Origin of the sequence: Methylobacterium sp. E-005 (assembly GCF_022829725.1) — a bacterium.
Taxonomy (GTDB): Bacteria; Pseudomonadota; Alphaproteobacteria; order Rhizobiales; family Beijerinckiaceae; genus Methylobacterium.
The window spans coordinates 57,139-152,393 of record NZ_JAKSYG010000226.1; the positions used below are offsets into that span (position 1 = coordinate 57,139).

At 69.7% G+C, this 95,255-nt stretch carries 88 protein-coding genes and 1 pseudogene (1 of these 89 running past the window's edge); 48 read left to right on the forward strand and 41 right to left on the reverse strand.

Features of this window, described 5'->3' with window-relative positions; translation table 11 throughout:
• Positions 1–275 carry the start of a metallophosphoesterase family protein gene (locus MKK88_RS27205; protein ID WP_244005392.1) on the reverse strand. Its footprint begins 541 nt before the window's first position, so only the first 275 of its 816 coding nucleotides appear in the window; the start codon lies at positions 273–275; its stop codon lies off the left edge, out of view.
• The gene (locus MKK88_RS27210) at positions 272–1,198 is read right to left on the reverse strand and encodes a diacylglycerol/lipid kinase family protein (protein WP_244005394.1); all 927 of its coding nucleotides are present in this window, start codon (positions 1,196–1,198) and stop codon (positions 272–274) included. The genes MKK88_RS27205 and MKK88_RS27210 overlap by 4 nt, the downstream gene beginning before the upstream one ends.
• Before the next feature lie 177 nt (positions 1,199–1,375).
• On the opposite strand from MKK88_RS27210, the gene pyrH reads away from it, so the two are divergent.
• The 4 genes from pyrH to dxr all read left to right on the forward strand — a co-directional run bounded on the left by pyrH (position 1,376) and on the right by dxr (position 4,865).
• On the forward strand, positions 1,376–2,098 hold the full coding sequence (pyrH, locus tag MKK88_RS27215; protein ID WP_244005396.1) for a UMP kinase: 723 nt from the start codon (positions 1,376–1,378) through the stop codon (positions 2,096–2,098).
• A 116-nt stretch (positions 2,099–2,214) separates the two neighbouring features.
• Positions 2,215–2,778, forward strand: coding sequence for a ribosome recycling factor (gene frr, locus MKK88_RS27220; protein ID WP_091712647.1), 564 nt, complete (start codon positions 2,215–2,217; stop codon positions 2,776–2,778).
• Positions 2,779–2,797: 19 nt separating this feature from the next.
• Complete coding sequence (locus MKK88_RS27225) at positions 2,798–3,667, forward strand: phosphatidate cytidylyltransferase (protein ID WP_244005398.1); 870 nt, start codon at positions 2,798–2,800, stop codon at positions 3,665–3,667.
• A gap of 19 nt (positions 3,668–3,686) precedes the next feature.
• Positions 3,687–4,865 carry a 1-deoxy-D-xylulose-5-phosphate reductoisomerase gene (gene dxr / locus MKK88_RS27230; protein WP_244005400.1) on the forward strand — a complete coding sequence of 393 codons (1,179 nt, stop codon included), beginning with the start codon at positions 3,687–3,689 and terminating at the stop codon, positions 4,863–4,865.
• A gap of 21 nt (positions 4,866–4,886) precedes the next feature.
• Here the strand turns inward: dxr and MKK88_RS27235 are convergent, their stop codons facing one another.
• The gene (locus MKK88_RS27235) at positions 4,887–5,525 is read right to left on the reverse strand and encodes a TetR/AcrR family transcriptional regulator (protein WP_244005402.1); all 639 of its coding nucleotides are present in this window, start codon (positions 5,523–5,525) and stop codon (positions 4,887–4,889) included.
• 150 nt (positions 5,526–5,675) lie between these two features.
• Here MKK88_RS27235 and MKK88_RS27240 point away from each other — a divergent pair, with 150 nt between their 5' ends.
• From MKK88_RS27240 to lpxB, 9 genes are all read left to right on the forward strand, one after another.
• Entirely contained in the window at positions 5,676–6,920 is a 1,245-nt protein-coding gene (locus MKK88_RS27240) for an HlyD family secretion protein (protein ID WP_244005404.1), read from the forward strand.
• Positions 6,921–6,928: 8 nt separating this feature from the next.
• A complete protein-coding gene (locus MKK88_RS27245; protein WP_244005406.1) occupies positions 6,929–8,515 on the forward strand; it encodes a DHA2 family efflux MFS transporter permease subunit in 1,587 nt (528 codons plus the stop codon).
• Between the two features lie 136 nt (positions 8,516–8,651).
• The gene (gene rseP / locus MKK88_RS27250) at positions 8,652–9,806 is read left to right on the forward strand and encodes an RIP metalloprotease RseP (RefSeq protein WP_244005408.1); all 1,155 of its coding nucleotides are present in this window, start codon (positions 8,652–8,654) and stop codon (positions 9,804–9,806) included.
• Between the two features lie 435 nt (positions 9,807–10,241).
• Complete coding sequence (bamA, locus tag MKK88_RS27255; protein WP_244005410.1) at positions 10,242–12,812, forward strand: outer membrane protein assembly factor BamA; 2,571 nt, start codon at positions 10,242–10,244, stop codon at positions 12,810–12,812.
• Positions 12,813–12,864: 52 nt separating this feature from the next.
• A complete protein-coding gene (lpxD, locus tag MKK88_RS27260) occupies positions 12,865–13,923 on the forward strand; it encodes a UDP-3-O-(3-hydroxymyristoyl)glucosamine N-acyltransferase (protein WP_244005411.1) in 1,059 nt (352 codons plus the stop codon).
• Positions 13,924–14,083: 160 nt separating this feature from the next.
• Positions 14,084–14,560 carry a 3-hydroxyacyl-ACP dehydratase FabZ gene (gene fabZ / locus MKK88_RS27265; protein WP_244005413.1) on the forward strand — a complete coding sequence of 159 codons (477 nt, stop codon included), beginning with the start codon at positions 14,084–14,086 and terminating at the stop codon, positions 14,558–14,560.
• Positions 14,557–15,375, forward strand: a complete 819-nt coding sequence (gene lpxA / locus MKK88_RS27270; protein WP_244005415.1) for an acyl-ACP--UDP-N-acetylglucosamine O-acyltransferase — start codon at positions 14,557–14,559, stop codon at positions 15,373–15,375. The genes fabZ and lpxA overlap by 4 nt, the downstream gene beginning before the upstream one ends.
• A gap of 11 nt (positions 15,376–15,386) precedes the next feature.
• Complete coding sequence (locus MKK88_RS27275) at positions 15,387–16,253, forward strand: LpxI family protein (protein WP_244005417.1); 867 nt, start codon at positions 15,387–15,389, stop codon at positions 16,251–16,253.
• Positions 16,250–17,407, forward strand: coding sequence for a lipid-A-disaccharide synthase (gene lpxB / locus MKK88_RS27280; RefSeq protein WP_244005419.1), 1,158 nt, complete (start codon positions 16,250–16,252; stop codon positions 17,405–17,407). Before MKK88_RS27275 ends, lpxB begins: the two co-directional genes overlap by 4 nt.
• 18 nt (positions 17,408–17,425) lie before the next feature.
• Here the strand turns inward: lpxB and MKK88_RS27285 are convergent, their stop codons facing one another.
• Complete coding sequence (locus MKK88_RS27285) at positions 17,426–18,037, reverse strand: peptidase inhibitor family I36 protein (RefSeq protein ID WP_244005421.1); 612 nt, start codon at positions 18,035–18,037, stop codon at positions 17,426–17,428.
• 19 nt (positions 18,038–18,056) lie between these two features.
• Positions 18,057–18,689, reverse strand: coding sequence for a 2OG-Fe(II) oxygenase (locus MKK88_RS27290; RefSeq protein ID WP_244005422.1), 633 nt, complete (start codon positions 18,687–18,689; stop codon positions 18,057–18,059).
• A 287-nt stretch (positions 18,690–18,976) separates the two neighbouring features.
• Here MKK88_RS27290 and MKK88_RS27295 point away from each other — a divergent pair, with 287 nt between their 5' ends.
• Both MKK88_RS27295 and MKK88_RS27300 read left to right on the forward strand, forming a co-directional pair.
• A complete protein-coding gene (locus MKK88_RS27295; RefSeq protein WP_244005425.1) occupies positions 18,977–19,294 on the forward strand; it encodes a hypothetical protein in 318 nt (105 codons plus the stop codon).
• Between the two features lie 148 nt (positions 19,295–19,442).
• Positions 19,443–21,557 (forward strand): ABC transporter ATP-binding protein/permease, encoded by a 2,115-nt coding sequence (locus MKK88_RS27300; RefSeq protein WP_244005427.1) that lies wholly within the window; start codon positions 19,443–19,445, stop codon positions 21,555–21,557.
• Positions 21,558–21,767: 210 nt separating this feature from the next.
• Here the strand turns inward: MKK88_RS27300 and eda are convergent, their stop codons facing one another.
• From eda to MKK88_RS27315, 3 genes are all read right to left on the reverse strand, one after another.
• Positions 21,768–22,397, reverse strand: a complete 630-nt coding sequence (gene eda / locus MKK88_RS27305) for a bifunctional 4-hydroxy-2-oxoglutarate aldolase/2-dehydro-3-deoxy-phosphogluconate aldolase (RefSeq protein WP_244005429.1) — start codon at positions 22,395–22,397, stop codon at positions 21,768–21,770.
• A 22-nt stretch (positions 22,398–22,419) separates the two neighbouring features.
• Positions 22,420–24,246, reverse strand: a complete 1,827-nt coding sequence (gene edd / locus MKK88_RS27310) for a phosphogluconate dehydratase (RefSeq protein ID WP_244005431.1) — start codon at positions 24,244–24,246, stop codon at positions 22,420–22,422.
• A 167-nt stretch (positions 24,247–24,413) separates the two neighbouring features.
• Complete coding sequence (locus tag MKK88_RS27315) at positions 24,414–25,535, reverse strand: asparaginase (protein ID WP_244005433.1); 1,122 nt, start codon at positions 25,533–25,535, stop codon at positions 24,414–24,416.
• A 170-nt stretch (positions 25,536–25,705) separates the two neighbouring features.
• On the opposite strand from MKK88_RS27315, the gene MKK88_RS27320 reads away from it, so the two are divergent.
• Positions 25,706–25,912 (forward strand): hypothetical protein, encoded by a 207-nt coding sequence (locus MKK88_RS27320; RefSeq protein ID WP_244005435.1) that lies wholly within the window; start codon positions 25,706–25,708, stop codon positions 25,910–25,912.
• Positions 25,913–26,199: 287 nt separating this feature from the next.
• On the opposite strand, the gene MKK88_RS27325 is transcribed toward MKK88_RS27320, so the two are convergent.
• The 3 genes from MKK88_RS27325 to MKK88_RS27335 form a co-directional block, all read right to left on the reverse strand.
• The gene (locus tag MKK88_RS27325) at positions 26,200–27,525 is read right to left on the reverse strand and encodes an MFS transporter (protein ID WP_244005436.1); all 1,326 of its coding nucleotides are present in this window, start codon (positions 27,523–27,525) and stop codon (positions 26,200–26,202) included.
• 144 nt (positions 27,526–27,669) lie between these two features.
• Positions 27,670–29,085 (reverse strand): sigma-54-dependent transcriptional regulator, encoded by a 1,416-nt coding sequence (locus tag MKK88_RS27330; RefSeq protein WP_244005438.1) that lies wholly within the window; start codon positions 29,083–29,085, stop codon positions 27,670–27,672.
• Complete coding sequence (locus MKK88_RS27335; RefSeq protein WP_244005552.1) at positions 29,070–30,530, reverse strand: sensor histidine kinase; 1,461 nt, start codon at positions 30,528–30,530, stop codon at positions 29,070–29,072. Before MKK88_RS27335 ends, MKK88_RS27330 begins: the two co-directional genes overlap by 16 nt.
• A 667-nt stretch (positions 30,531–31,197) precedes the next feature.
• Between MKK88_RS27335 and MKK88_RS27340 the strand changes: the two genes are divergently transcribed.
• The gene (locus MKK88_RS27340) at positions 31,198–31,599 is read left to right on the forward strand and encodes an Hpt domain-containing protein (protein ID WP_244005440.1); all 402 of its coding nucleotides are present in this window, start codon (positions 31,198–31,200) and stop codon (positions 31,597–31,599) included.
• On the opposite strand, the gene MKK88_RS27345 is transcribed toward MKK88_RS27340, so the two are convergent.
• The 8 genes from MKK88_RS27345 to MKK88_RS27380 form a co-directional block, all read right to left on the reverse strand.
• Positions 31,536–32,741: a sensor histidine kinase gene (locus tag MKK88_RS27345; protein WP_244005441.1), complete on the reverse strand. Its 1,206-nt coding sequence runs from the start codon at positions 32,739–32,741 to the stop codon at positions 31,536–31,538. The genes MKK88_RS27340 and MKK88_RS27345 overlap by 64 nt on opposite strands.
• A 256-nt stretch (positions 32,742–32,997) precedes the next feature.
• Positions 32,998–34,629 carry an ABC1 kinase family protein gene (locus MKK88_RS27350; protein ID WP_244005442.1) on the reverse strand — a complete coding sequence of 544 codons (1,632 nt, stop codon included), beginning with the start codon at positions 34,627–34,629 and terminating at the stop codon, positions 32,998–33,000.
• Between the two features lie 144 nt (positions 34,630–34,773).
• Positions 34,774–36,099 (reverse strand): MFS transporter, encoded by a 1,326-nt coding sequence (locus MKK88_RS27355; protein ID WP_244005443.1) that lies wholly within the window; start codon positions 36,097–36,099, stop codon positions 34,774–34,776.
• Positions 36,100–36,157: 58 nt separating this feature from the next.
• Positions 36,158–36,859, reverse strand: a complete 702-nt coding sequence (locus tag MKK88_RS27360) for a molybdate ABC transporter substrate-binding protein (protein ID WP_244005444.1) — start codon at positions 36,857–36,859, stop codon at positions 36,158–36,160.
• Between the two features lie 125 nt (positions 36,860–36,984).
• Positions 36,985–37,818 (reverse strand): NAD-dependent epimerase/dehydratase family protein, encoded by an 834-nt coding sequence (locus MKK88_RS27365; RefSeq protein ID WP_244005445.1) that lies wholly within the window; start codon positions 37,816–37,818, stop codon positions 36,985–36,987.
• Positions 37,819–37,831: 13 nt separating this feature from the next.
• Complete coding sequence (locus MKK88_RS27370) at positions 37,832–39,127, reverse strand: MFS transporter (RefSeq protein ID WP_244005446.1); 1,296 nt, start codon at positions 39,125–39,127, stop codon at positions 37,832–37,834.
• 166 nt (positions 39,128–39,293) lie between these two features.
• A complete protein-coding gene (locus MKK88_RS27375) occupies positions 39,294–40,352 on the reverse strand; it encodes a lactonase family protein (protein WP_244005447.1) in 1,059 nt (352 codons plus the stop codon).
• 13 nt (positions 40,353–40,365) lie between these two features.
• Positions 40,366–41,673, reverse strand: coding sequence for an alpha-hydroxy acid oxidase (locus tag MKK88_RS27380; protein WP_244005448.1), 1,308 nt, complete (start codon positions 41,671–41,673; stop codon positions 40,366–40,368).
• Between the two features lie 119 nt (positions 41,674–41,792).
• Between MKK88_RS27380 and MKK88_RS27385 the strand changes: the two genes are divergently transcribed.
• The 3 genes from MKK88_RS27385 (at position 41,793) to MKK88_RS27395 (ending at position 44,386) form a co-directional block, all read left to right on the forward strand.
• Positions 41,793–42,842, forward strand: a complete 1,050-nt coding sequence (locus MKK88_RS27385) for a LacI family DNA-binding transcriptional regulator (RefSeq protein WP_244005449.1) — start codon at positions 41,793–41,795, stop codon at positions 42,840–42,842.
• 75 nt (positions 42,843–42,917) lie between these two features.
• A complete protein-coding gene (locus tag MKK88_RS27390) occupies positions 42,918–43,589 on the forward strand; it encodes an aspartate/glutamate racemase family protein (RefSeq protein ID WP_244005450.1) in 672 nt (223 codons plus the stop codon).
• Between the two features lie 2 nt (positions 43,590–43,591).
• Positions 43,592–44,386, forward strand: a complete 795-nt coding sequence (locus MKK88_RS27395; RefSeq protein ID WP_244005451.1) for a hydroxypyruvate isomerase family protein — start codon at positions 43,592–43,594, stop codon at positions 44,384–44,386.
• Between the two features lie 135 nt (positions 44,387–44,521).
• Here MKK88_RS27395 and MKK88_RS27400 read toward each other — a convergent pair whose 3' ends face one another.
• From MKK88_RS27400 to MKK88_RS27410, 3 genes are read right to left on the reverse strand one after another with little or no spacing between them, the layout of a single operon-like run.
• Positions 44,522–45,553, reverse strand: coding sequence for a hydroxyacid dehydrogenase (locus MKK88_RS27400; RefSeq protein ID WP_244005452.1), 1,032 nt, complete (start codon positions 45,551–45,553; stop codon positions 44,522–44,524).
• Between the two features lie 5 nt (positions 45,554–45,558).
• Entirely contained in the window at positions 45,559–46,764 is a 1,206-nt protein-coding gene (locus tag MKK88_RS27405; RefSeq protein WP_244005453.1) for an amino acid aminotransferase, read from the reverse strand.
• A gap of 5 nt (positions 46,765–46,769) precedes the next feature.
• Positions 46,770–47,000 carry a hypothetical protein gene (locus tag MKK88_RS27410; RefSeq protein WP_244005454.1) on the reverse strand — a complete coding sequence of 77 codons (231 nt, stop codon included), beginning with the start codon at positions 46,998–47,000 and terminating at the stop codon, positions 46,770–46,772.
• Between MKK88_RS27410 and MKK88_RS27415 the strand changes: the two genes are divergently transcribed.
• The 3 genes from MKK88_RS27415 (at position 46,999) to MKK88_RS27425 (ending at position 49,584) form a co-directional block, all read left to right on the forward strand.
• Entirely contained in the window at positions 46,999–48,159 is a 1,161-nt protein-coding gene (locus MKK88_RS27415; protein WP_244005455.1) for a branched-chain amino acid ABC transporter substrate-binding protein, read from the forward strand. The genes MKK88_RS27410 and MKK88_RS27415 overlap by 2 nt on opposite strands.
• 211 nt (positions 48,160–48,370) lie before the next feature.
• On the forward strand, positions 48,371–48,646 hold the full coding sequence (gene infA, locus MKK88_RS27420; protein ID WP_012320343.1) for a translation initiation factor IF-1: 276 nt from the start codon (positions 48,371–48,373) through the stop codon (positions 48,644–48,646).
• A complete protein-coding gene (locus tag MKK88_RS27425) occupies positions 48,643–49,584 on the forward strand; it encodes a DMT family transporter (protein ID WP_244005456.1) in 942 nt (313 codons plus the stop codon). The genes infA and MKK88_RS27425 overlap by 4 nt, the downstream gene beginning before the upstream one ends.
• Before the next feature lie 78 nt (positions 49,585–49,662).
• Here MKK88_RS27425 and MKK88_RS27430 read toward each other — a convergent pair whose 3' ends face one another.
• Positions 49,663–49,965, reverse strand: coding sequence for a hypothetical protein (locus MKK88_RS27430; protein WP_091781038.1), 303 nt, complete (start codon positions 49,963–49,965; stop codon positions 49,663–49,665).
• A gap of 167 nt (positions 49,966–50,132) precedes the next feature.
• Between MKK88_RS27430 and MKK88_RS27435 the strand changes: the two genes are divergently transcribed.
• On the forward strand, positions 50,133–50,738 hold the full coding sequence (locus tag MKK88_RS27435; protein WP_244005457.1) for a sulfite oxidase-like oxidoreductase: 606 nt from the start codon (positions 50,133–50,135) through the stop codon (positions 50,736–50,738).
• The gene (locus MKK88_RS27440) at positions 50,713–51,450 is read left to right on the forward strand and encodes an FAD-binding oxidoreductase (protein WP_244005458.1); all 738 of its coding nucleotides are present in this window, start codon (positions 50,713–50,715) and stop codon (positions 51,448–51,450) included. Before MKK88_RS27435 ends, MKK88_RS27440 begins: the two co-directional genes overlap by 26 nt.
• A 152-nt stretch (positions 51,451–51,602) precedes the next feature.
• Here the strand turns inward: MKK88_RS27440 and MKK88_RS27445 are convergent, their stop codons facing one another.
• The gene (locus MKK88_RS27445; RefSeq protein WP_244005459.1) at positions 51,603–52,697 is read right to left on the reverse strand and encodes a calcium:proton antiporter; all 1,095 of its coding nucleotides are present in this window, start codon (positions 52,695–52,697) and stop codon (positions 51,603–51,605) included.
• A 259-nt stretch (positions 52,698–52,956) separates the two neighbouring features.
• On the opposite strand from MKK88_RS27445, the gene MKK88_RS27450 reads away from it, so the two are divergent.
• On the forward strand, positions 52,957–54,708 hold the full coding sequence (locus MKK88_RS27450; RefSeq protein ID WP_244005461.1) for a DEAD/DEAH box helicase: 1,752 nt from the start codon (positions 52,957–52,959) through the stop codon (positions 54,706–54,708).
• Positions 54,709–54,940: 232 nt separating this feature from the next.
• Here the strand turns inward: MKK88_RS27450 and MKK88_RS27455 are convergent, their stop codons facing one another.
• A complete protein-coding gene (locus tag MKK88_RS27455; RefSeq protein ID WP_244005463.1) occupies positions 54,941–55,777 on the reverse strand; it encodes a hypothetical protein in 837 nt (278 codons plus the stop codon).
• A 247-nt stretch (positions 55,778–56,024) separates the two neighbouring features.
• On the opposite strand from MKK88_RS27455, the gene MKK88_RS27460 reads away from it, so the two are divergent.
• The 8 genes from MKK88_RS27460 (at position 56,025) to MKK88_RS27495 (ending at position 62,219) form a co-directional block, all read left to right on the forward strand.
• Positions 56,025–57,506: an ATP-binding protein gene (locus tag MKK88_RS27460; protein ID WP_409566717.1), complete on the forward strand. Its 1,482-nt coding sequence runs from the start codon at positions 56,025–56,027 to the stop codon at positions 57,504–57,506.
• Positions 57,503–58,177, forward strand: a complete 675-nt coding sequence (locus MKK88_RS27465; protein WP_244005467.1) for a response regulator — start codon at positions 57,503–57,505, stop codon at positions 58,175–58,177. Before MKK88_RS27460 ends, MKK88_RS27465 begins: the two co-directional genes overlap by 4 nt.
• 1 nt (position 58,178) lies before the next feature.
• The gene (locus MKK88_RS27470; protein ID WP_244005469.1) at positions 58,179–58,862 is read left to right on the forward strand and encodes a TenA family protein; all 684 of its coding nucleotides are present in this window, start codon (positions 58,179–58,181) and stop codon (positions 58,860–58,862) included.
• A gap of 46 nt (positions 58,863–58,908) precedes the next feature.
• The gene (locus MKK88_RS27475; RefSeq protein ID WP_244005471.1) at positions 58,909–59,655 is read left to right on the forward strand and encodes a DJ-1/PfpI family protein; all 747 of its coding nucleotides are present in this window, start codon (positions 58,909–58,911) and stop codon (positions 59,653–59,655) included.
• Positions 59,656–59,775: 120 nt separating this feature from the next.
• Complete coding sequence (locus tag MKK88_RS27480; protein WP_244005473.1) at positions 59,776–60,237, forward strand: TerB family tellurite resistance protein; 462 nt, start codon at positions 59,776–59,778, stop codon at positions 60,235–60,237.
• A gap of 15 nt (positions 60,238–60,252) precedes the next feature.
• Positions 60,253–60,657 carry a CidA/LrgA family protein gene (locus MKK88_RS27485; RefSeq protein WP_244005475.1) on the forward strand — a complete coding sequence of 135 codons (405 nt, stop codon included), beginning with the start codon at positions 60,253–60,255 and terminating at the stop codon, positions 60,655–60,657.
• A 3-nt stretch (positions 60,658–60,660) separates the two neighbouring features.
• Positions 60,661–61,380: an LrgB family protein gene (locus MKK88_RS27490; RefSeq protein ID WP_244005477.1), complete on the forward strand. Its 720-nt coding sequence runs from the start codon at positions 60,661–60,663 to the stop codon at positions 61,378–61,380.
• 431 nt (positions 61,381–61,811) lie between these two features.
• Positions 61,812–62,219, forward strand: a complete 408-nt coding sequence (locus MKK88_RS27495) for a MucR family transcriptional regulator (RefSeq protein ID WP_244005479.1) — start codon at positions 61,812–61,814, stop codon at positions 62,217–62,219.
• On the opposite strand, the gene MKK88_RS27500 is transcribed toward MKK88_RS27495, so the two are convergent.
• On the reverse strand, positions 62,182–64,866 hold the full coding sequence (locus tag MKK88_RS27500) for an MGH1-like glycoside hydrolase domain-containing protein (protein WP_244005481.1): 2,685 nt from the start codon (positions 64,864–64,866) through the stop codon (positions 62,182–62,184). The two genes, MKK88_RS27495 and MKK88_RS27500, sit on opposite strands and share 38 nt — an antisense overlap.
• An 86-nt stretch (positions 64,867–64,952) precedes the next feature.
• Positions 64,953–65,615, reverse strand: coding sequence for an HAD-IA family hydrolase (locus MKK88_RS27505; RefSeq protein ID WP_244005483.1), 663 nt, complete (start codon positions 65,613–65,615; stop codon positions 64,953–64,955).
• A gap of 150 nt (positions 65,616–65,765) precedes the next feature.
• Between MKK88_RS27505 and trpA the strand changes: the two genes are divergently transcribed.
• The 4 genes from trpA (at position 65,766) to MKK88_RS27525 (ending at position 70,084) form a co-directional block, all read left to right on the forward strand.
• Entirely contained in the window at positions 65,766–66,605 is an 840-nt protein-coding gene (gene trpA / locus MKK88_RS27510) for a tryptophan synthase subunit alpha (RefSeq protein WP_244005485.1), read from the forward strand.
• A gap of 81 nt (positions 66,606–66,686) precedes the next feature.
• Positions 66,687–67,583: an acetyl-CoA carboxylase, carboxyltransferase subunit beta gene (accD, locus tag MKK88_RS27515; RefSeq protein ID WP_244005486.1), complete on the forward strand. Its 897-nt coding sequence runs from the start codon at positions 66,687–66,689 to the stop codon at positions 67,581–67,583.
• Between the two features lie 8 nt (positions 67,584–67,591).
• A complete protein-coding gene (locus MKK88_RS27520) occupies positions 67,592–68,917 on the forward strand; it encodes a bifunctional folylpolyglutamate synthase/dihydrofolate synthase (protein ID WP_244005487.1) in 1,326 nt (441 codons plus the stop codon).
• A 267-nt stretch (positions 68,918–69,184) separates the two neighbouring features.
• Positions 69,185–70,084 carry an outer membrane protein gene (locus MKK88_RS27525; RefSeq protein WP_244005489.1) on the forward strand — a complete coding sequence of 300 codons (900 nt, stop codon included), beginning with the start codon at positions 69,185–69,187 and terminating at the stop codon, positions 70,082–70,084.
• 111 nt (positions 70,085–70,195) lie between these two features.
• Here MKK88_RS27525 and trxA read toward each other — a convergent pair whose 3' ends face one another.
• Both trxA and addA read right to left on the reverse strand, forming a co-directional pair.
• Positions 70,196–70,519, reverse strand: a complete 324-nt coding sequence (gene trxA / locus MKK88_RS27530) for a thioredoxin (RefSeq protein ID WP_091714914.1) — start codon at positions 70,517–70,519, stop codon at positions 70,196–70,198.
• Positions 70,520–70,706: 187 nt separating this feature from the next.
• A complete protein-coding gene (gene addA, locus MKK88_RS27535) occupies positions 70,707–74,192 on the reverse strand; it encodes a double-strand break repair helicase AddA (RefSeq protein WP_244005510.1) in 3,486 nt (1,161 codons plus the stop codon).
• Positions 74,193–74,307: 115 nt separating this feature from the next.
• Here addA and minC (MKK88_RS27540) point away from each other — a divergent pair, with 115 nt between their 5' ends.
• From minC (MKK88_RS27540) to MKK88_RS27560, 5 genes are all read left to right on the forward strand, one after another.
• On the forward strand, positions 74,308–75,054 hold the full coding sequence (gene minC, locus MKK88_RS27540; RefSeq protein ID WP_244005513.1) for a septum site-determining protein MinC: 747 nt from the start codon (positions 74,308–74,310) through the stop codon (positions 75,052–75,054).
• 203 nt (positions 75,055–75,257) lie between these two features.
• Positions 75,258–75,986: a septum site-determining protein MinC gene (gene minC / locus MKK88_RS27545; protein WP_244005515.1), complete on the forward strand. Its 729-nt coding sequence runs from the start codon at positions 75,258–75,260 to the stop codon at positions 75,984–75,986.
• Between the two features lie 28 nt (positions 75,987–76,014).
• Positions 76,015–76,830: a septum site-determining protein MinD gene (minD, locus tag MKK88_RS27550; RefSeq protein ID WP_244005517.1), complete on the forward strand. Its 816-nt coding sequence runs from the start codon at positions 76,015–76,017 to the stop codon at positions 76,828–76,830.
• Entirely contained in the window at positions 76,827–77,165 is a 339-nt protein-coding gene (minE, locus tag MKK88_RS27555) for a cell division topological specificity factor MinE (protein ID WP_244005519.1), read from the forward strand. Before minD ends, minE begins: the two co-directional genes overlap by 4 nt.
• A 155-nt stretch (positions 77,166–77,320) precedes the next feature.
• Complete coding sequence (locus tag MKK88_RS27560; RefSeq protein ID WP_244005521.1) at positions 77,321–78,205, forward strand: alpha/beta fold hydrolase; 885 nt, start codon at positions 77,321–77,323, stop codon at positions 78,203–78,205.
• Here the strand turns inward: MKK88_RS27560 and MKK88_RS27565 are convergent.
• Both MKK88_RS27565 and MKK88_RS27570 read right to left on the reverse strand, forming a co-directional pair.
• Complete coding sequence (locus tag MKK88_RS27565) at positions 78,186–79,631, reverse strand: cytochrome P450 (RefSeq protein ID WP_244005522.1); 1,446 nt, start codon at positions 79,629–79,631, stop codon at positions 78,186–78,188. The genes MKK88_RS27560 and MKK88_RS27565 overlap by 20 nt on opposite strands.
• A gap of 68 nt (positions 79,632–79,699) precedes the next feature.
• Positions 79,700–82,345: an ABC transporter ATP-binding protein/permease gene (locus MKK88_RS27570; protein ID WP_244005524.1), complete on the reverse strand. Its 2,646-nt coding sequence runs from the start codon at positions 82,343–82,345 to the stop codon at positions 79,700–79,702.
• Between the two features lie 422 nt (positions 82,346–82,767).
• Here MKK88_RS27570 and typA point away from each other — a divergent pair, with 422 nt between their 5' ends.
• Together typA and MKK88_RS27580 are read left to right on the forward strand one after the other, a co-directional pair.
• Complete coding sequence (typA, locus tag MKK88_RS27575; protein ID WP_244005527.1) at positions 82,768–84,591, forward strand: translational GTPase TypA; 1,824 nt, start codon at positions 82,768–82,770, stop codon at positions 84,589–84,591.
• A gap of 129 nt (positions 84,592–84,720) precedes the next feature.
• On the forward strand, positions 84,721–84,972 hold the full coding sequence (locus MKK88_RS27580; protein WP_409566718.1) for an RAG2 PHD domain containing protein: 252 nt from the start codon (positions 84,721–84,723) through the stop codon (positions 84,970–84,972).
• A 12-nt stretch (positions 84,973–84,984) separates the two neighbouring features.
• Here the strand turns inward: MKK88_RS27580 and MKK88_RS27585 are convergent, their stop codons facing one another.
• From MKK88_RS27585 to cysK, 5 genes are all read right to left on the reverse strand, one after another.
• Positions 84,985–85,143, reverse strand: coding sequence for a hypothetical protein (locus MKK88_RS27585; RefSeq protein ID WP_244005529.1), 159 nt, complete (start codon positions 85,141–85,143; stop codon positions 84,985–84,987).
• Positions 85,140–85,454, reverse strand: a complete 315-nt coding sequence (locus MKK88_RS27590; RefSeq protein ID WP_244005532.1) for a hypothetical protein — start codon at positions 85,452–85,454, stop codon at positions 85,140–85,142. The genes MKK88_RS27585 and MKK88_RS27590 overlap by 4 nt, the downstream gene beginning before the upstream one ends.
• Positions 85,454–85,780 (reverse strand): hypothetical protein, encoded by a 327-nt coding sequence (locus MKK88_RS27595; protein WP_244005533.1) that lies wholly within the window; start codon positions 85,778–85,780, stop codon positions 85,454–85,456. Before MKK88_RS27595 ends, MKK88_RS27590 begins: the two co-directional genes overlap by 1 nt.
• A gap of 93 nt (positions 85,781–85,873) precedes the next feature.
• Positions 85,874–86,371: a hypothetical protein gene (locus MKK88_RS27600; RefSeq protein WP_244005535.1), complete on the reverse strand. Its 498-nt coding sequence runs from the start codon at positions 86,369–86,371 to the stop codon at positions 85,874–85,876.
• Between the two features lie 346 nt (positions 86,372–86,717).
• Complete coding sequence (cysK, locus tag MKK88_RS27605) at positions 86,718–87,692, reverse strand: cysteine synthase A (RefSeq protein ID WP_244005537.1); 975 nt, start codon at positions 87,690–87,692, stop codon at positions 86,718–86,720.
• Positions 87,693–88,030: 338 nt separating this feature from the next.
• Here cysK and MKK88_RS27610 point away from each other — a divergent pair, with 338 nt between their 5' ends.
• Complete coding sequence (locus MKK88_RS27610; RefSeq protein ID WP_244005539.1) at positions 88,031–88,936, forward strand: TAXI family TRAP transporter solute-binding subunit; 906 nt, start codon at positions 88,031–88,033, stop codon at positions 88,934–88,936.
• Positions 88,937–88,948: 12 nt separating this feature from the next.
• On the opposite strand, the gene MKK88_RS27615 is transcribed toward MKK88_RS27610, so the two are convergent.
• Positions 88,949–89,479, reverse strand: a complete 531-nt coding sequence (locus tag MKK88_RS27615; protein ID WP_244005541.1) for a GcrA family cell cycle regulator — start codon at positions 89,477–89,479, stop codon at positions 88,949–88,951.
• 500 nt (positions 89,480–89,979) lie between these two features.
• On the opposite strand from MKK88_RS27615, the gene MKK88_RS27620 reads away from it, so the two are divergent.
• A complete protein-coding gene (locus MKK88_RS27620) occupies positions 89,980–91,167 on the forward strand; it encodes a patatin-like phospholipase family protein (protein ID WP_244005543.1) in 1,188 nt (395 codons plus the stop codon).
• A gap of 49 nt (positions 91,168–91,216) precedes the next feature.
• Here the strand turns inward: MKK88_RS27620 and MKK88_RS27625 are convergent, their stop codons facing one another.
• The 3 genes from MKK88_RS27625 to MKK88_RS27635 all read right to left on the reverse strand — a co-directional run bounded on the left by MKK88_RS27625 (position 91,217) and on the right by MKK88_RS27635 (position 93,495).
• Positions 91,217–91,345, reverse strand: a complete 129-nt coding sequence (locus MKK88_RS27625) for a TFIIS helical bundle-like domain containing protein (protein WP_192706684.1) — start codon at positions 91,343–91,345, stop codon at positions 91,217–91,219.
• 89 nt (positions 91,346–91,434) lie between these two features.
• Positions 91,435–92,847: a pyruvate kinase gene (gene pyk / locus MKK88_RS27630; protein ID WP_244005545.1), complete on the reverse strand. Its 1,413-nt coding sequence runs from the start codon at positions 92,845–92,847 to the stop codon at positions 91,435–91,437.
• A 153-nt stretch (positions 92,848–93,000) separates the two neighbouring features.
• Positions 93,001–93,495, reverse strand: a complete 495-nt coding sequence (locus MKK88_RS27635) for an SRPBCC family protein (RefSeq protein ID WP_244005548.1) — start codon at positions 93,493–93,495, stop codon at positions 93,001–93,003.
• Between the two features lie 119 nt (positions 93,496–93,614).
• On the opposite strand from MKK88_RS27635, the gene MKK88_RS27640 reads away from it, so the two are divergent.
• On the forward strand, positions 93,615–94,871 hold the full coding sequence (locus MKK88_RS27640) for a lytic murein transglycosylase (RefSeq protein WP_409566719.1): 1,257 nt from the start codon (positions 93,615–93,617) through the stop codon (positions 94,869–94,871).
• Between the two features lie 137 nt (positions 94,872–95,008).
• Here the strand turns inward: MKK88_RS27640 and MKK88_RS27645 are convergent.
• Positions 95,009–95,255, reverse strand: a pseudogene (locus MKK88_RS27645) (hypothetical protein); the annotation flags it as partial.

Here is a 95,255-nt window from a genome sequence, read left to right on the forward strand (position 1 = left end):
GCGTGCCGGTAGCGTGCGAAGGGCCGTGCGAACCGCTGCACCAAATCATAAGGCGAAATGTCGTGGTTGCCCGGCACGCCGATCCAGGGCGGCAAGAGGCGGCTCAGGAACGCGCGGGCCTGCGCGAATTCGGACGGGCGCGCCGCCATGGTGAAGTCGCCCGAGGCGACGATCAGGTCCGGGGCGTCCCCGTTCAACTCGTCGACCAGGGCCTCGACGACCGCCGGATCGGTGCGGCCGAAATGGAGGTCGGAAATGTGGCTGATCCGCCTCATGCCGTGGGCGTCCCTTCAGCAAAGCGCTGGCCTGCCTCGGAGCATGGCACGATCACGGTCAGCGCCTGACGCCGGATCCGGTAGTGCAGGGGCGTGGGGATCAGGAGAACCTCGCCGTCATTCATCACGAGGAGGGCCCGTCGGCGCGACGCGATGCTGAGGTCGCCGACCGGCAGCCGCTCGATGTCCGGGAGCCGGCGCCAATCGCCGAGGGCGAATCCGACGGCGAGGCGCAGGCTGCGCCAGACCAAGAGGTTGGCGAGGACGTAGAGCGTGAGCTGCCCGGCATCGACCGGCGCCCGCAGCAGCATATGCCCCGGCTGCTCGACGTAATCGCCCACGACCACAGCCATCAGCCGCCCCCGCAGGCGCCGCGCTGTCCCGTCGATCAGGCCGGTCACCGTGAGCCGCGGATAGCGGCCGAGATGACGCAGCATCCCGAGCGCCCAGCGCATCAGGGTGCGCACGGCCCGGCGGGCGCGATGCGCCTCCCGGTGGCGGGCCACCCGCGCCGCCATGCCGAGCACGGAATTGATCACGAAGATCCGGCCGTTCACGTCGCCGACATCGATTCGGCGCGGTACGCCCCGCGTGAGGTTCGCGATGGCGCCGTCGAGATCGAGGGGCAGGCCGAGATCCTTCGCCAGCAAATTCATGGTGCCGAGTGGCAGGATGCCGAGGGGCGTCCCGGTTCCGACCAGGGCGGCGGCCGCGCAGGCGACCGTGCCGTCGCCGCCTGCGACCACCACCGCGTTGATCCCCGGCTCCTCCACCGCTGCGGCGATGCGCGCCGGGAGGGAGGCCCCGCGGTCGGCCTCACCCAGGGCCTCGATCCCGGCCGCGACGATCCGCTGGCGGATCGCCTCGGGCGTCGCACCGTCGACGCTGCCGGATTCGGTATTGATCACCAGGGCAATGCGCATGGAGGTCCGGGCCGGGGGCGGTTTCCGATCCGCTTTGCCAGGGCTGCACGTCGGTCGCGTGTCGGTGGTGTTTCGACCGACGATCCCCGCCCGAACGCGGCACGCCCCTCGACGGCGCTCACACGGTTGACGTAGAAGCCTCCCGGCTCGCACGAGGCGGGTCGGATGGGGACCGAAATGCCGCAGACGACGCCGTTTCGCCGTATCCTCGTGAAGCTGTCGGGGGAGGCGCTCGCCGCACCGGACGGCTACTGGCTGCATCCGCCAACGCTGGCGGCGCTCGCCGAGGATATCGCGCGCACCATCGAGGCCGGGGCAGAGGTCGCGATCGTGGTCGGCGGCGGCAACATGATCCGCGGGGCGCGCATCTCCGCGGCCGGCTGGATCGACCGGGCGACCGGGGATTCGCTCGGCATGATGGCGACCGTGATGAATTCGCTCGCCATCGAGACGGCGCTGAACGCGGCGGGCGTCCAGGCACGGACCATGTCGGCGGTCTCCATGCCGACGATCTGCGAGACCTATGCCCGCCAGCCGGCTTTGCACCACCTGGACAAGGGGCAAGTGGTCGTCCTCGCCGGGGGCACCGGCAACCCGTTCTTCACCACCGACACCGCCGCGGTTCTGCGCGCCGCCGAGCTGCGCTGCGACGCCGTGCTCAAGGCGACCCAGGTCGACGGCGTCTACTCGGCCGACCCCAAGAAGGATCCGAGCGCGACCCGCTACGACCGCATCACCCATGACGAGGCGATCGCCCGCGACCTGAAGGTCATGGACACCGCAGCCTTCGCCCTGGCCCGGGAGAGCCGCCTCTCGATCATCGTCGGTTCGCTGCATGCGCCGAGCTCGATCGCCGGGATCCTGTCGGGCGAGGCCCCCTCGACGCTCGTCGCGCCCTGACGCAGCCGCGGATAGGCCGCCACAACCGTTTGCGGCCCTGAAAAAATTCGTCCATTGAGGCCGCGACTGCCCGCGCCGGGCGAGAAGACCACGTCAGACGTCTCGGGACGATTCTCATGGCCACACCGGAATTCGACCTCAACGACATCAAGCGCCGGATGCAGGGCGCCGTCGCCTCGCTCTCCAAGGACCTCGGGTCCCTGCGCACGGGGCGCGCCACGCCCTCGCTCCTCGACCCGATCCAGGTGGATGCCTACGGCTCGGCGATGCCGATGGCCCAGGTCGCCACCGTGAGCGTGCCGGAGCCGCGGCTCCTGTCGATCTCGGTCTGGGACCGCAGCATGGTGACCGCCGTCGAGAAGGCGATCCGCGAATCCGACCTCGGCCTCAATCCGCAGACGGAAGGCCAGACCATCCGCCTCCGCATCCCCGAGATGAACGAGCAGCGGCGCAAGGAGATGGTCAAGGTCGCCCACAAGTACACCGAGGAGGCGCGCGTCGCCGTGCGCCACGTCCGCCGGGACGGCCTCGATCACCTCAAGAAGCTCCTGAAGGACAGCGCTATCTCGGAGGACGACGAGAAGCGCCAGGCCGCCGATGTGCAGAAGGCGACCGACCAGTACATCGCCGAGATCGACGGCGTGCTGGCCTCCAAGGAGAAGGAGATCATGCAGGTTTGAGGCAGGGCACGGTCCGCGCGTGACCGCCGCCGCCGCACCGGCTGCACCGTCCAAGGCTCCGTCCAAGGGGCGGCGCGAGCTGTGGCTGCGCGTCGCCTCGGGGCTCGTGCTCGGGGCCGGCGTTCTGGCCGCCCTGGTCTATGGCGGCTGGCCGTTTGCCGGCGTCTGGCTCGCAGCTGGGATCATCGGCTTTGCCGAGTGGATGGTGATGAGCCGCACCGAGCCGCGCGAGGTGCTGATCGCGCTCGGCGCCGCGACGCTCGGCGCCCTTCTGCTCTGTCAGCGCGGCGGCGCCCCGGCGCCCGCCTGCCTCGCCGTCCTGATCCTCGGCGCCGCCGCCTGCGCCACGGTGGCGCGGACCGGCTGGGGCCGGTGGCGTGCCTTCATCGGCGTGCTCGGCGCGGGGGCGATCGCGGCGGTGCCCGTGGCCCTGCGCGATGATCCGGCCATCGGCCTCGTCGGGCCGGCCTGGATGTTCGCGGTGGTCTGGTCCACCGACATCGCCGCCTATTTTGCCGGCCGGAAGATCGGCGGCCCGAAGCTGATGCCGCGGGTCTCGCCCAACAAGACGTGGTCGGGTGCGATCGGCGGCCTGATCGGCGCGGTCGCGGCCGGGACGCTGGTGCCGGTGGTGGCGGATCTCGCCGGGAGGACCCTGCCGAGCGCCGCCTCCCTGCCGGTGGTGGCGGGCGTGAGCGCGCTCGCTTCCGTGCTCAGCCAGGCGGGCGACCTGATCGAATCCGGCCTCAAGCGCCGCTACGGCGTAAAGGATTCGGGAAAGATCATCCCGGGCCATGGCGGCGTCATGGACCGGCTTGACGGATTCTTTGCGGTCGCCGTGCTGGCGGCGGTCTATCTCGCCCTGCGCGGGGCTGGCCTGATCACGTGACGATGAGGGAGTTGAACCCGTGACCCAGATCGTCACCGTCTTCGGCGCCACCGGCTCCATCGGTAAGTCCACGGCCGACCTGCTCGCCCAGCATGCCGACCGCTTCAGCGTCGGCGCCCTCGTGGGCGGCAAGGATCCCGTCGCGCTGGCCCGGATGGCGCGGGAGCTGAACGCGTCCTTCGCGGCGCTTGCGGACGAATCCGCCGGCCCGGCGCTCGCCGAGGCCCTGTCGGGCTCCGGCATCCCCAGCGGGGCCGGGGAGGGGGCCGTCATGGAGGCGGTCGCCCGGGACGCCGACATCGTCGTGGCGGCGGTGAGCGGAGCGGCGGGCCTCAAATCCACCCATGCGGCTTTGCGCCTGGGCCGGACGGTGGCGCTCGCCAACAAGGAGAGCCTCGTCTGCGCCGGCGATGCCTTCATGCGCGACGCAGCGCGCTACGGCGCCACGATCCTGCCGATGGATTCCGAGCACGACGCCCTGAGCCAGGCGCTGGCCGGTCGGCCGCTCGCCGACGTGCGCACCATGATGATCACGGCCTCCGGTGGCCCGTTCCGCACCTGGACCCGCGAGCGGATCGCCGCGGCGTCCGCCACGGAGGCCGCCGCCCATCCGACGTGGTCGATGGGCATGAAGATCAACATCGATTCGGCGAGCCTGATGAACAAAGGCCTCGAACTGATCGAGGCCCACCACCTGTTCGGCATCGAGCCCGAGCGCCTGGACGTCGTGGTGCATCCGCAATCGGTGATCCACGGGATGGTCTACTGGCTCGACGGCGCCGTGACCGCCGAGCTGGCGCTGCCCGACATGCGGGTCCCGATTTCCCACTGCCTGGGCCTCGGCGACCGGCTGACCATCGCGCGCGGGCGGCCGCTCGACCTCGTGAAGCTCGGTGCGCTCACCTTCGAGGCCGCGGACGAGGAGCGCTTCCCGTGCCTGCGGATCGCCCGGGCGGCCCTCGCCGCGGGTGGCGCCGCGCCGACCGTGATGAACGCCGCCAACGAGATCGCGGTGGCAGCGTTCATCGCGGGCCGGATCGGCTTCTATGGGATCAGCGATCTCGTGGAGCGGGCCTGCACCCACTTCGCCGGCCAGTACCGGACTGCGCCGACCGATGTCGACGAGGCGCTGGCCATCGACGCCCATGTCCGGGTCTGGAGCGCCGAGGCGCTGCCGGAGCTGCGCGCCGTCGGGTAGCGGCCGAGCGCGGGCGACGCGTCAGCTTTCCGGCCCGTATCCGGCCAGGAAGACACGCACCGCCTCGACCGTCTGGAACCGCATCCGGGCCTCGTCCGCCTCGCCACCCGCAGCGAACAGCATCCGCATCATGAGGCCGGCGAGGCAGAGATGCAGAAAGTGCTGCGCCGCCAGGGTGGTGTTGGCGATCCGTAGCCGGTCGGCCTTCACCTGCACGTCGAGATAGGCTGCGAGCCGTGCCACGCCGCGGGCCGGACCGGCGTCGTAATAGACCTGCCCGAATTGCGGGAACTTTTCGCAGACGCCGATCACCATGCGGTGCATCGAGATGTGCCGCGGCTGGGACATTTCGGCGAGAAAACTCATCCCCAGGCGCGTCAGGACGGCCGGGATATCCGGATCGTTCGGATCGAAGGTGAAGAGCGTCTCGGCGAGGCTGGCCTTCTCCTCCAGGATCAAGGCCTCGAACAGCGCCTCCTTGCTGTCGAAATACACGTACAGCGTGCCCTTCGAGACGCCGGCCGCCCGGGCGATCTCACCCATGCTCGCGCCGTCGTAGCCCGCCGAAAGGAAGACCGTTCGGGCACCGTCCAGGATCTGACGGCGCTTGTCGCCCTCGTGCGCGGATACGCCCCGATCCAGCGCTGCACCCTGTGCCATCGTTCCGTCCGACGCCCGTGGCGCCGCTCCGCTTGACCGAACCGTTCGGTCAACATAACCTGCGACCAAATCGGAGACGCGTCAAGGCGCGCCGATGTTTTGACCGAACGGTTCGGTCAATGCGGTTGTCGTTGGATGTGAGGCTCTGCAATGTCCCTGCGCGAGGACGCTGATCGCCCCGATCCGGTCGTCGAACGCGGCGACGAGGAGCGGGCCGAGGGCCCAGCCCGACCCGTCCCGACCCCGGCACCGGCCGCACCGACCAATCACGCCGCGACACCCGAGGGTGGGGCGCCGGCGCGCAAGCGTCCGCTCCGCCGGGCCATCCTGCTTATCGTCCTGGCCGTCGCGCTCGGCGGCAGCGCCTATGCCGGGTGGCAATGGTGGACGGTCGGACGGTTCTTCGTCTCGACGGACGACGCCTATGTCCAGGCCGACATCTCGGTGCTCGCCGCCAAGGTCTCCGGCTATCTCGAGGCGGTTCCGGTGGTGAACGGCCTCTCGGTGAAGAAGGGCGACGTGATCGCCAAGCTCGACGACGGCGACTATCGCCTCGCTCTTCAGGCCGCGCAGGACAAGCTCGCCACGCAGGAGAGCACCATCGCGCGGATCGCCCGGCAGGCCGAGGCGGCGCAGGCGCAGGTCGCCCAGGCCGCCGCGCAGCTCGACGCCACCCGCGCCGATGCGGTCCGCGCCCAGGCCGATTTCACCCGGTCGACGCAGATGCAGGCCGATTACGTCGCCAAGTCGCGCATCGACCAGACCCGCGCCGATCGCGACCGGACCGAGGCCTCGGTCAAGGCCATGGAGGCCGGCCTCTTGGCCGCCCGCGCCAATGTCGACGTGCTTCAGGCGCAGAAGCGCGAGGCGGAGAGCGTCGCGGCCGAACTGCGCACCGCCGTCGATCGCGCCCGCCGGGATCTCGACTTCGCGGTGATCCGTGCCCCCTTCGACGGTGTGGTCGGCAACAAGGCCGTTGAAGCCGGCGCCTACGTCGCGCCGGGCACCCGGATCGCCGCCCTGGTGCCGCTCCAGAGCGTGCGGATCGACGCGAACTTCAAGGAGACCCAGGTCCAGCGCATGCGCCCGGGCCAGCGGGTGATCGTCACGGTGGATGCCTACCCGGATCGCGAGATCCAGGGCGTGGTGGAATCCTTCTCGCCGGCCTCCGGCTCGGTGTTCAGCCTGCTGCCCCCCGACAATGCGACCGGCAACTTCACCAAGATCGTCCAGCGCCTGCCGGTGCGGGTGCGGGTGCCGGAGGATGTCGCCCGTGAGGGCCTGCTGCGGCCGGGCCTGTCGGCGGTGGTGCGGGTCGATACCCGCGTTGGCGCGGACCGCTCGGTGCTCGACCGGGCCGCGCGCGAGCGGCCAGTCAGCACCGCGAGCCGGTAGGATCCGACATGGCCGCCACCGCCGCCCTCGCGCCGGGCGCGCCGGCCCGCGCCGCCGAGCCGCCCCTCGACCGCCGCCGCATGGTGGCGTTCGTCTGCATGGTATTCGGGATGTTCATGGCGATCCTGGACATCCAGATCGTCTCGGCCTCCCTGAACGAGATCCAGGCCGGCCTCTCGGCCTCCGGCGACGAGATCCCCTGGGTCCAGACCAGCTACCTCATCGCCGAGGTGATCTCGATCCCGCTCTCCGGCACCCTGTCGCGGGTACTCTCGACCCGCTGGATGTTCGCGATCTCGGCGGGCGGCTTCACCCTGATGAGCCTGATGTGCGCGACCTCCTCGTCGATCGGCGAGATGATCGTCTGGCGGGCCGCGCAGGGCTTCATCGGCGGCGGTATGATCCCGACCGTGTTCGCCGCGGCCTTCACGATCTTCCCGCCCTCGAAGCGGACTATCGTGTCGCCGATGATCGGCCTCGTGGCCACGCTCGCGCCGACCATCGGCCCCACGGTCGGCGGCTATCTCACCGACCTGATGTCCTGGCACTGGCTGTTCCTGATCAACGTCGTGCCGGGTATTTTCGTGACGGTCTCGACCTGGATCCTGGTCGATTTCGACAAGCCCAATTACAGCCTGCTGGAGGCTTTCGACTGGGCGGGACTCGCCTTCATGGCGGGCTTCCTCGGCTGCCTCGAATACGTGCTGGAGGAGGGTCCGTACCACGACTGGCTGCAGGACGAGACGGTGTTCGCCGCCGCTGTGATCTGCGGGGTCTCGGCGCTGCTGTTCTTCTGGCGGGTCTTGACCGCCCGGCAGCCGATCGTCGATCTGCGCGCCTTCTCGGACCGCAACTTCGCCAGCGGTTGCGTGGCGAGCTTCGTGCTCGGCATCGGCCTCTACGGGCTGACCTACATCTACCCGGTCTACCTCGCGCGGGTGCGCGGCTACTCGGCGCTGATGATCGGCGAGACGATGTTCGTCTCCGGCCTGTTCATGTTCATCACCGCGCCGATCGCCGGCCGCCTGTCCGGCAAGGTCGATCCGCGGATCATGATGGGGATCGGCTTCGCGGGCTTCGCCTCCGGCACTTGGATCGTCACCGGGCTTACCAAGGACTGGGACTTCTACGAGTTGCTGCTGCCGCAGATTCTGCGCGGCTGCTCGCTGATGCTGTGCATGATCCCGATCAACAACATCGCGCTGGGCACCCTGCCACCGGCCCGGATGAAGAATGCCTCGGGCCTGTTCAACCTGACCCGCAACCTCGGCGGTGCGGTCGGTCTCGCGCTGATCAACACGGTGCTGAACGATCGCTGGGACCTGCACCTCGCCCGGCTCCACGAGCGGTTCAGCTGGACGAACACCGCCGCCCTCGAGCGCCTGGATACGCTCCAGCGCGGCTTCGATTCGTTCGGCAGCGCGGCACCCGGGATGGCGCTCAAGGCCATGTCCAACACCGTTCGGATCCAGGGCCTCGTCATGGCCTTCGAGGACCTGTTCCTCGCGTTGACGGTGTTGTTCCTAGCGATGGCCTGCGCGGTGCCGCTGATCCGGCGGCCACGCGCGGTGGCCGGGGGTGGAGGCGGTCACTGACGGGCCAACGCCGGATCGGCTGCGACGATGCACGATCCCGCATAGGATTGCGTTGGCGGTACGCCCCACCGATCTGCTAGGATGTCGGGATGCGCTGGTCCGGGGGGCCGGTGCGGCGACGGCCAGGGATCGGCTTATGGACTTCCTCAACGCGATGGGCGGCACCGCCGGTGGTTTCTTCGGTGCCCTGATCCCGTTCCTGTTCGTGCTCACCGTCGTGGTGTTCGTGCACGAGATGGGCCATTTCCTGGTCGGGCGCTGGTGCGGCGTCGGCGTGCATGCCTTCTCGCTCGGCTTCGGACCGGAACTGGTGGGCTTCAACGACCGCCGCGGCACCCGCTGGAAGCTCTGCGCCATTCCGCTCGGCGGCTACGTGAAGTTCCACGGCGATGTGAACGGGGCGAGCATGCCCGACCCGGAGGCCGTCGCCCGCATGACCCCGCAGGAGCGGGCGATCAGCTTCCCGACCCAGCCCGTGGCCAAGCGCGCCGCCATCGTCGCCGCTGGCCCGGTGGCGAACTTCATCCTGGCGATCGTGCTGTTCGCCGGGGCGATCTGGCTCGGCGGACGCTACGAGCTGCCCGCCCGCGTCTCCTCGGTGGAGCCGAACAGCGTCGCGGCCGAGGCGGGCTTCCAGCCGGGCGACGTCATCACCGCCATCGACGGCGAGAAGATCGGCGACTTCAACGCCATGTACCGCACGGTGACGGGCAGCGCCGGCACGCCTCTGACCTTCACGGTGGAGCGCGACGACAAGCCGATCACCATCCAGGCGACGCCCGCTACCTTCGAGGAGAAGACCCCGTTCGGCCGCCACCGGATCGGTCGGCTGGGGATCCGCTCCCCCGCAGGCTCCGAGGCGCGCCTCGTCCGCTACGATGCGCTGGACTCCCTGAATCTCGGCGTGAAGGAGACCTACTTCGTCGTCGAGCGTACCTTCTCCTATCTCGGCAAGCTGGTGACCGGTCGTGAGTCGGCCGACCAGCTTTCGGGTCCGATCGGTATCGCCCGCGTGTCCGGCGAGGTCGCCAAGACGGGCGGCGTGGGCGGCCTGGTCGGGCTGATCGCGCTCCTCTCGGTCTCGATCGGCCTGCTGAACCTGTTCCCGGTGCCGCTGCTCGATGGCGGCCATCTGCTGTTCTACGCCTTCGAGGTCGTCCGCGGCCGCCCGCTCAGCGAGCGCGCCCAGGAGATCGGCTTCCGGATCGGCCTGGCCCTGGTCCTGATGCTGATGCTGTTCGCCGCCTGGAACGACATCCTCAACCTCGGCGCGTCCTGGCGGAACACCTGATCCGGAGGAGTTGCCGGCCGTTCCCACGCCGCTCGGCCATCCTGTCCGATCTCCACCGGAAAGGATGCCCGAATCCCGCCGCGATCCGGCCCCGAAGCCGCCCGATCGGCGCCCCGCCCAGGGGTCAAAATCCGGTTAATGCGGCGTGAAATCTCCCGACTTCGGGTCGAAAAACGCGCGCCGTTGCAGGCGTTTACGCGTTATTCACGACGTTTGGCGGTTTGCGCGCGCGGTGGCCGGATCGTTAAGTGGCGCGAAGGCCACGACCCCCCAAAATCCCCTGACGATGGCCGCCCGCGCGTTTGCTTGGCAGGGGAATCCCGCTAAGAGCTACGCTTGGACCGAAGCCACGCTTGGACCAGGTGACGGGACGACCGGTCAACGGTCGCCTGCGACGGGCTAACCCCCGCGACCAGAACAGAAACGGGCGATTGCATGATGTCGTTGACGGGGAAGCCCCGACGTAAGTCGGTGCGGAGAACCATCGTCCTAGTCACTGCGGGTCTGAGCGTCGTCCTGAGCGGGGCCGCTCAGGCGCAGCAGATTGTCGTCCAGGGCAACCAGCGCGTCGATGCCGACACGATCCGGTCCTACGTGACCGGGACGGCGTCCGGCTCCGCGGAGGAGGCGCGGCGCAACCTGCTCGCCAGCGGCATGTTCTCGGACGTGAAGGTCGCCCAGTCGAGCGGGCGCACGGTGGTCACGGTCCGTGAGAACAACCTGATCAACCGGGTGGTGTTCGAGGGCAACAAGAAGATCGAGAAGGCGACCCTGGAAGGGGTGGTCGAAGCGAAGGCCCGCGGCCCCTACAGCGAGGCGATCGTCAACGCCGACCTCGCCCGCATCCGCGACGTCTACAAGCGGTTCGGCCGCGGCACCGCCAAGGTGACCTACCGCACCGTCGATCTGCCGAACGGCCGCGTCGACGTGATCTACCAGATCGATGAGGGTGATAAGACCGGCATCATCTCGATCAATTTCGTCGGCAACAACGCTTATTCGGAGCGGACCCTGAAGGGGCTGATGAGCTCCTCGGAGATGAACTTCCTGTCGTTCATCAAGACCTCCGACGTTTACGATCCCGACCGCATCACCAACGACCTCGATCAGGTCCGCCGCTACTACCTGAAGAACGGCTACGCCGACTTCCAGGTGGTGAGCGCCGACGCCCGCTACGTCGAGGGCGAGAAGTCCGGCTACGTCATCACCGTCACGGTGAACGAGGGCGAGCAGTACAAGGTCGGCGCGGTGCAGGTGGATTCCCGCCTGCCGGGCCTGAATACCGCCGAACTGACCGACGGTGTCGCAACGACCGTGGGTGACGTCTACAACGCCGACGATGTCGAGAAGACGCTGAACAACGTCACCCGCGAGGTGAACCGCGCCGGCTATCCGTTCGCCCAGGTGCGCCCGACCGGCCAGCGCGATCCGGGCAGCCATCAGGTCTCCCTGGGCTTCGTGGTCGAGGACGGCCCGCACGTCTACGTCGAGCGCATCAACATCCGCGGCAACACCCGCACCCGCGACTACGTCATCCGTCGCGAGCTCGATATCGCCGAGGGCGACGCCTACAACCGCGTGCTCACCGACCGCGCCGAGCGGCGCCTGAACGGCCTGGGCTTCTTCAAGAAGGTCCGCTTCTCCAACGAGCCGGGTTCGGCGCCCGATCGCGTGGTGATCAACATCGACGTTGAGGATCAGCCCACGGGTTCGTTCTCGGTGGCGGGCGGCTACTCCACCCAGGACGGCATCATCGGCGAGGTCTCGGTCTCCGAGTCGAACTTCCTCGGCCGCGGCCAGTATGTCCGCCTCGCCGGCACGGGCGGCCAGTACTCGCGCGGCGTCGACTTCTCGTTCACCGAGCCGTACTTCCTCGGCTACCGCCTCGCCGCCGGCTTCGACGCCTTCTACAAATATTCTGACCTGACCCGGTACTCCCGCTACGAGACCACGGTCTATGGCGGCCAGCTCCGCCTCGGCCTGCCGATCACCGAGGAGTTCGGCGTCACCCTGCGCTACTCGCTGTACAACACCGAGCTGAAGGTGCCGAACACCCTGAAGCGGCCGTACAACGACTGCTCGATCCCGATCCCGGGCTACACCGCGACCTATGCCCCCGGAACGATCGATCCGAATACCGGCCGCAATATCGGCGGTCAGGCGATCTACCCGAACTGCGCCTATGACGGCGAGGCCTCCATCGCCATCAAGGGCTCGCAGGGCAACACGCTGACCTCGCTGGCCGGCCTGACGCTCGCCTACTCGACCCTGGACGTGGTCGGCGCTCCCCATAACGGCCTCTACGCGGAGCTGAAGCCCGACGTGGCGGGCCTGGGCGGCGACTCGCGGTTCTTCCGTGTCACCGCCGATGCGCGCTACTACAAGGAGCTGTTCGAGGACGTGATCGGCTTCGTCCGGTTCCAGGGCGGTCACATTCAGTCCATCGACGGCAAGCCGCTTCGCGTGACCGACGAGTTCTTCCTCGGTCCGTCGCTGGTCCGCGGCTTCGCGCCGAACGGCATCGGCCCGCGCGACGTCGGCATCGCCGACGCCCGCTCGAACGCGATCGGCGGCTCGACCTATATCGGCGGCACGCTCGAGGTGCAGTTCCCGCTGCCCCTCGTTCCGCGGGATCTCGGCCTGAAGGGCGCGCTCTTCGCCGATGCCGGTACGCTGTTCGGCTATAACAGCCGCCGCTCCTTCGACGTGAACGGCGACAGCTTCATCAACGGCACGGATCCGGCCACCGGGCGCTGCAACTTCAACGCCTACAAGATCGGCGTCGAGCCGGAATGCGTGAACGTCCGCGACAGCGCCACGATCCGCTCCTCGATCGGTGCCTCCATCCTGTGGAACTCGCCGCTCGGCCCGATCCGGTTCGACTACGCCTACGCCCTGACGAAGGACGAGGGTGTCGCGGTCTACGTGCCGATCCTCGGCAAGTACGGCCATATCGGCAAGGATCAGACCCAGGCGTTCCGCTTCTCCGGCGGCTCGCGGTTCTGATCAAAATACCCGGCGCGCCGGTCGGTTTCTTCCGGCCGGCGCGTTGTCGAGCATGTCAGATCCTATCTTCTTCGCCCCCGCGGCCAGCCTGACCCTCGGGGAGATCGCCGCCGCTGCCGGGGCCAGCCTGCCCGACGGCGCCGATCCGGCCGCCAAGCTCGTGGGTGCGGCGCCCCTGGAGGGGGCCGGGCCCGAGCACCTGGCCTATATGGACAACGCGCGCTACGGCGATGCCTTCGCGGCGACGCGGGCTGGGGCATGCCTGGTCTCGCCCCGCTTCGCGGCCCGCTGCCCACCCGGTACGGTCGCCCTGGTCACCCGGGATCCCTATCGCGCCTACGCAGCCCTGCTCGGACGCCTCCATCCGGAGGCCCTGCGTCCCGGATCACAGTTCGGCGCCCGCGGTATCGCCCCTGGCGCCCATGTCCATCCGGACGCGCGGCTCGAAGAGGGCGTGACGATCGATCCGGGTGCGGTTGTCGGCCCCGGCGCGGAGATCGGGAGCGGGACGGTGATCGGCCCCAACGCGGTTATCGGCCCCGGTGTTCGCATCGGGCGCGACTGCGCGATCGGGGCCGGCACCACGCTGAGCCACGCGCTCCTGGGAAACCGCGTGATCCTGCACCCCGGTGCGCAACTCGGCCAGGACGGTTTCGGCTTCGCCATGGGGGCCACCCACCTCAAGGTTCCGCAGATCGGCCGCGTCATCGTCCAGGACGACGTGGAGATCGGCGCCAACACCACGATCGACCGGGGCGCCTCGCGCGACACGGTGATCGGGGAGGGGACCAAGATCGACAACCTGGTGCAGATCGCCCACAACGTCGTGATCGGGCGCCACTGCGTGATCGTGTCGGGCGTCGGCATCTCGGGCTCGACCACGCTGGAGGATTACGTCGTTCTCGGCGGGCAGGTCGGCGTGGTCGGGCACCTGCGGATCGGCCGCGGCGCGCAGATCGCCGGCTCCTCCAATGTCAACCGCGACGTGCCGCCGGGCAGCCGATGGGGTGGCACGCCCGCCAAGCCGGTGCGGGCCTGGTTCCGTGAGCTCACGACCCTGGCGCGCCTCGCGGAACGCTCGGGCAAGGGCCCGGCGGAGGACGAAGCCTGAGGCGAGCGGATTCGCGCGTCCGGCTTGCCGGCATCCGGATTGATCCGCTCCTCCGGAAGGTCTTGCGCTTCCGGCGATTTCTGCCGAAGAGGGCGCTCCCTTCGCCACGCGCGGCGGGATGTCAGGCCGCCGCGAGCGGCAAGTCGAGGTGCGGGATCCGATGAGTGAGGCGGCGCGCGAGACCAGCGGCGAGCTGGGCACAGCCGATATCCAGACTCTTCTGGAGCTGCTGCCACATCGCTATCCGTTCCTCATGGTGGACCGGATCGTCGAGATCGACCGCGACGAATCCTGCATCGGCATCAAGAACGTCACCGCCAATGAGCCGCAATTCATGGGGCACTTCCCGGGACTGCCGGTCTTCCCGGGTGTGCTCCTGATCGAGGGCATGGCGCAGACCGCCGGCGCGATCTGCTGCCGCCATATCCGGACGGACGAGCTGCGCACCAAGCAGGTGTTCTTCATGACCATCGACAAATGCAAGTTTCGCAAGCCGGTCACGCCGGGCGACCAAGTGCGTTTCCATATGAAGAAGATCAATCACCGCCGGACCATGTGGTGGTTCCGCGGTGAGGCCCGGGTGGACGGCACGCTGGTCGCCGAGGCCGAGATCGGCGCCATGCTGGTGACGGAGTGAGCGCGCCGTTCATCCATGCGAGCGCCGTGGTCGAGGCCGGCGCCCGGATCGCCGACGGGGCACGGGTGGGGCCCTTCTGCCATGTCGGTCCGGAGGTCGTCCTGGGAGACGATTGCGAACTCGTCAGCCACGTCGTCGTTGCGGGCCGGACGACAATCGGCGCCCGCACCCGGATCTTCCCCTTCGCGTCGATTGGCCACCCGCCGCAGGACCTGAAGTATCGCGGCGAGCCCTCGACCCTCACGATCGGCGCCGATTGCCTGATCCGCGAAGGCGTCACTATGAATCCCGGCACCAGCGGCGGCGGGCTGGAGACCGTGGTGGGCGATCACTGCACCTTCCTGGCGAACTCGCATGTCGGCCACGATTGCCGCGTGGGCTCGCACGTGATCTTCTCCAACAACGTCATGCTGGCCGGTCATTGCGCGGTGGGCGATTACGCGATCCTCGGGGGAGGCGCGGCCGTCATCCAGTTCGCCCGTGTCGGGGCGCACGCCTTCGTGGGCGGCCTTTCGGGGCTGGAGAACGACTGCATCCCCTACGGCATGGTGCTGGGCAACCGCGCCGCTCTCTCTGGCCTGAACATCATCGGCCTGCAGCGTCGCGGCTTCGCCCGGGAGGATATCCACGCCCTGCGGCGGGCCTACCGCCTGCTCTTCGCCCCTGAAGGAACGCTGATGGAGCGGGTCGAGGACGTGGCGGCGACGTTCGAGTCCCACGATGCGGTGCGCGAGATCCTCGATTTCATCCGCGTCGGCGGTAAGCGCTCGATCTGCACGCCGCGCGAAGTCCCGACCCCGATCGGCGCCGCCTGACCGGCAGCCGCATGGCGCAAGCCGATCCCGCGCCCGAGGGCGCCCTCGTGCTGATCGCCGGGGCCGGGCGCCTCCCGGAGCTCGTGGCTGAATCCCTGCGTCGGGCGCACCGTCCGTTCCGGGTGATCGCCCTGCGCGGCTTCACCGGGCAGGCGCTGCGCACCAGCGCCGACGCCACGGTCGACCTCCTCGATCTGGCCGCCACCCTGAAGCTGTTGCGCCGGTGGGGCCCGGCCATCGTGGTGCCGGCCGGCGGCGTCTCCCGGCCGAGCCCGGCCGCGATCCTCAATGCCGGCGCCGCCCTCCGCAACCGCGACGCCCTCCGGGCCATCGCGGGCGGGGGCGATGACCGCCTCCTGCGCGCCGCATTGGCGCTCGTCGAGGAGGAGGGGCATCGGATCCTCGGCGTCCATGAGGCTGCGCCGGACCTGCTCTGCCCGGAGGGACCGCTCGGACGCCGGCGACCGGATCCGGAAGCCGCCGCCTCGATCGCCACTGGGCGCGGCGTGCTGGATGCCCTGTCGCCGTACGATCTGGGGCAGGCAGTGACGGTCGCGGGGAACCGGATCCTGGCCGTCGAGGGACCGGAGGGGACCGACCGGATGCTCGCCCGGGCCCGCGCCCTCGGGCGCCGGCCCTTCGGATGGGGACGGGCGCTTCCCGCGACCGTCCTGGTGAAGGCGCCCAAAGCCGGACAGGATCGGCGCATCGACCTGCCGGCGATCGGCCCGCGCACGGTGCGCAACGCCGCCCGCGCCGGCTGCGTCGGCCTCGCCCTCGAAGCCGGGGGAACGCTGGTGATCGACCGCGCCGCGACCGCCGCGGAGGCTGACCGCCTGGGCCTGTTCGTCGTCGGCTACGGGAGCGTGCCGCGATGACCCGGTCCCGCACCATCTGGCTCGTAGCCGGCGAGGATTCCGGCGATCAGCTCGGCGCCAAGCTGATGCGCGCCGTGCGCGCGGCGGCGCCGGACGTGGCCTTCGGTGGCGTCGGCGGCGAGGCGATGGCGGAGGCGGGGTTCGCCTCCCTGTTCCCCCTCGATGACGTGGCGGTGATGGGCTACCTGCCCGTGCTCGCCCGCGCCCGCACGCTCCTGCGGCGGATTCGCGAGACCGCCGAGGCCGTGGTGCGCGCCCGACCCGACGTACTGGTCATCATCGACAGCCCCGGCTTCACCCACGCGGTGGCGAAGCGGGTGCGCAAGGCGGCGCCCGGCATCCCGATCATCGACTACGTCTCGCCGAGCGTCTGGGCTTGGCGCCCATGGCGCGCGAAGGGCATGCGCGCCTTCATCGACCACGTCCTGGCGCTGCTGCCCTTCGAGCCCGAGGCTCATCTGCGGCTCGGCGGGCCGCCCTGCACCTATGTCGGGCATCCGCTGATCGAGCGCTTGGCCGAACTGCGCCCCGCCGATCCCGAAAGCCTGCGCCGGGAGACGATGCCCTACAGCCTCGTCATCCTGCCCGGCTCGCGCCGCTCCGAGATCGAGCGCCTGATGCCGGTCTTCGGGCAAGCCTTGGCGCGCGTGGCGCGTGCCCATCCGATCGAAGCTGTGCTGCCGGCGGTGACGCGCCACCGGGCCTTGATCGAGCGCCTTGCCGCGGCCTGGCCTGTCCCGGTCCGGATCGTCACCGGCGAGGCGCCGAAATATGCCGCCTTCCGGAATGCCCGGGCGGCGCTCGCGGCCTCGGGCACGGTCACGCTGGAACTGGCGCTGGCGGGCGTTCCCATGGTGGTCGCCTACAAGGTCTCGCGGGCCGAGGAGGTCATTGCCCGTCGGCTCATCCAGGTGCCGACCATCGTGCTGCCGAACCTGATCCTCGCCGAGAATGCCATGCCGGAATTCGTCCAGGCCGAATGCACGCCAGGCCATCTCGCCGAGGCCTTGGCGCCGCTGCTGGCGGGGGGCGCCGTGCGTGCGGCGCAATGCGCGGCCCTGGCCCGGATCGATGACCGCATGCGGCTTGCCGATGCGGATACGCCGAGCCGGGCTGCCGCACGGATCGTCCTGCGGGCAGCGGAAAGGCCGTGATCCGTCGGGCCGCGAGTGCTAGCCGCTACGCCGGCCGCAGCGGGTGTACGATACGGTTCCCCGATTGCTCGACCACGTCAGGTGATCGTCGTCCACCGTCAGCCGGACCTGCGACGACCAATGCCGTCCCCGGTCGCTGCACTCGGCCGAGGTCACCCAGGTGCCCCCGGACCGGCGCGTATCGTGGAAGGTGCACACCGTGCGGCCGGCGCGGGCCTGATCCTGTGTGATCGTCGCCGGGATGTAGCCCCGCCGCCGCGAGCGATGCCCGCAGGCCCCGGGTGCCGGACCCCAGACGCCGATATACTCGGCGCTCACCGGCGCCGGCGCCGGCCGGGGCGCCGGCAGCTGCGCTGCCTGAACCTCCCGGGGACGGTTCGGTGGGGCGGCCGTGTTGGGTGGATCGAGCATCACGACCCGGCTCGCCAGGGCCCGCGACCCGGGTGCCGACTCAGGCGGCGAAACCGCTTCGGGTCGCTGGGGCCGGAACGGCAGGTCTTCCGTCAGGTAGGCAGCACTGTAGGCGAACAGCCCGATCCAGCCGGCGATCAGCAGGGCGGGGAGGACATAGCGGCGCCTGGGCTCGGAACGTGTTCCGCCGCCCGGATCAGCCAGCACCACCGCCCCCATCGTCCCCCTCCGTCTCCGCTCAGCGCCCGAAAATCCCTTTCAGGAACTGGGCCGTGCGATTGCGCTTGCGCTTGCGTTCCAGCTCGGATGCATCCTTGAGCCACGCGACCTGGACGACGCGCCGCTCGCCCTCGAACGGCTCATGGCCGTGCCAGGAATTGTCGGCGCGCAGGAACGCGAACATGGTCCCCATGGTGGGCGGCACCTCGACCGCGAAGGGCTCGTAGTTCTTCCCGTCATAGAGGACGCGCAGCCGACCGGCCGCCGGGGCCTCCCAGGCGTCGTTCATGTAGACGAGGAGGGTCAACACCTTCGACGGTCCATCGGTGTGGATCGAGCCGTATTTCGGTTGGCTCTTCCGCATGATGGTGGTGAGCCGTGGGCAGGACACGAGGTCGATCCCGAACTTTTCGCCCAGGATCTTCGAGAACGCGTCGCTTTCCAGCTCATCGATCAGCGCCTTGAAGCGCCCCTTGAGGGCAACCTCGTCGACCGTGAGATAGCCGGGCTTGGCGATCTCCGGGAAGTCGCGGCGGATCTCGTCGATCGCGTCGGGATTCAGGACATTGTTGCCCAGCGTATAGGCGTAGGGCTCCCGGGAGAGAGGTGCGGCGCGAATCGCCGAGATGTCGAGGATCGAGAGGGCGGACATCGAGGGATCCCTTGGGTCCAGGGCGAATCGGCCGACATACCAGGCGCCGGTCGCGCATGCCGGTGGCCCGGGTGACGGGCTGGGCCGGCTCAGCCCGCACGGGCTCCGGCCGTCATGGTGCAACCCGTCGCGGCGGACTGGAATCTCATAATCCGCTGATTGCGGCAGTCCGACGGCGAAAGGCGTCTGGTGGCGCATTCCGGTGACAGTCTCAGGCCGCCGGCCCGTGCAGGATAAGTATGATGCCCGCGGATTGTCGTCCTGGGCGCATGCTGGACCCGTGTCTGATGAGGCCGCTGGCCCTCACCCTGCTGTGCATACACCTTATCGCGGTCGCGACCGGGGCGGAGGCGCTTGCGCAAACCCGGGCGCCGCGCGGCTCGATGACCGCCCGGATGACCTGCGCCGAGGCGATGGCCCTGGTGAAGGGCGAGCGCGACGTCGTGATCGCGGCCGGATCGGCGCCGGAGCGCTTCGTCAGCGGCCCCGGCCAGTGCAGCGGCTCGGAGATCGCCGAGCTGCGCTTCGCGCCCACCCGCGACAACCCACAATGCCCGATCGGCTACCATTGCCGCGAGCCGGGTTTCGAGGAGTGGAATTGGTAGGCGCGCGGCCGGTGTAAATCGCCGCATCCCGCAAACGTGACGAGAATTTCACGCGACAGCGTGCGGCAAAGGCCACTATCTCGCCATCGACCGGGGCCAAGGCCGCTGGGTTGCGCCCCCACCGGGCGCGGTGGGACGGGAGAGACGCGTGGCTGCACTCAGGACCGGGCTCGGGATCCAGGCCGTGCTCACGGCCGTCGCCGCGCTGATCCTGCTGGCCATGCCGGGCATTCCGAGCCCGCCGCTCTACGTCTCCCTCGCCGGCTTCGCGCTGGCCGGTATCCTGGTCGCGTCGAACACCATTTCGGCCTACCTGAAGGTGTTCGTCTCGGTTTACGGCATCGGCTACCTGCTGCTCGCCGGCACGAAGACGGCCGCCGCCATGGGATTGCTGCCGCCGGTGATCGCCGCGCTCCTCCCCCCGGCCTTTGCCGCCACCGGCGCGGTGGTATTCGCCGCCATCGTGCTCGGCATCTCCTATCTCGAACCGATCCAGGCGATCACCAACATCGCCGATCCCTACTTCGCCAACCGCGACAAGCCGACCAAGGAGATCGGCCTGTTCCGCTGGTTCGGCACCACCGAGGGTCGGATCGGCCGCAACCTCGTGGCGCTCTCGATCTTCGTGAATTTCGCCGACGTGGCGCTAACCCTGCGGTTCAACTTCTTCTACCGCGACATCTACAACTCCCTGCAGGAGTATGACGCCAACGCCTTCTGGTATCAGCTGCTCTGGGTGTTCGTGCCGCTGGCCACGCTGAACATCGCCATCGGCATGTTCGACCTGTTCGTGGATTCCTCGCTGCTGATCCGCTGGCGCACGTGGCTGACCCACAGCCTGTACGAGCGCTGGCTCGGCAACGGCACACATTACCGGATCCCGTTCACTGACGAGGAGGCTGACAACCCGGATCAGCGGATTCAGGCCGACGTCAACAGCTTCATCGTGCAGACCACGACCCTGTCGATCCGGCTGCTGAGCCAGGCCGCACAGCTCGTCTCCTTCATGGTCATCCTCTGGACCCTGTCACGCGACTTCGTCGTGCCGTTCACCGACACGGTCATCCCGGGCTTCCTGGTCTGGCTGGTGATCGGCTACGCGGTGGTGGGCACGTGGCTCACCCACCTGATCGGCCGGCCGCTCATCGGGCTCGACTTCCGGCAGGAGCAGGTCGAGGCGAATTTCCGCTTCGCGCTGGCCCGCAACCGGATCTATTCCGAGCAGATCGCCCTGCTGCGCGGCGAGCGCGCCGAGGCCTCCCGGCTCTCGACGCTGTTCCACAGCGTGATCGACAATTACGTCGGCATCATCTTCCGGCGCATTAAGCTGATTGCCTTCACGTTCAGCTACCGGCAGGCGAGCGTGATCTTCCCGATGGTGCTGGCCGCGCCCTCGTTCTTCGCCAAGAAGATTACGCTGGGCGCCCTGCAGCAGACCTCGCAGGCCTTCGGGCAGGTACAGAGCTCGCTGTCGTTCTTCGTGGATTCCTACACGACGCTGGCGGCCTACAAGGCCAACACCAACCGTCTCGGCTCCTTCCGCCGGGCGATGACCAAGGCCGAAGCCCTCGCGTCGGCGGGCTACGGGCTCGTCCAGGGCAACGACAGCACCGGCGACGTGACGGCGCGCGGACTGGTGCTCGCTTTGCCGGACGGGCGCCCGATCGTGACCGCCGATGCGCTGACGCTGCCGCAGGGCGGCGCGACCCTGGTCACCGGCCCGTCCGGCTCGGGCAAGTCGACGCTGTTCCGGGCGATCGCCGGGATCTGGCCGTTCGGCAAGGGCCGGGTCGATGTGCCCGCCGGACAATCGGCGCTGCTGCTGCCGCAGCGGCCCTACATCCCGCTCGGCACCCTGCGCGGCGCCGTGGTCTATCCGAACACCACCGACCAGTTCACGGATGCCGAGATCCGCGACGCCCTGGTCGCCGCCCAGCTCCCGCACCTCGCCGATCGGCTCGACGAGGTCGATACCTGGGAGCGGCGCCTGTCGGGCGGCGAGCAGCAGCGGCTCGCCATCGCCCGCGTGCTGCTGGCGAAGCCCGCATGGCTGTTCCTCGACGAAGCGACCGCCTCCCTCGACGAGCCTTCGGAGGCCGCGCTCTACCGCATGCTGCGCGAGCGGCTGCCGGGGACATCCATCGTGTCGATCGGCCACCGCTCGACGCTCGACGCGTTCCACGACCGGCGCATCACGCTGGAGCCGGAGGGCGGGGTGTTCACCCCACGCGAGCAGCGGCGGCAGCCGCTGCCGGCGGAGTAGTAGGCCGGCTACGCGGCTGCTCTTTCTCTTGCGGGCAGGACGTGCCTGTCCGACTGCTCAGCCGGACAGTCCACGATGGCCCTCCGATGGCGACAGGCCCACTCCGTCATCACGAGCGAAGCGAAGTGACCCAGGGCAGCGCGACCTCTGAGATCATGGCGCCGCCCTGGATTGCTTCGCTTCGCTCGCAAAGACGGTGATGCGCAGCCTTTAAGCCTTCGTCCGCAGCCCCGCGGCCGCCCGCGCCGCCTGCTCGATCGCCGCGGGATCCGGCGTACCGGGCTTCACCACCCAGCTGCCGCCGACGCAGAGCACCGACGGGATCGCCAGCCAATCCGGCGCGCTCAGTTCGGTGATCCCGCCGGTCGGGCAGAACCGCACCGCGCCGAACACGGCCGCATGCGCCTTCAGCGCCTTGATGCCGCCGGCGGCCTCGGCCGGGAAGAACTTGAACCGGTCGAGCCCGTAATCCAGGCCGCGCATGATGTCGGCCGCGGTGGCGACGCCCGGCAGGTAGGGCACGCCATTCGCCTTGGCGGCGTCGGTCAGCGGCTCCGTGAGACCGGGGGAGACGATGAACTCGGCGCCGGCCGCGAGCGCGTTCTCGAGGTCGCGTGGGTTCAGCACCGTCCCGGCCCCGACCACCGCGCCCTCGACGCGGGTCATCTCCCGGATGACGTCGAGGGCGGCCGGCGTCCGCAGGGTGACCTCCAGGGCGGTCAGCCCGCCCTTCACCAGGGCCTCGGCGATGGGCCGAGCCTGGGCCACGTCGTCGATCACCAGGACCGGAATGACGGGCACGGAGCGCATCAGCGCGTCGATGCTGGTCAGATCGTTCATGGTCGGCAACTCCTGTAGGGTTTCAGAGGCCGGCGGCCGCGAGCATCGCGGAGGCACCGCGCTCGGCCGTGTCGGCCCCATGGCGCATGAACGCGAACAACTCGCGTCCGGTGCCCTGGCTGGGCGGCGGAGCCTCGGCCTCGGGACGGGCCGCGAATTCCGCATCGTCCACCAGCACCTCGAGCAGGCCCTCGGCGGCGCTGAGCCGGACGATGTCGCCGTCGCGGATCCGCCCGATCGGCCCACCGCCCAGGGCCTCGGGGCTCAGGTGGATGGCGGCCGGGACCTTTCCGGAAGCGCCCGACATCCGCCCGTCCGTCACCAGGGCGACCTTGTGGCCGCGGTCCTGCAGCACGCCGAGTGGCGGCGTCAGCTTGTGCAGCTCCGGCATGCCGTTCGCCTTCGGCCCCTGGAACCGGACCACCACCACGACATCCCGTTCCAGCTCGCCGGCCTTGAACGCCTTCAGCACCTCGTCCTGATCGGAGAACACCCGGGCCGGGGCCTCGATGGTCCGGCGCTGCTCCTCGACGGCGCTGGTCTTGAACGTCGCCCGGCCGAGATTGCCCCTCACCAGCCGCATGCCGCCATCCGGCTGGAACGGCTTGTCCGGCCGGCGCAGCATGGCGTCATCCAGGCTTTCCGGCACGGCGTCCTCGAAAACGAGGTCGTCGCCGTCGAGCTTCGGGTCGCGGGCATGGTCGCGCAGGGATTGGCCGGTCACCGTCAGGATGTCGTCATGCAGCAGCCCGGCATCGAGCAGCGCGCGCATCACGAAGCTCATCCCGCCCGCGGCGTGGAAATGGTTCACGTCGCCCGCCCCGTTCGGGTAGACGCGCGCGATCAGCGGCACGGCGCTGGAGAGGCGGTCGATATCCTCCCAGTCGATCACGATGCCGGCGGCACGCGCGATGGCCGGCAGGTGGATCGCGTGGTTGGTCGAGCCGCCGGTGGCGAGCAGACCGACCGCCGCGTTCACGATCGCCTTCTCATCGACGCAGAGGCCGAGCGGCCGGTAATCGTTGCCGGCGCCGCCGATCTCGGTGAGCCGGTGGATCGCCGCCCGGGTCACGGCCTGCCGCAGCTTGGTGCCGGGATTGATGAAGGACGCGCCCGGCATGTGCAGGCCCATCATGTCCATCATCATCTGGTTCGAGTTGGCGGTGCCGTAGAACGTGCAGGTGCCGGCCGAGTGGTAGGAGGCGGATTCGGATTCCAGCAGTTCCGCCCGGCCGACCTTGCCCTCGGCGTAGAGCTGGCGGATCCGCTGCTTCTCCTTGTTGGCGAGGCCCGACGGCATCGGCCCGGCCGGGATCAGGATCGTCGGCAGATGGCCGAAACGGAGCGCCCCGATCAGCAGGCCGGGCACGATCTTGTCGCAGATGCCGAGCAAAGCCGCGCCGTCGAACATGCCGTGGCTTAAGCCCACCGCGGTCGAGAGGGCGATCGTGTCCCGGGAGAACAGCGACAGCTCCATGCCGCTCTGGCCCTGCGTGACGCCATCGCACATGGCCGGCGTCCCGCCCGCCACCTGGGCGGTGGCGCCGCGCTCCCGGGCGAACAGCTTGATCTGCTCGGGATAGCGCCCGTAGGGCTGATGCGCCGAGAGCATGTCGTTGTAGGCGGTGACGATGCCGATATTCATCGTGGTCCGCTCGTCGCGGATCGCCGCCTTGTCCTCGCCGGCCGCCGCGAAGCCGTGGGCGAGGTTGCCGCAGGCGAGCTTTCCGCGCCGGACCCCCGCATCCCGCTCACGGGCGATCAGGTCGAGATAGGCGCGCCGGGTCTCGCGGGAGCGCGCAACCACGCGCTCGGTGACCGCCGCGACCTCGGGATGAAGCTCGGTCATGCTGGTTCCTCCAGGCCTTTGGCGAAAGCCGCGGGATCGGCGCCGCGATTCGGCTCCGGCTCCGCAGCCCGTCGTTCGCCGGTATCTAAGCGGTGCGCTGCGGGATGTAACCCGACCGGCGCGCACCCCCTCCCCGCAGAGGGGGAGGGGGGACGCTTCGAACCGTCTCAATACTCCCAGAAGATCCGCTGGAGTTCCTTCGTGTCGTTGGTCTTCGTCAACGCCACGGCCGCCAGGATCTTGGCCTTGGCGGGGTTCAGGTCATGCGCCACAACCCAGTCGTACGTGTCGTCCGGCTGCTCGGCGTTGCGCAGGACGAAGCCGTCCGGCACCCGCGAGGAGCGGATCACGATCGTGCCCTTGGAGCGGATGTCCTTGAGCTTGTCGACGAGGTAGCCCGCCACCGAGCCGTTGCCGGTGCCGGCGTTGACGATCGCCTTCGCGCCCGCCTGGACCTCCGCGTCGTAGACGCCCGGGATCATGTTGCCCGAGCCGTAAACGATACCGACCAGCGGCAGGCTGTCGATCTGATCGATGTCGAACTCCGAGCTCATGTTGTGCCGCTTCGTGAGCGAGCGGAAGAAGTAGGTCTTGCCCTCGACCACCATACCGAGTGGCCCCCACTGGCTGTAGAAGGCGCTGGGCACGATGTTGGTCCGCTTGTTCACGTCGCGGCCGCACTGGATGTAGTCGTTCATCGTCACGGTGACGCCCTTGCCGATCGCCTCCTTGCTGCCCGCCACCGTCACGGCGTCGAGGAGATTGAGAGCGCCGTCGGCCGAGATCGCCGTGCCCGGCCGCATCGAGCCGACCACCACGATCGGCTTGTCGCTCTTGACCACGAGATCGAGGAAAAAGGCGGTCTCCTCCAGGGTGTCGGTGCCGTGGGTGACGACCACGCCGTCAACATCGTCCTGCTTCAGGAGCTGAGAGACGCGCTTGGCCAATTGGACGAGCTGGGCATCCGTGAAGCTCTCGGAGGCAATCTGGAAGACCTGCTCGCCGCGGACATTGGCGACGGCGCTGATCTGCGGCACGGCCGCGATGAGCTTGTCCACCGGCACCTTGGCGGCGGTGTAGGTCGCGCTGTTGGCGGCATCTGCGCCCGCGCCCGCGATGGTGCCGCCGGTGGCGAGGATCACCACGTTCGGCTTCCGGGTCGCCGCTGCCGTCCCGGATTCGGGCATCTCGCGCGCGGATAGCGGGCTCGCCCCCCAGAGGCTGGCCAGGGCCAGCGCGAAGGCCGCTCCGCGCAGGGAATGGGCCGCGCCGCTTCGGCAGGAAAACATGCGGTGATCCTCTAGCTCTGAAACGATGGCGAGTCGGACTCGCCGCCACGATGGTAGCCGCGCGGATGTGTCAGGCAAGGATCGTGCAGGCCGTACGGTTCACGTGGGCTTGGATCGTTACGCAAGCCCGGGCGTTAAACCGGGTTGCTGTCCGTTCGGAGGTAAGCCCCATGCTGCATCTCGCCGGTCTGCTCGAGGAACTGGAGCGGAGCGAGCCCGCCCAGGCCGCCATGGCGATCCTCGAAGGTTCGCTCTCCCGCCGTTCAACCGAGGAACAAGGCGCCTTCTGGCGCGCCGTCGACATCTATTACGTGTCACGCAAGGCGCCGCCGGAGGCAACGCCGGCGATGACACCCGAGCTCGCTGCCGCCTCCTGAAACAAGGGGCGGGTCCACCGCTCTCTGCTCTCATGACGAGCGCCCCTCCCAACAGGTGGAGCGGAACGGAACCTCATCGGAACCCAGCGCACGAAGGGTCGCGTCGGCGGCACCCTATGGATGTTCCGCGTTGTCGCGTGCTGGATCCCGGCTTGCATTCGGCTACCGCCGCATACGCCCTGGAAAACGAAACGGTGCAGAGCGGTGAGTTCAACGGATAACCTGTCTAACACCTGAAAAGACGTGCCCTGCGCATCGCCTGGACAGATGATCGAAAGGCTGCCTGTTCACGCCCTTGCTGGAACGGCTGGCGGGAGCGTGCCGCCGCTCTCGGGCTCGCTGCCCGCGGCGGCGTCGCCGCGGGTCTCGGGCATCAGCGTGAGATACAGCGCGAATCCCAGGGCCGCGATGGCGGCAAGCGCCAGGAAGGCTGTGGAATACCCCGCCGACACGATGATCACGCCTGCAAGCTTCGCGCTGAGTGATGCGCCGACGCCCTGGGCGGTGGCGACCGCGCCCTGGGCCGCGTTGAAGCGTCCGCCACCGCGAGTCAGATCGGACACGACGATCGGGAACAACGCGCCGTAGATGCCCGCGCCGATCCCGTCGAGGAGCTGGACGCCCACCAGCCAGAACGGGTTGTCCGACAGGGTGTAGAGCACCCCGCGCAGCGCCAGCACTCCGAAGGCCGCCAGGAAGATCGGCTTGCGGCCGATCACGTCGGCCTTGGCGCCCACGAAGATCGCCACCGGCACCATCACGCATTGCGCCGCCACGATGCAGACGGCGATCAGCGACGTCGCGTGATCCTTGCCCGACAGGTGGGTGAGAAGCTGGCCGACCGAGGTCAGCATCGCGGCGTTGGCGAGGTGGAAGATCGCGCAGAGCACCGCGAAGAGAAGCAGGGCCTTGTTCTGCAACAGGGTGGCGAGGCCGGAGGGCTGCTCCTGCTGCGCTTCCTCCTCCTCGGTCATGCCCCGGGCGAGGTCGTCGTCAATCGCGTCAGCCGGCACCATCAGCATGGCGCCGATGGAGCAGGCCGCCAGGATGCCCATCAGCCAGAACACCACGATCGGTCCGAAGAAATAGGCGAGCCCCCCGGCCACTGCGGCCGAGACCGCGTTGCCGGCGTGGTTGAAGCCCTCGTTGCGACCGATCCGCTTGGCGAACATCTTCGGGCCGACGAGGCCGAGGGTTATGGCGGCGAGCGCCGGCGGGAAGATCGTACCGGCGACGTGCGCGATCGATTGGGTCGCGGTCACGAGGTAGAAATTGGAGATGAACGGCAGAACGAGGCAGCTCGCCGTCACCGCGATGGCGCCACCGATCACCACGGCGCGCTTGTGGTTGGTGGCGTCGATGAAGGCGCCCGCGGGGGTCTGCGCGATCAGACCGAGGATGCCCGCGATGGTCATGACGAGGCCCGTGGTGGCCTCGTTCCAGCCCTGGTCCGGGCCGCGCACGGCGATGAGGTAGATGGCGAGGTAGGGGCCGAGCCCGTCGCGCACGTCGGCCAGGAAGAAGTTGAGGGCATCGAGGCCGCGCAGGGCCTTGGTCGAGGGGGTCCGGATCGCCGCGCCGCCGCCCGTCGTCCCCGTCACGATGCTGCTCATCCTGCTTGACCCCAGTCCGACGGACGGCTTCGCCCCGAGCCGGGCGGTCCCTCGCTCGCGGTGCTCGACGCCCCTGCAGAGGTTCGGTTCCGTCACGATGGCGTCGGCCACTCCGTCGAGGACGATTCCCGGGGCATCAGAGGCTTAGTCGGCCTCGGGCGCGTCCGATGCGTCAGGATTCCCGACATCGGCTGTCGCGTCTGCGGACAGCTCGGCGCCCGGCGTGCCGAGGCCGTAGCGCTCCATCTTGGCGTAGAGAAGCTGCCGCTGGATCCCGAGGCGGCGGGCGGCCCGGGCCCTGTTGCCCTCGCTCTCGCGCAAGGCAGCGGTGATCATGGTCCGCTCCAGGCGGGCGACAGCGCTTGGCAGATCCCCGGACAGCCAATCCGTCGGCGAAGCGTCCGCGGTCCGCCGGTCCGGCTTGTCCGAGGGCAGGTCGAGATCCTCGGCCGTGATCGCGCCGCCGCGGACCAGCACGGCGCTGCGCTCCACGGCGTTGCGCAATTCGCGGACATTGCCGGGCCAGTCATGCGTCAGCAGGCGCGCGGCCGCGCCCCGGTCGAGGCGCTTGCCCGACCGGGCCAGGAAATGTTCGGCCAGCGGGACGATATCGGCAAGGCGCTCGCGCAGCGGCGGCAGGGCGATCGGCACGACGTTGAGGCGATAGTAGAGATCGACGCGGAACCGGCCAGCAGCGACGAGCGCCGGGAGGTCGCGGTGGGTCGCCGCCACGAGGCGGACATCGACCCGGGCCGGGCTGCCGCCGGACGGTGTGACCACGCAATCCTGGATGACGCGCAGGATCTTGGCCTGCATGGTGGCCGGCATGTCGCCGATCTCGTCGAGGAACAGCGTGCCGCCCTCGGCCCGGTGGAAGGCGCCAGCCCGGTCCGCCGCTGCCCCGCCGAAGGCCCCCCGGACATGCCCGAACAGCTCACTCTCCAGCTGGTCCCCCGGGATCGCCGCACAGTTCACGGGGACGAAGGGGCGCGCCCGCCGCCGGGAGAAGGCGTGGAGCGCACGGGCCACCTCTTCCTTACCGGTGCCGGTCTCGCCCTGGATCAGCACCGTGGAGTCGGTATCGGCCACGAGGCCGATGGTCTTCTGAACCCGGCGCATGCTCCCGCTGGAGCCGACGAGAACCGGATGGCCGGAGGCTGCCGTCTCAACCCCGCCCACCGACCGCATGGTCTTCAGCATCGCGTCGAGGGCGGCCGCGAGATCCGCGCGGCCGATCGGCTTGGTGAGATGGTCGTGCGCCCCGAGGCGCATCGCCTCGATGGTGTTGGCCGGACTCGCGAAGGCCGTCAGCACGGTCACGGGCGGGCGGTCGGGCAGGGCGCAGATCCGTTCCAGCGTCGCCATGCCGTCGAGATCGCCGGGCATGCGCAGATCGAGCAGCACCGCCGCGATCGGACTGTCTTGCGGTCTGTCCTGCAGCCGCGCCAGCGCCTCGGAGCCGGAGCCCACCGGCAGCGGCATGTGCCCGAGGTCAGCCACGGTCTCGGCGAGCCCCTCGCGCAGGGCCGGGTCGTCGTCGACGATCAGGATGGTTGCCATGGCAGGTCCAGCAGGAAGGTTGTCACGGGCGCGTTCTCGTCCAACCTGACCTCACCGCGATGGGCCAGTGCGATCTCGCGCACGATCGCGAGCCCCAGGCCGGTGCCGTCTGGGCGGCCGGTGGCAAAGGGTTCGAAAAGACTGCCCCGGATCGCCAGATCGATGCCGGGGCCCGTGTCGCTGACCCGCAGCCGCAGGCGGACGGCGCCATCGACCGTGACCCGCTCGCCACCAAGGCAGACCCGGCCTCCGGGCGGCGTGTTCTGGAGGGCGTTCAGAAGCAGGTTGTCCAGGGCGCGGGCGACTTGCGCCCGGTCGATATGCGGATGGTCGTGCTCGGGCAGCCCGTCCGCCGCAATCGAAACCTGCACGGCGCGGGCGCTCGCGAGATCCTCGTGCAGGCCGACGCACTCCGCGAGCAGCGGCGCCACGGCATTCGGGGTCCGGCTGAGCGGGCGCGCCTGCGTCAGGTTGAGCAGGTCGCGCAGCAACGTGTCGACCCGCGCGATCTGGCCGAGGACGGTGCGCAGGGCCGCGGTCGCCCGGTCCGGATCGCCGCTGACCAGGGCGTTCTCGGCCTTCAGCCGCATCGCGGCGATCGGGTTGCGGATCTCGTGGGCGATGCTCGCCGCGAGCCGGCCGACTGCGGCCAAACGTTCGGCCGTCACGACCCGGCCCCTCGCCTCCCGCAGCCGCCCGCCCGCCGCGTTGAGCGCATCGACCAGCCGATCGAATTCCCGCTCGCCGGTGTGGTCGAGGCGCGGCAGATCTTCGCCGTCCGATCGGGGTGCCGCGAGCGCGGCCTCGAGGCGGGCGATCCGGTCGGAGAATCCGTAGAGGAACCAGCCGAGAAACGCCGCCGAGCCCAGAACCGTGGCGGCCAGGAAGCCGAGCCCAGCCAGGAAGCGTGTGTAGGTCGGGCCGTCGTTGACGTGGGCGCGCCCCATGGTCCACGCGGTCAGGCCGGGTTCCGGGCCCCGCAGGGGACAGGCCTGGAGCAGGAGCACCTGTGTGCGGCTCGGCCGGTTCACCGAAACGGCGTGTCCGACGCGGAGCGCCTGCGCGTTCACGGCGGCGATCGTGTCGCGCTCCGCGGCCGGGAGATCGGTTTTCGGCCCGGTCCCCTCATAGGTCGGATACGCGTAGGCGATCGACCCGTCCTGGGCGCTCCAGATCCCGCCCTCGATGCCCGGGGTGCCGGCGAGCGCGGCCTCGACGACGCCCGCGAGATCGGCCTCGGCGACGGCCCCGCGCAGACCGACCCGAGCGGTGTACCGGTCGATGATCTCGCGGCAGGCCCGCCCCGCCGTGATGTCCGCGCGGGTCACCTGGACGCCGGTCGATTGGGCGTAGACCCCGAACATCAGGTAGGCGGTCGCGATCGCCGAGGCGAGCAGCAGGATCCACAGGGCGAGGAGCCGGGCGCGCAAGCTGTAGGCCGTCACGGCGGCGCTCGGTCGAACACGGCGCAGGCTCCTCCGGTGGGCGTCCGGCCCGTCCGCGACCGATCCGTAAGCCCTGGCGGGCAGCCTGACCACTCAGCCGTCCGTCCTTACTTGCTCAGACAGGGGGCCGCGCACCCGTTGGGTGTGGGCGAAGGCCGTTTGATAGTCTGGTCCTCGCGATACGCGTGCGCCTCCCTGCACGCCTTCGGCCTCGGGCCATGGCTGAAGTGCATCCCGAGGAGGGGTGGATTCGGAAGACCAAACGGGGAGGGGGGCGCGTGGACCGAATTTCCCCGGCCGCGGCTACGGATACCATCTGAGGTTGAATTGATCGTGTTGCACATCGTCGATGCGTGGCGTTCGCGCTGACGGGCGGACTCCTCGGCCGAAGCGTTCAGACCGCTTCCGCACCACACCTTTAAGGTTCGAGGTCGAAAAAAATACAATTTTGACGGGATTTGGCACGCGCGCGCAGCATTTTGCTCGTCGAAAACGCGTCGCTCCAGGGCGAAGAGTACCGGGATCTTGCATCGAAGGGCCGAAAGTCCGGGCTGCGTCGAAAAGTTGACACACCCGCACGCCATCGAAGGTGTCAGCCCGGTCTTCGGCGTGCGCCGCTCAGGTGTTCCGCCTCCGGATCGTTCTTCAGGTCCCACGGAGACGGACCGTGTCCCAGGCGCTCGTGAATCGAGAGGCGCTCGACGAACTCAGCGCGGTGATCGGACCGGAGAAGCTCGCCCGCATCGTCGATCGGTTCCTCCTCAGTCTCGCCAGCGCCGTCGAGGAGGGGGACCGCACCGCGGCCGATTACGGGCGCGAAGCGCACACGCTCGTGTCGCTATCCGGCATGCTTGGCTGCGATGCCCTGTCCAGGGCTTGCCGCACCGTGGAGGAGGCCGCCGCGGTGGGGCACGACCTGACGGAGGCGCTGGCCACGCTGCGGATGCTGCGCGATCAAACAGTCCTGGCCCTGCGGGACCTGGCCGCCGTCATGCCCAACACCGATCAGCCCGCGATCACCGCCGCGAGCGGCGCCTCGAACGTCAGGACCGCCCCCTCCGGGGGATAGGTCAGCAGCGCCGTGCCGCCGAAGCCGTGGACGAGGCTTCGGGCGATGAGGCGCGTGCCGAAACCGCTGCGGGTCGGCGGGGCCACCGGCGGACCGCCCGTCTCCTCCCAGCGGAACCGCAGATTCGGCCCGCCCTCGGCGTCGACCACCGTCCAGGTGATGCCGACTATGCCGCCGGCGACCGAGAGGGCACCGTACTTGGCGGCGTTGGTCCCGAGTTCGTGCAGCATCAGCGCCAGGGTCAGGCCGTGGCGCGGCCCCAGGGTCAGGTCGGCGCCCTCGACCCGGAAACGGCCGGTCACGCCATCGTCGTGCAGCGAGATCGCGCCCGCGACGAGGCCGACCAGGGAGGCGCGGGCGAAGGACCCCTGAAGCAGCACGTCGTGGGCGTTCGCGAGCGCCAGGAGACGTGCCGCCAGCGCCTCGCCAGCGGCTTCCAGCGAGACCGCGTTGCGCATGGTCTGTGCCGCCACCGCCTGGACCATGGCGATGGTGTTCTTCATCCGGTGCGCGAGTTCCTGCATCAGCAGGGTCTGGTGCGCCTGCGCGAGCTTCAGCTCGGTGATGTCGCGCGAGACCGTGAGGATGCGTTCGGGGCTGCCTGGCGTCGCACCGATCGGCGTCACGGCCACATCCCACCATCGAACCGACAGGCCGGCCTCGAGCCGCGCCTGAAAACGGCCCGGCCGGCCGAGGCGTGCCCGATCCAAGGCGGCAGCGGCGGCCTCGCGATCCTCCTGCCGGGTCCACACCTCGATCCACGGGCGGCCGATCGCCTCCGCCTCATCCTGAACGCCGGTCAGCGCCGGACCGTCCGCCGAGGCGGTGATCAGGTATCCGTCGCGATCGAGCAGTTCGAGGTAATCGTTTGCGGCTGGCGGCTGCGCGGAGGGTCTGAGGCCCGCCAGGGGGGGGCGGGTTTCCGGCGCCGCGGGACGCGGCCGCTCGGCGGCGATCCGGCCGGCCTCGACGCGGCTCGCGGCCTCGATGATGCGGCCGAGGCGGCGGCTGCGCTGCCGCTCCCAGTCCGCCTGCGCGCTGGCCTGCGCCAGTAAGGTGCGCAGACGCGCATTCTCAGCCTCGAGCATGTCGAGGCGCCGCTCTGCCCCATCGATCCGCGGCAACACGATGACCGCTTCCATCGCCCGCCCCCCTCGTCACTCCAGGCGGCGCGCCCGTGCGCGACGCAACAGGTCCACCGACGCGCAGGTGCGGCGATGCCGAGTCGGGCCGGGGGGCACCGGCGGCTTGAGCCGCTTCTGATGCCGGTTCCCTGCCCGCAGCCGAGCGAATCGTTGGGTAGGTCACGCTAGCATGGCGGCCGGGATAATCAATCGGATCGTGTATTCACCGGCGGGCTGAAACTTATGTTGCGATCCTGCGCCGCAGCGAAATCAGCTACTTGTTTCGCATCAGTAGGACAAGCCAGCCGATTCCGAGGACGAAGATTATCAAGCCGATCGAGACGAAGACCGGCGTACCGAGGTCGATGAGCCGCGGCGCGAGCTGGGTCGCGAAGGCCGCCACCACCAGAGCCACCGCGACGCGGGCGGCGGCGCGCTCGATGCCGCGGGTGACCTTGTCGAGCCCCTTCACCTCGATCTCGACCGTGACACGGCCCTGCTTCAGGCGCACCAGCATCAGGTGGATCAGGGTCGGCAGCTCCGAGGCCGCCCCGTAGAGGCCGACGCCGAGCGCCTCGGCCTTCTGCTTGAGTGCCGAGAGCGAGAACTGCGTCTGCATGCTGGCCCGCACCGTGGGACCGGCCGCCGCGAACAGGTCGAAATCGGGATCGAGGTGGCGCATCACGCCGTCGGCGGTCACCAGCCCCTTGAACAGGATGGCGAGATCGGTCGGCATGGCGAGGTCGTTCTCGCGGGCCATGTTCATGAAGTCGGTGAGCACCAGCCCGAGATTGAGCGGGATCGAGGAATGGCTCTCCACGAAGGACTGGGCCGAGACCTGGAGACGGGTCAGGTCGGGGTTGCTGGTGCCGGTCCAGTCGAGCAGCACGGCCATCAGGCCGTCCGCATCCTGCTTGAGCATGGCGCCGATCAGAACCAGCAGCTGCGACCGGCGGCGCTGCGACAGCCGGCCGATGATGCCGAAATCGATGAAGCCGATCTTGTTGCCCGGCAGCGCCAGCATGTTGCCGGGATGCGGATCGGCGTGGAAGTGCCCCTCGATCAGCGCCATCTGCAGGAAGGCGTCGGTGCCCTTCTGAGCGAGCAGCTTCTTGTCGAGGCCGGCCGCGCGGAGCGCCGCGTCGTCGTTCGGCGGGATGCCGTGGATGAAGTCCTGCACCAGTACCCGCTCGGAGCAGTATTCCCAGTGGATCTTCGGGAAGACGATGTCGTCGCGGTCCTCGAAGATCTGGGCGAGCAGCTCGCAGTTGCGCGCCTCGTTGAGTAGGTCGAGCTCGCCGTTCAACCCGTCGGCGAGGTGGCGCATCTGCTCCCGCGGCTGGTAGCGGGCCATGTCGGGCCACTCGTTCTCGACGATGCGGGCGCCGTGGGCCATCAAGCGGAGATCCGCCTCGATGATCTTGCGCAGGTTCGGGCGCAGGACCTTCACGATGACGTCCTCGCCCGAGTGCAGCCGCGCCCGGTAGACCTGGGCGATCGACGCGGAGGCGATCGGGTTCGTGTCAAACTCGGCGAAGATCTCCTGGGGCGGCCCGCCCAGATCCTGTTCGAGCTGCGGTCCGATCTGCTCCCACGAGACCGGTACGACCTGGCTGTGGAGCTTCTGCAGCTCCTCGGTCCAGGTCGGCGACAGGAGGTCCGGCCGGCTCGCCAGCACCTGCCCGAACTTGATGAAGGTCGGGCCCAAAGCCTCGATCGCCCGGCGCAGACGCTCCGGCTCCGACAGGCGGGTGACGTCGACCCGGGGCTGGCGGCGCGGCAGCAGCGGCAGGTAGCGCAGCCCGAGGCGGTCCACGACCCGGGTGACGCCGAAGCCGATCAGGATGCTCGCAATCTCCGACAGCCGCTGGCGGTCGCGGGCGGCAACGAAGGCGGTCTTCAGCATGAGGGGCGCGATCCGGTCGGACGGGATTGGGCGTCCGGACAGCACGAGCATAAGGACTTTTTTGCGGTCGCGAACCGCGGGACGCGGCCGCCCGCGTCGTTATCGACCCGGCGCGGGATCGAACCGGTCCCGCGCCGGGTCGCCTCAGCGGCGCGATGCGCCCGCCGGAACGGACGCGGGGGCCGTTGCGGCCCGCGCGTCGCCGAACCGCGCGTTGACGACCAGCAGGGTCACGATCACGGCCGAGAAGGCCAGCGCCGCCAGGAAGTACAATCCGGCTTCGAAGCTGCCGCTGGTCTCGCGGATCCAGCCCACGATGGCGGGCGCGACGAAGCCGCCGAGATTGCCCACGCAGTTGATCAGCGCGATGCCGCCCGCCGCCGCGCTGCCGGTGAGGAACACCGAGGGCAGTGCCCAGAACGGTGCCTTGCCGCCATAGAGGCCAGCGGCGGCCACCGCCATGAAGGCCACGGCCCAGAGCGAACCCGTGGCGAGTCCGGCCAGCGCCAAGCCGGTCGCCGTGAGAAGCAGCGCGGCCGCCAGGGTCAGACGCCGGTCGCCGGTCCGGTCGGAGATCCAGCCGATGGTCAGGCCGCCCACCACCCCGAACACGTAGGGCACCGCGGTCATCAGGCCGGTCTGCATGTCGGACAGGCCGGTGCTCTTGAGTATCTGCGGCAGGAAGAACGCGAGGCCGAGATTGGCGCCCGTATTGGCGAAGTAGATGAACGACAGGGCGATCAGCCGCGGGTCGGCGAAGGCCCGGCGCAGGCTGGTGCCGTGGGTCGCCGCCACCGCGTGTTGCTCGGCATCGATCACCGCCTGGAGGGCCGTCCGGTCGGCGGGGGCGAGCCAGGCCGCGTCCTTCGGGCGATCGGGGATCAGGGCGAGAAAGACGAAGCCGAACAGAGTGGTGGGGATGCCTTCCATCAGGAACAGCCATTGCCAGCCCTTGAGGCCGAGGGCGCCGTCGAGCTGCAGGATCGCGGTCGAGAGCGGTGCGCCGATCGCCAGCGAGACCGGAATGCCCACCGCGAAGGCACCGAAGATCCGCGCCCGGTAGGCCTTGGGGAACCAGTAGGTCAGGTAGAGGATCACCCCCGGGTAGAACCCGGCCTCGGCGGCCCCGAGCAGGAAGCGCAGGACGAGGAAGCTCGTCGCGCCCTGGACGAACATCATGGCGGCCGAGAGCAGGCCCCAGGTGATCATGATCCGGGCGATCCAGCGCCGGGCGCCGACCTTCTCCAGGATCAGGTTGCTCGGCACCTCGAACAGGAAATAGCCGATGAAGAAGATCCCGGCGCCGAGCCCGAACACGGCCGGGCCGATGCCGAGATCGGCGTTCATCCGCAGGGCCGCGAAGCCGACGTTGATCCGATCGACATAGGCCATGACGTAGCCGATGAAGAGCAGCGGCATCAGCCGGAAGAAGACCTGCCGGACGATCCGGTCCTGTTCGCTCGGGGGCATCGTTTCCTCGCAGGTTTTTTGACTTGGCTGTTGGAGGTAGCGGGAGCGTCCGGGCCGGTCAGAAGGCCGGCTCCAGGCCGCTCACCCGGTAGGCCTCGGCGGCCTCCGGCGTCGTCAGCCCGGCGAGGAAGCGCGCCGCGCCCTCGCGATCGGTCGCGCCCCGCAGGATCGCGGCCGCGAAGGTCGTCACCTCCTGGACCGGCTCGGGGAAGGGCCCCACCACCTCGATCCCCGGCACCACCATGAGTTCGCTGATCTGCTGGACTGCGATGTCGGCCTCACCGGAGACCAGCTTCTCCGCCGTGAAGCCCTGCGGGATGATGGTGGCTGTGGCGTTCACCGCCTCTGCGAGGCCGAGCCGCGGCAGCAGGCCGGCGAAGTAGATGCCGCTGGCGCCGGTGCGCGAATAGGCGACCGAGCGCGCCGCCGTGAGCGTGTGCTTCAGCGCCTCGACGGTCGAGATGTCCGGGTGCGGCGCCCCGGCCTTCACGGCGAGGCCGTAGCGCGAGCGCACCGCATCCACCCGGGTCTCCGGCTCGACCCGGTTCTCGGCGATCAGGCGCTCCATGGCGTCCGACAGGACCAGCACCGCGTCGGCGGTCTCGCCGGCCTCCAGCGCCTTCATGATGACGGTGGTCGGCGCCCAGTGGATCGCCGCCTGCCCGCCCGCCGCCTCGAAGACCGGAATGATGTGCGCGTCGAAGGCGCCGCGCACCACCAGGGCGCATTTCAGGCGTGTCGCGGGGGGAGCGTCGGTCATGTCGTGATCCATCGTTATGTTGGCGCGCTGGTCGATCCGACGATCCGCCAAATCGGGTCCGGAAGCCTATCCGCGCATCTCCCTCCCCCCTCCGCGGGGGAGGGAGGGCGCGTGGCGCGTGCAGATCAGGATTTCCCTGAATCCCCCCGGGAATAATCGAGCCCCGTGAACCCGCCGCCCTGGTAGCGCTCCACCACCGGGTTGCCGCTGGTCTTGCCCTCCAGCGCCTGAGCGTAGGGATCGGCGCTGTCCTGCGGGACCCAGCCGATCGTGTCGCGCCCGTCCCGGCCCCACCACGTCATGCGGCTGTTGTTCGAGGCGCCCCAGATCACCACCGTCCCGTCGGGGCCAAGCGTCGGCGCAAGGGTCGCGCGCATCACGAGGCGGATGAGGTCGGCGTAGGACAGCCACGTCGCCAGCATCCGCGCATCGGTGGGCTCCGGGAAGCACGAGCCGATCCGCAGGAAGGCGCTCTCGACCCCGTGCTTGTCGCGGTACAGGCCGCCCATCAACTCGCCATAGGCCTTCGACAGGCCGTAATAGCCGTCCGGCTTGAGGGCGCAGGCATCGTCCAGCACCGTCGACCGCTCGTGGAAGCCGATCGTGTGGTTCGACGACGCGAACACCATCCGCGCGCCCTCCCGCCGGGCCGCCTCGTAGGCGTGATAGAGGCCGCGGATGTTCGGGCCGATCACCGTCTCGAACGGGTGCTCCACCGAAATTCCACCGAAATGCAGGATCGTTCCGCAGCCCTCCGCCAGCCGAAGGATCGCGGGCCCGTCCTCGAGGTCCGCGATCTGGAAGCGGGCACCCTCCGGCAGTGGATCGGGGAAGGGGACCCGGTCGGTGAGCCGGAGCGTCCAGCCGGCCTCCCCGAGCGCGCGGGTCAGCACGCGCCCGAGGGCACCCGAGGCGCCGGTCAGCAGGACGGGTCGTTGCGGAACGGTCTCGGTGCTCATGGATGCTCCGGGTTCAGACGGCCTTGGCCGTGGTGAGGGGGGCGGCCGACTCGGGCAGGCGGGGTCGACGGACGAAGATCGTCATGGCGACGACGCCGGCCGCCGCGATCAGGGCGGCAATCACGAAGGCGCTCGCGTAGCCGCCGAGATACTGCACGGCGAAGCCGGTGGCGGTCGGGCCGATGATGCCCGAGATGTTGCTCAGGAGGTGGATGAAGCCGCTCACCCCGCCGACGCGGGCCTCGGGCACCAGCTCGTGGATCGTCGCCCAGCAGGATTGCACGGAACTCGTCAGCATCAGCACGGACAGCGCGATCAATGCGACGGCGACGGTGGCGTTCGACGCGGCGTTGACGGCGATCAGCGCGACTCCCGCGATGGCAAGCGGGACGATCGTGGTGAGCTTCCGAGCGGCGAGCTTGTCGCCCATCCGCTTGTAGAGGTGATCGGCGACGATCCCGCCGCCGACATAGCCGACGAAGCCGCAGGCCCAGGGGATCGAGGCGACGAGCGCCATCTCCTTGACCGGCATGTGCAGGGCGTCGGTGAGGTAGCTCGGGAGCCACGAGAGGAAGATGTAGACGGTGTAGTTGACCGCGAACATGCCGAGGCCGAGCGACAGGGTGCTCGGCAGGAACAGGTATTCCTTGAGCGAGCGGGCATGGTCGGAGGGCGCGAGATGCGTGACCGCCCGACTGCGCTCGATCAGGGCGATCTCCTCCGGGCTGACGCGGGGATTGTCCTGGGGCCGGTCGGTCATCAGGAGACGCCACGCCACGACCCAGAGCAGGCCGACCGCGCCGATCGCCACGAAGGCGACCCGCCAGCCGTACTGGATCGCCAGCAGGCCGACGACCGGTGCCGCGATCGCGCTGCCGACCGTCTGGCCCGAGAAGGTGAAGCCGATGGTCCGGGCGGTCTCCTCGCGGGGGAACCACGTGGTGAGGGTGCGGTTCGTGGTGGAGTTCATCGGCCCCTCGGCAAAGCCGAACAGCGAGCGGACCACGAACATCTGGGCGAAGCCGAAGACCGCGCCGGTGAGCATGCACAGGATCGACCAGCATGCGGCGGCCCAGCTGTAGACGCTGCGCGGGCCGTAGCGGTCGGCGAGCTGGCCGCCCACGAAGGCGAACAGGGCGTAGCCGAAGAAGAAGGTCGAGAAGATCACCCCGAGTTCCGAGGGCGACAGATTCAGGTCCTGCTTGACGAAGGGGGCTGCGACGCCGAGCGCGGCGCGGTCCATGTAGTTGATGATCCCCGCTATGAACAGCAGGAATGCAATCAGGAACCTGTAGCGCTTGGCGAACATGAGATTTCCTCTGGGGTGGGGTGGTTTTTTGTTTTTTCGATTGATTATCGGGTCGTCACAGAATTGAGGCCGGCGCTCCCGCGTCTCTCCCTCCCCCGCAGAGGGTGGAGGGAAGCCGCGGGCAGGCCTGTGCCCCATCGTGAAGCGGGAGATGTGCTTCGGCCTCCTACAGAAACGCGATCGTGCAGGGGCTGGGGCTCGGCCGGTCTCCCGTCCTGGTCAGGTCTCCGCTGTCGGCATCGATGGCGAATTCTACGAGGCTGTCGCCCTGCTCGTTGGCGACGAGCAGGTGCGCCCCATCCGGCGCCAGCGCCATGAAGCGCGGGTCGCGGCCACCCGAGGGCGTCCAACCCGCGGGATCGAGCCGCCCGGCCTCGGCCTCCACACGGAATCGAATGATCCCGTCCTGACCCCGGTTCGAGGCGTAGACGAACCGCTTGTCCGGCGTGACCACGATGGCAGCGGCCGTGCTGGCGCCGAAGAAGTCCGGCGGCAGGGTTGGAGCGAGGTGAAGCGGCGTGAGCGTCCCGGCCTCGGCGTCCCAGCGGCAGGTCGCGATGCTCGAATCCAGCTCGTTGACCAGGAAGGCGAGGGGCGACCGCGGATGGAACGCGATGTGGCGCGGCCCGGCCCCGGGGCGCATCGCGGTCTCCGATACGATCGCCAGCCGCTCGTCGTCGACCGCCAAGACAAAGACCCGATCGAGCCCCTTGTCGGGTACGAGCACGTGCCGTCCGTCCGGCGACACGACGACGTGGTGCGGGTGGGCGCAGGCCTGCTCGGTCCGGTGCGGACCCGGATTCCCTGACAGGGGCAGGATGTGGCTTGCCGGCTCAAGGCCACCATCGGGCCGCACCGGCAGCAGGGCCACGGAGCCGCTGGCGTAGTTGGCCACGATCAGGAAGCGCCCGGTCGCGTCGAGGGCCTGATGCACGCTGTTGGTGCCGCCCGTCGCGGCGCTGCCGAGGGCCCGCAGGGTGCCGTCGGCCTGCGCCGCGAAGGCGCTCGCCGCCTCCCCGTCACCCTGCACCGTGTAGAGCACGGCGCGCCTGTCGTCCGTGACGAGGAAGGACGGATTGGTCAGACCCTCGACCCGGCCGAGATGCACCCAGCTCTCCAGCCCGCCCCCGGTCCGGTACACGTCGATGCCCCGGCCACGCGCCCGGCGCCGCTCGGTGGTGAAACAGCCGACGAAGGCGAGGCCGAGGGGGGCGGGGGTATGCATGCGGCGCTCCGGCTCAGGTCCGCCGGGGGACGCGACGCAGGAAATCGGGGTTCAACTCGGACAGGCGGTTGATCCCAATGAGCGCCATGTCGCGGTTGAGCTCTTCCTTGAGGATCCGCATGGCGTGCTCGACGCCCGCCGCTCCGCCGAGGGCCGCACCGAACATGAAGGGCCGGCCGAGCAGAACGAAGTCCGCGCCGAGCGCCAGGGCCTTCATCACGTCGGTGCCCCGGCGGATGCCGCTGTCGACAATGATCTTCAGGCCGCCCTTCCTGGCCGCGATCTCCGGCAGCACATCGAGGGGCGCGACGGCGTAATCGAGCTGGCGGCCGCCATGGGTGGACAGGATCACCCCGTCGGCGCCGCATTCCCGGGCGATCTCGACATCCGCGGGCGCGAGCAGACCCTTCACGAGGAGGTTGCCGGTCCAGCGCTTGCGGATCGCCTCCAGGTTCTTCCACGACAGCTGATCGCGCGCGATGGTGTTACGCACCGCCCCTTGCGACATCATCGGCGGCCCACGCTCGGCCTCGGTGTTCTCGAAATGCGGCGCGCCGTGTTTCAGGAAGGTCCGAGCCACGGTGCCGATCAGCCAGCGCGGGTGCGTCGCGCTCTGCCATGCGACCTTGGGCGTGACCTTGATCGGCATGGAGAAGCCGCTGCGGATGTTGTGCTCGCGGTTGCCCAGCGTCGGCGTGTCGGCGGTGACCACGAAGGTCCGGTAGCCGGTGGCGGCGACGCGATCGAGCAGGCGGTCGATCCGGGTCTGGTCGCCGGGCAGGTAGCCCTGGAACCAAGCCTGCGGGTTCTGGGCGTAGACATCCTCCAGCTTGATCAGCGAGGACGCGCTGAGACACATCGGCAGGTTCATCCGCCGCGCCGCCTCGGCGAGCATGAGGTCGCCCCGGTAGGCAATGAAGGCGGCCCCGCCGAGCGGGCCGATCCCGAACGGTGCCGCGTAGGTGTGGCCGAACAGCGTGGTCGCAGTGTCCCGCGCCGAGGTGTCCCGCATCAGCCGCGGCACGAGGGCGTAATCGGCGTAGGCGCCGCGGCTCTGCGCCAAAGCGGACCCGGTTTCGACCCCGCCGGAGACGTATTGGAAGATCATCGGCGGCAGGAGCCGCTTGGCGTGCCGTTCGAAGTCGTCGAGCGCCAGCAGATCGCGGAACCGGTAGGGCGTGACCGCGTCGCTGCGCTTCAGGCTCGTGACGATCGCCTGCGGCGCGGCGATGCCCGCCGCGGTGGCGTCGGCCCCACCCACGGTCGGCGACTCGCGCTCCGCTGCACCGCCACCAGAGGCCGGGTGGTCGAGCGTCGCCATCAGGTCCTCCCCACGATCCGTCACGAGCGACGGCTTCTGAAAGCGCTTTCAGATAGCCATCCGGCCGAAGGGGTGTCAATATACTGCTGGAACACCTCAGGCCGTGGGGCAAGACATCAGTGCTGGACCTGCCGGACGACATCCTCGAACCACCAGGGCGCAGCCCGGTGGCGCGGGACGTGGCCCGCCGCGCCGGCGTCTCTACCGCGACGGTCTCGCGGGTGCTGAACGGTTTCGCCGGGGTCCGGGCCGACAAGCGCGAGGCCGTGATGCGCGCCGCGCAGGACCTCGGTTTCGTCGCCAACGGCGCCGCCCGGGCGCTCTCGACCCGGCGATTCATGGCGGTGGGCGCTGTCGTGCCCAACATCGAGAACGAGGCGTTCGTGCGCGTCCTGTCGAGCGTCCAGGATCGGTTACGGCAGGCGGGCTACACGCTGGTGGCCGCCAATGCCGGCTACGATCTGGAGGATGAACTCCGCGAGGCGACCTTCCTGCTGGAGCGGGGGGTCGACGGCTTGATGCTGGTCGGCGACATCCACCACCCGGACCTCTACGCACGGATCGCCCGCTCGGGCATCCCCATGGTGCAGACCTTCAGCCTGTCGCGCGTGCATTCCTGCGTCGGGTTCGACAATGCCGCCTCGGCAGCCCGGGCCGCCAACTACCTGATGGATCTCGGCCATCGCCGAATCGGCGTGATCTCCGGCCTGCGCAAGGACAACGATCGCGGCGGCGCCCGGGTGATCGGCATCGCCCAGGCCCTCGCGGCCCGCGGGCTGCGGCTCGCCCCCGAGCACGACATCGAGATCTCCTACGGGATCGGCGGCGGCCGCGACGGCTTCCGCCAGATGCTGGCCGGCGGCTTGCCGCCGACCGCGATCATCTGCGGCACCGACCAGATCGCCTTCGGGGCGATGATCGAGGCGCGCGCCCGCGGGCTGTCGGTCCCGGGCGACCTGTCGGTGATCGGCCACAACGATTCGGATTTCGCGCCCTTCCTCGACCCGCCGCTGACAACGATCCGCATCCATTCCGCCGAGATCGGCCATGCCGCCGGGGATCATCTGATCGCCCGGATCCAGGGCCGCCCGGTGGTGCGCCTGACCGAGATCGACGCCGAGCTGATCCTGCGCGCCAGCACGGCGCCGCCGCGCCGGGCCGCAGACTGATCGGCGCTATTGTGCCAGCCTTTTGAAATCGCTTACAACGCGCGAACCGCCCCCACGCGCAACCTGGACAATCCAATGGCGCCTCGCATCGTCCTCCTGCACGCGACGCCGGTCGCCATGGCACCGATCCAGGCCGCCTTCGCGGAGAAGTGGCCTGAGGCCGAGACCGTGAACCTTCTCGATGATGGCCTGTCGGCGGACCGGGCCAAGGAGCCCGGCGACATCTCGGAGGGCATGGTCGAGCGTTTCGTACGGTTCGGCCGCTACGGCCACGATATGGGCGCGGACGGCATCCTGATCACCTGCTCGGCCTTCGGGCCGGCGATCGACCGGCTGATCGAGACGGTGCCGGTGCCGGTGCTGAAGCCCAACGAGGCGATGTTTCGCGCTGCAATCGCGCAGGGCGAGCGCATCGGCATGCTGGCGACCTTCGGACCGTCCATCGGCACGATGACCGACGAGTTCGAGGAATTCGTAGGCCAGTCGGGGCGTCCGGCCACCCTGCGGACGATCCTGGTCGACGACGCCATGGCGCGCCTGCGGGCCGGCGATGCCGAGACCCACAACCGGCTGATCGCCGAGCGCGCGCCGGAACTGGCCGAGTGCGACGCGATCATGCTGGCGCATTTCTCCACCTCCCGGGCCGCCGAGGCGGTGCGGAAAGCAGTCTCCGTCCCGGTCCTGACCGCCCCCCACGCGGCGGTGGACCGGATGCGCGCCATGATCGAGACCGGCCGGAGCGCCTGACCATGCAACTCGGTGCCTTCAAGGATCGCCTCAGCGGCCATTGCGGCTTCCTGTTCACGGAGCTGCCGCTCGCCGAGCGGTTTGCGGCCGCCGCCAAGGCGGGCTTCCGGGCGGTGGAGCACCCGAACCTGTTCACGACACCGGCCCGGGAGGTTGCGGGCTGGCTGGAGCGGGCGGGCGTGCCCCTGGTCCAGACCGGCTTCCCGGCGGGCGACGCCTCCAAGGGGGAGAAGGGGTTTGCCGCTTTGCCCGACAAGGTGGAGTACTACCGCTCCACGATCGCACCGACGCTCGACTATGTTGAGCAGCTCGGCTGCCGCATGGTCCACCCGATGGCGGGCGTCCGGCCTGCGGGGGTCGAGCAGGCGCAGCTCTGGGATACCTATCTCGAAAATCTCGCCTTCGCGGCCGACGCCGCCAGGGCGCGGGGCATGACGGTGATCGTCGAGCCGATCGGCCCGGGCTCGATCGCAAACTACGTGATCGACGATCCGCTGGTGGCGGTGGACGCGATCCGCACGATCGGCCGCGACAACGTCAAGCTCTTGTTTGACGCCTATCACTGCGTCTGCCTGGGCCACGATCCGGCGGCCCTGATCCGCGATCACGCAGCCCTCATCGCCCATGTCCAGATCGCCGATGATCCCGGCCGCCACGAGCCGGGGACCGGCACGATCGCGTTCGATCCGATCTTCGCGGCGCTTGAGGAGGTCGGGTACGACGGCTTCGTCGGCTGCGAGTATCACCCTGCTTCCGGCACCGAGGCGGGGCTCGGCTGGATGCGGTCGGCGGTGTAGCAGCGGGTCAAGACGACATCACCGCCGTCTCTGCGAGCGGAGAGAAGCGATCCTGCAGCGCTACGCTCCCCGATGTTCCGCTACCCTGGCTTGCTTCGCTCCGCGTGCAAAGACGGGGAGCGGTGGACGGAACCCTCAGTCCAACAACCGCGCCCGGCGCTCCAGCACGGCCGGCCAGACCTCCGGGTTGACCAGCCGCGGTGGGGTCTCGCCTTTCAGCAGGCCGATGATCTGCGCGGCGCCCCAGGCGGCGACGTTGCGGCGCGCCTCGTGGGTCACGCCGGCCGTGTGGTAGGTCGCCACCACGGTGTCGAGCCGAAGCAGATCGGACTCCAGGGGCGGCGGCTCCGGGGCCCAGACATCGAGTCCCGCCCCCGCGAGATGGCCCGAACTCAGCGCCGCGGCGAGCGCCGCCTCGTCGTGGATGCCGCCGCGGGCGGTGGCGATGAACAGTGCCCCCGGCTTCATCGCCGCGAAGGCTTTGGCGTCGAAGCTGCCGCGTGTCGTGTCGTCGAGCGGGCAGTGCAGGGACACGATGTCGGATTCGGCAAGGAGCCTCGCCCGGTCCACCGGCTCCGCGCCGCGGGCCCGGATCTCCTCGGCCGAGAGCAGCGGATCGTAGGCCAGGACCCGCATGTCGAAGCCGCGGGCGAGCTTGGCCACCGCTCGACCCGTATGCCCGAGTCCGACGAGCCCCAGCGTCGAGCCGCCGATCTCGTGGCCCATCAGTGATTCCCGCGAGAAGCCCCGCGCCGTCCGGAGCAGCCGGTCCGACACGCAGATCTTTCGGGAAACGGCGAGCATCAGCCCGATCGCCAGTTCCGCCACCGACTGCGCGTTGCCACCGACCTGATTGACCACCGCGACGCCGGCCCGGGTGCAGGCCGCAGCATCGACCGTGTCGAAGCCGGCGCCGCCCGACGAGACGGCGAGCAGGTTCGGGCAGTCCGCCAGCAGTGCGTCGGTGACGTGCCAGCGGCGCGGCAGCTCGTCCCGCGCCGGCGAGACGTGGAAGACATGCGCCTGCCGGAGCAGGTCCCGCAGCGTGTCCTCCGGACCCTGCAGATCGCCGACCTGCAGGTCGATATCGGGCTCGGCCCTCAGCCGCGCGTCGAAGACCGGGTTGATCCAGACATTGAACCGGCAGACGCGCTTCAGGGCCGCCATCGGATTCAGCCCTTCACCACGGCGTCGATCGCGTCGATGACGTGGTCGATGTTGTGGCTGTTGACCGCGGCCACGCAGATCCGGCCGGTCTCCAGGGCGTAGACCTCGTGCTCCTCGCGCAGCCGGGTCGCCTCGGCGGGGCTCAGGCCCGTGTAGGAGAACATGCCCTTCTGCGTCTTGATCGCGTCGAAGCCGCGCTCGGGGTGGCGCTGCTGCAGGCTGTCGGCCATCCGCTCGCGCATGGCGCGGATCCGGTCGCGCATCTCGGCGAGCTCCCGCTCCCAATCGGCGCGCAGTTCCGGATCGGTGAGCACGATCTCGACGATGGCGGCGCCGTGGGTGTGGGGGTTCGAGTAGCTCGCCCGCACCAAGCGCTTCGCAAAGGCTTCGACCTTCGCCTTCGCGGCCGGATTCTCGGCCACGATGGTGAGCGCACCGACCCGCTCGCCGTAGAGCGAGAACGACTTCGAGAACGACGAGGCGACCAGGAATTCCTGGCCCGACTCGGCGAACAGGCGCACCGGCTCGGCGTCGGCGTCGAGGCCGTTGCCAAAGCCCTGGTAGGCGATGTCGAGGAACGGGATCAGGCCGCGCTCGGCCATCAGGGGCACGAGATCGCGCCACTCGTCGAGGCTGAGATCGGCGCCGGTCGGGTTGTGGCAGCAGGCGTGCAGCACCACGATCGAGCCCTTCGGCAGATCCTGGAGATAGGCCTTCATGGCCGGATAGTCGGCGCCGCCGGTCTCGGCCGAGAAGTAGGGATAGTCGACCACGGTGAAGCCGGCCTGGGTGAACAGGGCCTTGTGGTTCTCCCAGCTCGGGTTGCTCACCGCCACCTGGGCGTCGGGATAGAGCTTGGCCAGCACGTCCGCGCCGGTCTTCAGGGCACCGGTGCCGCCGATGCTCTGGAGCGTCGCGGTGCGGTTCTGCGACAGGATCGGCGCGCCCTTGCCGAACAGCAGCTCCTGCACCGCGTCGCGGAACGGTTTGGTGCCCTCGATCGGCCGGTAGGTCTTCGGCAGGCCCTTCTCGATCCACCGCGTCTCGGCGGTCTGCACGGCGCGCAGGCGCGGCACCTTGCCGTCCGCGTCCGTGTACACGCCGACCACGAGGTTGAGCTTCTTCGGGCTCGGGTCGGCGTTGAAGGCCTCGAACAGGCGCATGATCGGATCGAGCGGCGCGTCCTGGATACCGGCGAACAGCGAGGTCATGATCGTCAATCGTCCCAGAGGGTCTTGGTCGGCGACGCGTCGGCGCGCCAGTAGGTCCGGCGTTGCCGGTGCGATGCCCTTATTCCGCACATCGCGCCCGCCCGCCAGCGCTTGTGCGCTTGGCAGCCTCCCGATTCGCTCACACGGTGTAGGACCGGTTTTCTGCTGAAAAGCATCGCCCGCGCCCGGATGTCGATCTTCCGCACGCCGCTGGATGCGCCATAAAGTGCCACCATGATCCGACGCCTCACCCTGATCTCTGCGGGCTTCCTCGCCCTGGCTGCGATGCCGGCCGCCGCGCAGGCGCCGGTGCGGATCGGTCTCTCGGCTCCGCTCTCCGGTCCGGACGCCGCCTTCGGGCAGGGCCTTCGACAGGGAGCCGAGCAGGCTGTGGCCGATCTGAACCGCGCCGCTGGGGGGCGCCCCAGGCTGGTTCTGGTGCCCGCAGACGATGCCGGAGAGGCCAAGCAGGCCGTCGCAATCGCCCGAAAGCTGACGGCGGACGGGATACGTGTCGTGGTCGGGCCATTCGAATCCGGCGCTGTCGCCGCCGCGTCGCCCGTCTACGAGGATGCCGGGGCCGTGCTCGTCACGACGGGCGCGACCTATGCGCCGCTTACCGGCCGGGGCCTCTGGAACGTCTTTCGGCTGGCGCCGACCGATGCGCAGCAGGGCCGGGCCGCCGGGGCCTACCTCGCCAAAGCGTTCGCCGGACGCCGGGTCGGCATCCTCAACGACCGCTCGACCTTCGGCCGCGGCCTCGCCGACGCGGTGGCGGCGCAGTTGAAGCAGTCCGGCGCGCCGGAGGTGCTGTTCGACAGTTTCCCCCGCGGAACCCGCGACTTCTCGGACCTCGTCGCCCGGCTGACGGCGGCGCGGGTCGAGGCGGTGTATGTCGGCGGCTTGGCCCCCGAGGTTGCCACTCTGCTGCATGCGATGCGGCAGGCCGGGCTCGGCGCCACCCTGGTGGCGGGCGATGGGATCCTCGATCCGAGCTTCGCAACGGTGGCTGGCCCGGCGGGGGAGGGGACCGTCATGACGCTTGCGCCCGATTCGCCGCGCCTGCCCGACCCTCGGGGCGGGAAGCCGGTCGCGCGCAGCCCCGAAGCGGACAGCGTGGCGGCTCAAGCCTATGCGGCGGTGGAACTGCTTTACCGCGCGGTCGAGCGCGCCCGCGCGGCCGATCCGAAGACCGGCCGGATCACTGACGCCCGCAAGATCGCCGAGGCGTTGCGCAACGATCCGCCCATCCGCACGATCCTCGGGCCGATCGGCTTCGATCCACGAGGAGATCGGATCGGGGATCGCGCTGGCGGTCCCGTCGTGCTGCGGGTGTGGCGGCGGACGCCGGATGGCCGACTCGACTATGCCGGTCACGAGCCGGCCGAGCCGTGAAAGCCGGTCAATCGTGTCGATGACCGAACTGTAAGACACCGCCGTGACTTGCGGCGGGTTCCTGCGGCGACTAAATGCAAGCGTGCTGCTGAGCTGGCGCGGGCGGTCCGTCGGATCGGATCCGCGCCCTGCGGCGTTTCCCGAGCTCGATCATAAACCGAGACGTATTGCCGGAACGCCTGCTGCCGGACGGTCCGACTGGAGAAGGTGCATGGCAAAAGAAGAATTGATGCAGTTCGATGGTCTCGTCATCGAGATCCTGCCGGATGCGCGCTACCGCGTGCAGCTCGACCAGGGCCACGAGATCGTGGCCTACACGGCCGGCAAGATGAAGAAGAACCGCATCAAGACGCTGGCGGGTGATCGGGTGACGGTCGAGATGTCGCCCTACGATCTCGAGAAGGGCCGCCTCGTGTTCCGCCACAAGGACGAGCGCTCCTCCGGACCGCGTCCGCCCGTCCGCGGCGGCCAGTTCCGCCGCCGTTGACCATTGAGCGGGCGGCGCGCGCTTCGTCGGCCGCACCCGCCTACGGTCTGCTCACGCTCACGGCGCTGCTCTGGGCCGGGAACGCGGTCACCAGCCGCTGGGCGCCGGGGCACATCTCGCCTCAGGTCATCACGACGTTGCGCTGGATGGTGGCCTGCGCGGTGCTCGTGCCCTTCGCAGGGCGCAAGCTCGCCGCGGAGTGGCCGCTGTTGCGCCCGCACTGGCTGCGCATCCTGTTGATGGGTGGCCTGGGCTACACGGCCTTCAACTGCCTGTTCTATGCCGCCGGTAGGTATACCGGAGCGATCAACCTCGCCCTGTTCCAGGGGGCGATCCCGGTTCTGGTGATCGTCCTGAACCGTGTCGCCTATCGAATCCCGGTCACCGCCGGGCAGATGGCGGGCGTGGTCCTCACGCTGGTCGGTGCAGGCTTGGCGGCGACCCATGGCGATCTGGCCGTCCTCACACACCTTGCCTTCAACCGCGGCGATGTTCTGGTGTTCGGCGCCTGCCTGCTCTACGCGGGCTACACGATCTTCCTGCCGACCCGGCCGAAGGTCTCGGGGCTGGCCTTCTTCGCAGCGATGGCGGTTGCCGCGCTGCTGACCTCGCTGCCGCCCTTGGCCGTCGAATGGGCAAGCGGGCATTCCGTCTGGCCGGGCCCGGAAGGCTGGGCCATGGTGGCCTTCGTCGGCCTCGGGCCCTCGCTGCTGGCGCAGCTCTTCTTCATGCGCGGGGTGGAACTGATCGGCCCGAACCGGGCCGGTCTGTTCGTCAACCTCGTGCCGATCTTCGGCGCGATCCTCGCCGTCCTGCTGGTCGGCGAGCCGTTCGGGGCGACGGAAGGCATCGCCCTGGCACTGGTGCTCGGCGGCATCGCCTGCGCCGAGCGGTTGAAGCCGGGGCGGGCCGTCGGGCCCGCGCCGGAGGCCGCTTAGAGTACCTCACAAAACTCCCGTTCACCGGGAGGTCTCCCTCTGACCGCGACAGCGCAGCGGGAGTCTTTTGAGAGGCTCTTACTCGCAGACGCGGACGCGGCGGATATAGACGTCGCCGTAGGGATCGACGGTCCGGCGGCGCTCGAAGTGGCAGACCGGGCCGTAATCCTCCTCGACGTAGACCGGCGGCGGGGCGCGGTAGACCGGGCGACCCGGGTAATAGCCGTTGTTGGCCGACGCGATCGCGCCGCCGACCGCGAGGCCACCGAGCACGCCGAGGGCGGCCGCGCCGCCGGCGCCGATGCCGTCACGAGCCTGGGCGGCCGGCGCCAGCGTGGCGAGGCTCCCGACGACAAGGCTCGTCGCGAGTAGGTACTTCATGACATCCCCCTGGAAGCAGGCGATTCGTGCCGTTCATCGGCACAATCCCGCTAGCACACCTCAGCTTTGGGGCGTTTGTTCGGCCACACATGGGAGTGTTCGGCGGCTTGACGTGGGGTGTTCCGCCGCACCACACCCGTTGGGACAGGCGCACAGCGGAGGCCGGCATGGTGACACGGGGTTTCGTCGGGCGCAGGCAGCCGCCCGAGACCGGCGCCCGGCTGCCGCCGGGCCAGTACCTGACCGACGATTTCCCGATCCTGCAGATCGGCCCGAACCCGACGGTCGATCTCGCCACGTGGCAGTTCACACTGCGCGAGGGCTCCCGGCCGATCAAGACGTGGAGTTGGGATGCGTTCGAGGCGCTGCCCCGGACCACGTGGCACGGGGATATCCACTGCGTCACCAAATGGTCGAAGTTCGACACCGCCTGGGAGGGCGTGAGCTTCGACGATCTGCTGGCGGATGCCGGTATTTCGGCGCCGACGCCGTTCCTGCTGGCGGAATCCTACGACGACTATACCACCAACGTGCCGGTGACCGATCTTGTCGGTGGCCGGGCCCTGGTGGCGACGCGCTATGCCGGCCAGCCGATCCATCCGGACCATGGCGGACCGGCGCGGCTCTTCGTGCCGCATCTCTACTTCTGGAAAAGCGCCAAATGGCTGAAGGGCCTGCGCTTCACCACGAGCGACACCGCCGGCTTCTGGGAGCTGCGCGGCTATCACATGTACGGGGATCCCTGGCGTGAGCAGCGCTACACCGGTGACTGAGCCGATCGTCTTCCGCTGGCACCGGGCTGAGATCGCCGGAATTGCCCTGGCCACGCCCCACGTCACCAGCGTGCGGCTGCGCTGCCCGCTGGCCGAGAGCTACCGGGCGGGCCAGCATGTCGATGTCCGGCTCACTGCCGAGGACGGCTATCAGGCCCAGCGCAGCTACTCGGTCGCCTCGGCCCAGGACGGCAGCGGCACCCTGGAGCTCCTGATCGAGGGTCTGCCGGATGGCGAGGTCTCGGGTTGGTTCACAACCGTCGCGCAGGTCGGCGATCAGGTCGAATTGCGCGGGCCGATCGGTGGCTCCTTCTCGTGGGACGGCCCGGATGGGGGGCCGCTGCTCCTCGGCGGCGGCGGCTCCGGCGTGGTGCCGCTGCTGGCCATGCTGCGGCGGCGGGCGCAGGGCTGGCGCGGGATTCCGGCGGCGTTGATCTACTCCGTCCACACCCGGGCAGAGGCGATCGCGCTCCCCGAGCTGGAACGGCTGGCGGCGGAGGATCCGGGCTTCTCGCTCCACCTCGCGACCACGCGCGAGGCCGGCGGGAAACGGATCGATGCCGGCCTCATCGCCGAGGCGTTGCGCCGGACCGGGCCGCCGGGCAAAGTGTTTCTCTGCGGCTCGAACCGCTTCGTGGCGGCGGCCTCCGACCTGATCGTGGCCGCCGGCGTGGCACCGGGGGTGATCCGGACGGAGCGCTTCGGGGCCTGAGCGCTGGACGAGCGCTTCCGCAATTCCGTCTTAGCGAGCGAAGCGCAGAGCTCCAGCAGCGCGACGTTCACCGTTGTCTCGCTGGCCAAGGTTGCTCCGTTCCCCAAGGCGGGACCGCGTGCATCGTCCGAATCACCCGAACAGCGGTCGTGTTACGGGCTGAAGATCAGCACGAGGTAGACGAAGAACAGCACGAGGTGCACCGCCCCTTCCAGCACCGTGGTGCGCGTGCCGGAGAATGTCTGGGCGCTGAGGATCAGCGTGACCGCGAGCAGGGTCATTTCGGTCGGCTTGAGCCCGAGCACCACGGTCTGGCCGGTGAGCAGCCCGATGGCCAGGACGGCCGGCACGGTGAGTCCGACCGTCGAGGTCGCCGCGCCCAGGCACAGGTTGATCGCCCGCTGCAATTCGTTGCGCGCCACCGCCTTCAGCGCCGAAATTCCCTCCGGCGTAAACACGATGGCGGCGATCAGCACGCCGCCGAGCGCCGAGGGGGCGCCGAGGGCCGCGATGCCGTGGTCGAGGATCACCGCGAGGCTCTTGGCCAGGATGACGATCGGCACGACGTTGGCCAGCAGCAGGCCGATATGCTTGGCGATGCCGCCACCCGATCCGTGGGTGGCGTCGTCCTCGGAGTCTGCGTCCCGGGCCTCCGCGTCGATGAAGAACTCGCTGTGGCGGCCGGTCTGGATCAGCAAGAACACGCCGTACAACGTCAGGGTGAACACCGAGAACGCCACGGCCTGGAGGGTCGTCAGCGAGCCGTCGCTCGTCGAGCTCGTGAAGTTCGGGATGATCAGCGCGATCGTTGTGAGCGGGATGATCACCGATAGGAAGGCGGATGCGCCCTGCAGGTTGTAGCGCTGCTGGTGATGGCGGAGGCCGCCGACCAGCAATCCGAGCCCGACCACGCCGTTCAGCACGATCATCAGCACGGCGAACATCGTGTCGCGGCCGAGCGTCGGCGCGTCCTTGGCCGAGAGCATCACGGCCGAGATCAGCGCCACCTCGATGATCACGATGGAGAGCGTCAGGACCAGGGTGCCGAGGGGCTCGCCCAGACGATGGGCGATCGCCTCCGCCTCGTGCACGACACCGAAGGCGGACCAGACGATCACCGCCAGCAGCCACGCGAACAGCCCACCGGCGACGAGGGGCTGCGACAGGTCGGCGAGCCAGCCCTTGCCGAACCAAGCGAAGGCAAGAACCGTCGCCCAGGCCACCGCCACGCGAAGCAGTGCAATCATGTCGGTGTCGGTCTCCTGGTCGTGCCGTGTCGAAGACGCATGGCGCGGGACTTGACGCTTTTTTTAGGTCGGACGCTCGTGGATGCTAGGGGCGCCGCCCTCGGGATGTGTGCGCAACCGCCCTATGCTGCGGCGGGAGTGGTCAGCACGCCCAATTGGCGTTACCTTCTCCCAATCTGAATAAAGTCCGGCGCCTGAACCCTCCGCCGCGCGATGGCGCGCAGTCGAGCGCGGCGCGGCCGTTGAGAGTCTCCGAAGCTTGCCTTTCCCGACCCTGCCCGCCCCCCTCGCGCGGGCCCTATCCGACCGCGGCTACGCCGATCCCACCCCGGTCCAGGCCGCGGTGCTGGAGGCGGCCGCCGGCGACCGCGACCTCCTCGTCTCGGCCCAGACGGGGTCTGGCAAGACCGTGGCGTACGGCCTTGCCATGGCCGGCATGCTCTTCGGCGATGCCGAGATGCTGCCGCCCGCCGGAGCGCCGCTCGCCCTGGTGATCGCGCCCACCCGGGAACTGGCGCTGCAGGTCCAGCGCGAGCTGTTCTGGCTCTACGGTCCGGCCGGCGGCCGGATCGCCGCCTGCGTCGGCGGCATGGATCCCCGCCGCGAGAGCCGGATGCTGGCCGAGGGCACCCATATCGTGGTCGGCACGCCGGGCCGGCTGCGTGACCATCTGGAGCGGCGCAACCTCGATCCCACGGCGCTACGCGCCGTGGTGCTCGACGAGGCCGACGAGATGCTCGACCTCGGCTTCCGGGAGGACATCGAGTTCATCCTCTCGGCGACGCCGCCGGAGCGGGCGACCTACCTGTTCTCCGCGACCCTGCCGAAGGCAATCGAATCGCTGGCCGAACGCTACCAGCGCGACGCCCTTCGGCTCGCGATCAAGAGCGAGACCCGGGGCCACGCCGACATCGCCTATCGGGCGGTGCGGATCATGCCGCGGGAGACCGAGCACGTGGTGCTCAACCTCCTGCGCGAAGCCGATGCCGCGACCGCGATCGTGTTCTGCAACACCCGCAACGCCGTGCGCCACCTTCAGGCGAACCTGACCGAGCGCGGCTTCTCCGTCGTCGCGCTCTCGGGCGAGCTCGGTCAGGGCGAGCGCAACGCCGCGCTTCAGGCCTTGCGCGACGGCCGTGCCCGGGTCTGCGTCGCCACCGATGTCGCCGCCCGCGGCATCGACCTGCCGTCGTTGAGCCTCGTGATTCACGCCGATCTGCCGCATGACGCGGAGGTGCTGCAGCACCGCAGCGGGCGCACAGGCCGGGCCGGGCGCAAGGGCACTTCGGTGCTGCTGATCCCGAATTCCCGGCGGCGTCGGGCCGAGCAGATGTTCGCCATCGCCAAGGTCAGCCCCGAATGGTCGGGGCCGCCCTCCGCCGACGAGATCCGCCGGCTCGACGGCGAGCGCATGCTCTCCGACCCGCTCTTCGCCGAGCCGCCCGCCGAGGAGGATGTCGCGCTGGCCGAAACGCTCCTCGCCGGCAAGAGCCCGGAGGAACTCGCCGCGTTGCTGGCCCGGGTCTACCGCACCCGTCTGCCGGCCCCTGAGGAGGTCAGCGATCCCGGGGAGGGGCGCACACCGCGGGGCGAGCGGCCGACCTACGATCCGATGGATCCGGAGCGGATCGCCGCCATGGGGCCGGCGGTCTGGTTCCGGCTCAACCTCGGCCGCCGCGACAACGCGGATCCGCGCCGTCTTCTGCCGATGCTCACCCGCCGGGGCGGGATCGACCGCCAGGAGATCGGGGCGATCCGGATCTTCGACCGCGAGACCAAGTTCGAGGTCCGCGGCAATGCGGCGGCGCGCTTCGCCGATGCCTTCGCCCGGAACGGCTCGCCGGAGATTCAGGTGGAAGCCCTGGCGGGGGAAGGCGCACCGGCCGAACGGCCGGGCCGCGGCGGCCCGAAGGGGTTCGCGAGCCCGCGCGCCGGAAAGCATCAGCGGAAGGTTGATCGGACCGGGCCGCGGCCGGAGGACAAGCCGGGCCGGCATTCGGGCCGCGGCTGAGGCGGCATCGGGCTCCTTGAGGGACCCCGTTCTCGGTTGCAATTCCAACCCGCAACCTCATCTCGAGGTGCGGGCGCGAGCGACCGCTTCGAAGGACCCCTCCAGCCAGCCCTACGATCCCGGGAACCCTCCCTCGAGGCCCGCTGACGCGGGCACGTCAGGATGAGGGTGTGGGTGGAAAAGCCTTCGTTTCAGGGCCGCGCGTGTCCGCGCCTCGTGCGGGGACGACGACTCAGAACACGCTCTTCACGGCATCGCCGAGGGCGTCGACGCTCTCCTTCAGCTTGCGACCGGCGGGCGCCAGCGACGGCAGCTTGATCCCGAGCACTTCCGTCTCCTCGGGCTCCGCGGCCTCGGCCTGCGCGACGGTGGCGGTGCCGGGACGCTTGGCCTTCTCGGCCTTCTCGGCCGTCTTCACCGGCCCCGGCTTGGCGGCGACGGCCTTGGGCGCGGCTTTCGGGGCCTTCTCCAGCACGGCCGTTGCCGGGGCGACCGGCTTGGGAGCCGGCTCGACCAGCATGCGGGCCCGCACCGTCTCGGAAGCGCGGGGCGCCTGGAGCAACGCCGTTCGGCTCGGCGGAAGCGGCACGACCTGACGGCTCGCCGTGAGCGGTACGACCGGTGTCGGGGTCGGGATGCGCCGGGCCGGCGGGACGGCGGCCTCCGCGGCCTTGGCGGGTGGCGCGGCTTTAGCGGGCGGCGTGGCCGGGATCCTGCTCGCCGCCGCTTGGGTGAACGTGTCAGGCAGCGCGGCCATGCGCGGTGCCGGCGCCGCCGGTTCAGTCGGATTCGCTTCGGGGGCCGAGGCCGCGACGGTTCCCGCTACGGCCGGAAGCCCGTCCTTCAAGTCGGGCCAGTCTTCAGCCCGGCCCGGGGCGGCGCTGATCTTCATCGGGGGCGGCGCGGCGAGCCCGGCCATCAGCGTCGAGGCGGCGACACCGAAGCCGCCGAGCACACCGATCCCGGCCAGCCCGAACAGAACGAAGCGCACGTTGAGCGCACGGCGCGGTGGCGTTGCCGGCATCCGGGTCTCTCGGGTCTCAGAGGGGTCCAGAGCGAGGTCGATCATGGTCTGGGGTCTCTGACACGATGCACGACGCGCGCGACCGGGCCCCCCATGACCGATCGCCTTCCTCCATCGCGTGGATGCGGTTCGACTCTGCTGTCGGTAGAGGAGCCGCAATACGGCGCAATGATGTCGGTCTGAAGTCTGGGCGTGGCCAGTCGAGCCACCTCTATCCACAAGTTATGCAGCAACCGCTTAACGAACCGTGATCGATCAGCGGATACGCGGACTCGGTCACAGCCGTTGCCGCATGGACTTCGCCCGCATGCCCGCTATGGCTCTCGGCGTGGACGCGCGACCGACTCATCTCCTCATGCCCGCAGCACCCGCGAACCGGGCAGGGCCCTGGCCCTGGGCGGCGTGGTCGACCCGGGCGCGGCTCGTCGCCGTGGTGCTGTTCATCGATGCCCTGGCGGCTCTGATCTCCTGCGGCGTGATCGTGCTCAACGCCCGCAATGCCGTGCGGGTCGAGACCCGGGCCTCGCTGGCGACCGTGGAATCGCTGGTGGCCGATACGATCCGCCTCTCTGAGACGACCCCGCCAGAAAGCCTGCTGCAGACCCTCGATCTGCGCTTCAAGGTGCTGCGGCATGTCCGGGTCGCGGTCCGCGACAATGCCGGCGAACGTGTCGGCAGCGCGGTCCCGAGCCACCGCACCGTGCGCGAGGCGCCGGGCTGGTTCGCCGACCTGATCATGCCGCCGATCGAGCGCCACACCCTTCCGATCACGGTGCGGGGGCAGCCGCTCGGCACCGCGCAGATCACCACCCAGCCGCTCGACGAGATCGACGAGATCTGGAGTTACGCCCGGGCGCTCTCGCTGACCACCGCGGCGATCAACATCGCCATGCTGATCGCGCTCTACGTCGCCCTCGGGCGCATCCTGGCGCCACTGCGGCGGCTCGGCGCCGGCCTGACGCAGCTGGAACACCACGACTACACCGCCCGGCTGGAGCCCCCCGGTGCCCAGGAGTTGGCGGTCATCGCCGAGCGCTTCAACAAGGTGGCGGCGGCCCTCGGCGAAGTCCGTGCCGCCAATGGGCGCCTCAACCGGCAGCTTCTGACCGCGCAGGACGACGAGCGCCGCCGCACCGCCCTCGAACTCCACGACGAGTTCGGCCCCTGCCTGTTCGCGCTGGAGGCCAATGCCGCCTCGATCGCCCGGATCGCCTCGGGTCCGACCGAGCCGAGCCGCGAGAAGCTCGCCGCACGGGCAGCCGAGATCAGCGCCATCGTCGGCCAGGTCCAGACCGTCAACAGGGAGTTGCTGAACCGTCTGCGACCGCATGGACTCGGGCAGGCGCCGCTCGCCACCTGCCTCGATCTGCTCCTGCGGGGCTTTGCTCAGCGCCATCCCGGCCTCGTTTTCAGCGGCCGGTTCGACGGTCTGGCGCGCGGCTACGGTGACCTTGTGGACCTCACCGTGTTCCGCTGCGTGCAGGAGAGCGCCACCAACGCGGTGCGACACGGCGCCGCCACCCGGGTCGAGGCGGAAGCAGCCGAACGTGAGGGTCAGCTGACCGTGACGATCCGCGACAACGGCAAGGGTATACCAGGGGCCGAGACTCAGGCCGAGCCCGGTACGGGGTTCGGTCTTTCGGGAATGCGCGAGCGCGTGGAGGCCCTGGATGGCACCTTCGCCCTTGACAATGCCGGGCCCGGAGCAATCGTCCGGATCAGGATCCCCGTTCCGCCGGACCGGGGCGACGAGAACAACGCGCCGAGCGCATGAACGCCATCGCCTCCCAGATCGATATCGCCGCCACGCGCCTGCCGGTCCTGGTGATCGACGATCATCCGATCGTTCTGCAGGGCTGCCGCCGCGTGCTGGAGGATGCCGGCGTCGAGACGATCGCGGAGGCGACCACGGTGGTCGCTGGCTACCGGATCTTCCACCGGCTCCGGCCGCCGGTGGTGATCTGCGACCTGACCTTTCAGGGCAGCGGCATGGCCGGCCTCGGGCTGATCCGCCGGATCCGCGCGGTGGCGCCGGAGACGCGGATCCTCGTGTTCAGCATGCACAACGATCCGGTGATCGTGGCCCGCGCGCTCGAAGCCGGTGCGCTCGGCTACGTCCTGAAGGATCACGCCTCGGCCGAGCTGTTCGAGGCCTTCGGCAAGGTGCGGATCGGCGAGGTCTATCTCGATCGGCGGCTCGCCACCGAGGTCGCGATGCTGCGGGCCGACGCCCGGCGCACACCGGAATCGCAGCTCACCCCGCGCGAGCAGCAGATCCTGGCCCGGCTCGCGCAAGGACGGTCCTACGGAGCCATCGCGACGGATCTGTCGGTGAGCTACAAGACCGTCACGAACGCCTGCTCGCAGATGCGGCAGAAGCTCGGCGTCCGGACGCTCGCCGAGCTGATCCATGTCGCCGTCACCCACGCCCAGCGGCAGGGCTGACATGGCGGACCATGCTGGACAGGGCGCCTTCTCCCAAGAGGCCTGGGCGCGCAACGCCGCCGCCTACGAGACCATCCGGTCGATGCCGTTCAATGCCGAGCTCGCCGCCGGCACGCTGCCGCAGGACCGGTTCCGCCACTACATCGTGCAGGACGCACATTACCTCGTGGGCTTCGGCCGGGCGCTGAGCCTCGCCGCCGCCAAGGCGCCGGATCCGGACGGGATCGTGCAGTTCGCCGCAGCCGCGCAGGAGGCCATCGTGGTGGAGCGCGCCCTGCATGGCGGCTTCTTCCGCGATTACGGCATCGGGCCTGAGATTTTTGCGGCCACCCCGCTCACGCCGGCCTGCGACCATTACGTGAGCTACCTGCTCGCCACCGCCTATGCCGAGCCGTTCCCGGTGGTCTGCGCCGCCCTGCTGCCGTGCTTCTGGATCTACAAGGCCGTCGGCGACGACATTTTCGCCCGGGCTGCGGCCAACAACCCATATCGGGCCTGGATCGACACCTACGCGGGCGCCGATTTCGCTGAAGCCGTCGCCGCCATGATCGCTGCCACCGACCGGGCAGCCCAGGACGTCGGTGCCGGCGAGCGTGCGCGCATGCACCACGCCTTCACCCAGGCCACGCGCCTGGAATGGATGTTCTGGGACAGCGCCTACCGCGACGCGGCCTGGCCGCTGTGATGCGCCGGTCGTGACCGGGCTGGCGGGTCCGAGCCGCCGGGATCTCATGGCCGCCGCGATCGCGGCCGCAGCGGTCTGGCCGCATCCTGCGCGCGCGGACGATCCGGCGCCGATCCCCGACGACCGTCCGGTTCGGATCGCGATGGTGCTCTTCCCGGGCCTCACCGCCCTCGACCTCGTCGGCCCGCAGGACCTGCTCGCCGGATTGGCGCCCGGGAGCCTGCACCTCGTCGCCGAGACCAGCGGCCCGGTGACGAGCGATACCGGCCTGTCGCTGATGGCGACCGACACCTTCGAGACCTGCCCGCAGGATCTCGACGTCCTGTTCGTGCCCGGGGGTGACGGCACGCCGGCGCAGATGCGCAACACACGGCTTCTCGCCTTCCTGCGCGACCGCGCCACGCACGCCGGATGGGTGACGAGCGTCTGCACCGGATCGCTGATCCTGGGGGCGGCCGGCCTGCTGCGGGGTTATCGCGCCACCTCCCATTGGTGCGTGCGCGACGCGGTGCTGCCGTTGCTCGGCGCCGAGCCGGTGGCGGAGCGCGTCGTCGTCGACCGCAACCGCATGACCGGTGCGGGGATTTCGGCCGGGCTCGATCTCGGGCTGGTGCTCGCGGCCCGGCTGCGCGGCGCCACCTATGCCCGTACGGCGCAGCTCGTGGCCGAATATGCCCCGGACCCACCGTTCCGGGCCGGAACCCCCGCCGAGGCCGGTCCGGACGTCGACCGGGCGGCGAACGCGATCCTGGCCGAGCTGGTCGCCGGCGCGACCGAGGCGGCGCGGCGCTGAAGCCGGAGCGATGCAGTCCGGCCACGCCCGGCCTCCATCCGCGGATCCGTCCTTGACGGCGGAAGGCGCCGGCCCGAACTGTGCGATGCACGATCGTTTGGCGTCCGCCTCGGAGCCCCCATGTCCCTCATCGCACGCCTGCGTGCTTACGCGGCCGAAGCCCTCGGCGTGGGCACGCACCAGGCCGTGGACGATACGCATCTCGCGGCCACTGCGCTCCTAGTTCACGTGGCGCGGGTCGACGGGATCCTGGCGGCCTCCGAAAGCGAGCGCCTGTCCCGCCTCGTGCAGGGTCACTACGCCGAGGGGCCCGAAGCGGCGCGGGCGCTGATCGAGCGCGCCGCCGCGATGGATTCCGAGACGCGCGACGTGGTGAGCCTCGTCGAGATGATTCCCCACGAGGCCAACAAGGCCGAGCGCGAGGAACTCCTGACCATGGCGTGGTCGGTCGCGGCGGCGGACGGACGGGTCGACGAGTTCGAGGAGGCCCTGGTGGAGCGGCTCGGCCGGCTCCTCGGCTTCGACGAGGGCGCCATCGCGTCCGCCCGTCAAACCGGCCAGCAGCAGGCCGGGCTGGCGTAGGGGACGGCCGGGACGATGATTGCGAGTCTGGCGCTCATCCTGCTGGCCCAGCTCGTGGGCGAGGCGATCGCCCGCGGCGCCCATGTGCCGATCCCCGGGCCGGTGATCGGCATGGGGCTGATGTTCGGCTTCCTGCTGCTGCGCGACAGTACCCGGTTCGGCCTGCCCCGATTCCTTCCGAAGCCGCTGACCGACGGCACCCTCGAGAATACCGCGCGGGGGCTCCTGATGAACCTGTCGCTGATGTTCGTCCCCGCGGGCGTGGGCGTCGTCGGCCGTCTCGACCTGCTGCGGGCGCAGGGCGTGAAGCTCGCCATCGTGCTGGTGGTGTCGACGGCTTTGTCACTGCTCGTCACCGTGCTGGTGTTCCGCGCCGTCGCGGCCTGGGTCGAGCGGCCGGGGCATGACGGGGAGCCCTGACGCGTGAGCGGCGACTTCTCCCTCTGGGTCTACCTCGCCAAGACGCCGCTGCTGTGGCTGACGGTGACGCTGACCGCCTACGTCCTCGCCGACCGGATCGCCGCCGCGACCGGCCGCCACCCGATCGCCAACCCGGTGCTGATCACGGTGACGCTGGTCGGTGGCGTGCTGGCGCTGACCGGCACGGCCTATCCGGTCTATTTCGAGGGTGCGCAGTTCGTGCACTTCCTGCTCGGACCGGCCACCGTCGTGCTGGCGATGCCGCTTTACGAGCGGCGGGCCACCGTCAAGCGCGCGCTGGTGCCGATGCTGACGGCTTTGGCCGCGGGGGCTGCGACGACCCTGGCGGTGGTGATCGCGCTGGCCCGGCTGCTCGACATCCCGCAGCCGATCCTCGTCTCGCTCGCACCGAAATCGGTGACGTCGGGCGTCGCCATGGGAATCGCGCAGGCCCTCGGCGGAGACCCGACGCTGACCGCGATCCTGGTGATCCTCACCGGCATCATCGGGGCGATCCTCGTGACACCGATGATGAATGCGCTGAAGATTCAGGACATGCGCGCCCGCGGCTTCGCGGCCGGGCTTGCGGCCCACGGCATTGGTACGGCGCGGGCCTTTCAAGTGAGCGAGGTGGCGGGGACCTTCGCGGGTATCGCCATGGGGCTGAACGCCTTCCTGACGGCGATCCTGGCGCCGCTGGCGCTGCATCTGCTGTTCAAATAAGACGCGCCGGCCCGCCGCACCGGATGCGACTGCCTATGGCGGAAAGGCGGTCCGGCGCTTCGGTTCCCGCCCTCGTCCCGAGGTGACCGCGTCAGCGAGCCTCAAAGGACCATCGAGCGATCTCGAGAGCCCTCAAGAGCCTGGGCACAGGATGTCGGGGGAATCGGCAACCCAGGTTCCCCGTCCCGTGTCGTGTGCCGGCTCGGTTCGGGCCTCATGAGGCTGATGCGAATATCCGCCCTCGGCCTGCACATAAAGGCGCACCTGCTGAATTGGCGTTGACTGAAATTACATATTTTAGGTAGAAAGATTGAGATACAAATTCGCGCATTAGTTGTGTCGAGTGTTCGACAGGACAAATCTGTCGGACGAGCGGCACCGCCAAGCGCGTGAGTACGTCCCGTCGAGAGGACGACCCGGAGGAGGCGGCCATGCGGACGAATCCGCTGAGTATTGAACTCGCGGCGCGGATCATGAGTGCGTATGTCACGCGCAACAGCATCCCCGCGGAAAGTCTGCCTCATCTGCTTGCCACGGTCCATCGTGCGGTGCAGTCGCTGAACCACCAGCCCCAACCGCCGGCCCGGCGTGCCACCGATGCCCAGATCCGGGCTTCGATCCGGTCCGACGCCCTCGTGAGCTTCGAGGACGGAAAGACCTACAAGACCCTGCGGCGGCATCTGACCCTGCGCGGGCTGACGCCCGAGGCCTACAGGGCCAAGTGGGGCCTGCCGGTCGATTACCCCATGGTCTCGGCGACCTACAGCGCCCGCCGCTCGGATATCTCGCGCCAGATCGGAGTCACTCAGCGACTCCGGATGAAGGAGGCGGCGGAGTAGGCGCCGCATCCGTTGCGATGTCCTGGATCAGCAGCGCCACGAGCCCGGACCAGCCGGTCTGATGGGACGCGCCGACGCCGCGGCCGGTATCGCCGTCATAGTATTCGTAGAACAGGACGAGGTCACGAAAGTGCGGGTCGTCCTGCTCGATCCGGCTGTCTCCGTAGACCGGCCTCCGCCCATCTGCGCCGCGGGCCGAGAGGGCGATCAGGCGGCGTGAGAGATCCAGGGCGATCTCGCGCAGCGACGAGCTCCGCCCCGAGCCCGTGGGTGCCTCGACCCGGAAGTCCGGACCGTAATAGTCGTGGAAGCGGTTCAGGGCGGTGATCAGCAGGTAGTTGACCGGCATCCAGACCGGACCGCGCCAGTTCGAATTGCCGCCGAACAGGCGCGAGCGCGACTCCGCGGGTTCGTAGGCGAGACCGAGATCGCGTCCGTTCCAGGCGAAGCAGAACGGCGTGTCCGCGTAGACGCGGGACACCCCGCGCAGGCCATGATCGGAGAGGAACTCCGCCGGATCGAGGGCACGGTGCAGCAGCGCCTTCAACCGGTGCCCGCGCAGCAGCGACAGCAGCGCGGCCTGACCCTGGCCGGGCTCGTTCCAGCGCGACACCAGGTCGGCGAGGTCCGGGCGGTTCTTCAGGAAGAACAGCATCCGGTCGCGCAAGGCCGGCAGCTTCTCCAGGTCGCATTCGTTGATCGTCGCCACCGCAAGGATCGGGATCAGGCCAACCAGGGTCCGCACCCGGATCGGCAGGCGCTCGCCTTCACGGGTCTCGATCACGTCGTAGAAGAAGCCGTCCTCCTCGTCCCAGACGCCGTCGCCCGTGGCGGCCGCGATCAGCAGGAAATGCTCGAAGAACTTCTCCGCCATGTCCTCGTAGGTCGGGTCCCGCAGCGCCAGCTCGATGGCGATGCGCATCAGGGCCAGCGCGTAGGCGGCCATCCAGGCGGTGGCGTCGGACTGGGTCAGGGTGGCGCCGTCGCCCACCGGCTTCGAGCGGTCGAGGATGCCGATATTGTCGAGCCCGAGGAAGCCGCCCTGGAACAGGTTGCGGTCATCCGCATCCTTGCGGTTGACCCACCACGTGAAGTTCAGGGTCAGCTTGTTGAAGATCCGCTTGAGGAAGACGTGGTCCGCCGTGCCGGTGAGCGCCCGGTCCAGCTCGAACACCCGCCAGGCGGCCAGCGCGTGGATCGGCGGGTTGGCGTCCCCGAAACCCCATTCGTAGGCCGGCAACGCCGCGTTCGGATGCGCGTAGGCCTCGTCGACGAGGAGCAGGAGCTGGTTCTTGGCGAAGTCCGGGTCGATCAGCGCGAACACGATCGCCTGGAGGGCGAGGTCCCAGGAGGCGAACCAGGGATACTCCCAGGCGTCCGGCATGGAGATGATGTCGTTGGCGCGCAGATGCGCCCAGTCCTCGTTCCGACCATGCCGGCGCGCGGGGTCAGGGGCGGGCTGGGCCGGATCGCCCGCCAGCCACTCGCGCACGTCGTAATGGTAGAGCTGCTTCGACCACAGCATGCCGGCCAGCGCCTGCCGCTGGACGCGGCGCATCTCGGGATCGGCGATCGGCGCCTGGAGGGCGGCGTAGAAGGCATCCGCCTCCGCCGTGCGGGCGGCGAAGACCGTATTGAAATCCGCGAAGGGCTCACCCGGGGCGGTCTCGACGCGAAGACGAAGGCGGAGGGTGCGGCTCTCGCCAGGGCCAAGGTGGAGCGCATAGCGGGCCGCGCACTTGGTGCCGGACAGATGGTTGACGGCCGACTGATCGCCGCCGACCACGCACGTATCGATTCCGTCCTTGTAGAAGCCCGCGGCAGGGCCTGAGCCGAACAGCCGGTGGGTGTTGGTCTCGTTCTCGGTGAACAGCAGCTCGGCCGCGTCCTCGGCGAAAAAGCGCATCGGCGGCACGGCGGGATGGCGCACCCAGACCGACCCGTCTGACCCGGCCATCAATTCCGGCTTCTGTGCGCCGTCTTTCCACGACCACGTGTTGCGCGCCCAGAGCTGCGGCAGCAGCGTGAGCTCGGCGGCCTCCGGCCCCCGGTTGGTGGCGGTGACCCGCATCAGGATGTCGTCGGGCGCTGCTTTGGCGTAGGCGATTTCAACATCGCAGTAGCGGCCGCCGTCGAACACGCCGGTGTCGAGCAGCTCGAATTCCGGGTCGTCGAGGCCGCGCCGGCCATTCTCCGCGACGAGGCGTTCGTATGGAAATTCGGCCTGCGGATACTTGTAGAGCATCCGCATGAAGGCGTGGGTCGGGGTGCCGTCGAGGTAGTAGTAGAGTTCCTTGACGTCCTCGCCGTGGTTGCCCTCCTGGTTGGTCAGGCCGAACAGGCGTTCCTTCAGGATCGGATCGCGGCCGTTCCACAGGGCAAGCGACAGGCACCAGTTCAGGTGGCGGTCGCCGAAGCCGCCGATTCCATCCTCGCCCCACCGATAGGCCCGGGAGCGGGCATGGTCGTGGGGCAGGTAATCCCAGGCGTCGCCGCCGGGACTGTAATCCTCCCGGACGGTGCCCCATTGCCGATCACTGAGATACGGCCCCCAGCGGCGCCAGGCCGGGTCGCTGCGCGCGGCGACCAGCCGGAGGCCCTCCTCGGTCGCGAACAGGCTTGGCCTCCCGCCGTCGGGCTTGGTCATCGGCATGCGGCTCCGGATCCGGCTTTGCATCCCCGAATAGGGCCCCGCGGCCGGAAACAGAAGTCGACGGCTCGGCCGCGATCGTCTCAAATGTCCGGGGTCAGGCGAAGTCCGTCGGGATCCTGCACCACCCGGAGAGTCCGGTAATCCGGGATCGCGGGATATGCGGTGGGCGCCGGTTCGTGGTGGGTCGCAGTCACCACGACCACCGACGCACCCGCAGCCTCGGCCGCCCGGATCCCGGCGGGCGCATCCTCGAACACACAGCAATCCCCCGCGGCGACTCCGAGCCGGCGCGCAGCCAGCAGGAAGCAATCCGGTGCCGGCTTGCCCTCGGCCACGTCCTCAGCGGCCACCATGAGCCTGGGCACCGGCATGTCGGCCGCCGCGAGGCGGCGGAGCGCCAGGGCCCGCGGGGCCGAGGTCACGATCGCCCAGCGATCCGGCGGCAATGGCGCCAGGAAGGCCCGTGCCCCCGGGATCTCGGTGACGTCGCCGACATCCTCCATCTCGGCCCGTGTGATCGCCGCGGCTTCGGCCTCGGGGTCGACCCCCGGCAGGTTGAGGCGGCGGATCGTCTCCACCGAGCGCACCCCGTGGATCGTCGGCAGAAACGTGGCCACGTCGAGCCCGTGCGCCGCGGCCCAGCGCGACCAGGTCCGCTCGGCGGACGCGATCGAGCTGATGAGCGTGCCGTCCATGTCGAACAGCAAGGCGGCGAAGGGGCGCGATGGGAGAATCGTGGTCATGGCGGAGGGCTACCGGCGGGCGGACGCCGCAGCAACCAGAGTGCGCGCAGGGGAGCCGAGCGCCGCCCGCTTCACGGGCCGCTGGCTTTGGTGTAGCGCGGGGGCAATCCCGGGCCCCGGACGGCCCCAACCGCGAACCTTGCCCGACCCATGCCGAGCCGCATCGACGCCACCTTCGCCCGCGCCCGCGCGGAGAACCGGGCCGTCCTCGTCACCTATGTGATGGCGGGCGATCCCGATCCCGAGACCTCCCTGGAGATCCTGAAGGCCCTGCCGGGCGCCGGCGCCGACATCCTGGAATTCGGCCTGCCCTTCACCGACCCGATGGCGGACGGCCCGGCCATCCAGGCGGCGGGCCTGCGGGCGCTGAAGGCCGGCCAAACCGTGGCCGGCACCCTGGATCTGGTGCGCCGCTTCCGGGCGGAAAACGACGCCACGCCGATCGTGCTGATGGGCTATTACAACCCGATCCACACCTACGGCGTCGACCGCTTCCTGGAGGACGCGGTGGCAGCCGGCATCGACGGGCTGATCGTGGTCGATCTGCCGCCGGAGGAGGATGCCGAGCTGTGCCTGCCGGCGCTGGCCCAGGGGCTGGCCTTCATCCGGCTCGCGACGCCGACCACCGACGCGCGGCGCCTGCCGGCGGTCCTCGCGAACACGGCGGGCTTCGTCTACTACGTGTCGATCACCGGCATCACCGGCACCGCGACGCCCGATTTCGGCAAGGTCTCGGAGGCGGTTTCCCGCATCCGCCAGCATACCGACCTGCCGGTCGTCGTCGGCTTCGGCGTGAAGACCGGCGCCCATGCCGCGGCGATCGCCAAGGGCGCCGACGGTGTCGTGGTCGGCTCGGCGCTGGTGGACGCGCTGGTGCGCTCACTCGACGCCGAGGGCCGTCCGCAGGGCGGCACGGTCTCGGCGGTGGCGGAGTTGGTACGAGAGCTGGCCGAGGGCGTGCGTGCCGCCACGGTCGAGCGGGCGGCCTGAACGGTCTTTGACACCGACCCTGGCGGTGGGGCGCCGGCCACCTGATATTGGCGCGGGCACGAAGCGGACGGACGCGAGGCGATGGTCGAACCGATGAACTGGATCTCGGAGGTGGTACGCCCCCGGATCAAGACCCTGTTCAAGCGCGAGACGCCCGAGAACCTCTGGGTCAAGTGCCCGGATACGGGCCAGATGGTGTTCCACAAGGAGGTGGAGGCCAATCACTGGGTCATTCCCGGCTCGGAGCATCACCTCAAGATGGGCGCCCAGGCGCGCCTGAAGATGATGTTCGACGAGGGCACGTGGATCGATGTGGCGCTGCCCGAGGCGCCGACCGATCCGCTCAAGTTCCGCGACGAGAAGCGCTACATCGACCGGCTCAAGGAGGCCCGGGCCAAGACGGGGTTGCAGGACGCGTTCAAGATCGGCTTCGGCCGGGTCGGCGGCCTGCCGATGGTGCTGGCCGCGCAGGAATTCGGCTTCATGGCCGGCTCGCTCGGCATGGCGGCCGGCGAGGCCTTCGTCCGCGGCGCCGAGACCGCGCTGGAGAAGCGCACGCCGTACGTGCTGTTCGCGGCCTCCGGCGGGGCGCGGATGCAGGAGGGCATCCTGTCGCTGATGCAGATGCCGCGCACGACCGTGGCGGTCCGCCGGCTCAACGCGGCGCGGCTCCCCTACATCGTGGTGCTGACCAACCCGACCACCGGCGGCGTCACCGCCTCCTACGCCATGCTGGGCGACGTGCATCTCGCGGAGCCGGGGGCGCTGATCTGCTTCGCCGGACCGCGGGTGATCGAGCAGACCATTCGCGAGAAGCTGCCCGACGGGTTCCAGCGGGCGGAGTACCTGCGCGAGCACGGCATGGTCGATCAGGTGGTCCACCGCCACCAGCTGAAGGAGACCATCGCCCGCCTCTGCGGCCTCCTGACCAACGTCGCCGAGCCGGCGGCGTCGGCCACGGCCGCCGAGGCGGCATAAAGCCCGCGATGGCCTCGTCCGATGCCCTGATGGCGCGATTCCTCGCGCTGCACCCGCGGACCATCGACCTGTCGCTTGGCCGGATCGAGCGGCTGCTCGCGCAGCTCAACCATCCGGAACGGCGCCTGCCGCCGGTGATCCACGTCGCCGGCACCAACGGCAAGGGCTCGACCATCGCGTTCATGCGGGCGATCCTCGAAGCCGGCGGCCTCGCCGCGCATGTCTACACTTCGCCCCACCTCGTGCGCTTTCACGAGCGGATCCGGATCGGCGGGATCGGCGGCGGACATTTCGTGGACGAGGACCGGCTGGCGGACGCCTTCGCCCGCTGCGAGAGCGCCAATGCCGGCGCGCCGATCACCATGTTCGAGATCACCACGGCGGCGGCCCTGGTGCTGTTCTCGGAGAGCCCGGCCGATGTCCTGCTGCTGGAGGTCGGGCTCGGCGGCCGGCTCGACGCCACCAACGTGATCGCGCAGCCCGCCTGCGCGGTGGTGACGCCGATCGGCCGCGACCATGCCGAGTATCTCGGTGACACGGTGGAATCGGTGGCGACCGAGAAGGCCGGGATCTTCAAGCGCGGCTGCCCCGCGGTGATCGCCGCCCAGGACTACGCGGAGGCCGACGCCGTGCTGTGCCGGCGCGCCGAGGAGATCGGGGCCGGGCCCATCTTCGTGGGCAATCAGGATTTCTCCGTTCACGAGGAGCGCGGCCGGCTCGTCTACCAGGACGAGACTGACCTGTTCGACCTGCCGCGCCCCCGCCTCGCCGGACGTCACCAGCTCGTCAATGCCGGCACGGCGATCACGGCCCTGCGGGCGGCCGGTTTCGGCGATATCGGCATCACGGCCCTGGAGAAGGGCCTCACCGAGGTCGAGTGGCCGGGCCGGCTCCAGCGTCTCGGCCGCGGCCGGCTGGCCGCACAGCTCGATCCCGGTACCGAGCTGTGGCTCGACGGCGGCCACAATATCGACGGCGGACGGATCCTCGCCGCCGCGATGGCGGATCTCGGCGAGAAGAGCGACGTGCCCCTCGTGCTGATCGTCGGGCTGCTCGGCACCAAGGACGCGGACGGCTTCCTGCGCAATTTCGTCGGGCTCGCACGCGCCCTCGTGGCGGTGCCGATCAGCGGCTCGCTGGCGGCGCGCCCGGCGGAGGAGGTCGCCCGGATCGGCGAGGGCGTCGGCCTCTCGACCTATACGGCGCCGAGCATCGAGGCTGCGCTCGCGATGGTGAAGGACATCGCGTTCGAGCGCCCGCCGCGCATTTTGATCTGCGGCTCGCTCTACTTGGCCGGCTTAGTACTCGCCGCCAACGATACCCCACCGGTCTGACGCCGCTGGGGCGCTCTCCACGGAATCGTGTGCGACGCCCGGGTCCGCAAGTAACCGACTTGCACCTTGCGGATGTCACTACTGGCCCTAGACAACCCTCAATTTGTGGCGCGTTGCCACACCCGGGTCGTCTATTCACCGTATTCGACTGGGCCAAAGTCGTCATCCGCTCACGCTTTCCCCGGGCTGTGGCGGCCAAGCTACATCCGCGGCAGAGCCGATCGCCTAATTTCACTATCGATCGGGCTTTTGCTGGGGAGCATAAGAATGAAGCGTCTTATCACATCACTTGCGGCGTTTACGGCACTGACGGCTGCTGCTTCCGCCGCCGACCTGCCGCGTCGGGCCGCGCCGCCGCCAGTCTTCACGCCGGTGCCGGTCTTCACCTGGACGGGCGCCTACTTTGGTATCAACGCCGGCTACGCGTTTGATGCCAGCAGCCGCTCCAACAACAGCGGTTTCGTCCAGACCGCCGGCAGCCCGGCCGTTCTGACCGGCGCCGGCCTCGTGCCGTATCAGGCCCTGGCCCCGAACGGCTCGGTGCTGCTCTACAACCGCAACAACCGCGAAGGTTTCTCGGGCGGCGGCCAGATCGGCTATAACTACCAGTTCACCCCGGGTTCGGGCATCGTGATCGGCTTCGAGGCTGACGCGCAGTACCTCGATTTCGGTGGCCGTCCGCGCTACGCCACGAACGCCCGGGCCGTGAATGCCGGCTTCCTGCCGGTCAACGGCACGCTGAACACGCTGGACTTCTTCGGCACCGTCCGCGGTCGTCTCGGCTACGCCTTCGACCGGACCCTCGTGTACGCCACCGGCGGCTTCGCCTACGCCACCGGCACCGATGACGGCACCCGGAACATCGCGTTCCAGAACTTCGCCGGCCGCCGCGACGACTTCAAGACCGGCTACACGGTCGGTGGCGGCGCCGAGTTCGCCCTGCCCACCGATTCGTTCCTGAACTTCTTCCGCTCCTCGGCGGTGACGTTCAAGGTCGAAGGTCTCTACGTCAGCCTCGACCGCAACCGCACCGGCCTGCCACTGGTCGGCGCCGCCGCCGTCAACGGTGCCTTCCTGCCGGTCTATGCCGTCTCCGGCAGCAACCGGAACACGAACGACTTCGCCGTCGTCCGCGCCGGTCTGAACTACAAGTTCGGCTCGTACTGAGACCGGACGAAGGACCCCGGGCATAAGCCCGGGGCCACACAACAGGGCCTCGAAACCGAGAAAGCCGGGCATCGCGGCCGGGCTTTCCCTTTTGGCATCAGAGCTTGCGGCTCAGGCGGTCTGGGCGCCGATCCAGCGGGACAGGTCGCCCTTCGGGGCGGCGCCGACCTTCTGGTCCACGCGCTCACCGTTCTTGAACAGCAGCAGCGTCGGGATCGAGCGGATGCCGTACTGCGCGGCGATCTGCGGGTTCTCGTCGACGTTGACCTTGGCGATCTTCACCTTGCCCTGCAGATCGGTGGCGATCTCCTCCAGGGCCGGGCCGATCTGGCGGCAGGGGCCGCACCACTCCGCCCAGAAATCCACCACAACGGGCTCGGCGGACTGAAGAACGTCCTGCTCGAAGCTCGCGTCGGTTACCTTCACCGTCGCCATAACGTCACCTTTCGGAAGTCGCCGCCTGAAGAGCGGCGTCGGACGGGCAGGGGCCCGCGCGGTTCGATCAGAATTGGCGACGGGCCGGGGCGTGGTCAAGAAGTCCGGACGCGCCGGCATGATCCGTCATGGGGACATGCCTCATGCGTGTGCGCTGTCGCATACCGGGCTCGATGCCGGATCAGCCTCACGCCGCGATCCCGGCACGCTCCAGAGCTTCCGCGATGTCCACCGCATCCAGCGCGCGGATTACCGGCCCCGATGTCCAGACCAGCATCGGTCGGATGGTATGACCCGGATAGATCTGGCCGAGGAGCCGGGCGTAGAGGGCGATCTGGCCGGCCTCCGCTGGGGGCAGGGGGGCGTCTGGATCCGGCGGCCGACCGGTCTTGAAGTCGGCGATCCTAACCGTGTCGCAGGTGACGCAGAGGCGGTCGACGCGCCCCTGGACCACGCGCTCGCCGAGGGCGGTGCGCACGCGCCCCGACAGGCTCACCTCGGCACGGGCGTCGGGGGCGAACAGGGGAGCGAGATCCGGATCATCGATGATCCGCAGGACCGATCGCACGATCGCGACATGGGCGGGGCGGGGCAGACCGGGCGCCCGCGACCGGACAAAGGCCAAACCGGCCGCTTCCCGCCGCTGACGCTCGACGCGGGGCAGGTGCTGCAGCAGGGCGTGGATCAGGATGCCGCGGCGTCTCGCCTGCGCATCCGCGAGGCGCGGCGGCGGCACCCGGGTGCCGTCCGCGGCCGCGAGCGCTCCGGACGGGTTGAGGGACTGAACCTCGGGCTCCGGGGGCACGGGGCTGCGGAGCCAGCCGGGTTCCGGGAGCGGCGCCGTGGCGGCGGAGGGCGCCTCGCGCACGCGGGGGGCCTCGGCCCCATCCTGCCAGACGGTCACCGAGCCATACGACAACGCGACGGTCTGGCCGGCGCCGAGAGCCGCCTCAAGGCCGGCCTGGACCATCCGGCACCACGCGGCTTCGGTCTCGCGCTCATGCCCGCGGAACGGCGCCACGATGAGCCGGTCGGCCGCCCGGGTCATGGCCACGTAGAGCAGGCGGTTGTGCTCCTGCCGCGACCGGGCGAGCAGGGCGGCCCGAGCCGCTTCGGTGGCGGCGCAATCCTGCGTCCGTCCGCCGGACCAGACCGGCGGCAGCGCGGGGCCGTCCACCGGCAAGGGCAGCAGGGGCGGGTCGTTCCGGCCCAGGGGCTCGCAGCCGTCGAGCAGGACCACGACCGGCGCCTCCAGGCCCTTGGCCCCGTGCACCGTCATGACGCGCACCTCGTCGCGCCCGGATTCGAGGTCGCGCTTGACCGTGTGCCCGGCTTCGGCGCCGACATAGCGGGCCAGGAAGCCGCCGAGCGAGGGGGCGTCCTCACCGGTCTCCGCCTGGGCGGCTGCGGCCAGGAACACGTCGATGGCATCACCCGCCTCGCCGCCGAGCCGGGCCACCAGCTTGGCCCGGCCGCCGAGCGGCCCGAGGAGCCGCGCATAGAAGCCGAACGGGCCGTGCAGGCCCGCCAGCGCGATCCAGTCCGTCAGCGCCGCAAGCCCTCGGATCGCCGCGGCATCACCTGAGGCGGCATGGCGGTGGAGGGCGTCCTCCAGCGTCTCGGAGAGATCGCGGCGGGCGGCGATCCGCACCAGATCGTCGTCCGTCAGGCCGACGAGCGGCGTCTTGAGCGCGGTGGCGAGAGTCAGGTCGTCGGCCGGCAGCAGTCCGGCCCGGCCGGCGGCAACGAGATCGGCGACCGCGATATGGGCCGAGACCTCCAGCCGGTCCTGGCCGGCCACCGGCACCCCGAGGCCCTTCAGGGCGCGGATCACCTCCTCGAAGGCCGGCCCGCGCTTGCGGACGAGGATCAGCACGTCGCCGGGACGCCAGATCCGGCCGGTCGCGTCGCCCCGGGTGATCCAGGTCCGCACCGCCTGCGCGACCCGGCGGGCCGTGATGATCGCGGGGGCGCTGGTCTCGGGGGCATCGACCGGGGCGGTCCAGGCATCGGGCTCGGCCGCGGGCTCGGGCTCGGCGATCGGCCACAGCTCCACGGCCCCGGGGGCACCGGGCCGCGCGCTGGCATGGACCGTCTGGCGCACCGTATCCTCGAAGGACAGCCCTTCGTTGTGCGCATCGAGGGCGAACACGGCGTCGACCGCCCGCAGGACGAGGCTGGTCGAGCGGAACGAGAGGGTGAGCGGCACATCCTCGAAGGTCAGCCCGGCCGAGCGCGATTCCGCGATCCAGGCCGCGCGGGTCAGGGCGAATTCCCGCGGTTCGGCGCCCTGGAAGCCGTAGATCGACTGCTTGGGATCGCCCACCGCGAAGCGGGTGCGGCTGCCGGTGCGGGCGCCCTCGCCGGCGGCGAATTCCTGCGTGATCGCCCGCAGGATCGCCCATTGCTCCGGGTTGGTATCCTGCGCCTCGTCGACCAGGACATGGTCGATGCCCCGGTCGAGCTTGTACAGGACCCAGCCGGCGCCGACCCGGCCGAGCAGGTCGAGGGCCTTGTGGATCAGGTCGTCGAAATCGAGGGCGCCGAGGCGCGCCTTCTGAGCCTCCACGCGGCGGTGGATCTCGGCGGCGAGCTGGAACAGGGCCTGGGTGCGGGCATGGGCCCGGGCCGCGCGCAGGCGGTCGAACAGCGGGTCCAGCCGGTCGCGCTCGGCGATCAGCGCTTCCTTGGCGGCGGCCGGCACCGCCTTGGTGCCGAGGCTACCATCGGCCTTGGGCTCGTCCTTCTGGGTGAAGAAGACCGACCGGTAGAGGGCGAGCGCCTCGGCCCGGTCCGGCAGCCCTTCGGAGCGCGCCCGCTCGGCTTCCGCCTCGGCGAGGGCGTCGGCGAGTTTCTCGTCGTTGGCCTTGCCGGTGCGGAGGACCGCGACGAGGCCCGCCCTGTCCTCCGGCCGGCATCCGGGGGCCCCGTCGAAGATCATGGCCTCGATCCGCTCCGCCGTCTCCTCGGCAGCGAGCCCGAGCGCCCCGTGCAGGCGCCCGAATGCGGCCTTCAGGCCGGCCGCGTCGCCGATGAAGCTCCGGGCCCGCAGAGCGGACCGGATCGCCGCGCGCAGGGCGTCGCCGGTGGCCTCCGGGGCGACCCGGGCCAGGGCGGCGCTGAGCGGCGTGTCGCCGTTCGAGACCGCATCGGCCAGGACGTTGGCCATCTCGATCTCGAAGATCTCGCGGGCCTTCGTATCGTCGAGCACCACGAAGCGCGCCGGCACGTTCGCCTCAAAGGGGAACATGTGCAGCAGCCGCTCGCACAGGGCGTGCAGGGTCTCGATCTTGAGGCCGCCTGGCGTCTCGACCGCCCGGGCGAACAGCCGGCGGGCCATGCGCAGGCGCTCCGGCCCGGCGCGCTCGCCGGTGAGCTCGGCCAGTTCGGCCGCGAGCGTCTCGTCGTCGAGGGTCACCCAGCGTCCGAGCAGTCGGAACACGCGGATCGCCATGTTGGCCGCGGCCGCCTTGGTGAAGGTGAGGCAGAGGATCCGCCCGGGCGGCGATCCGTCCAGCAGGAGGCGCACCACCCGGTCGGTCAGCACCTTGGTCTTGCCGGCCCCGGCATTGGCCGAGACCCAGGCCGAGGCCCGCGGATCGGCCGCCCGGCGCTGATTGGCGCGGGTCAGATCGTCGACGACGAAGGGTTTTTGGACTTGGATGCTGCTCAACGGTCCCGTCCGGATCGGCTGCGACCTCTCTCTACAACAGAAACGCGCCGAGGGACCCGCCAAGGCGTCACACGGGCCGCTGCGGGATTGCCCCAGGCGCGCCGGCAAAGCATGGATGCGGGACGATCCAGCGACATCGAAGACGCCCGTGACCCAGCCGACATCCGAGCCGGCGCGCCCGCCGATCCGCTTCCGCGGCCGTTCCTTCATGGCGACCGTGCTGGCGCCGATCCCCCCCGTGGCCGACTGGCTCGGCGACCTCGACGCCCTGAACCGCCGCGCGCCGAACTTCTTCGCGGGGCGCCCGGTGATCCTCGACCTTGCGGGCCTGCGTCTGACGCGGGAGGACCTCGACGGGCTGCTGGCCGACCTCGCCGCGCGCCACATCGCCATTCTCGGGATAGAGGGTGCGCCGCCGGCCCTGCTGGGCCCCGGGATGCCGCCGGTCCTGTCGGGCGGCCGCGCCGCCGGGGAGGTGGCCACGCCTGACGAGGGCGCGGCGCCGGAACCGGCCGCGAAGGAGATGCCGCGTTCGCTGATCCTCGATACGCCGGTGCGTTCGGGCCAGACCGTGCTGCATCTTGAGGGCGACGTGACCGTGCTGGGCGCCGTCGCGTCGGGGGCCGAGGTGATCGCGGGGGGCTCGATCCACGTCTACGGAGCCCTGCGCGGCCGGGCGATCGCCGGCGCCGCGGGCAATCCCGCCGCCCGGATCTGGTGCCGCAAGTTCGAGCCGGAGCTGGTGGCGATCGACGGCCTCTACCGCGCCGCCGACGACCTCGACCCGGCCTTCCGCGGGCAGGCCGTGGAGGTCCGGCTGCTGGAGGATGCGATCAAGCTGAACCTGTTCGAGCGGGGCTGACGGTCGTTAATCGCCGACTATTTCGCCCGTCCTGCTCCGCGCGGCTTTCCTACAGGCCAGGACGCTTCGATCACGTCCTCCAAACGTCCTCCGCCGCACCGATACCAGGATCCCGGCAGAATTTGCCGATGGGATCACAACCTTAACCCTTCGGTAACCATACCCGCCGTCAATGGTCCGGTAAGGACTCTTAACGGGCGGACATGAGCGAGACCCACCCCGAGCCGATCGACCCGGAGACCGCCCAGGCGGCGTCTCCTTCCGCGCCCCGGCCGCTCAGCCTGCGCGGGCGGGCCTTCAAGGCCCTGGCCCTCTCCCCCGAGCCGCCGCTTCCGCAGTGGCTCGCGGGTCTCGACGCGGCGCTCAAGCGCTCGCCGGCCCTGCTGAAAGGCCGGGCCGTCATCCTGGACTGCGCCCAGCTCAAGCCCGAGCCGGACGCCCTCGAGACGCTCATGCGTGAACTCAAGGCCCGCGGCATCGCGGTCCTGGGGATCGAGGGCACCGACCTCGTGGGCGAAGGCCTGCCGCCGCTCCTCGTCAAGGGACACCCGTCCGACAAGGTCGAGATCCCGAGCGTCCCGGCCGAGCCGGAGCCGCAGGTGGTCACCTCGATCACCGTCGAGGGCTCGGTCCGCTCCGGCCAGAGCGTGATCAACCCGACCGGGGACGTCACCGTGATGGGCTCGGTCTCCTCGGGGGCCGAAATCCTGGCCGGCGGCTCGATCCACGTCTACGGCGCCCTGCGCGGTCGCGCGATCGCCGGAGCTGCGCGCAACCCGCGCGCACGAATCTACTGCCGCAAATTCGAGCCCGAGTTGCTGGGGATCGACCGCCTCGTGCGGACGGCGGAGGACATGGGCACGGCCCTGCGCGGCAAGGCCGCCCAGGTCTGGCTCGATGGCGGCAACATCCGCATGGCAAGTCTCGATTAATCAGCTCTGGATCAAGGGAGATCGACGCGTGGCAAAGGTTCTCGTCGTCACATCGGGCAAGGGCGGCGTCGGCAAGACGACGACGACCGCAGCCCTCGGAGCGGCCCTGGCCCAGGGTGGTCAGAGCGTGTGCGTCGTCGATTTCGACGTCGGCCTGCGCAACCTCGACCTGATCATGGGCGCCGAGCGCCGGGTGGTCTACGACCTGATCAACGTGGTCAACGGCGACGCCAAGCTGCCGCAGGCGCTGATCAAGGACAAGCGGGTCGACACCCTGCACCTGCTGCCGGCCTCGCAGACCCGCGACAAGGACGCGCTCACCGATGCGGGCGTCGCCCGGGTGATGGAAGAGCTGCGCGACAAGTTCGACTGGGTGATCTGCGATTCCCCCGCCGGCATCGAGCGCGGCGCCCAGCTCGCCATGCACCACGCCGACGTGGCGGTGGTCGTCACCAACCCCGAGGTCTCCTCGGTGCGCGACTCCGACCGGATCATCGGCCTCCTCGATTCCAAGACCGCCAAGGCGGAGAAGGGCGAGGAGATGGAGAAGCACCTGATCCTCACCCGCTACGACCCGTCCCGGGCCGACCGCGGCGATATGCTCAAGACCGAGGACGTGCTTGACATCCTGTCGATCCCGCTGCTCGCGATCATCCCGGAGAGCCAGGAGGTGCTGCGCGCCTCGAACCTCGGCTGCCCGGTGACCCTCAACAACCCCCTCTGCGCCCCGGCGCGGGCCTATGCCGATGCGGCGCGCCGGCTGAAGGGCGAGGAGGTGCCGATGAGCCTGCCGGTCGAGCGTAAGTCGTTCCTCGACAAGCTGTTCATGCGGAGGGCGGCATGAGCATCCTCGGGATCTTCCAGAAGCGCAATTCCGGCACGGTCGCCCGCGACCGCCTGCAGCTGATCCTCGCCCACGAGCGCGCCGAGTCGGGTCGTCCCGACCTCGTGCTCCAGCTCCGCGAGGAGATCCTGGCGGTGATCGCCAACCATGTCGCGGTCGAACCCGACAAGGTGAAGGTCACCCTGGAGCGCGGCGAGGCGGTCTCGACGCTCGGCCTCGACATCGAGCTTCCGCTCGGTGCCGCCGCCAAGCTCGACGCGAAGCTCGCGGCCAAGCTCGCCGAGGTCGCCGCCAATAAGGGCGGCCGGCCGGGGTCTTCCAAGAAGGCCGCTTGAGCCGCAGCGGGGTCTGTCCCGCCGGCACGCGATCCGATGCGCCGCGCCCGGTCCGCCGGGTGCGGCGTCGTCTTGTCGGCCGACCGTCCGGCCCTCGACCGCAGGTGCCGCCGCCCTAGCTCCAGCCACGCGGGGGGAGCTTTGACGGAGCAGCCATGCCGAGCGCCACCACCGATGACGGCGTTCGCCTCCACTACGAGGAGAGCGGATCCGGAACGCCGCTGATCTTCGTCCACGAATTCGCGGGGGATCACCGCAGCTACGAGGCGCAGCTGCGCCATTTCAGCCGCCGCTATCGCGCGATCGCCTTCAACGCCCGGGGCTATCCGCCCTCGGACGTGCCCGAGGCCGTCTCGGCCTATACGCAGGCCCGCGCCGCCGACGACATCCTGGCGATCCTCGATCAGATCGGCGCGCCGCGCGCCCACGTCGCTGGAATCTCGATGGGCGCCTTCGCGACGCTGCATTTCGGCCTGCGCCACCAAGACCGCGCCCTGTCGCTGTGCCTCGGTGGATGCGGCTACGGCGCCGAACCGGACCGGCAGCCCACGTTCCGCGCCGAAGCCACGGCGACCGCCGAGCTGTTGCGTCGCGACGGCATGGCGGCCTTCGCAGAGCGTTACGCCTACGGGCCGACCCGGGTTCAGTTCGCCACCAAGGATCCGAGGGGGCATGCCGAGTTCAGACGGATGCTGGCCGAGCATTCCGCTGTCGGCTCGGCCAACACGCAGCTCGGTGTCCAGAAGGAACGCCCCTCGCTCTACGACCTCACGGACGCGCTGGGGCGGATCACCGTGCCCACCCTGATCGTCACCGGCGACGAGGACTGGCCCTGTCTCGCCCCGAGTCTGATGCTGAAGCAGGTGATCCCCGCGGCCGGCCTCGCGATCCTGCCCAACACGGGTCATGCGCTCTCGGTGGAGGAGCCCGACGCCTACAACGCGCTGCTCGACGCGTTCCTCGCCCAGGTCGAGACCGGGCGCTGGCCGATGCGCGATCCGCGCTCGGCCTCCGCGACGATCACGGGGATCGCGGGCTGACCGGATCGCGCGGGATCAGCCGGAAGCGGGCGGGCCGGTCCGGCTGGGTGGTGACCACCGCCTGGGGCAGGACCGGCTCCGCGTCGTCCAGCACGAGCCGGAACCGGATCAGCACCTGAGCCAGCGCCAGCACCGCCTCGCTGAGCGCGAACTGCGCGCCGATGCAGACCCGCGGGCCGGCGCCGAAGGGCAGATAGGCGAAGCGCGGCGGCGGGGGCGCCCCCGGCAGGAAGCGGCCGGGATCGAACGCGTCCGGGTCCGACCAGAGCGTCCGGTGGCGGTGGAGCACCCACGGACTCACCATCACGATGTCGCTCTTCTTGACCGCATGACCTGCCACCGTGTCGGGGCCGAGCGCCCGGCGCACCACCACGAAGGCGGCTGGGTACAGGCGCAACGTCTCGTCGATCACCGCGCGGGTGAGGGGGAGGCGCCCGTCGCTCTGGCAGCCGGTCGGCTCGGTGAGATCGACACTCCGGGCCTCCGCGGCGACGCGCTCCTGCAGGTCCGGTGCGAGGGCCAGCAGATAGGAGGCCCAGAACAGCGTGCCCGCCGTGGTCTCGTGGCCCGCGAGGATCATCGTGGCGACCTGATCGCGCAGCTCCGCCGGTGTAAAGGCAGCCCCTGTATCGGGATTGCGCGCGGCCGCGAGCAGGTCCAGCAGGTCGCCCGACCCAGCATGGCTTCGACCGGAGGCTTGGCGTGCTGCGATGATCCGGTCGAGGAACGGGATCCAGCGCCGGCGAAAGCGCATTCGCGCCCAGTCGAGCGGCACAGGCCAGCCCGGCGGCGTCACGATGTCGAGCAGGTGGGGGCGGCCCATCCGCTCACCGTAGGCGGCGATGAAGCGGCGCAGCTCCGCCCCGTGCTCGTCCATGCCCACCGAGAACATGGCGCGCCCGGCCACCTCCAGGGCGAGCCGGTAGTAAGACGTGAACAGGTCGATCGAGCCGGCGTCGGCCTCGGCGGCGATGTGATCCAGCCCCTCCCCGATGGCGGTCGCGATGTGCGGTACGAGGCCGTCGATCGCCCGCGGCGTGAAGGCCGGGGCGAGCGTCCGCCGCTGGTGCCGCCACGCCGCGCCTTCGCTGATCAGGAGCCCGTCGCCGAGGATGGGGCGCAGGATCCGGATCGTCCCGGTGGTGCGGGCGTAATTCGCCTGATTCTCGACCAGGACCCGGCGGATCGCCTCCGGGTCGTTAAGGATGAAGCTCGACCGGCCGAGCAGGCCCCGGCAGGTGACCGGCTCCTCGAAGGCCCGCCGCGGAAAGCCCGACAGGCTGTTGTCGCGGATCGAGCGGAGATAGGCCCAGATCGGCAGCTCCCGCTCCGGCGGCACGCGGTGCGGGGGCACCACGCGCGGCAGCCCGGCGAGGCTCGGGGTGGTGCCGGCCTGTGTCACGGTCGCGTCCAGGAGAACGGGCATGGGCGCCATCCTGTGCCGGAGACGGGTCGGGCTGTAAACCGCAAGCCCGCGCGACGGTCATGCTGGCGTCATTCGGCGGCGCGCAGCCGCGCCTCCGGCTTGCGCAATGGCAGACGCGCTGGGAACCGGGCAGGATCGGCCTCCGCCGACAGGCTGGCCACGAGGCTCGCCCGGGTCAGGGTCGATTCCGCGACCTGGAGCAGCGTGTCGACGCCGTGCTCCAGGAACTCGTCCACCCGATCGACCACGAGAATCTCCGGCTGGCGCAGGATGGCCCGGGCGAGGCCGATCCGCACCTGGACACGCTCGGTCAGGAGCTGGCCGCGGTTGCCGACTTCCTTCTCCAGCCCGCGCAGCTGGATCGGGCGCTCCAGGTCGAACTGCCGGAATACCGCTCGCGCCTCGCGCTGGATGATCGCCTCGCCGTGCATCCGCGCGGTGTCGATGCGGCCGAACAGCAGGTTGTCGAGCACGGTGCTGCGTGGGTTGATCCGGTTCGGATCGTAGGACTCGACGTCGCAGCCATGGTCGCCGTGCATGTGGCGCTGGACGATGGTGCGCGCCCCGACGATGCGCTGCTTCAGCACCTCATTGAGCAGGCCAAAGCGCATCCGCGGCTCGACGTAGGCCAGGGTCAGAGCCAGGAAGGCGACGCTGTCCGCCTCACCGAGGCGCCCGCTCTCAGGGACGCGCGTGAGCCGGCGCAGGTATTCCGGCAGGGCATCCGGGGTGATCAGCGAGAAGCGCCGGAACAGGGGATGGCCGGGCGGAACGTCGGCGAAGATATCCTTGAGGTTGCTGGCGATGGCCACGCCCATGCGGTCGAGGTCGTCGAGCAGGTGTGCCTCTTCCAGCGCCTCGCGGAACAGCGGGGTCGCGGCCAAGCGCTGTGGATCCGTGAGCGTCGGGTCGCGCGGGACCCCGAACAGCAGGTTCTCCCCGACGGTCGCCTGATCGTTGTAGCGGCCCCGGGCGAACGGAATGACGAGATCGGCGAGGCCCTTCTCGACGAAGTGCTGGCGCAGGTGCTCCCGGGCCGCGATCATGCGCTGGCCCGCCGGCGTCTCGTGGGAGATCGAGCTGAGGGCGCCCAGGCCGAACCGATAGAGGTCGTCGCCGAGATCGAGCCGGCTCAGCATATCGAGGAGGTGGTTATTGAGGTCCGTGCCGTCGCGGATGCCGAGGCGCTGGTAGTCGATCCAGGGGTCGTCGACGCTGTCGCACGGGTTGCCGGTCTTCACTGCCTCGTTGATCCGCGTCTTGCTGAGATCCAGGCTGCCTTTCCGCAATGGCCGAATCCGCAGGCCGTAGAGCACGTTGTCGCGCAGCGTTCCCGGGAACAGGACCGGCTCGACGCCCGCGAAGGCGATCCGATAGGCGTGAACGGGCCGTGGCACCGTGGACAGATCGTGCTTGCCGATCCGGATCGTGCCCCCCTGCGCGGTCTGCAGGCCCGCGAGGACGCGGGCGAATTCCTGGGCGACCGGGCCGGGGGGAACGAGCGCGAGCCGCGTCGGCAGCTGCACCTCGACGTCGCCGACCTCGATCGGCCCGCCGCCCTGTGGGTCGCGCACCGTCAGACCCTCGGTCCGGAGGGGGCTGCCGAGCGGCGGCGGCGTGTCCCCCAGCTCGGGCTCATCGGGCTGCAGGCGTTGCGGCCCGAAATGCGCCGCCACGGTCTCGTACTTCACCTCGACGTCGAGGCGCTGCTGATCCCAGTCGATCAGCTCCTTGAGGGGCGGTGGCAGATCGCGGTAGGCCGCGAGCACGGCCACCAGCTGGCCGATATCGAGCTCGCCCTTCAGGGCGAAGTAGCCGCCGATCGCGTAAAACAGGAACGGCGTCACCTGGGCCAGCAGGTTGTTGAGGTATTTGACCGCGAATTTGCGTCGGTAGATCCGCAGCCGCAGATCGTAGAGGCCGTAGAGCCGGCCGCCGATCTCGGCCCGCTCCCACCGGCCGGTATCGTTGATGCGCACCGCCGGCAGACCGTCCAGCACCTCCGCGACACGCCCTGCGAGGGCGCGCGAGGAAATCTGGCGGCGGCGGCTCAAGCGGATGATCTCGCGCCGCAGCCGCGGGATCACGATCATCTGGACGCCCACCATGCCCCCGGCCGCGAGGCCGAGCCACAGGTTCTGCATCAGGATGAAGGCGAGCGCCGTGGCGGCCTGCGTGCCGAGGAAGACCGGCACAACGATCGCGTCGCCGATGAAGGAGCCGATCGGCTCGACCTCGTCGCGGATGATCGTCGCGGTCTCGGAGGATTTCACCTCCCGCTGCGTCTCCGGCGAGAAGCGCAGCATCAGGCAGAACAGCTGGAAGCGCAGGCGTCGCAGCATCCGCTCGCCGAGGATGCCCTTCTGCAGGTTGATCCAGAACTTGAAGGCGCCGTTGATCAGCACGAGGCTGAGGAACAGGGTGGAGAGGCCGAGCAGCAGCTCGAAGCGGTCGAGCTGGAACCCCTCGAACAGCCGGGTGGTCCCGCCGCCGAACAGCTGGGGCCATGACACGGTGATCTCAAGGAACGGGGCGGTCGCCTCACCGTGCGTGAAGGCCTTGCCGGTAATCGCGTCGTTGACGATGCGCTTCGGCAGATCGAGCGAGGCGAAGTAGAACGGCAGCGAGGCCAGGACGACGGCGCAGATCCGGAACTGGTCGGCCTTCGAATAGCGCCAGATATACGCGAACAGCCGCGGCTCAAGCGCGCGCATCGGCTCGTTCCGTGGGGCAGCCGTCGAGGCGGAGGTCATACCAGTTCGCCGGGTCCAACCGTGGACTTGCAGACGGTACGGTAGCCGATGGGTCTCGTTTCATCCAATGCACCCGAGGGGCCGCCCTGCGCGGACTCGATCGCCTCGCGGCGTCATCGGAGTGTCATATAGGACGCGGGCCGCCTCCTGGGACTGGTTGCAGGGCTGGTCTGCGCGTCCCGCCAGGGGACAAAACGGTGGTGCCCAGCGGGCAGGAAGCCCCAGAATTCCCGCCGGATGCCATTGCTGAACCACGGGTGGCCTTGCCCAAGAGCGCGCGTCCTTATATTGCGACGCAACCACATCGACTCCGTACCTGAACCGGCGCGGACGGCCGCGCCGCGCGGCCGCCAGGGAGCCGGCACAACCCGTTTCGGGCCGCCATGAATCTGCGCAACATCGCCATCATCGCCCACGTCGACCACGGCAAGACGACTCTCGTCGACAAGCTGCTGGCCCAATCCGGCACCTTCCGCGAGAACCAGCGGGTCGAGGAGCGGGCGATGGACTCGAACGACCTCGAGAAGGAACGTGGCATCACGATCCTGGCCAAGGCGACCTCGGTTCTCTGGAAGGATACCCGCGTCAACATCGTCGACACCCCCGGCCACGCCGATTTCGGCGGCGAGGTCGAGCGTATCCTGTCGATGGTCGATGGCGTGATCGTGCTGGTCGACGCGGCCGAAGGGCCGATGCCGCAGACGAAGTTCGTGGTCGGCAAGGCGCTCAAGATCGGCCTGCGCCCGATCGTGGCGATCAACAAGGTCGACCGCCCGGACGCGCGGATCAACGAGGTCGTGAACGAGGTGTTCGACCTGTTCGCGGCGCTGGACGCCACCGACGAGCAGCTCGACTTCCCGATCCTCTACGGTTCGGGCCGCAACGGCTGGATGGCCGATACCCCCGAGGCCGATCCGTCGGTAGGCCTGGAGCCGCTGTTCGAACTCGTGCTCAAGCACGTGCCGCCGGCCCGGACCGAGGAGGGGCCGTTCCGGATGCTCGGTACCCTGCTGGAGGCCAACCCGTTCCTGGGCCGCATCATCACCGGCCGGATCGCGTCGGGTTCGGTGAAGCCCAACCAGTCGATCAAGGTGCTCGACCGCACCGGCAAGGTGGTCGAGACCGGCCGCGTGTCGAAGATCCTCGCCTTCCGGGGCCTGGAGCGCGCGCCGATCGACGTGGGCGAGGCGGGCGACATCGTCTCGATTGCAGGCCTGATCAAGGGCACCGTCGCCGACACCTTCTGCGACCCGCAGGTCGAGACCCCGATCCAGGCGCAGCCGATCGACCCGCCGACCGTGACGATGTCGTTCATCGTCAACGACAGCCCCCTCGCCGGCACCGAGGGCGACAAAGTCACGAGCCGCATGATCCGCGACCGCCTGTTCAAGGAGGCCGAGGGCAACGTCACGCTCAAGATCGAGGAGGCGGCCGACAAGGACAGCTTCTACGTCTCGGGCCGCGGCGAGCTGCAGCTCTCGATCCTCATCGAGACCATGCGCCGCGAGGGCTTTGAGATCGCCGTGTCGCGGCCCCGGGTCGTGTACGAGCGCGACGAGAACGGCGGTCTGCTGGAGCCGATCGAGGAGGTCGTCGTCGACGTCGACGAGGAGCATTCCGGCGTCGTCGTGCAGAAGATGTCCGAGCGGAAGGCCGAGATGCTGGAGATGCGGCCGTCCGGCGGCAATCGCCTGCGCCTCGTGTTCCACGCGCCGACCCGCGGCCTGATCGGCTACCAGGGCGAGCTGCTGACCGACACCCGCGGCACCGCGATCATGAACCGGCTGTTCAAGGCCTACGAGCCCCACAAGGGCGAGATGCCGGGCCGGCGCAACGGCGTGCTGATCTCCAACGACCAGGGCGAGGCCGTGGCCTACGCCATGTGGAACCTGGAGGACCGCGGCCCGATGATGATCGAGCCGGGCTGGAAGGTCTATCAGGGCATGATCGTCGGCGAGCACAACCGCGAGAACGATCTCGAGGTGAACGTGCTCAAGGGCAAGAAGCTCACCAACATCCGCACCACCTCCAAGGACGAGGCCGTGCGGCTCACCCCGCCGATCCGGATGACCCTGGAGCGCTCGCTCGCCTGGATTCAGGATGACGAGCTGGTCGAGGTGACGCCGAAGTCGATCCGTCTGCGTAAAGCGGTTCTCGACCCGAATGACCGCAAGCGCGCCGAACGTTCCAAGGAAAACGCGGCCTGAGCTGAACGCCAGGCAACCGGGCGCTCAGGCCCGGTTGCTGATGCAGCTCTTATTCCGGATCGCTCTCGGGTCCATCGAACCCTTATGCCAAGCCTCTTAGCTTGGCGTGGCGGCACCCGAGAGGTCCGCGTGAACCCCCAGTCGACCATGACCGTCGCGTTGAATGCATCCCTGTCGTCCCAGCCGAGCGCCGGGACGCCACTCTCCTACCTCGTCGGCCAGGATGGCGAAGGACACTGGGTGGCCGTCGAGGCCGGCGGGCGAGCCGGAGGCATCTTCCGCTCGCGCCAGGATGCCATCCGTTACGCCTGCGTCGAGACCGGTTGCCGGCCGGACGACGTCAAGCTCGCCGCCGGTCCGCTCCCATTTCGGCTCGCCTGAGCGCGAAAGGCGCTAACTGCTGCCGGGGTCGGTCTCGTCGTTCTGCTTGCCGCCACCGGCCGGCCCGGCGCCGGGATGGCCCTCGGTCTTCTCGTTCGGGTCCTTCACGGCATCGGGAGCGACGTTCTTCGGCGTCTCGGGCTTCGAATCCTGCGCCTCGGCTTCGCTCATTCCCGGTTCTCCCGTTCTGTCCGGTAGTGACCGTCCGCCACCGTTTCGTCGGCCGCGGGGCCCCGGGACGCCTTCTGGTCCGAATGTCCCCCCGACGAGCCGCCGACGGCCGGCGGCGCGCGACCGGGCTCACCGGTAGCGCCCCAGCCTTCCTTCGGCTCCGTCTGAGGCTTGCCGCCCCCGCCGATATCGGTGATGGCCGCCTGATCGGCCGTCTGGTGGCCGCCCCCGGCGGGCGGCTCGCCGCGCGACCCGACCGCGTCGTCGGGTTTGCGGGTAACGGTCCCGGACTCGCTGGTCGGCCGGGCCATCAGCGCTTCCCGTCGTCCTGGCCGACGGCCGCCGTGGCCCGGTCGATCGCCTCGCTCAGGTCCGAACCGCCGCTGGCCGTGCCCTTCAGCTTCTCGAGATTCTCACGCGGCGTCTCGGCCTCGGTGGCGTCCGTGGCGTCGGAGCCTGGGGTACCGGAGGCGATCCGCGCAGCTTCGGCGTCGCCCGCCGGATCGCGCTTCAGATCCGCCTGCGTGCGCGCCGGCAAGCCGATGTCCAGCGGCGAATCCTGACCCAGATCCTGACCGTTGCGGTCCGCGTTGGCGTCGAAATCCTTCAGCGACGGTCGTTCTGTCTGCCCGGTCATGGCTCGCCTTTCCGTGTCTTCCCAGGACAACGGAGGCGGCGGTGGAGGGTTGCGCCCTTGGGGCGATCGAGCGCGGTCGGCCTCGTTCGAATGTCAGCGCCCGACGATCCGTGGCAGGAGCTTCTGCGCAACGCGCAGCACCGTATCCTCCGCCGCGCCGCGGTCGATCGAGCGGGCATCGATCGTGAGGAGGTCGCCGTCGCGCAGGACGATGGCGGTCGCGCCCGCACCCGTCCCGAACGCGTAGGAGGTGATCCATGCGACCGCCGGGCCGGCCGGCAGGGTCGTGAGTCGGCAATCCGGATTTCTCTGGAGGCACATCGTCTCCAGCGCCGCCATGGTGGTCTTGCCGGATCGGATACGGCCCTCGGTGCCGTCCGTGAGGCGTCCGAGTTGCAGCGCGACGGTGGGGGCGCCGTCGCAGGCCGGGCAGGTGAGCATGAGCTGGAACGGCTGCGCCTGCGCTGTGGCGTCCTTGCCGAGGGCTGCGCGGGCTTCCTCGGTCAGCGGCGTCAGATCATGAACCGTGAAACCCAGGGCAAACGCCGCCTGTGACCAGAAGCAGCACAGGATCACGACAACACAGCGCATGAGAAGAATCCCGATCGATCGCACGATCGGCGGTAACGGAATGATGGAGGAAGATCCAGGCCGACGGAGCAGCGTTCAATGACCGGATCGATGCCGGTCCAAGCTTGAACCTTGGAGATAGATTATCCTAATGCCGACTTACAACCTTTGCGGTCCGCCAGGGAAATCTTCGAACATCATCGCCAGAGTATCGAAAGCTTAAAATTCGATTGGCGTCACATCGGCGGGTCCGGCGGTGTGAGGCTCTTCCGTGAGAACACCACCGGTTACATCCGTCAGCGGCGCGCCCCGCGTCGGTCGATCCGACGCGGGGCCCGTTCCCGCCCGGGACGGGCCGGCGTTCCGGTCAGCCGATGCCCTCGAACAGCGCCGACGAGATGTAACGCTCGGCGAAGGAGCAGGCGATCGTGACGATGCGCTTGCCCTGGAACTCCGGGCGCTTGGCCAGTTCCAGCGCGGCGGCGACATTGCCGCCGGTCGAGATGCCGCCGGGGATACCCTCCAGACGGGCGAGCGCCCGGGCGGTCTCGAAGGCGGTCTGGTTGGATACCTTCAGCACGCCGTCGAGGATATCGGTGTGCAGGTTGTCGGGGATGAAGCCCGCACCGATACCCTGGATCTTGTGCGGGCCGGGCTGGCCGCCCGAGATCACCGGTGAATCCTCCGGCTCGACGGCGAAGACCTTCAGGTTCGGCAGGCGCGGCTTCAGCACCTCACCGACGCCGGTCACGGTACCACCGGTGCCGACGCCCGCCACGAACGCGTCGAGCTGGCCGCCGGTGTCGCTCCAGATCTCCTCGGCGGTGGTCTTCCGGTGGATCTCGGGGTTGGCCGGGTTCGAGAATTGCTGTGGCATCACCGAGCCGGGGATCTCCTTCAGGAGCTCTTCAGCCTTCGCGATCGCGCCCTTCATGCCCTGGGCGCCAGGGGTCAGCGCGAGTTCCGCGCCCAGGAAGGCCAGCATCTTGCGCCGCTCCAGCGACATCGTCTCCGGCATGACCAGGATCAGGCGGTAGCCCCGGGCCGCCGCCGTGAAGGCCAGGGCGATGCCGGTGTTGCCGGAGGTAGGCTCCACCAGCGTGCCGCCGGGCTGAAGCTTGCCGGAGGCCTCGAGCGCGTCGATCATGTTGACGCCGATGCGGTCCTTGACGCTGGCGATCGGGTTGAAGAATTCCAGCTTCAGCAGGATCTCGGCATCGACGCCGTGCTCCTTCGGCAGGCGGTTCAGGCGGACCAGGGGGGTGTTGCCGATCGTCTCGGTGATCGAGCTGTAGACACGGCCATGGCCGACCTTCGCCGGCGCGTTGAGGGAATCGGCCATCGCGGAGCTCCTGCTCGTGTTGGGATCGATGAGATGTGGGTCCGGTCGGACGGGACCAAGCCCCCCGGGGGCCGGGAAGCCGGGATTGGCGGCGGACGGAGGGCTGCGATATCGCGTTGCCGCCCGGGGAGCAATCGGGCTAAGTGCCCATATCAAAAGTTCTTTCCGCTTTGGCGGAGCTCTTGGCCGCGGCGTGGAACGGTTTTGCTGGCCGCGAAACAACCGACAGAAACTTATTCTCCCGTTCGGCGCCGATCCGGCGCGCCCGCCGCAGGAGCATGCTGATGTCGCCTCATGTGCCGACCCCGGAAGCCCGGACAGCGAACCGCCGAAGGGCGATGTCGGGGATGCTCCTGGGGGCGCTTGGCCTCCTCGCGCCTCGGTCGGTGCGATCCGAGGAGCCGGTCCGGGCTGTTTTGGCCACGGCAACGCCCGGCGGCGGCTTTCCAGCCTTCGGGGCGGCCTTCGCGGGCACGATCCGGCAGGCCGATCCGGCACTCGTCATCGAACTCCGCGCCAGCGCCGGCTCGGTTGAGAATCTGAGGCTCCTGCAGGCCGGCCGCGTCGATCTCGGACTCGTGCAAGGGGAATACGCCTACCCGGCCTTCGCGTCGGCCGAGGGCGTGACCGTGCTGGCGCCGATGTATCCGACGCCCGGCCTGTTCGTCGTTCCGATGGAGAGCGCGATCCGGTCGGTCGCGGATCTGCGCGGGCGTAGCGTCGTTCTGGGCACCCACCAGTCGGGGCTCACCGTCATGGCCCGCGCTGTATTGAGGGCCTCGGGGCTCGACCCCGCGCGCGATATCCGCCCGGTTCTGCTCGATCGGGCAGGGGACGGGCCGACCCTGGTGCGCGACGGTCAAGCCGACGCACTCTGGGGCGGCGGGCTCGACTGGCCGGGCTTCATCGCCATGGCCCGGGCACCAGGAGGCGCGCGCTTCTTCGGACCCTCCGAGGCCGGGATCGCCCAACTGGCACAGCCCGGCGGCGCGATGAAGCGTCTGACCGTGCCGGCTGGCAGCTTTCCGGGGCAGTCGGCGCCGATCGAGACGGTGGGCTCCTGGAGCTTCGTTCTGGCGCGCCCGGGCTTCGACGGGGAGACGGCTGACCGGATCGTCCGCGCGCTCGGCCGGAATGGTACTGCTCCGACGAACCCGAAGAACCTGATCGGGCTCGTCCCAATGGATCGCATCAATGCCGCCACCGCGCGCGCTCTGCGCGCAGGCGGGCTCATCCAGCCGTAACGTCGCCTGGGATCAGCGGAACGAGGCGACGCGGCGATCCCGCTTCCGTTCGGTCGCCGGTTGATAGGCGATCTCGGCGTGATGGGTGCAATAGGGCAGGCCGGTGATTGAGCGGGCGCCGCAGAACCGGAATTCCGGTGTGGTCGGATCGCCGAGCGGCCAGCGGCACATGGATTCCCGGAGGTCCATGATGGTGACGCGCTGGGAAACCGGCAGCGGTGTCGGCGCTGGCGTCGGGGCGGATGCCGGGAAGTCGGGCGCCGGCCGATGCGACACGATCGCCACCGGCTCCGGAGCCTGCGTCTCCACCACCGCGATCGCCGTCTGGATCTCGATGACCTTCGCCGACGGCGTCGCGGTGCTTGGCGCTTCCTCGCCGCCCCGGGCCCGGCCCGCCAGACCGAGGCGATGGACCTTGCCGATCACCGCGTTGCGGGTGACGCCGCCGAGTTGTGCCGCGATCTTGCTCGCGCTCTGCCCGTCTTCCCACAGCCGGCGCAGGAGCGCCACGCGATCATCCGTCCAGCCTACAGCCGCTTCCATAATCCCCTCCGCCCCCTGCGGCCCGCGCTGCGCCGTGCCCCGGCGCGCACCCCCGGGTCTGCCGACCCCCAATCGGCGGGTCATGCGACCGAGCGGACCGCGCACCCAGGCCAGGCTGGCCGCACCGTGGTGCGACACCCTGTCCCTCGGGCCGCCGGGAACCCTAGCGCGGTGCTGACGAGCGTTGCAAGGGCGCCTGCCCGTTCCCCTCGATCACTGTCCACCGGCAATGGCGGAATTACCGATCGATGCGTTCGCGCTGGGCGCACTGGGTCGCGGACCGGTCCCGCATCGTCGCTGTTCACCGCCCGTCGAACCGGGTGCAGAATCGGCGCGGGCGTAACCCCGCCGCGCTCGCGCCGCGATCCCATGGGATCGTGACTCCGGCGCAACAGCGGGGCGTTATCGTGCCTGCCGGGCGGCAAAGATGGAACGCACGTCACGGCCAAGCTCGTTTCCTGTGGCAGGGTGGCCAAGCTTCAAGGATCAGGGTGACGAGGATGGGTTTCCGTCTGACAGGCTTGCGGGCGCTGGCCGCGCTCGGGCTGGCGGGTCAGGTCGCGGCCTGCGGCAGCCTTCCGCGCACGCCCTACAGTGCCGAGCAGGCCTCGTTCGCGAGCGTTCCCGGCATCCCCGGCGCCCGCGTCTACGCGGATGCGTCGGTGGCGACGATCGCGGAACTGGCCGCGAATCCGCAGCGCCGGACCAAGGGGTTCTCCTATCTGGCGCTCTCGGGTGGCGGCGGCGACGGCGCCTACGGGGCCGGCGTACTCAATGGCTGGACCCAATCGGGTCAGCGGCCCGAATTCACCCTGGTCTCCGGTGTCTCGACCGGCGCGCTGATCGCGCCTTTCGCGTTCCTGGGCTCCAGCTACGACGCCTACCTGACCGAGTTCTACACGAGCGGCGTCGCCGGTGAATTGGTGGCCTCGCCCAACCTTGCCAACGTGCTGTTCGGTTCGGGGCTGTTCGGCGACGGACGCCTGCGCAACCTGATCGGCCGGTACGTCACGCCGGACCTGATCCGGGCGGTGGCCGAGGAGCACGCCAAGGGCCGGCGCCTGCTCGTGGTGACCACGAACCTCGATTCTCAGCGGGCGGTGATCTGGAACATGGGCGCCATCGCGGCGAGTGGCGTGCCCAACGCCCGGGACCTATTCCGCGACGTGCTGGCCGCCTCCGCCAGCATCCCGGCGGTGTTCCCGCCGCAATTCATCGACGTCTCGGCCGGCGACGCGCGCTTCCAGGAGATGCATGTCGACGGGTCAGTCGTGACGCCGGTCTTCACCCTGCCGCAGACCCTGCTCCTGCGCGACGGGCGGATCCGCACGGGCGGGAAGGCTGAGATCTACGTCGTGATCAACGGCCGTCTGGAACCCGACTTCGAGGTGACGAAGGACAACACGCTCTCGATCGTGGAGCGCTCGTTCACGACAGCGAGCCGTGCGCGCTCGCGGGCCACGCTGACGGCGACCTACGCGCTGGCACGCGGCAACGGGATCGGCTTCAACCTGACCTATATCGACGAGGGGGGGCCGAAGGTGCCGGCCTCGAAGGGGTTCGACACCGCTTACATGCGTGCCCTCTACAAGGAGGGTCTGGCGAAGGGCCGGACCGGGACCTTCTGGCAGCACACGGTTCCGGCCGCGCCCACGGTCAAGGAGACGGCGAGCGCGCTCGCGAACTGAGCCGGGCTCGGTCCTGCGCCGCGCGCCGGTCGGCGCGCGGCGTCTTGGCTTACTTGCCCAGGATCTTGGTGACGAGGCGACCGATCGGCGTCGCCGTGCTGGCGTTCCGGTCGTCGCGGTCGATGGGGCGGTTCTCGTTGCCGAGGAGCTTGGTGACGAGGCGTCCGATCAGGTTCATGGGATGGCCCTCCAGTATCGCGCCAAAACGGCGCAGCTTTCGATTCAACGGGCGAGCCGCGCGGCGCGTTCCACCCGCCCGGCTCGACTTCAGACCTGCATGAGCCGGATGTTGTTGGTGTTGCCCGCCGTGTGGAACGGGATGCCGGCCGCCACCACGATGATGTCGTTCGGCTGGGCGAAGCCCTCCGCCTTGGCATGCTGGCAGGCCTTGGCGGTCATCTCCTCGTAGGAGTCGACATCGTCCGTCAGGACGCTGTGGGCGCCCCATAGCAGGCTCAACCGGCGCGAGGTCGCGAGGTTCGGCGTCAGCGCCAGGATCGCGGCGACGGGTCGCTTCCGCGCCACCCGGGCCGCGGTCGTCCCGCTCGACGTGTAGGCCACGATCGCGGCGGCATGGATCGCCTCGGCGAGGTCGGCGGTCGCGGTCGCCACCGCGTGGGGCGGCGTCTCCTCCTCGCCGGGCTCCGAGGCCGCCACGATGGAGTGGTAGAGCTTGTGCCCCTCCACGCTGCGGATGATCCGGTCCATCATCGCCACTGCCTCCACCGGGTAGCGTCCGGTGGCCGATTCCGCCGAGAGCATCACGGCGTCGGCACCGTCATAGATGGCGGTGGCGACATCCGAGGCCTCGGCCCGGGTTGGCGCCGGGGCGTTGACCATCGAGTCGAGCATCTGAGTCGCCACCACCACGGGCTTCACAGCGAGCCGGCAGGCGCGGATCAGCTCCTTCTGACGGCCCGGCACATCCTCGTGCGGGATCTCCACGCCGAGGTCGCCGCGCGCCACCATCACGGCGTCGGAGAGCCGGACAATGTCGTCGATCCGCTCCAGCGCCTGCGGCTTCTCGATCTTCGACATGATCCCGGCCCGGTCGCCGATGATCCCCCGCGCCTCGATGACGTCCGAGGGCTTCTGCACGAAGGACAGGGCGACCCAATCGACACCGAGGTCGAGCCCGAAGGCGAGGTCGGCCCGATCCTTCTCGGTGAGCGGCGACAGGTCGAGCAGCGTACCCGGCAGGTTGACACCCTTGCGGTTCGAGATCGGGCCGCCGGTCACCACCTCGGCCGTGATGGCGGCGCGCTCCGGTCCGATGACCCGCACCCGCACCCGTCCGTCGTCGATCAGCAGTTCCTGCCCAGGCACCACGGCGTCGAAGATCTCCGGGTGGTGCAGCGGGATCGAGTGCTTGTCGCCGTCCGCCCCCTCCAGGACGAAGCGCACCCTCTCGCCGGCTTCAAGGTCGAGGCGGCCGCCCTGCAGCGTGCCGATCCGGATCTTGGGGCCCTGCAGATCCTGCAGGATGCCGATCGGTCGGCCGACCTCCTGCTCGAGGGCACGGATCGCGGCGTGGACCCGGGCGTGATCCTCCTGCACGCCATGGCTGAAGTTCAACCGGAAGGTATCGACTCCGGCGAGGAACAGGGCCTTCAGCCGATCGGGCGCCGAACTGGCGGGACCCACGGTGGCGACGATCTTGGCGTGGCGGTGACGGCGCATGCGGGTCTCGGCCTCCTGAGGCTGCCTCTGGCAATCGAGCCGGGCGATCGGCCGCCCCCGATGCCGCTCGGATCGGTGCCGACAGGCACCATGGCGAGGGGGAACGCCGCCGGTCGGGGGCGTGTTCGCGCGGTTGCCCGATTCGGTCGGCCGCTATCTGGACGCCTCGCGGGCGATCCCGGCAAGCCCCGCCTCGAACACGCCGGCGATATCGGCGACGGCCTCGGCATCGCTCATCCCCTCGGCATCGAAGGCCGCGCTCCAGATCACCGTGGACCCGCGACCGTTCGGCCGGACCGCCAGGGTCGCGTTGTAGCTGCGCACCGGCAGGGGCCCCTGGATGAAGCTGTAGCCGTAACTCATGCCCGCCTCGTCGCGGACCGTCTCAACCTCGACGATCGTGCCGAGGCCGCCCTTCACCACGAGACCGCGGATCTGCGCGCGGATGCCGTCATCGTCGTCATCGGCCGACAGGATGCAGCGCTCCACCTGCGGATGCCAGAACTGAATGGCGCAGAAATCGCCCACCAGGGCCCAGACCGCTGCGGCGGGGGCCGGGATGTCGCGGCTTCGGGTGACCTCCAGGGCATGGGCCGGAGCGGAGGCGAGGAGAACAGCACCGAGCGTCGCGCGAATCAGCGTCTTCATCATCGGTCTCCTTTGGACCCCCGGAAGGCGGATCGATTCACGGCTTGGTCCACCCCTGGAACCCGCGCCGACCGGCCGGGTATGATGGGACCCGAACAGACCGCGAGCCGAGACCGCCGATGAGCCGCCCGATACGCCCCGGCGCTGGATTCCGAAGCGTCGTGCTGACCTGCGCCATGGCGCCAACGCTCGCCATCGCGGCGCCCGATCCGACCCCGCCCACACCGTCCTTTGAGTCTTGCCGCACTGACCTGATCAACTTCGCCATCACCCAGGCCGTGCCGCAGGACCTCGCCGACGCCCAACTCGCCAACCTGACGCCCGATCCCGACGTGTTGGCCGCCGCCACGAGCCAGGGCGAGTTCGTCAGGCCGCTCTGGGATTATATCGAGGCCAGCATCAACCCGGCGCGGATCGAGGCCGGTCAGCGCAAGCTCGCCGAGCAGGCCGAGACCTTCGCGGCCGTCGAGGCCCGCTACGGGGTCGACCGCCACATCCTGGCCGCGTTCTGGGGTGTGGAGTCGAGCTTCGGCGCGGTGCTCGACAACCCCGCCGTGGTGAAGCCCGTGGTGCGCTCCCTGGCGACGCTGGCCTGCGGCGATCCCGCCCGGGCGCCCTACTGGCGCAATGAACTCGCGGCCGCGCTTCAGATCCTGGCCTGGAACCAAGCGCCCCTCGACCGGATGCCCGGCGGCCTGACCGGCTCCTGGGCGGGCGCGATGGGCCACACCCAGTTCATGCCGAGCGTCTACCAGCGCGATGCGGTCGATTTCGACGGCGACGGACGGCGCGACATCTGGACCTCGGTGCCGGATGCGCTGGCCTCAACCGCGCAATACCTCCGCGCCAACGGATGGAAACCCGACGAGGGCTGGGGCTCCGAGGCGCTGCTGCCCGGGACCTTCGACGCCGCTCTGGCCGATGAGACCACGCCCCGCAGCCTCACGGCGTGGCGGGCGCTCGGCGTGCGGCCCGCCCGTCCTTCAGCCTTCCCGGACGAGGCCGGGGAAGCGACGCTGATCCTTCCCGCCGGCCTTCGCGGCCCGGCCTTCCTGCTGAGGCCGAACTTCGCGGTGATCCTGCGCTACAACACGGCGCTCGCCTACGCGCTGACCGTGGCGCTGCTGTCGGACCGCCTGCGCGGCGATCCGGGCCTTGTCCGCGATTGGCCCCGGGGCGATCGGGTGCTTACAAGCGACGAGCGCCGGGATCTGCAGACCCGCCTGATGGAACGCGGTTTTGCCACCGGGGGGGTCGACGGGAAGATCGGCCCGAAGACCCGGTCGGCTCTGCGCGCTTTCCAGGGCTCTGTCGGGCTGCCAGCCGACGGTTATGCCGACGCGGCACTGCTGGAGCGGATTCGGGGAACGCCTTGAACCAAAATCCAGTCCGCTTCAGCGTCCGCAGAGAAGGTTTCGAGCCAGTTCGGTGCTGGCCTGGGCGGCTCGGACCTCCGCATGTGCGATGCGGACGGCCGCCCAGGAAACAGGGCCCTGACCCGGAAAGGCCGGGATCAGGCGGTGGATGTCCGCTTCGACACCGACGCGAGCGGCGGGGCATGCCGTAGGTCGGGCGGCGTCTTGAAGTCCCGGGCCGCACCGCGGGACGCCTGGACGCCCCGCGGGAAGCCGCTGCGATCCCGATAGGAGCGCTTCCGACCCACCGCACGGCTGTGCCGGGCCGTGCTGGCCTGAGCGTCGATCAGGTCGACCGCCGTGATGCCCAGCAGCAGGGCCAGGGCGATCACGACATTGTCGCGC

Excerpts from the sequence above, each read along its gene's own strand:
- MKK88_RS27210 (WP_244005394.1), bottom strand. The coding sequence starts at position 1,198 with ATGCGCATTGCCCTGGTGATCAATACCGAATCCGGCAGCGTCGACGGT.
- pyrH (WP_244005396.1), top strand. The coding sequence starts at position 1,376 with ATGCCGCAGACGACGCCGTTTCGCCGTATCCTCGTGAAGCTGTCGGGG.
- frr (WP_091712647.1), top strand. The coding sequence starts at position 2,215 with ATGGCCACACCGGAATTCGACCTCAACGACATCAAGCGCCGGATGCAG.
- MKK88_RS27235 (WP_244005402.1), bottom strand. The coding sequence starts at position 5,525 with ATGGCACAGGGTGCAGCGCTGGATCGGGGCGTATCCGCGCACGAGGGC.
- MKK88_RS27240 (WP_244005404.1), top strand. The coding sequence starts at position 5,676 with ATGTCCCTGCGCGAGGACGCTGATCGCCCCGATCCGGTCGTCGAACGC.
- MKK88_RS27245 (WP_244005406.1), top strand. The coding sequence starts at position 6,929 with ATGGCCGCCACCGCCGCCCTCGCGCCGGGCGCGCCGGCCCGCGCCGCC.
- rseP (WP_244005408.1), top strand. The coding sequence starts at position 8,652 with ATGGACTTCCTCAACGCGATGGGCGGCACCGCCGGTGGTTTCTTCGGT.
- bamA (WP_244005410.1), top strand. The coding sequence starts at position 10,242 with ATGATGTCGTTGACGGGGAAGCCCCGACGTAAGTCGGTGCGGAGAACC.
- lpxD (WP_244005411.1), top strand. The coding sequence starts at position 12,865 with ATGTCAGATCCTATCTTCTTCGCCCCCGCGGCCAGCCTGACCCTCGGG.
- fabZ (WP_244005413.1), top strand. The coding sequence starts at position 14,084 with ATGAGTGAGGCGGCGCGCGAGACCAGCGGCGAGCTGGGCACAGCCGAT.
- MKK88_RS27275 (WP_244005417.1), top strand. The coding sequence starts at position 15,387 with ATGGCGCAAGCCGATCCCGCGCCCGAGGGCGCCCTCGTGCTGATCGCC.
- lpxB (WP_244005419.1), top strand. The coding sequence starts at position 16,250 with ATGACCCGGTCCCGCACCATCTGGCTCGTAGCCGGCGAGGATTCCGGC.
- MKK88_RS27285 (WP_244005421.1), bottom strand. The coding sequence starts at position 18,037 with ATGGGGGCGGTGGTGCTGGCTGATCCGGGCGGCGGAACACGTTCCGAG.
- MKK88_RS27290 (WP_244005422.1), bottom strand. The coding sequence starts at position 18,689 with ATGTCCGCCCTCTCGATCCTCGACATCTCGGCGATTCGCGCCGCACCT.
- MKK88_RS27295 (WP_244005425.1), top strand. The coding sequence starts at position 18,977 with ATGAGGCCGCTGGCCCTCACCCTGCTGTGCATACACCTTATCGCGGTC.
- eda (WP_244005429.1), bottom strand. The coding sequence starts at position 22,397 with ATGAACGATCTGACCAGCATCGACGCGCTGATGCGCTCCGTGCCCGTC.
- edd (WP_244005431.1), bottom strand. The coding sequence starts at position 24,246 with ATGACCGAGCTTCATCCCGAGGTCGCGGCGGTCACCGAGCGCGTGGTT.
- MKK88_RS27315 (WP_244005433.1), bottom strand. The coding sequence starts at position 25,535 with ATGTTTTCCTGCCGAAGCGGCGCGGCCCATTCCCTGCGCGGAGCGGCC.
- MKK88_RS27320 (WP_244005435.1), top strand. The coding sequence starts at position 25,706 with ATGCTGCATCTCGCCGGTCTGCTCGAGGAACTGGAGCGGAGCGAGCCC.
- MKK88_RS27325 (WP_244005436.1), bottom strand. The coding sequence starts at position 27,525 with ATGAGCAGCATCGTGACGGGGACGACGGGCGGCGGCGCGGCGATCCGG.
- MKK88_RS27330 (WP_244005438.1), bottom strand. The coding sequence starts at position 29,085 with ATGGCAACCATCCTGATCGTCGACGACGACCCGGCCCTGCGCGAGGGG.
- MKK88_RS27345 (WP_244005441.1), bottom strand. The coding sequence starts at position 32,741 with ATGGAAGCGGTCATCGTGTTGCCGCGGATCGATGGGGCAGAGCGGCGC.
- MKK88_RS27350 (WP_244005442.1), bottom strand. The coding sequence starts at position 34,629 with ATGCTGAAGACCGCCTTCGTTGCCGCCCGCGACCGCCAGCGGCTGTCG.
- MKK88_RS27355 (WP_244005443.1), bottom strand. The coding sequence starts at position 36,099 with ATGCCCCCGAGCGAACAGGACCGGATCGTCCGGCAGGTCTTCTTCCGG.
- MKK88_RS27360 (WP_244005444.1), bottom strand. The coding sequence starts at position 36,859 with ATGACCGACGCTCCCCCCGCGACACGCCTGAAATGCGCCCTGGTGGTG.
- MKK88_RS27365 (WP_244005445.1), bottom strand. The coding sequence starts at position 37,818 with ATGAGCACCGAGACCGTTCCGCAACGACCCGTCCTGCTGACCGGCGCC.
- MKK88_RS27370 (WP_244005446.1), bottom strand. The coding sequence starts at position 39,127 with ATGTTCGCCAAGCGCTACAGGTTCCTGATTGCATTCCTGCTGTTCATA.
- MKK88_RS27375 (WP_244005447.1), bottom strand. The coding sequence starts at position 40,352 with ATGCATACCCCCGCCCCCCTCGGCCTCGCCTTCGTCGGCTGTTTCACC.
- MKK88_RS27380 (WP_244005448.1), bottom strand. The coding sequence starts at position 41,673 with ATGGCGACGCTCGACCACCCGGCCTCTGGTGGCGGTGCAGCGGAGCGC.
- MKK88_RS27390 (WP_244005450.1), top strand. The coding sequence starts at position 42,918 with ATGGCGCCTCGCATCGTCCTCCTGCACGCGACGCCGGTCGCCATGGCA.
- MKK88_RS27395 (WP_244005451.1), top strand. The coding sequence starts at position 43,592 with ATGCAACTCGGTGCCTTCAAGGATCGCCTCAGCGGCCATTGCGGCTTC.
- MKK88_RS27400 (WP_244005452.1), bottom strand. The coding sequence starts at position 45,553 with ATGGCGGCCCTGAAGCGCGTCTGCCGGTTCAATGTCTGGATCAACCCG.
- MKK88_RS27405 (WP_244005453.1), bottom strand. The coding sequence starts at position 46,764 with ATGACCTCGCTGTTCGCCGGTATCCAGGACGCGCCGCTCGATCCGATC.
- MKK88_RS27415 (WP_244005455.1), top strand. The coding sequence starts at position 46,999 with ATGATCCGACGCCTCACCCTGATCTCTGCGGGCTTCCTCGCCCTGGCT.
- MKK88_RS27410 (WP_244005454.1), bottom strand. The coding sequence starts at position 47,000 with ATGGTGGCACTTTATGGCGCATCCAGCGGCGTGCGGAAGATCGACATC.
- infA (WP_012320343.1), top strand. The coding sequence starts at position 48,371 with ATGGCAAAAGAAGAATTGATGCAGTTCGATGGTCTCGTCATCGAGATC.
- MKK88_RS27430 (WP_091781038.1), bottom strand. The coding sequence starts at position 49,965 with ATGAAGTACCTACTCGCGACGAGCCTTGTCGTCGGGAGCCTCGCCACG.
- MKK88_RS27435 (WP_244005457.1), top strand. The coding sequence starts at position 50,133 with ATGGTGACACGGGGTTTCGTCGGGCGCAGGCAGCCGCCCGAGACCGGC.
- MKK88_RS27445 (WP_244005459.1), bottom strand. The coding sequence starts at position 52,697 with ATGATTGCACTGCTTCGCGTGGCGGTGGCCTGGGCGACGGTTCTTGCC.
- MKK88_RS27455 (WP_244005463.1), bottom strand. The coding sequence starts at position 55,777 with ATGATCGACCTCGCTCTGGACCCCTCTGAGACCCGAGAGACCCGGATG.
- MKK88_RS27460 (WP_409566717.1), top strand. The coding sequence starts at position 56,025 with ATGGACTTCGCCCGCATGCCCGCTATGGCTCTCGGCGTGGACGCGCGA.
- MKK88_RS27465 (WP_244005467.1), top strand. The coding sequence starts at position 57,503 with ATGAACGCCATCGCCTCCCAGATCGATATCGCCGCCACGCGCCTGCCG.
- MKK88_RS27470 (WP_244005469.1), top strand. The coding sequence starts at position 58,179 with ATGGCGGACCATGCTGGACAGGGCGCCTTCTCCCAAGAGGCCTGGGCG.
- MKK88_RS27475 (WP_244005471.1), top strand. The coding sequence starts at position 58,909 with ATGGCCGCCGCGATCGCGGCCGCAGCGGTCTGGCCGCATCCTGCGCGC.
- MKK88_RS27480 (WP_244005473.1), top strand. The coding sequence starts at position 59,776 with ATGTCCCTCATCGCACGCCTGCGTGCTTACGCGGCCGAAGCCCTCGGC.
- MKK88_RS27485 (WP_244005475.1), top strand. The coding sequence starts at position 60,253 with ATGATTGCGAGTCTGGCGCTCATCCTGCTGGCCCAGCTCGTGGGCGAG.
- MKK88_RS27495 (WP_244005479.1), top strand. The coding sequence starts at position 61,812 with ATGCGGACGAATCCGCTGAGTATTGAACTCGCGGCGCGGATCATGAGT.
- MKK88_RS27500 (WP_244005481.1), bottom strand. The coding sequence starts at position 64,866 with ATGACCAAGCCCGACGGCGGGAGGCCAAGCCTGTTCGCGACCGAGGAG.
- MKK88_RS27505 (WP_244005483.1), bottom strand. The coding sequence starts at position 65,615 with ATGACCACGATTCTCCCATCGCGCCCCTTCGCCGCCTTGCTGTTCGAC.
- trpA (WP_244005485.1), top strand. The coding sequence starts at position 65,766 with ATGCCGAGCCGCATCGACGCCACCTTCGCCCGCGCCCGCGCGGAGAAC.
- accD (WP_244005486.1), top strand. The coding sequence starts at position 66,687 with ATGGTCGAACCGATGAACTGGATCTCGGAGGTGGTACGCCCCCGGATC.
- MKK88_RS27520 (WP_244005487.1), top strand. The coding sequence starts at position 67,592 with ATGGCCTCGTCCGATGCCCTGATGGCGCGATTCCTCGCGCTGCACCCG.
- MKK88_RS27525 (WP_244005489.1), top strand. The coding sequence starts at position 69,185 with ATGAAGCGTCTTATCACATCACTTGCGGCGTTTACGGCACTGACGGCT.
- trxA (WP_091714914.1), bottom strand. The coding sequence starts at position 70,519 with ATGGCGACGGTGAAGGTAACCGACGCGAGCTTCGAGCAGGACGTTCTT.
- minC (WP_244005513.1), top strand. The coding sequence starts at position 74,308 with ATGCGGGACGATCCAGCGACATCGAAGACGCCCGTGACCCAGCCGACA.
- minC (WP_244005515.1), top strand. The coding sequence starts at position 75,258 with ATGAGCGAGACCCACCCCGAGCCGATCGACCCGGAGACCGCCCAGGCG.
- minE (WP_244005519.1), top strand. The coding sequence starts at position 76,827 with ATGAGCATCCTCGGGATCTTCCAGAAGCGCAATTCCGGCACGGTCGCC.
- MKK88_RS27560 (WP_244005521.1), top strand. The coding sequence starts at position 77,321 with ATGCCGAGCGCCACCACCGATGACGGCGTTCGCCTCCACTACGAGGAG.
- MKK88_RS27565 (WP_244005522.1), bottom strand. The coding sequence starts at position 79,631 with ATGCCCGTTCTCCTGGACGCGACCGTGACACAGGCCGGCACCACCCCG.
- MKK88_RS27570 (WP_244005524.1), bottom strand. The coding sequence starts at position 82,345 with ATGCGCGCGCTTGAGCCGCGGCTGTTCGCGTATATCTGGCGCTATTCG.
- typA (WP_244005527.1), top strand. The coding sequence starts at position 82,768 with ATGAATCTGCGCAACATCGCCATCATCGCCCACGTCGACCACGGCAAG.
- MKK88_RS27585 (WP_244005529.1), bottom strand. The coding sequence starts at position 85,143 with ATGAGCGAAGCCGAGGCGCAGGATTCGAAGCCCGAGACGCCGAAGAAC.
- MKK88_RS27590 (WP_244005532.1), bottom strand. The coding sequence starts at position 85,454 with ATGGCCCGGCCGACCAGCGAGTCCGGGACCGTTACCCGCAAACCCGAC.
- MKK88_RS27595 (WP_244005533.1), bottom strand. The coding sequence starts at position 85,780 with ATGACCGGGCAGACAGAACGACCGTCGCTGAAGGATTTCGACGCCAAC.
- MKK88_RS27600 (WP_244005535.1), bottom strand. The coding sequence starts at position 86,371 with ATGCGCTGTGTTGTCGTGATCCTGTGCTGCTTCTGGTCACAGGCGGCG.
- cysK (WP_244005537.1), bottom strand. The coding sequence starts at position 87,692 with ATGGCCGATTCCCTCAACGCGCCGGCGAAGGTCGGCCATGGCCGTGTC.
- MKK88_RS27610 (WP_244005539.1), top strand. The coding sequence starts at position 88,031 with ATGTCGGGGATGCTCCTGGGGGCGCTTGGCCTCCTCGCGCCTCGGTCG.
- MKK88_RS27615 (WP_244005541.1), bottom strand. The coding sequence starts at position 89,479 with ATGGAAGCGGCTGTAGGCTGGACGGATGATCGCGTGGCGCTCCTGCGC.
- MKK88_RS27620 (WP_244005543.1), top strand. The coding sequence starts at position 89,980 with ATGGGTTTCCGTCTGACAGGCTTGCGGGCGCTGGCCGCGCTCGGGCTG.
- MKK88_RS27625 (WP_192706684.1), bottom strand. The coding sequence starts at position 91,345 with ATGAACCTGATCGGACGCCTCGTCACCAAGCTCCTCGGCAACGAGAAC.
- pyk (WP_244005545.1), bottom strand. The coding sequence starts at position 92,847 with ATGCGCCGTCACCGCCACGCCAAGATCGTCGCCACCGTGGGTCCCGCC.
- MKK88_RS27635 (WP_244005548.1), bottom strand. The coding sequence starts at position 93,495 with ATGAAGACGCTGATTCGCGCGACGCTCGGTGCTGTTCTCCTCGCCTCC.
- MKK88_RS27640 (WP_409566719.1), top strand. The coding sequence starts at position 93,615 with ATGAGCCGCCCGATACGCCCCGGCGCTGGATTCCGAAGCGTCGTGCTG.